This window comes from Pseudomonas sp. lyk4-TYG-107 (genome assembly GCF_030209055.1).
In the GTDB taxonomy this organism is placed as follows: Bacteria; Pseudomonadota; Gammaproteobacteria; order Pseudomonadales; family Pseudomonadaceae; genus Aquipseudomonas; species Aquipseudomonas putida_A.
The window spans coordinates 1-115,343 of the sequence record NZ_JARVST010000013.1; the positions used below are offsets into that span (position 1 = coordinate 1).

The 115,343-nt window shown below is 60.0% G+C and carries 95 protein-coding genes, 3 tRNA genes, 1 other RNA gene and 3 pseudogenes (1 of these 102 running past the window's edge); 36 read left to right on the top strand and 66 right to left on the bottom strand.

Annotated elements, in window-relative coordinates:
• Nucleotides 1–193 precede the first annotated feature (193 nt).
• A complete protein-coding gene (locus QRN61_RS12540; RefSeq protein ID WP_027610807.1) occupies nucleotides 194–1,777 on the bottom strand; it encodes a peptide chain release factor 3 in 1,584 nt (527 codons plus the stop codon).
• 360 nt (nucleotides 1,778–2,137) lie between these two features.
• On the opposite strand from QRN61_RS12540, the gene QRN61_RS12545 reads away from it, so the two are divergent.
• The 5 genes from QRN61_RS12545 (at nucleotide 2,138) to QRN61_RS12565 (ending at nucleotide 7,361) form a co-directional block, all read left to right on the top strand.
• On the top strand, nucleotides 2,138–2,827 hold the full coding sequence (locus QRN61_RS12545; protein ID WP_169843207.1) for an ABC transporter permease: 690 nt from the start codon (nucleotides 2,138–2,140) through the stop codon (nucleotides 2,825–2,827).
• A 21-nt stretch (nucleotides 2,828–2,848) separates the two neighbouring features.
• Entirely contained in the window at nucleotides 2,849–3,742 is an 894-nt protein-coding gene (locus QRN61_RS12550) for a glycine betaine ABC transporter substrate-binding protein (RefSeq protein WP_285373914.1), read from the top strand.
• A 12-nt stretch (nucleotides 3,743–3,754) separates the two neighbouring features.
• Entirely contained in the window at nucleotides 3,755–4,408 is a 654-nt protein-coding gene (locus tag QRN61_RS12555; protein ID WP_095139801.1) for an ABC transporter permease, read from the top strand.
• Nucleotides 4,405–5,562, top strand: a complete 1,158-nt coding sequence (locus QRN61_RS12560) for an osmoprotectant ABC transporter ATP-binding protein OsmV (RefSeq protein WP_285373915.1) — start codon at nucleotides 4,405–4,407, stop codon at nucleotides 5,560–5,562. The genes QRN61_RS12555 and QRN61_RS12560 overlap by 4 nt, the downstream gene beginning before the upstream one ends.
• A gap of 635 nt (nucleotides 5,563–6,197) precedes the next feature.
• Nucleotides 6,198–7,361 (top strand): type III PLP-dependent enzyme, encoded by a 1,164-nt coding sequence (locus QRN61_RS12565; RefSeq protein ID WP_285373916.1) that lies wholly within the window; start codon nucleotides 6,198–6,200, stop codon nucleotides 7,359–7,361.
• Nucleotides 7,362–7,408: 47 nt separating this feature from the next.
• Here QRN61_RS12565 and QRN61_RS12570 read toward each other — a convergent pair whose 3' ends face one another.
• The 4 genes from QRN61_RS12570 to QRN61_RS12585 all read right to left on the bottom strand — a co-directional run bounded on the left by QRN61_RS12570 (nucleotide 7,409) and on the right by QRN61_RS12585 (nucleotide 12,185).
• Nucleotides 7,409–8,287, bottom strand: a complete 879-nt coding sequence (locus QRN61_RS12570; RefSeq protein WP_285373917.1) for a hypothetical protein — start codon at nucleotides 8,285–8,287, stop codon at nucleotides 7,409–7,411.
• A 47-nt stretch (nucleotides 8,288–8,334) separates the two neighbouring features.
• Entirely contained in the window at nucleotides 8,335–10,551 is a 2,217-nt protein-coding gene (locus tag QRN61_RS12575) for an alpha-xenorhabdolysin family binary toxin subunit A (RefSeq protein ID WP_285373919.1), read from the bottom strand.
• Nucleotides 10,552–10,752: 201 nt separating this feature from the next.
• Complete coding sequence (locus tag QRN61_RS12580) at nucleotides 10,753–11,508, bottom strand: tetratricopeptide repeat protein (protein ID WP_285373920.1); 756 nt, start codon at nucleotides 11,506–11,508, stop codon at nucleotides 10,753–10,755.
• Complete coding sequence (locus QRN61_RS12585) at nucleotides 11,505–12,185, bottom strand: Fe2+-dependent dioxygenase (protein ID WP_027610799.1); 681 nt, start codon at nucleotides 12,183–12,185, stop codon at nucleotides 11,505–11,507. The genes QRN61_RS12580 and QRN61_RS12585 overlap by 4 nt, the downstream gene beginning before the upstream one ends.
• Nucleotides 12,186–12,392: 207 nt before the next feature.
• On the opposite strand from QRN61_RS12585, the gene QRN61_RS12590 reads away from it, so the two are divergent.
• From QRN61_RS12590 to QRN61_RS12600, 3 genes are all read left to right on the top strand, one after another.
• Nucleotides 12,393–14,714, top strand: a complete 2,322-nt coding sequence (locus tag QRN61_RS12590) for a TonB-dependent receptor (protein WP_285373921.1) — start codon at nucleotides 12,393–12,395, stop codon at nucleotides 14,712–14,714.
• Nucleotides 14,715–14,946: 232 nt separating this feature from the next.
• The gene (locus tag QRN61_RS12595) at nucleotides 14,947–17,475 is read left to right on the top strand and encodes a PepSY domain-containing protein (protein WP_285373922.1); all 2,529 of its coding nucleotides are present in this window, start codon (nucleotides 14,947–14,949) and stop codon (nucleotides 17,473–17,475) included.
• 366 nt (nucleotides 17,476–17,841) lie between these two features.
• Nucleotides 17,842–18,243, top strand: a complete 402-nt coding sequence (locus QRN61_RS12600) for an endonuclease domain-containing protein (protein WP_285373923.1) — start codon at nucleotides 17,842–17,844, stop codon at nucleotides 18,241–18,243.
• Nucleotides 18,244–18,259: 16 nt separating this feature from the next.
• Here QRN61_RS12600 and QRN61_RS12605 read toward each other — a convergent pair whose 3' ends face one another.
• The 4 genes from QRN61_RS12605 to ptsP all read right to left on the bottom strand — a co-directional run bounded on the left by QRN61_RS12605 (nucleotide 18,260) and on the right by ptsP (nucleotide 25,521).
• Entirely contained in the window at nucleotides 18,260–19,801 is a 1,542-nt protein-coding gene (locus tag QRN61_RS12605) for an alkaline phosphatase D family protein (RefSeq protein ID WP_285373924.1), read from the bottom strand.
• Nucleotides 19,802–19,973: 172 nt separating this feature from the next.
• Complete coding sequence (locus tag QRN61_RS12610) at nucleotides 19,974–21,707, bottom strand: PTS fructose-like transporter subunit IIB (protein ID WP_096795323.1); 1,734 nt, start codon at nucleotides 21,705–21,707, stop codon at nucleotides 19,974–19,976.
• 11 nt (nucleotides 21,708–21,718) lie between these two features.
• Nucleotides 21,719–22,660, bottom strand: coding sequence for a 1-phosphofructokinase (pfkB, locus tag QRN61_RS12615; RefSeq protein WP_285373925.1), 942 nt, complete (start codon nucleotides 22,658–22,660; stop codon nucleotides 21,719–21,721).
• Nucleotides 22,660–25,521, bottom strand: coding sequence for a phosphoenolpyruvate--protein phosphotransferase (gene ptsP, locus QRN61_RS12620; RefSeq protein ID WP_285373927.1), 2,862 nt, complete (start codon nucleotides 25,519–25,521; stop codon nucleotides 22,660–22,662). Before ptsP ends, pfkB begins: the two co-directional genes overlap by 1 nt.
• Before the next feature lie 306 nt (nucleotides 25,522–25,827).
• Here ptsP and cra point away from each other — a divergent pair, with 306 nt between their 5' ends.
• Together cra and QRN61_RS12630 are read left to right on the top strand one after the other, a co-directional pair.
• Entirely contained in the window at nucleotides 25,828–26,823 is a 996-nt protein-coding gene (cra, locus tag QRN61_RS12625) for a catabolite repressor/activator (RefSeq protein ID WP_095139812.1), read from the top strand.
• A gap of 3 nt (nucleotides 26,824–26,826) precedes the next feature.
• Nucleotides 26,827–27,603: a TatD family hydrolase gene (locus QRN61_RS12630; protein ID WP_096795319.1), complete on the top strand. Its 777-nt coding sequence runs from the start codon at nucleotides 26,827–26,829 to the stop codon at nucleotides 27,601–27,603.
• Here QRN61_RS12630 and QRN61_RS12635 read toward each other — a convergent pair whose 3' ends face one another.
• The 6 genes and pseudogenes from QRN61_RS12635 to QRN61_RS12655 all read right to left on the bottom strand — a co-directional run bounded on the left by QRN61_RS12635 (nucleotide 27,604) and on the right by QRN61_RS12655 (nucleotide 34,176).
• Nucleotides 27,604–27,993, bottom strand: a complete 390-nt coding sequence (locus QRN61_RS12635) for a hypothetical protein (protein WP_027610790.1) — start codon at nucleotides 27,991–27,993, stop codon at nucleotides 27,604–27,606.
• 243 nt (nucleotides 27,994–28,236) lie between these two features.
• Nucleotides 28,237–28,950 carry a methyl-accepting chemotaxis protein gene (locus QRN61_RS27755; protein ID WP_502942606.1) on the bottom strand — a complete coding sequence of 238 codons (714 nt, stop codon included), beginning with the start codon at nucleotides 28,948–28,950 and terminating at the stop codon, nucleotides 28,237–28,239.
• Nucleotides 28,951–29,094: 144 nt separating this feature from the next.
• Nucleotides 29,095–30,234: pseudogene (locus QRN61_RS27760) on the bottom strand (HAMP domain-containing protein); the annotation flags it as partial.
• Between the two features lie 294 nt (nucleotides 30,235–30,528).
• The gene (gene ampE / locus QRN61_RS12645; protein WP_183784699.1) at nucleotides 30,529–31,368 is read right to left on the bottom strand and encodes a regulatory signaling modulator protein AmpE; all 840 of its coding nucleotides are present in this window, start codon (nucleotides 31,366–31,368) and stop codon (nucleotides 30,529–30,531) included.
• Nucleotides 31,365–31,925 (bottom strand): 1,6-anhydro-N-acetylmuramyl-L-alanine amidase AmpD, encoded by a 561-nt coding sequence (gene ampD, locus QRN61_RS12650; RefSeq protein ID WP_003221563.1) that lies wholly within the window; start codon nucleotides 31,923–31,925, stop codon nucleotides 31,365–31,367. Before ampD ends, ampE begins: the two co-directional genes overlap by 4 nt.
• Nucleotides 31,926–31,989: 64 nt before the next feature.
• Nucleotides 31,990–34,176, bottom strand: coding sequence for a DUF1631 domain-containing protein (locus QRN61_RS12655; protein WP_247842597.1), 2,187 nt, complete (start codon nucleotides 34,174–34,176; stop codon nucleotides 31,990–31,992).
• A gap of 291 nt (nucleotides 34,177–34,467) precedes the next feature.
• On the opposite strand from QRN61_RS12655, the gene nadC reads away from it, so the two are divergent.
• A complete protein-coding gene (gene nadC, locus QRN61_RS12660) occupies nucleotides 34,468–35,316 on the top strand; it encodes a carboxylating nicotinate-nucleotide diphosphorylase (RefSeq protein WP_027610785.1) in 849 nt (282 codons plus the stop codon).
• 51 nt (nucleotides 35,317–35,367) lie between these two features.
• Here the strand turns inward: nadC and QRN61_RS12665 are convergent, their stop codons facing one another.
• From QRN61_RS12665 to rlmE, 17 genes are all read right to left on the bottom strand, one after another.
• On the bottom strand, nucleotides 35,368–35,667 hold the full coding sequence (locus tag QRN61_RS12665; RefSeq protein ID WP_027610784.1) for a DUF6388 family protein: 300 nt from the start codon (nucleotides 35,665–35,667) through the stop codon (nucleotides 35,368–35,370).
• A gap of 229 nt (nucleotides 35,668–35,896) precedes the next feature.
• A tRNA-Thr gene (locus QRN61_RS12670) sits at nucleotides 35,897–35,972 on the bottom strand.
• 129 nt (nucleotides 35,973–36,101) lie between these two features.
• Nucleotides 36,102–38,207, bottom strand: coding sequence for a polyribonucleotide nucleotidyltransferase (pnp, locus tag QRN61_RS12675; protein ID WP_007961443.1), 2,106 nt, complete (start codon nucleotides 38,205–38,207; stop codon nucleotides 36,102–36,104).
• A 193-nt stretch (nucleotides 38,208–38,400) separates the two neighbouring features.
• Entirely contained in the window at nucleotides 38,401–38,670 is a 270-nt protein-coding gene (gene rpsO / locus QRN61_RS12680) for a 30S ribosomal protein S15 (RefSeq protein WP_003221553.1), read from the bottom strand.
• Nucleotides 38,671–38,785: 115 nt separating this feature from the next.
• Entirely contained in the window at nucleotides 38,786–39,703 is a 918-nt protein-coding gene (gene truB / locus QRN61_RS12685; RefSeq protein ID WP_285373931.1) for a tRNA pseudouridine(55) synthase TruB, read from the bottom strand.
• Between the two features lie 4 nt (nucleotides 39,704–39,707).
• Nucleotides 39,708–40,106 carry a 30S ribosome-binding factor RbfA gene (gene rbfA / locus QRN61_RS12690; protein ID WP_003221549.1) on the bottom strand — a complete coding sequence of 133 codons (399 nt, stop codon included), beginning with the start codon at nucleotides 40,104–40,106 and terminating at the stop codon, nucleotides 39,708–39,710.
• 160 nt (nucleotides 40,107–40,266) lie between these two features.
• Nucleotides 40,267–42,786: a translation initiation factor IF-2 gene (gene infB / locus QRN61_RS12695; protein WP_027610783.1), complete on the bottom strand. Its 2,520-nt coding sequence runs from the start codon at nucleotides 42,784–42,786 to the stop codon at nucleotides 40,267–40,269.
• A gap of 27 nt (nucleotides 42,787–42,813) precedes the next feature.
• Entirely contained in the window at nucleotides 42,814–44,295 is a 1,482-nt protein-coding gene (nusA, locus tag QRN61_RS12700; RefSeq protein ID WP_285373933.1) for a transcription termination factor NusA, read from the bottom strand.
• A gap of 47 nt (nucleotides 44,296–44,342) precedes the next feature.
• Complete coding sequence (gene rimP, locus QRN61_RS12705) at nucleotides 44,343–44,801, bottom strand: ribosome maturation factor RimP (protein ID WP_007915250.1); 459 nt, start codon at nucleotides 44,799–44,801, stop codon at nucleotides 44,343–44,345.
• Nucleotides 44,802–44,939: 138 nt separating this feature from the next.
• A tRNA-Met gene (locus tag QRN61_RS12710) sits at nucleotides 44,940–45,016 on the bottom strand.
• 97 nt (nucleotides 45,017–45,113) lie between these two features.
• A tRNA-Leu gene (locus tag QRN61_RS12715) sits at nucleotides 45,114–45,199 on the bottom strand.
• 22 nt (nucleotides 45,200–45,221) lie between these two features.
• Nucleotides 45,222–45,608, bottom strand: a complete 387-nt coding sequence (gene secG / locus QRN61_RS12720; RefSeq protein WP_250607105.1) for a preprotein translocase subunit SecG — start codon at nucleotides 45,606–45,608, stop codon at nucleotides 45,222–45,224.
• Nucleotides 45,609–45,612: 4 nt separating this feature from the next.
• The gene (gene tpiA / locus QRN61_RS12725) at nucleotides 45,613–46,368 is read right to left on the bottom strand and encodes a triose-phosphate isomerase (RefSeq protein WP_008088336.1); all 756 of its coding nucleotides are present in this window, start codon (nucleotides 46,366–46,368) and stop codon (nucleotides 45,613–45,615) included.
• 65 nt (nucleotides 46,369–46,433) lie between these two features.
• Nucleotides 46,434–47,771, bottom strand: coding sequence for a phosphoglucosamine mutase (gene glmM / locus QRN61_RS12730; RefSeq protein ID WP_027610781.1), 1,338 nt, complete (start codon nucleotides 47,769–47,771; stop codon nucleotides 46,434–46,436).
• Between the two features lie 16 nt (nucleotides 47,772–47,787).
• Nucleotides 47,788–48,639 carry a dihydropteroate synthase gene (gene folP / locus QRN61_RS12735; RefSeq protein ID WP_027610780.1) on the bottom strand — a complete coding sequence of 284 codons (852 nt, stop codon included), beginning with the start codon at nucleotides 48,637–48,639 and terminating at the stop codon, nucleotides 47,788–47,790.
• Nucleotides 48,640–48,647: 8 nt separating this feature from the next.
• Nucleotides 48,648–50,555 (bottom strand): ATP-dependent zinc metalloprotease FtsH, encoded by a 1,908-nt coding sequence (gene ftsH, locus QRN61_RS12740; RefSeq protein WP_285373934.1) that lies wholly within the window; start codon nucleotides 50,553–50,555, stop codon nucleotides 48,648–48,650.
• Between the two features lie 202 nt (nucleotides 50,556–50,757).
• Nucleotides 50,758–51,387, bottom strand: coding sequence for a 23S rRNA (uridine(2552)-2'-O)-methyltransferase RlmE (gene rlmE, locus QRN61_RS12745; protein WP_003221536.1), 630 nt, complete (start codon nucleotides 51,385–51,387; stop codon nucleotides 50,758–50,760).
• A gap of 101 nt (nucleotides 51,388–51,488) precedes the next feature.
• On the opposite strand from rlmE, the gene QRN61_RS12750 reads away from it, so the two are divergent.
• Nucleotides 51,489–51,797 (top strand): YhbY family RNA-binding protein, encoded by a 309-nt coding sequence (locus QRN61_RS12750; protein ID WP_003221534.1) that lies wholly within the window; start codon nucleotides 51,489–51,491, stop codon nucleotides 51,795–51,797.
• Between the two features lie 9 nt (nucleotides 51,798–51,806).
• Here QRN61_RS12750 and QRN61_RS12755 read toward each other — a convergent pair whose 3' ends face one another.
• The 8 genes from QRN61_RS12755 to grpE form a co-directional block, all read right to left on the bottom strand.
• Nucleotides 51,807–52,211, bottom strand: a complete 405-nt coding sequence (locus QRN61_RS12755) for an MFS transporter (RefSeq protein ID WP_285373935.1) — start codon at nucleotides 52,209–52,211, stop codon at nucleotides 51,807–51,809.
• A gap of 28 nt (nucleotides 52,212–52,239) precedes the next feature.
• Nucleotides 52,240–52,716: a transcription elongation factor GreA gene (gene greA, locus QRN61_RS12760; RefSeq protein WP_003221530.1), complete on the bottom strand. Its 477-nt coding sequence runs from the start codon at nucleotides 52,714–52,716 to the stop codon at nucleotides 52,240–52,242.
• Entirely contained in the window at nucleotides 52,713–55,934 is a 3,222-nt protein-coding gene (gene carB / locus QRN61_RS12765; RefSeq protein WP_007961429.1) for a carbamoyl-phosphate synthase large subunit, read from the bottom strand. The genes greA and carB overlap by 4 nt, the downstream gene beginning before the upstream one ends.
• A gap of 126 nt (nucleotides 55,935–56,060) precedes the next feature.
• On the bottom strand, nucleotides 56,061–57,197 hold the full coding sequence (carA, locus tag QRN61_RS12770) for a glutamine-hydrolyzing carbamoyl-phosphate synthase small subunit (RefSeq protein ID WP_047291163.1): 1,137 nt from the start codon (nucleotides 57,195–57,197) through the stop codon (nucleotides 56,061–56,063).
• A 257-nt stretch (nucleotides 57,198–57,454) separates the two neighbouring features.
• Nucleotides 57,455–58,261, bottom strand: a complete 807-nt coding sequence (gene dapB, locus QRN61_RS12775; protein WP_003221523.1) for a 4-hydroxy-tetrahydrodipicolinate reductase — start codon at nucleotides 58,259–58,261, stop codon at nucleotides 57,455–57,457.
• Between the two features lie 9 nt (nucleotides 58,262–58,270).
• On the bottom strand, nucleotides 58,271–59,395 hold the full coding sequence (gene dnaJ / locus QRN61_RS12780) for a molecular chaperone DnaJ (RefSeq protein WP_003221522.1): 1,125 nt from the start codon (nucleotides 59,393–59,395) through the stop codon (nucleotides 58,271–58,273).
• A gap of 297 nt (nucleotides 59,396–59,692) precedes the next feature.
• Entirely contained in the window at nucleotides 59,693–61,609 is a 1,917-nt protein-coding gene (gene dnaK, locus QRN61_RS12785) for a molecular chaperone DnaK (RefSeq protein WP_003221521.1), read from the bottom strand.
• A gap of 102 nt (nucleotides 61,610–61,711) precedes the next feature.
• Nucleotides 61,712–62,278 (bottom strand): nucleotide exchange factor GrpE, encoded by a 567-nt coding sequence (gene grpE / locus QRN61_RS12790; protein WP_007961425.1) that lies wholly within the window; start codon nucleotides 62,276–62,278, stop codon nucleotides 61,712–61,714.
• Between the two features lie 240 nt (nucleotides 62,279–62,518).
• Here grpE and recN point away from each other — a divergent pair, with 240 nt between their 5' ends.
• Nucleotides 62,519–64,192 carry a DNA repair protein RecN gene (gene recN / locus QRN61_RS12795; RefSeq protein ID WP_096795313.1) on the top strand — a complete coding sequence of 558 codons (1,674 nt, stop codon included), beginning with the start codon at nucleotides 62,519–62,521 and terminating at the stop codon, nucleotides 64,190–64,192.
• Between the two features lie 75 nt (nucleotides 64,193–64,267).
• Here the strand turns inward: recN and fur are convergent, their stop codons facing one another.
• Nucleotides 64,268–64,672 (bottom strand): ferric iron uptake transcriptional regulator, encoded by a 405-nt coding sequence (fur, locus tag QRN61_RS12800; protein ID WP_003221515.1) that lies wholly within the window; start codon nucleotides 64,670–64,672, stop codon nucleotides 64,268–64,270.
• Nucleotides 64,673–64,769: 97 nt separating this feature from the next.
• Here fur and QRN61_RS12805 point away from each other — a divergent pair, with 97 nt between their 5' ends.
• The gene (locus tag QRN61_RS12805; protein ID WP_027610774.1) at nucleotides 64,770–65,297 is read left to right on the top strand and encodes an outer membrane protein assembly factor BamE; all 528 of its coding nucleotides are present in this window, start codon (nucleotides 64,770–64,772) and stop codon (nucleotides 65,295–65,297) included.
• 61 nt (nucleotides 65,298–65,358) lie between these two features.
• On the opposite strand, the gene QRN61_RS12810 is transcribed toward QRN61_RS12805, so the two are convergent.
• Genes QRN61_RS12810 through QRN61_RS12820 form a run of 3 tightly spaced genes read right to left on the bottom strand, consistent with a single transcriptional unit; the run spans nucleotide 65,359 to nucleotide 67,511 of the window.
• Entirely contained in the window at nucleotides 65,359–65,673 is a 315-nt protein-coding gene (locus QRN61_RS12810) for an RnfH family protein (RefSeq protein WP_027610773.1), read from the bottom strand.
• Nucleotides 65,666–66,100: a type II toxin-antitoxin system RatA family toxin gene (locus QRN61_RS12815; protein ID WP_003221509.1), complete on the bottom strand. Its 435-nt coding sequence runs from the start codon at nucleotides 66,098–66,100 to the stop codon at nucleotides 65,666–65,668. The genes QRN61_RS12810 and QRN61_RS12815 overlap by 8 nt, the downstream gene beginning before the upstream one ends.
• 7 nt (nucleotides 66,101–66,107) lie before the next feature.
• Nucleotides 66,108–67,511: a sodium-dependent transporter gene (locus QRN61_RS12820; RefSeq protein ID WP_007961408.1), complete on the bottom strand. Its 1,404-nt coding sequence runs from the start codon at nucleotides 67,509–67,511 to the stop codon at nucleotides 66,108–66,110.
• A 119-nt stretch (nucleotides 67,512–67,630) separates the two neighbouring features.
• Between QRN61_RS12820 and smpB the strand changes: the two genes are divergently transcribed.
• Complete coding sequence (smpB, locus tag QRN61_RS12825; RefSeq protein WP_003221505.1) at nucleotides 67,631–68,113, top strand: SsrA-binding protein SmpB; 483 nt, start codon at nucleotides 67,631–67,633, stop codon at nucleotides 68,111–68,113.
• Between the two features lie 102 nt (nucleotides 68,114–68,215).
• Here smpB and QRN61_RS12830 read toward each other — a convergent pair whose 3' ends face one another.
• Nucleotides 68,216–68,983, bottom strand: coding sequence for a GntR family transcriptional regulator (locus QRN61_RS12830; RefSeq protein ID WP_027610772.1), 768 nt, complete (start codon nucleotides 68,981–68,983; stop codon nucleotides 68,216–68,218).
• 261 nt (nucleotides 68,984–69,244) lie between these two features.
• On the opposite strand from QRN61_RS12830, the gene QRN61_RS12835 reads away from it, so the two are divergent.
• From QRN61_RS12835 to ssrA, 8 genes are all read left to right on the top strand, one after another.
• Nucleotides 69,245–70,939 carry a lactate permease LctP family transporter gene (locus QRN61_RS12835; RefSeq protein WP_027610771.1) on the top strand — a complete coding sequence of 565 codons (1,695 nt, stop codon included), beginning with the start codon at nucleotides 69,245–69,247 and terminating at the stop codon, nucleotides 70,937–70,939.
• A gap of 150 nt (nucleotides 70,940–71,089) precedes the next feature.
• The gene (locus tag QRN61_RS12840) at nucleotides 71,090–71,914 is read left to right on the top strand and encodes a (Fe-S)-binding protein (RefSeq protein ID WP_027610770.1); all 825 of its coding nucleotides are present in this window, start codon (nucleotides 71,090–71,092) and stop codon (nucleotides 71,912–71,914) included.
• On the top strand, nucleotides 71,911–73,365 hold the full coding sequence (locus QRN61_RS12845) for a LutB/LldF family L-lactate oxidation iron-sulfur protein (protein ID WP_285373938.1): 1,455 nt from the start codon (nucleotides 71,911–71,913) through the stop codon (nucleotides 73,363–73,365). Before QRN61_RS12840 ends, QRN61_RS12845 begins: the two co-directional genes overlap by 4 nt.
• Nucleotides 73,365–74,036 carry a LutC/YkgG family protein gene (locus QRN61_RS12850; RefSeq protein WP_285373939.1) on the top strand — a complete coding sequence of 224 codons (672 nt, stop codon included), beginning with the start codon at nucleotides 73,365–73,367 and terminating at the stop codon, nucleotides 74,034–74,036. The genes QRN61_RS12845 and QRN61_RS12850 overlap by 1 nt, the downstream gene beginning before the upstream one ends.
• On the top strand, nucleotides 74,033–76,843 hold the full coding sequence (locus QRN61_RS12855; RefSeq protein WP_285373940.1) for an FAD-binding and (Fe-S)-binding domain-containing protein: 2,811 nt from the start codon (nucleotides 74,033–74,035) through the stop codon (nucleotides 76,841–76,843). The genes QRN61_RS12850 and QRN61_RS12855 overlap by 4 nt, the downstream gene beginning before the upstream one ends.
• A gap of 132 nt (nucleotides 76,844–76,975) precedes the next feature.
• On the top strand, nucleotides 76,976–77,257 hold the full coding sequence (locus QRN61_RS12860) for a PA2433 domain-containing protein (RefSeq protein ID WP_027610766.1): 282 nt from the start codon (nucleotides 76,976–76,978) through the stop codon (nucleotides 77,255–77,257).
• A gap of 197 nt (nucleotides 77,258–77,454) precedes the next feature.
• Nucleotides 77,455–77,730: a PA2433 domain-containing protein gene (locus QRN61_RS12865; RefSeq protein ID WP_027610765.1), complete on the top strand. Its 276-nt coding sequence runs from the start codon at nucleotides 77,455–77,457 to the stop codon at nucleotides 77,728–77,730.
• 96 nt (nucleotides 77,731–77,826) lie between these two features.
• Nucleotides 77,827–78,216: a transfer-messenger RNA gene (gene ssrA, locus QRN61_RS12870) on the top strand.
• A gap of 177 nt (nucleotides 78,217–78,393) precedes the next feature.
• Here ssrA and QRN61_RS12875 read toward each other — a convergent pair.
• Both QRN61_RS12875 and QRN61_RS12880 read right to left on the bottom strand, forming a co-directional pair.
• On the bottom strand, nucleotides 78,394–79,086 hold the full coding sequence (locus QRN61_RS12875; RefSeq protein ID WP_257012682.1) for a hypothetical protein: 693 nt from the start codon (nucleotides 79,084–79,086) through the stop codon (nucleotides 78,394–78,396).
• 18 nt (nucleotides 79,087–79,104) lie between these two features.
• Nucleotides 79,105–80,145 carry a DMT family transporter gene (locus QRN61_RS12880; protein WP_150370248.1) on the bottom strand — a complete coding sequence of 347 codons (1,041 nt, stop codon included), beginning with the start codon at nucleotides 80,143–80,145 and terminating at the stop codon, nucleotides 79,105–79,107.
• 205 nt (nucleotides 80,146–80,350) lie between these two features.
• Between QRN61_RS12880 and QRN61_RS12885 the strand changes: the two genes are divergently transcribed.
• From QRN61_RS12885 to QRN61_RS12895, 3 genes are all read left to right on the top strand, one after another.
• Nucleotides 80,351–81,274 (top strand): hypothetical protein, encoded by a 924-nt coding sequence (locus tag QRN61_RS12885; protein ID WP_285373942.1) that lies wholly within the window; start codon nucleotides 80,351–80,353, stop codon nucleotides 81,272–81,274.
• A 281-nt stretch (nucleotides 81,275–81,555) separates the two neighbouring features.
• Nucleotides 81,556–82,143: a ribosomal protein S5-alanine N-acetyltransferase gene (gene rimJ / locus QRN61_RS12890; RefSeq protein ID WP_103367750.1), complete on the top strand. Its 588-nt coding sequence runs from the start codon at nucleotides 81,556–81,558 to the stop codon at nucleotides 82,141–82,143.
• Nucleotides 82,144–82,173: 30 nt separating this feature from the next.
• Nucleotides 82,174–83,652, top strand: a complete 1,479-nt coding sequence (locus QRN61_RS12895) for an ArnT family glycosyltransferase (protein WP_285373944.1) — start codon at nucleotides 82,174–82,176, stop codon at nucleotides 83,650–83,652.
• Nucleotides 83,653–83,729: 77 nt separating this feature from the next.
• On the opposite strand, the gene pmrG is transcribed toward QRN61_RS12895, so the two are convergent.
• On the bottom strand, nucleotides 83,730–84,401 hold the full coding sequence (gene pmrG, locus QRN61_RS12900) for a lipopolysaccharide core heptose(II)-phosphate phosphatase PmrG (protein WP_135294923.1): 672 nt from the start codon (nucleotides 84,399–84,401) through the stop codon (nucleotides 83,730–83,732).
• Nucleotides 84,402–84,689: 288 nt separating this feature from the next.
• Between pmrG and QRN61_RS27765 the strand changes: the two are divergent.
• A pseudogene (locus QRN61_RS27765) lies at nucleotides 84,690–85,670 on the top strand (methyl-accepting chemotaxis protein); the annotation flags it as partial.
• Between the two features lie 309 nt (nucleotides 85,671–85,979).
• A pseudogene (locus QRN61_RS27770) lies at nucleotides 85,980–86,576 on the top strand (methyl-accepting chemotaxis protein); the annotation flags it as partial.
• Between the two features lie 197 nt (nucleotides 86,577–86,773).
• Here QRN61_RS27770 and QRN61_RS12910 read toward each other — a convergent pair.
• The 6 genes from QRN61_RS12910 to QRN61_RS12935 form a co-directional block, all read right to left on the bottom strand.
• Nucleotides 86,774–88,147 carry a DUF1329 domain-containing protein gene (locus QRN61_RS12910; RefSeq protein ID WP_285373946.1) on the bottom strand — a complete coding sequence of 458 codons (1,374 nt, stop codon included), beginning with the start codon at nucleotides 88,145–88,147 and terminating at the stop codon, nucleotides 86,774–86,776.
• A 151-nt stretch (nucleotides 88,148–88,298) separates the two neighbouring features.
• On the bottom strand, nucleotides 88,299–90,257 hold the full coding sequence (locus QRN61_RS12915; protein ID WP_285373947.1) for a DUF1302 domain-containing protein: 1,959 nt from the start codon (nucleotides 90,255–90,257) through the stop codon (nucleotides 88,299–88,301).
• A gap of 43 nt (nucleotides 90,258–90,300) precedes the next feature.
• Nucleotides 90,301–91,590 (bottom strand): phospholipase C/P1 nuclease family protein, encoded by a 1,290-nt coding sequence (locus QRN61_RS12920; protein ID WP_285373948.1) that lies wholly within the window; start codon nucleotides 91,588–91,590, stop codon nucleotides 90,301–90,303.
• A 242-nt stretch (nucleotides 91,591–91,832) separates the two neighbouring features.
• Entirely contained in the window at nucleotides 91,833–93,401 is a 1,569-nt protein-coding gene (locus QRN61_RS12925) for an FGGY-family carbohydrate kinase (protein WP_135294918.1), read from the bottom strand.
• 20 nt (nucleotides 93,402–93,421) lie between these two features.
• Nucleotides 93,422–95,017: a glycerol-3-phosphate dehydrogenase/oxidase gene (locus QRN61_RS12930; protein WP_285373950.1), complete on the bottom strand. Its 1,596-nt coding sequence runs from the start codon at nucleotides 95,015–95,017 to the stop codon at nucleotides 93,422–93,424.
• A 5-nt stretch (nucleotides 95,018–95,022) separates the two neighbouring features.
• On the bottom strand, nucleotides 95,023–96,618 hold the full coding sequence (locus QRN61_RS12935; protein WP_285373951.1) for an FAD-binding oxidoreductase: 1,596 nt from the start codon (nucleotides 96,616–96,618) through the stop codon (nucleotides 95,023–95,025).
• Between the two features lie 211 nt (nucleotides 96,619–96,829).
• Here QRN61_RS12935 and gliR point away from each other — a divergent pair, with 211 nt between their 5' ends.
• Nucleotides 96,830–97,846 (top strand): AraC family transcriptional regulator GliR, encoded by a 1,017-nt coding sequence (gene gliR, locus QRN61_RS12940; protein WP_285373952.1) that lies wholly within the window; start codon nucleotides 96,830–96,832, stop codon nucleotides 97,844–97,846.
• A 520-nt stretch (nucleotides 97,847–98,366) separates the two neighbouring features.
• Nucleotides 98,367–98,732, top strand: coding sequence for a DUF6124 family protein (locus QRN61_RS12945; RefSeq protein ID WP_027614134.1), 366 nt, complete (start codon nucleotides 98,367–98,369; stop codon nucleotides 98,730–98,732).
• Nucleotides 98,733–98,793: 61 nt separating this feature from the next.
• On the opposite strand, the gene QRN61_RS12950 is transcribed toward QRN61_RS12945, so the two are convergent.
• From QRN61_RS12950 to mdaB, 9 genes are all read right to left on the bottom strand, one after another.
• The gene (locus QRN61_RS12950; RefSeq protein ID WP_095139854.1) at nucleotides 98,794–99,162 is read right to left on the bottom strand and encodes a glyoxalase superfamily protein; all 369 of its coding nucleotides are present in this window, start codon (nucleotides 99,160–99,162) and stop codon (nucleotides 98,794–98,796) included.
• A gap of 118 nt (nucleotides 99,163–99,280) precedes the next feature.
• Nucleotides 99,281–100,738 carry an N-acyl-D-amino-acid deacylase family protein gene (locus QRN61_RS12955; protein ID WP_285373954.1) on the bottom strand — a complete coding sequence of 486 codons (1,458 nt, stop codon included), beginning with the start codon at nucleotides 100,736–100,738 and terminating at the stop codon, nucleotides 99,281–99,283.
• Nucleotides 100,739–100,763: 25 nt separating this feature from the next.
• On the bottom strand, nucleotides 100,764–101,402 hold the full coding sequence (locus tag QRN61_RS12960) for a YdcF family protein (RefSeq protein WP_027614137.1): 639 nt from the start codon (nucleotides 101,400–101,402) through the stop codon (nucleotides 100,764–100,766).
• The gene (locus QRN61_RS12965) at nucleotides 101,399–102,109 is read right to left on the bottom strand and encodes an HAD family hydrolase (RefSeq protein ID WP_285373955.1); all 711 of its coding nucleotides are present in this window, start codon (nucleotides 102,107–102,109) and stop codon (nucleotides 101,399–101,401) included. The genes QRN61_RS12960 and QRN61_RS12965 overlap by 4 nt, the downstream gene beginning before the upstream one ends.
• Nucleotides 102,075–103,250 carry an MFS transporter gene (locus QRN61_RS12970; protein ID WP_183786106.1) on the bottom strand — a complete coding sequence of 392 codons (1,176 nt, stop codon included), beginning with the start codon at nucleotides 103,248–103,250 and terminating at the stop codon, nucleotides 102,075–102,077. Before QRN61_RS12970 ends, QRN61_RS12965 begins: the two co-directional genes overlap by 35 nt.
• Before the next feature lie 62 nt (nucleotides 103,251–103,312).
• On the bottom strand, nucleotides 103,313–105,034 hold the full coding sequence (locus QRN61_RS12975) for a carbamoyltransferase family protein (protein WP_285373957.1): 1,722 nt from the start codon (nucleotides 105,032–105,034) through the stop codon (nucleotides 103,313–103,315).
• Between the two features lie 563 nt (nucleotides 105,035–105,597).
• Entirely contained in the window at nucleotides 105,598–106,491 is an 894-nt protein-coding gene (locus QRN61_RS12980; protein WP_285373958.1) for an NAD-dependent epimerase/dehydratase family protein, read from the bottom strand.
• Nucleotides 106,492–106,594: 103 nt separating this feature from the next.
• On the bottom strand, nucleotides 106,595–107,506 hold the full coding sequence (locus QRN61_RS12985) for a LysR family transcriptional regulator (protein ID WP_027614142.1): 912 nt from the start codon (nucleotides 107,504–107,506) through the stop codon (nucleotides 106,595–106,597).
• 189 nt (nucleotides 107,507–107,695) lie between these two features.
• Nucleotides 107,696–108,286: an NADPH:quinone oxidoreductase MdaB gene (gene mdaB / locus QRN61_RS12990; protein ID WP_095139858.1), complete on the bottom strand. Its 591-nt coding sequence runs from the start codon at nucleotides 108,284–108,286 to the stop codon at nucleotides 107,696–107,698.
• A gap of 182 nt (nucleotides 108,287–108,468) precedes the next feature.
• Here mdaB and QRN61_RS12995 point away from each other — a divergent pair, with 182 nt between their 5' ends.
• The gene (locus tag QRN61_RS12995) at nucleotides 108,469–108,783 is read left to right on the top strand and encodes a putative quinol monooxygenase (RefSeq protein ID WP_027614144.1); all 315 of its coding nucleotides are present in this window, start codon (nucleotides 108,469–108,471) and stop codon (nucleotides 108,781–108,783) included.
• On the opposite strand, the gene QRN61_RS13000 is transcribed toward QRN61_RS12995, so the two are convergent.
• Entirely contained in the window at nucleotides 108,773–109,537 is a 765-nt protein-coding gene (locus QRN61_RS13000; protein WP_027614145.1) for a sulfite exporter TauE/SafE family protein, read from the bottom strand. The two genes, QRN61_RS12995 and QRN61_RS13000, sit on opposite strands and share 11 nt — an antisense overlap.
• A 214-nt stretch (nucleotides 109,538–109,751) precedes the next feature.
• Here QRN61_RS13000 and QRN61_RS13005 point away from each other — a divergent pair, with 214 nt between their 5' ends.
• The 4 genes from QRN61_RS13005 (at nucleotide 109,752) to QRN61_RS13020 (ending at nucleotide 112,136) form a co-directional block, all read left to right on the top strand.
• Entirely contained in the window at nucleotides 109,752–110,633 is an 882-nt protein-coding gene (locus QRN61_RS13005) for a LysR family transcriptional regulator (RefSeq protein ID WP_285373959.1), read from the top strand.
• A 44-nt stretch (nucleotides 110,634–110,677) separates the two neighbouring features.
• Nucleotides 110,678–111,253 (top strand): NAD(P)H-dependent oxidoreductase, encoded by a 576-nt coding sequence (locus tag QRN61_RS13010; protein ID WP_096795292.1) that lies wholly within the window; start codon nucleotides 110,678–110,680, stop codon nucleotides 111,251–111,253.
• A 47-nt stretch (nucleotides 111,254–111,300) separates the two neighbouring features.
• Entirely contained in the window at nucleotides 111,301–111,672 is a 372-nt protein-coding gene (locus QRN61_RS13015) for a MerR family transcriptional regulator (protein ID WP_086793657.1), read from the top strand.
• A gap of 113 nt (nucleotides 111,673–111,785) precedes the next feature.
• Nucleotides 111,786–112,136 (top strand): cupin domain-containing protein, encoded by a 351-nt coding sequence (locus QRN61_RS13020; protein WP_096795291.1) that lies wholly within the window; start codon nucleotides 111,786–111,788, stop codon nucleotides 112,134–112,136.
• Nucleotides 112,137–112,382: 246 nt separating this feature from the next.
• Here QRN61_RS13020 and mmsB read toward each other — a convergent pair whose 3' ends face one another.
• Together mmsB and QRN61_RS13030 are read right to left on the bottom strand one after the other, a co-directional pair.
• Nucleotides 112,383–113,270 carry a 3-hydroxyisobutyrate dehydrogenase gene (gene mmsB, locus QRN61_RS13025; protein WP_285373960.1) on the bottom strand — a complete coding sequence of 296 codons (888 nt, stop codon included), beginning with the start codon at nucleotides 113,268–113,270 and terminating at the stop codon, nucleotides 112,383–112,385.
• Nucleotides 113,271–113,279: 9 nt separating this feature from the next.
• Complete coding sequence (locus QRN61_RS13030) at nucleotides 113,280–114,806, bottom strand: CoA-acylating methylmalonate-semialdehyde dehydrogenase (protein ID WP_007962100.1); 1,527 nt, start codon at nucleotides 114,804–114,806, stop codon at nucleotides 113,280–113,282.
• 150 nt (nucleotides 114,807–114,956) lie between these two features.
• Between QRN61_RS13030 and QRN61_RS13035 the strand changes: the two genes are divergently transcribed.
• On the top strand, nucleotides 114,957–115,343 hold the start of the coding sequence (locus QRN61_RS13035) for a LysR family transcriptional regulator (protein WP_007962101.1). The gene runs 561 nt beyond the window's last position; only the first 387 of its 948 coding nucleotides appear in the window; the start codon lies at nucleotides 114,957–114,959; its stop codon lies off the right edge, out of view.

A 115,343-nucleotide genomic window follows, 5' to 3' on the forward strand; every position in this document is an offset into this window, starting at 1 on the left:
TGGTTACTTTTTCGGCGTCTGGAAAAAGTGACCCGCCGTAAGGGCGGAACCCTAATCCGCCATCACCTAAAAAACGGATATGTACACAAAAAAACCAAGAACCTGGTCGGCCCAAAGGCCGCCAAGACCAAAGCCCCAAAAAAAGCCCCCAAGGCCTACACCTCAGGGGCTTTCGAACAAACCAGCTCAGCGCTTAATGATGCTCACGCGTCGCCCGGAATTTCACATCCGGCCACCGCTCTTCCATCAACGCCAGGTTAACCCGCGTCGGAGCGAGGTAGGTCAGGTGCCCACCACCATCCAGTGCGAGGTTCTCCACCGCTTTGTTGGAAAATTCCTCAAGCTTCTTCTTGTCGCTGCACTCGATCCAGCGCGCGGAGTAAACAGTGATCGGCTCATACGAGCACTCAACCTTGTATTCCTCCTTCAAACGACTGGCGACCACATCAAACTGCAGCACACCGACGGCGCCAAGAATGATGTCGTTGCTGCGCTCCGGGAAGAACACCTGGGTCGCGCCTTCTTCGGCCAACTGCTGCAGACCCTGACGCAACTGCTTGGACTTCAGCGGATCACGCAGACGCACACGACGGAACAGCTCCGGGGCGAAGTGCGGGATACCGGTAAAACCGAGGACTTCACCTTCGCTGAAGGTGTCGCCGATCTGGATCGTGCCGTGGTTATGCAGACCGATGATGTCGCCGGCGTACGCCTCTTCCAGCTGTTCACGCTCGGAGGAGAAGAACGTCAGGGCGTCGCCGATGCGCACGTCCTTGCCGGTACGCACGTGGCGCATCTTCATGCCTTTCTCGTACTTGCCGGAGCAGATACGCATGAAGGCGATGCGGTCGCGGTGTTTCGGGTCCATGTTCGCCTGGATCTTGAAGATGAAGCCCGAGAACTTCTCTTCCACCGGCTCCACGGTACGTTCGTTGGCGACACGGGCCAGCGGACGCGGTGCCCAGTCAACTACAGCGTCGAGCACGTGATCGACACCGAAGTTGCCCAATGCCGTACCGAAGAACACCGGAGTCAGTTGACCGTCGAGGAACTCCTGCTGGTTGAACTCGTGGCAGGCGCCCTGCACCAGTTCCAGCTGTTCGAGGAAGCGATCGTACTCGTCGCCCAAGTGCGCGCGCGCCTCGTCGGAGTCGAGCTTCTCGATGATCTTGGTTTCGGTGCGTTCGTGACCGTGACCGGCGGTGTAGACAATGATGTAGTCGTCGGCCAGGTGGTACACGCCCTTGAAGTCGCGGTAGCAACCGATCGGCCAGGTGATCGGCGCTGCCTTGATCTTCAGAACGGCTTCGATTTCGTCGAGCAGTTCGATCGGGTCGCGGATGTCACGGTCGAGTTTGTTGATGAAGCTGACGATCGGCGTGTCACGCAGACGGCAGACGTCCATCAGGGCGATGGTCCGTGGCTCGACGCCTTTACCACCGTCGAGCACCATCAGCGCCGAGTCGACCGCCGTCAGGGTGCGGTAGGTGTCTTCGGAGAAGTCTTCGTGGCCCGGGGTGTCGAGCAGGTTGATCATGTGTTCGCGATACGGGAACTGCATGACCGACGTGGTAATGGAAATACCCCGCTGCTTCTCCATCTCCATCCAGTCGGATGTCGCATGGCGGTCGGATTTACGGGATTTCACCGTACCGGCCACTGCAATCGCCTTGCCCATCAACAGGAGCTTTTCGGTGATCGTGGTTTTACCGGCATCGGGGTGGGAAATAATGGCGAAAGTGCGGCGTTTCGCGACTTCGGCGGCCTGGTTGGTCATGGGAAATCGCCTGGCGGTGATTCAAAAAAGGGCCGCGATTATAGCCCAACTCGATGCAATAACCGAACCGTTGAGCACATTAAGGGTGGCCAAATGCTGCCCCAGATGGGAACCTTTTAAAGCATGGAGACGTCCATCCCCTGTTACGACATTTCGTCAGGGGCTGAAAAATCAGCAAGTTAGCCTGACGAGGCTGCGCTCATGGCTCGCTTTCAGACCGCTTGTTGCCGGTGCTGAAGGAGCTGCTTCTCGCGAACGTTTATTTCCCGGCAGCCAAGGCTTGGCATGCCACACGGGAGAGCGTTCGCCGACTACAAGAAAAGGAGTCCGCCTGTGGCTATCCGCTATGGCAAAGGGCTGATGGGAGGTGCGGTGGTTATCGCGCTCCTGGCCCTGCTGGTTCACTGGATCGGCATCAACACGATCGAACACTACCGCGACGATTTGTTGTTTTACCTGCAAGCTCATCTGATTCTCGTCCTCGCTTCAATGCTGGCCGCCCTGGTCGTGGGCATCCCCGCCGGTATCTTCCTCAGTCGCCCGACCATGGTCGGCCGCGCTGAACGCTTCATGCAGATCTTCAATATCGGCAACACCGTGCCACCGCTGGCTGTACTGGCGATTGCCCTGGGGGTTCTCGGCATCGGCAGTGGTCCGGCGATCTTCGCTTTGTTCCTCGCGTCCCTGTTGCCGATCGTGCGCAACACCTACGAAGGCCTGAAAAACGTTCAGGGTTCGCTGAAGGAAGCCGCCGTCGGCATCGGCATGACCCCGCGCCAGGTGCTGTGGAAAGTCGAATTGCCCAACGCCGTGCCGATCATCATCGGTGGCGTGCGCGTGGCACTGGCGATCAACGTCGGCACCGCGCCGCTGGCCTTCCTGATCGGCGCCAACAGCCTCGGCAGCCTGATCTTCCCTGGCATCGCCCTGAACAATCAGCCGCAACTGCTGCTCGGCGCCGCGTGCACTGCGCTGCTGGCCCTGCTGCTCGATGGCGTGGTCACCCTCGCCAGCCGTCTCTGGCTGGAACGCGGTTTGCGCCCGTCTTAAGGCTCTTGCGAAGGAATGAATATGAAACGATTTAGCTTGATCTTAGGCTGCATCATGCTGTTCGCAGGATTTGCCCAGGCGGCGGAAAAACCGCTCATTCGCCTCGGCGCCCGGGTGTTCACCGAGCAGACCCTGCTCGCGGAAATCACCGCGCAATACCTGCGCAGCAAAGGCTACGACGCGCAGATCACCGGCGGTCTGGGCAGCAACCTCGCCCGCAGCGCCCACGAAAGCGGACAACTGGACATGCTCTGGGAATACACCGGCGTGTCATTGGTGGCCTACAACCATGTCACCGAAAAACTCGACAGCGAACAGTCCTACGCCCGGGTCAAAGAACTCGACGCGAAAAAAGGCCTGATCTGGCTGACCCCGTCGAAATTCAGCAACACCTACGCCCTCGCCCTGCCGAAAAAAGTCGCCGAGGAGTACCCGCAGATCAACACCATCAGCGACCTGAACAAGGTGCTGCGCGATGAGGCCAAGACCAATCACCTGGTGGCGCTGGACACCGAGTTCGCCAACCGCTCCGACGGCCTGGACGGCATGGTCAAGCTCTACGACATGAACCTGACCCGCAAGAACATCCGGCAGATGGACGCCGGGCTGGTCTACACCGCGCTGCGCAACGGCCAGGTGTTTGCCGGTCTGGTCTACACCACCGACGGCCGCCTCAACGCCTTCGGCTTGAAGCTGCTGGAAGACGACAAGCACTACTTCCCCGACTACACCGCCGCGCCGGTGGTGCGTCAGGCGTATCTGGACAAGCACCCGCAACTGGCCGAGCAACTCAAGCCGCTGGCGCAACTGTTCGATGACGAAACCATGCGCCAGCTCAACGCGCGGGTCGACGTCGACCACGAAAGCCCATCGAAAGTGGCCGCGGATTTCCTGCGCCAGCATCCACTCAACTAAGGAGGAAAAGTCATGGAATTTCTGAACGCCTTTTCCCACCTCGACTGGCAGCAGGTGATGCACCTGACCTGGCAGCACATCACCCTGGTCGGCATCGCGGTAACGCTGGCGATTTTCATCGGTGTGCCGCTGGGCATCCTGATGACGCGCTTCCCGAGCCTCGCCGGTCCCTTGCAGGCCAGCGCCACAGTGCTGCTGACCGTGCCGTCGATTGCTCTGTTCGGCCTGCTGCTGCCGTTCTACTCCAGATTCGGCCAGGGCCTGGGGCCGATGCCGGCGATTACCGCAGTGTTCCTTTACTCACTGCTACCGATCATGCGCAACACCTACCTCGCCCTGACGGGCGTCGAACCGGGCATTCGTGAAGCCGCACGCGGCATCGGCATGACCTTCGGCCAGCGCCTGCGCATGGTTGAGTTGCCAATTGCAGTGCCAGTGATCCTCGCCGGGGTGCGCACCGCGGTGGTGATGAACATCGGCGTGATGACCATCGCCGCGACCATCGGCGCCGGTGGCCTTGGCGTGCTGATCCTCGCCTCCATCAGCCGCAGCGACATGTCGATGCTGATCGTCGGCGCGCTGCTGGTCAGTCTTCTGGCGATCTTCGCCGACCTTCTCCTGCAGTGGCTGCAACGTACGCTGACTCCAAAAGGACTCCTCAAATGATCGAACTTCAAAACCTCAGCAAGACCTTCCAGAGCAACGGCAAAGATGTCAAAGCCGTGGACTCGGTGAGCCTGACCGTCAATGAAGGCGAAATCTGTGTGTTCCTCGGGCCATCGGGTTGCGGCAAAAGCACCACGCTGAAAATGATCAACCGCCTGATCAAGCCGACCTCGGGCAAGATCCTGATCAACGGCGAAGACACCACCGACCTCGACGAAGTCACCCTGCGCCGCAACATCGGCTACGTGATCCAGCAGATTGGTCTGTTCCCCAACATGACCATCGAAGAGAACATCGTCGTGGTGCCGAAACTGCTCGGCTGGGACAAACAGAAATGCCACGACCGCGCTCGCGAACTGATGAGCATGATCAAGCTGGAACCCAAGCAGTATCTGCAACGCTATCCGCGTGAACTGTCCGGCGGCCAGCAACAGCGCATCGGTGTGATCCGCGCACTGGCGGCGGATGCGCCGTTGTTGCTGATGGACGAGCCGTTTGGTGCGGTCGACCCGATCAATCGCGAGATGATCCAGAACGAGTTCTTCGAGATGCAGCGCGCGCTGAACAAGACCGTGATCATGGTCAGCCACGACATCGACGAAGCGATCAAGCTCGGTGACAAGATCGCGATCTTCCGCGCCGGCAAACTGCTGCAGATCGATCACCCGGACACCCTGCTCGCACACCCGGCGGACGACTTTGTCAGCAATTTCGTCGGTCAGGACAGCACCCTCAAACGCCTGCTGCTGGTGAAGGCTGAAGACGCCGCCGACAATGCGCCTTCGGTCAGCCCGGAAACCCCGGTGGCCGATGCGCTGGAGTTGATGGACGAGCATGACCGACGCTATGTGGTGGTCACCTGTGCCGAGAACAAGGCGCTGGGCTATGTGCGTCGTCGCGACCTGCACCGCCAGACCGGCACCTGCGCGCAGTATCTGCGTGAGTTCAACGCCACCGCGGCGTACGACGAACACCTGCGCATCCTGCTGTCGCGCATGTACGAGTTCAACCGTTCATGGCTGCCGGTGATGGATGCCGAGCGGGTGTTCCTCGGTGAGGTGACGCAGGAGTCGATCGCAGCCTATCTGAGCTCGGGGCGTTCGCGCGGGATGAAGACCAATATTGTCTCGCCGGCTGAGGCTGTAATCGCGTAAAAACACCTGACCTGTGGGAGCGAGCCTGCTCGCGAATGCGCAATAACAGGCAACAATGATGTTGGCTGTGAAAATGTCTTCGCGAGCAGGCTCGCTCCCACAGGATTTGTGCAATTTCCTGATGATTCGCAGGGCGGAAAAGAATCTCAACAGCTGCGTTCACAGAACCTCTGCAAACTCCCGCTCCCAAACAGCCAAAATCCCCCTCACATCCACCTCTCGCCGCCAACGTCGCCGATGTTGCGCCGATCACACTTCCCCGCTAATTAGCCGACAAAAGCCGCGAACGTGCAGGTATTTTTAACACATGAAAATTCCCGGGGAACATCTGTCCGTCATCTCGGTCGGCTACAAAGAGTGATATCCGCGACGTACGTCAGAAGCGTGCAAAAACGCGACATTTTTAGTTGATCTCAGGCCCCTCACGCCCTAAAGTTCGCGCCGAACGTCCATGCTGGAAACGATCCATCCGGCTCAAGTACTGACGACGAGACAGCAAGGCCAAGGGCAGATACGCCCGTGGCCTTTTTGCTTTCGGCGACATGCCTTGGGAAGTAGGCGAACCAAAGTGGGGATACGGAGGGCGTTCATTTGCACCCATTGTTTTTACGAGTTTGCCCATAGGAGCTCCCAGCATGTCGATCCAGGTCGAAGACTATTTCGCGCGCGAAACCTTTCAGAAAATGAAGGCGTTCGCCGACAAACAGGAAACCCCGTTCGTGGTGATCGACACCGCGATGATCGCCCAGGCCTACGATGACCTGCGCGCCGGTTTCGAATTCGCCAAGGTCTACTACGCGGTCAAGGCCAACCCGGCTGTCGAGATCATCGACCTGCTCAAAGAGAAAGGTTCGAGCTTCGACATCGCCTCCATCTATGAGCTGGACAAAGTCATGGGCCGTGGCGTCAGCCCGGACCAGATCAGCTACGGCAACACCATCAAGAAGTCCAAGGACATCCGCTACTTCTACGAGAAGGGTGTGCGCCTGTTCGCCACCGACTCCGAAGCCGACCTGCGCAACATTGCCAAGGCTGCGCCGGGTGCGAAAGTCTATGTGCGCATCCTCACCGAAGGCTCGACCACCGCTGACTGGCCACTGTCGCGCAAGTTCGGCTGCCAGACCGACATGGCCATGGACCTGCTGATCCTCGCCCGCGACCTGGGCCTGGTGCCGTACGGCATCTCGTTCCACGTCGGTTCGCAACAGCGCGACATCAGTGTCTGGGACGCGGCGATCGCCAAGGTCAAAGTGATCTTCGAGCGCCTGAAAGAAGAAGACGGCATTCACTTGAAGCTGATCAACATGGGTGGCGGCTTCCCGGCCAACTACATCACCCGCACCAACAGCCTGGAAACCTACGCCGAAGAAATCATCCGCTTCCTGAAGGAAGACTTCGGCGATGACCTGCCGGAAATCATTCTGGAGCCGGGCCGTTCGCTGATTGCCAACGCCGGTATTCTGGTCAGCGAAGTGGTACTGGTTGCGCGTAAATCCCGCACCGCCGTCGAGCGCTGGGTTTATACCGATGTGGGCAAGTTCTCCGGCCTGATCGAAACCATGGACGAAGCGATCAAGTTCCCGATCTGGACCGAGAAGAAAGGCGAGATGGAAGAAGTGGTCATCGCCGGCCCGACCTGCGACAGCGCCGACATCATGTACGAGAACTACAAGTACGGTCTGCCGCTGAACCTGGCCATCGGTGATCGTCTGTACTGGCTGTCGACCGGTGCTTACACCACCAGCTACAGCGCCGTCGAATTCAATGGCTTCCCGCCGCTGAAATCGTTCTACGTGTAATACGTAGCGATTGAGAAAAAGGCCCATGAGCAATCATGGGCCTTTTTTTATGGGCGCAGCCACGCCTCAAGATGATCGAGCATTGCCATGCACTCATTGGCGTTCTCGGTCATCGCGGCGAGTTTGAAATTCAGCTCACTCAGTTTCACCGCAGACTTCGCCTGCAAGAGTTGATTGCACACGTTGTCGAGGCGCTGATAAAGCGCTTCGATGAATAGCCCCATCTGCGTATTCACCGACACGAATCCATTGAATAACGCCGCGATATCAGCCTGGTATTCAGCCGCCCTGATGGCCGGATCGGTCGATGCATAAGCCAGATCCCAGACAGGCGTCGTCAATGAATCGCCAAACAACCCTTCGGCAACGGTTGGCGTCGCATGACACAGGCAGGAGCGGTGATCCATAGCGCCGAGCAACACTGACTTCAAGCCAAATGACTCGTCGTACACTTCCACGACCGTGTATTTCAGCTGCCGTATCTCGACCTGCAGCGCATAGAAACGCAGTGCCAGTTCGTGGATCAGGTCAGGCACATCCTCTGCTGGGAACAACTGCCAGCTGGTCGACCGCGAAAGGCTAAACAACCGAAAGTCCACCTGGCTGACAGGCTCGTGTCTGGAGGTGTTGCCTGTGATATCCAGGGCTTCGCGGGTAAACACTTGCAGATCCCCTAGATACCCTGCGCCAAGACGCCTCGACGCTTCGGTACGCGCCCAGAAATCCTGCAGATAGCGCTGATTGAACCGGGCGTTCTCCAGACGCGAGTCTTTGGCCAGGACGGCCAATTGATGCCCTGCCTTTCTCCGGCGCTCGAAGACCAGCGGTATCGCATTGAATGTCGTCGGCAAGGTGCCGAGAAATCGCGCGTAACGGTCCAGTACACGCCGTTGCATCGCTGAAAATTCATAAGCCAAAGCATTCATGCCGTTTCAGGAAAGGCAGGCTAGTCGCCCACCTTTCCAGCTCCTTGTTATTGATGAATGCTCTGCAGATGCTTGACGACTTCAGCGACTCGATCAATCGCTGCTTGCGCCCGGGTTTCAACGGGAAGCGCAGTGTTCTGTCTGAAATCATTGGCGAAGCGGGTAAAGTCATCGATCAGAACGCTGAACTCTCCAGCGTAAGCCGCACGGCCGTCGTCCAGTTGATCCAGGGTTTCGACCAGCTCAATCCGGCCTTCAATGCGCGCCAGGTCTTTGCTGTATTTGTTGATCTGTGTGCGCAGATCACCTGCCTGTTCATTCAGCCGGTTGTACGCTGCCAGCATATTGAGAAAAGAAACGGCCTCGCCAATGCCGGAAATCAGTTTCTTCAGCGTCTCGATAGCCAGCAGGGCAACTTGCACCTGAGGTGGCGCCAATCCCAATGCCTTGAGATTTTCCAGAGACAACTGCGCTTGTTCGCCAATTTTCTCGATGCCAGCCTTGGCGATCAGATCAATACCCTCGGAAACAGACTTCATTTCGGTCGTCAGGTCTGCGAGTTTTTTGTCGGATCTGCCCTTGAGCTCGATCGTGGTGACACGTTCGGCCTTGAGCGTCACGATCCACTCGGCCGAGGCGCTGCGATCGTAATAAGCGCTGATGCTCTTGTGCACGGCTTTCAGATCTTCGGTCTGTACCGCCACCTTGTTGAAGATATTCTTCAGCTCGACCTCCATGTCCTCGCGAACTTCGTCCGCGTCGTCTGGATACTCCAGCTCAGCCTGATAGCTGCGCAGTTTTTTCTCGGCGCGTTCCAGATAAATGCCGGTGGCCTGTGCCTGACTCCGCAGATCGTAGGTGGCTTTGTTGATGGCGAGCGCCAGATTGTTCATGGCTCCGACAGTTCCAGGCATGTAATCGAATTGCTCGAAGAGCATCTGAGCCGTGGTATTAAGCGCCTGCACGCCAGCATTATGCTCACGCAGGCGCGCCATGTTGAATGCAGGTACAGCCGAACTAACCGATAGCAAAGACATCATTGACCCACTCCGAACAACCAGCCCACTTCTTTCATATTCCCGGTCAGCTTCTTCAAATACTTTCAGCAACTGATCAGAGCTGACTTTTATCTGTTCCCAGGGATCGATGATACTCAGTAATTGAATCTTGAAACGGCGTAGCGAAGTCGCTTCGAAAATACCGTCAACTTCCTTAAACGACGCCTCTACGTAATCACTGAGGGCATTCCATACCAACATCAGGTTCTGAGTCGCGACCTCGGCTTCAATCGCCACGTAACTCAAATTCTGCAAATCATCTCGAACCTTGTTCAACGAACTCAGCGTCTGGTTCTTGCTTGCCATACTCTGGTTATCGACCTGCTGCAGTTGCTTCAGGCGATTACGTTCAGAGCGGATTTTCTCGGCCTTGACGCCTTGGTAAATGCCAAGAATCAATCCGCCAATATTCAGGGTGGCCGCCGACTTGATCGCTTCCTGCACCAGTTGATCGTACTGTTTGTTCAGTTCATCAATTTCTTTTGCGCGCTGATCAATGACTTCCTGCAGCGCCTTGATATCGTTCTGATAAGTGTTCCTGGAGACGAACTGCAGTCGCAAGGCAATTTCCGGCAGCACCTTTTCACGCATATCGGCGCCAAAACCGTCCAGCAGGGCCCGAACGCGCTCGGCTTCCTGATGACAATGCGCAACTTTAGCCAACAGGTCATTGAGATACGCCTTGATATCCAGGATATCTTCCGAAGACAGGTCAAGATCAGGCAGACCCGGAATCTGCCGTTGCAGATTCAGGTATTCCTCAGGCGTATTGATGTTGTGCTCTTCGAGATACCTCGAGGCCTTGAGATCCTCATACACTTCGACAATGGCGTTACCCGTGCGGATAATACTGCCGGCAAAGATTCTCAGATCGTTACCGGTCAACATGATCTTTTCGCGCAATGGCGACCAGCGTTTGGCGTGATCATAGGTCATGCTGAAGGTGCGCAGAAAATCTCCCGCTTTCAACCCCACACCGCCTTCATCACCCGCACCATAGTTCAGATAGGCAATAACATCTTGCAGCCGGACGGGCAGTGAGAGGCCGAGAACTTCATACTTTCTCAGACTGATAATTTGCTCTTTGGTCACTTGCAAACCGGTACCGCGGTTATACCCCTCACCCACACCCAACGAAGCATTTACAAATGCCAGAGGCGCTTTCGCGGCGGCCTCGACCACCTTGTCATTTAACTTGAGTTCCATCAAAGACTCCTTGTCTTCCGTGGATATTAATAACGGCTAATTTATTTTCGATGCCGACAAGAAACTTCCAATCACTTGAATAACATCGAACCCGACAGTAGGCAGATACAACTAATTCGCCAAGTTATTAACTATTAAAATTAAATACAAGAAGCAGAAAATCCAACTAACCAATGGCCAACCGAAAGACTTTTTAATGACTCAAGCGACGAGCAATTCCCCAAGCCGCTGCCGATAAGCATCGGCCATCTGGCGAATCGACGGATGACGGGCGCTCGATAATGAAACCATGCTCACCCGCAGAAAATTCACGTTCCCTGTAGCCAGTGCCTTGCGCAACCAGCCCAGTGCGTCCTCGATCAATCCAGCATCAGCCAGCATTGCGGCATAACTGAACTGCCCACGAAAATCTCCGCCCTCGGCCGAGCGTCGGTACCAGTCGCGCGCGGCGACCGGGTCGGCCCGACAGACCAGCCCTTCTTCCAGATAACGCCCCAGCAGGTTCATCGACTTGGCGTGGCCGGCTTCAGCGGCGCGCTGATACAGCCTCAGGGCCTGAGCATGATCCAACGTCACTCCGCGCCCGGTACCCAGCAGGTTGGCCAGGTTGTACATCGCCCAATCCAGCCCCGCGTCAGCGGCGATTCGATAATGCTGCGCGGCAATCGCGGCATTCGCCACACACCCCCAGCCATGTTCATGACAACGCCCCAGCATGTTGCGCGCCATCAAGTGCCCTTGCCCGGCAGCGATACCAAACCAGCGCAGTGCCAAGGGTTGATCCTGGGCGATGCCACGGCCATCGAGCAGGATCTGCCCGAGCAGCGCCTGCGCTTCAACAATGCCCTGGCCGGCCGCGAGCAGAATCGCCTGCGCCGCACGCGCCGGGCTTTCTTCAAGCATGGCGTTGAGCTGGGCGCCGTCGAGTACTTCTTCGCGTCGCAGTTGAAAACTCATACCTCGACCCAGCGCCGCAACAGATTGTGATAGGTGCCGGTGAGGCGGATCAGCGACGGGTGATCGGGCATATCTTGAGTGAGCTGCTGGATCGCCCCGTCCATCTCGAACAGCAGGGCGCGCTGGCTGTCTTCGCGCACCAGACTTTGCGTCCAGAAGAACGACGCATAACGCGCGCCGCGGGTGACGGCATTGACCTTGTGCAGGCTGGTGCCGGGGTACAGCACCATATCGCCGGCGGGCAGTTTCACCCGTTGCGTGCCGAAAGTGTCCTGGATCTCCAGCTCGCCGCCGTCGTAATCCTCGGGTTCGCTGAAAAACAGTGTGGCCGACAGATCGGTGCGCACCCGCTCGATGCTGCCTTTGGGCTGACGCACGGCGTTGTCGATGTGAAAGTCGAAACTGCCGCCCGCCGTGTAGCAGTTGAGTAACGGCGGGAATACTTTGTGCGGCAGCGCGGCCGACATGAACAGCGGATTTTTCCACAGCCGCTCGAGCATCGCTGCACCGATTTCCTTGGCCAGTGGGTGGCCTTCCGGGAGCTGCAGATTGTGCTTGGCCTTCGCCGACTGATAGCCGGCGGTGATCTTGCCATCAGCCCAATCCGCCTGCTCCAGCGCCTCGCGGATGCGCTGCACTTCTGCTTTGGCGAACAGGCCGGGGATGTGCAGCAGCATGGCGATCGTACCTGATGGTAAAGGGATGCCAATGGTATTGATTCTTATTGGCTGTGTAAAACCCGCATGACGGATGAATCGGCAAAAACCGTAAGGTTAAATTGTAAAGAATGTAAATTCGTCGCGAATAACAATGTTTCGCAATTGATACGAATACCTGTTTACCCTATATTCCGCGACCTCAAATCCTTGGGGAGGGGAATAAAAATGTCACGTCAACAGGTTCAATTGCCGGTCAGTTCACCACGTTTGCTTGCTTCGGCCATTGGTGTCGCCATCACCGCCGGCTCTGCTGGGCACATGGTCTTCGCCGCGGAAAAGACCGACAGCAAAGCTTCCGGCAATGCCATCGCTCTGGACGCTACCGCCATCACCGGCGAAGCGCAGGACTCGACGTCCTACCAGGTCGAAAAAGCCTCCTCGCCCAAGTACACCGCACCGCTGGTCGACACGCCGCGCTCGGTCACCGTCATTCCGCAACAAGTCCTGAAAGACACCGGCGCCCTGAACATGCAGGACGCGCTGCGCACCGTGCCGGGTATCACCTTCGGTGCCGGTGAAGGCGGCAACCCGCAGGGCGATCGTCCGTTCATTCGTGGTTTCGACGCCCAGGGCGACACCTACCTCGACGGCGTGCGCGACACCGGTTCGCAGAGTCGCGAAATCTTCGCCGTAGAAAACATTGAAGTCAGCAAAGGCCCGAACTCCGCCATCGGCGGTCGTGGCGCAGCCGGCGGCAGCATCAACCTGGTGAGCAAGAAAGCGCACCTGGGCAATTCGTTTGATGGTGGTTTCACCTGGGGTTCCGACCAGACCCAGCGTTACACCCTGGACGGCAACTACCAGTTCAGCGACACCGCTGCCGGCCGCCTGAACCTGATGAGCCACGAGAGCAATGTCGCCGGTCGCGACAAGGTCGACTACGATCGCTGGGGTATCGCGCCGTCCCTGGCGTTTGGCCTGGGTACCGACACCCGCGTCAACCTCGACTACTACCATCTGGAAAGCAACGACACCCCGGACTCGGGCATTCCTTACACCATCCCGGCCGGTGGTTCGGCAGCACGCACCAAGTCCAACCCGGACAAGCCGTACGCCGGTGGTGATCACAGCAACTTCTACGGTCTGGATCGCGACTTCCGCAAGGGCCGCACCGACACCGCGACCTTCGCCATCGAGCATGACCTGAGCGACTCGCTGACCATCAAGAACACCCTGCGCCACGGCACCAGCATGCAGGATTACATCCTGACCCAGCCGGACGACAGCAAGGGCAACGTCAACAATGGCAGCGTCTGGCGCCGTGCCAACACTCGGGTCAGCAACACCGAGACCACCACCAACCAGACTGATCTGTTCGGCAATTTCTACGTCGCCGGTTTCAAGAACAGCTTCTCCACCGGTGTCGAATACACCCGCGAGGAAGGCCAGAAGTCCTCGTACAACGTCAACACTGACACCACGCCGCGCACCAGCGCTGCGACCACCAATTGCACCCCGTCGATGATTGGCGCATCGAGCGGCTACAACTGCACCTCGCTGTCGAACCCGAATCCGAACGATCCGTGGAACGGCGCGATCTCGCGCAACTACGCCGGCACCGACACCAAGGCCAACACTTACGCGCTGTATGCGTTCGACACCCTGGAGTTGTCCGAGCAGTGGCTGGTGAACATGGGCCTGCGTTACGACCACTTCGACACCGACTACAAGACCTACAACAACGCCGGCACCACCACCTCCAAAGGTGATGACACCAGCGAATTCGTCACCGGTCAGTTCGGCGTGGTCTACAAACCGGCACCGAACGGCAGCATCTACGCCTCCTACGCGACTTCCGCGACACCACCGGGCAACACCCTCGGCGAAGGCCAGGAAGGCAACCCGCTGGGTGGCACCCCGGATCGCAATGGCAACCTGCTCAAGAGCGACATGGAGCCGGAAACCACCAAGAACTACGAAATCGGCACCAAGTGGGATCTGCTGAACGATCGTCTGTCGCTGACCGCTGACATCTTCCGCACCGAGAAAGAAAACGCTCGCGTACAAGTCGACACCACCTCCTACGAGAACGCCGGCAAGACCCGCGTGCAAGGTATCGAGCTGTCGGCCAGCGGCAAGATCACTGACAAGTGGCAAGTGTTCGCCGGCTACGCCTACATGGACAGCGAACAGGTGGACGGCGGTGACCTGCCAGCCAACAAAATCAACAACGGTAACGAGTTGCCCAACACGCCGAAAAACAGCGCCAGCCTGTGGACCACTTATCAGGTCACGCCGAAGCTGACCATCGGTGGCGGCGCGTTCTACGTCGACGACGTTTACGGCAGCGTGGCCAACACCACCATGGTCGATTCCTATGTACGTTACGACGCGATGGCCGCCTACAAGCTGAGCAAGAACGTCGACCTGCAACTCAACGTGCAAAACCTGACCAATGAAACCTACTACGACAAAGCCTTCTCGACCCACTTCGCCAACCAGGCGGCGGGCCGTACGGCGCTGTTGAGCACCAACTTCCACTTCTGACCGATGTGGAAACTGTGGGAGCGAGCCTGCTCGCGAAGCGGTGGGTCAGTTAAGTAGAGGCTGACTGACACGACGCCTTCGCGAGCAGGCTCGCTCCCACAAGGTATGCGCCGCAGGCTTGGCCCCGTTCATCGACTGAACGGGGCCTTTGTGCGTAATCAAAGAAGCTCTCGACAACCCACGGCATAATGCGCGCCGTGATGACAATTTTCGAACGGACAAGGCGAGCGACGTGTTGAAGAAAACCCTGTTCCAGTTGCACTGGTTTTTCGGCATCACTGCCGGGCTGGTGCTGGCCCTGATGGGCATTACCGGTGCCGCCTATTCGTTCCAGGACGAAATCCTGCGGGCGCTGAACCCGTCGGTGTTGCAGGTGGAAAAACAGGTCGCTGGCGTCCTGCCTCCAGTCGAGCTGGTGGAACACATCGAAGCGAACTCCGGCAAGAAAGTCGGGATGCTCTGGGTCGAAACCGACAGTGGCAACGCCGCGCGCGTCTACTTCACCCCGCCCAAAGGCGAACGCCGTGGCGAGATGCGCTACTTCGACCCATACACCGGCGAGTTCATGGGCGACGCCGTGGGTCAGGACTTCTTCGGCCTGATGCTGCAACTGCACCGCTTTCTCGCCATGGGCGACACCGGGCGCAACATCACCGGCGCCTGCACCCTGATCCTGCTGTTCTTCTGCCTCTCCGGGCTGTATCTGCGCTGGCCGCGACAGTGGAACAGCTGGCGCGTGTGGCTGACCCTCGACTGGAAGAAGAAGGGCCGCAGCTTCAACTGGGATCTGCACTCGGTGGCCGGCACCTGGTGCCTGCTGGTGTACCTGCTGCTGGCGTTGACCGGGTTGTCGTGGTCGTACGAGTGGTACAACAAGGGCCTGACCAGACTGCTTTCCGATGCGCCGCAAAACGAGCGCGCGCGCGGCGGTCGCGGCCCGGCGCCAGAAGGTCCGGCACCGACCGCCGACTATGCGGCGATGTGGAGCAGCATCTACAGCGCTGCCGGCCCGGGCCTGTCGGCCTACAACATCCGCATGCCGCCAGTGGCCGGGCAACCGGCGACCGTGTTCTACCTGCTCGACAGCTCGCCGCATGATCGCGCGCTGAACCAGATCACCCTCGACCCGGCCACCGGTGTGGTCAAACGCGTTGATCGCTACGCTGACAAGAGCTTCAAGGCGCAGCTGTTGACCAGCATTTACGCGCTGCACGTCGGCAGCTATTTCGGTCTGGTCGGACGGATCATCGTCACTCTCGCGGCGGTGTGCATGCCGCTGTTTTTCATCACCGGGTGGCTGTTGTATCTGGATCGCCGACGCAAGAAAAAGCAGATTCAGGACGCGCGCAAAGGTCTTCAGGCACCGGCCGCTGATGCACCGGCATGGCTGGTGGGTTTCGCCAGCCAGAGCGGTTTTGCCGAACAACTGGCGTGGCAGACCGCCGGACAATTGCAGGCCGCCGGGTTGCCGGTGAAGGTGCAGCCGCTAGCGAACGTCAGCGCGCAGGATCTGCGTGAATCGAATAACGCTCTGTTCGTGGTCAGCACCTTCGGCGACGGCGAAGCACCGGACAGCGCCCGCGGTTTCGAGCGCAAAGTGCTGAGCAACGCTGCAAGCTTCGACGGCCTGAACTATGCGGTGCTGGGCCTCGGCGACCGCCAGTACCAGAATTTCTGCGGCTTCGCCCGACGCCTGCATCAGTGGCTGGGCGAGCACGGCGGCAAGACCCTGTTCGCCCCGGTCGAAGTCGACAGCGGCGACCCCTACGCCCTGCGTCATTGGCAAACCCAGCTCGGACAGCTGACCGGTCAAGCGCCGGTCGACAACTGGCAAGCGCCGAGCTACGACAACTGGACGCTGGTCAGCCGCGAACTGATGAACCCCGACAGCAGCGGCGCGCCGGTGTACCTGCTGGGCCTGAAGGCGCCGAGCACCAGCAGCTGGCTGGCCGGCGACTTGGTGGAAGTGCTGCCGCGCAACTGCCCGTGGGCCATCGAACACTTCCTCGACGGCCTCGGCATTCGTGGCGAAACCACGGTGAAGATCAACGGCCTCGAAGAGCCACTGGAAATCGCCCTCGCCAGCCGCCAGTTGCCCGAGCATCGCGCGCATCTGGTCGGCCTGCATGCACAAGCGCTGGTGGATGCGATGGTGCCGCTGGCCATGCGCGAATACTCGATCGCCTCGATTGCCGCCGACGGTGTGCTGGAGCTGATCGTGCGTCAGGAACAACACAGCGACGGCAGCCTGGGCATCGGCTCCGGCTGGCTGACCGAGCATGCGCCCGTGGGCGGCAGCATCAGCCTGCGTGTGCGACGCAACAGTGGCTTCCATTTGCCGAACGAAGAGGTGCCGATGATTCTGCTGGGCAACGGCACCGGCCTCGCCGGGCTGCGCAGCCTGCTCAAAGCACGCATCGCCGACGGTCAGCAGCGTCACTGGCTGCTGTTCGGCGAGCGCAATCGTCAGCACGATTTCCTCTGCCGGGCGGAGCTGGAAGAGTGGTTGATCAATGGTGATCTGGCGCGGCTGGACCTGGCGTTTTCGCGGGATCAGGCGCAAAAGATTTACGTGCAGGATCGTCTGCGCGAATCCGCTGACGAACTGAAGAAATGGCTGGCTGACGGTGCGGTGATCTACATCTGCGGCAGCCTGCAGGGCATGGCCGCCGGCGTCGATCAGGCACTCAACGACATCCTCGGTACCACCGAAGTCGAACGTCTGATCGAACAGGGCCGCTATCGCCGCGACGTGTACTGACTCAGCCAAAGAGCCCCTCACCCTAACCCTCTCCCGGAGGGAGAGGGGACTGATTGGGGGATGCCGGATAAATACGCCGACCTGAAGGTGATGTACCGAATCCGTAATCGACTCGGTCTTTCAGGTCGATGTACAACTCGATACAACTCCGTAGGCTCCCTCTCCCCGAAAAAGAGGGGGGCTGATTGGGGATGCCGAATTACGCCGCTATGAAGGTGATTCACCGAATCCATAATCGACTCGGTCTTTCAGGTCGATGTACAACTCGATACAACTCCGTAGGCTCCCTCTCCCTCCGGGAGAGGGCTGGGGTGAGGGTCCTCGTCTACAGTGAGATTTCCAGCCACTTCACAAGGATCGTGAAGCATGCAAAATCGCCTCACTCTCGCTCAGTTCGCCCGCCAGTTACGCAGCAGCCAAACCGATTGCGAACAATTACTCTGGCAAAAACTTCGTTCACGCCAAGTCGCCAATCTGAAATTCCGCAGGCAGTTTCCATGTCCGCCCTATGTCCTGGATTTTTACTGCGTAGAGCTGAAACTGGCGATTGAGCTGGATGGGGGTCAACACTATGAAATAGCGGGCTTGATCCACGATCAACGTCGGACGCTTTTCCTGGAACGTCAGGGCATTGAAGTTGTGCGATTCAGTAATCTCGAAGTAATGCAGCAGATGGATGATGTACTGGAGCAAATCACAAGAATTGCCGCGAATCGAAAAACACCCTCACCCTCCAAGCGGTTCGACATTTCGGGAGGGCCGGGGTGAGGGTTGTTTTTGATCTTCAAACTGGCTGCAATTTCTGCTCGAAAACCGCTACCCCATTCAAATCCCGCAACACCACGCTCATCTCCCCGCTCTGCCCTTCGATGTTCACCTCGCCAAAGAACTGAAACCCGGCAAAAGGTGAAGCATTCTGCGTGGGCGGAGCCTTCTGGAACACCACTTCCGGGCCGAAGGTCTTGTCCAGCGGATTAGGCCCGAAACTCCCGGCATTCAGCGGCCCGGCGACAAATTCCCAGAACGGTTCGAAATCCTGAAACGCCGCGCGGTCCGGGTGGTAGTGATGCGCTGCGCAGTAATGCACGTCCGCGGTCAGGAACACGAAATTGCGTACCTGTTGCGCCCGCAGGAAACCCAGCAACTCGGCGACTTCCAGCTCACGCCCCTGCGCCGGGCCGGGATCACCGTTGGCCACGGCCTCCCAGCGCGCCACGCCCGGGCTGACTTCACCGTCGGGCACGCCGAGGCCGATCGGCATGTCGGCGGCGATCACCTTCCACTGCGCCTTGGAGTGCTTCAAGCCACGCTTGAGCCAGTCCAGTTGCTCACGCCCGAGGAACGGTTTGGCCGCGCCGAGGTTATCGTCGTTGGCGCCGCGATAACTGCGCATGTCGAGCACGAACACATCGAGCATCGGCCCGTAACCGAGCTTGCGATAAATCCGTCCGCCGCCATCGGCCGCTTGCAGTCGCATCGGCGAATATTCCAGCCAGGCCTTGCGCGCGCGGCCGACCAGGGTGTGGATATCTTTTTCCTGATAACGCTCGTCGAGCTGCTTGCCCGGCGACCAGTTGTTGACCACTTCGTGGTCGTCCCACTGCCAGATCTGCGGTACTTCGGCGTTGAAGCGGCGGATGTTTTCGTCCATCAGGTTGTAGCGGTAGTTGCCGCGATAATCGTCAAGGGTCTGCGCGACTTTGCTCTTGGCCTCAGTGGTGAGGTTGCGCCAGATCCGCCCACCCTCGGTGGTCAGTTGCGCCGGTACCGGGCCGTCGGCGTAGATGGTGTCGCCGCTGTGGATGAAGAAGTCCGGCAGGCGCAGGCGCATGGATTCGTAGATGCGCATGCCGCCGATGTCCGGGTTGATGCCGAAGCCCTGGCCGACGGTGTCGCCGCTCCAGACGAAGCGGATGTTGCGCCGCGCTTTCGGAGCGCTGCGCAAATGGCCGAGCCACGGTTCGCTGGCGACTCCAGATTGCGCGTCCTTGAAATACACCCGATAGAAAATCGCCTGATCGGCGGGCAGCCCGGTGAGTTCGACGCGGGCGGTGAAGTCGGTACGCGCATCGGCCAGTGGCGAGACTACCCGGCGCGGGTGACGAAACTGACTGCGGGTGTCCCACTCGACCACCATCCGCGCCGGACGGTCGCTGCGGCTCCAGATCATCGCGCGGTCGCCTTGCAGGTCGCCGGACTGCACGCCGTCGGTGAGTTGCGGCCGATCCTTGACCGACGCGATCACCGCCGGCGCCAGCCCCGGCATCAGCAGCCCGGCACCGACCACCTGCATCACCCGTCGGCGCCCCGGATTGAAATCGCTCATGCTGTTCTCCCTGGAAAAAGGAAAACTTAAGCACGGGATGATGAATCCGGCATGACAACACATCCCCCCTGTGGGAGCGGGCTTGCTCGCGAAAGCGGTGTGTCAGTTTAAGAAATATCGACTGACATGACGCCTTCGCGAGCAAGCCCGCTCCCACAGGGGTATTGCAGTGTCAGGCTTTGGCGGGTTCCAGCGCCAACTCAACAGCTTCCGGACGCTTGACCGTCGCATAGACAACAGCAGTCAACAGACTCCCCGCAACAATCGCCAGCAGATACAGCAACGCATGATTGATCGCATTCGGGATCGCCAGCACAAACAAGCCACCGTGCGGTGCCATCAGTTTGCAGCCGAAGTACATCGACAACGCGCCGGTCAATGCACCACCGGCGATGCTCGCCGGAATCACCCGCAGCGGGTCTTTCGCGGCAAACGGAATCGCCCCTTCGGAGATGAAGCACAGCCCCAGCACCAGCGCCGCTTTACCGGCCTCGCGCTCGGTCTGGGCAAACTTGCGGCGAGCAATGAAAGTGGCAATGCCCAGCCCGATTGGCGGAACCATGCCGGCAGCCATGGTCGCGGCCATCGGTGCATAACTCTGCGAAGCCAGCAGCCCCACCGAAAACGCATACGCGGCTTTGTTGATCGGCCCGCCGAGGTCGACACACATCATGCCGCCGAGCAACACGCCGAGCAGAATCGCGTTGGTGGTGCCCATGCTGTCGAGAAAATGCGTCAGCGCCGCGAGCATCCCGGCGACCGGTTTACCGACCACGTAGATCATCACCAGCCCGGTGAACAGGCTGGCGAACAACGGGATGATCAGAATCGGTTTCAGCGCTTCAAGACTCTGCGGCAAGGCAACATAGCGACTGATGGCCTTGGCCGCATAACCGGCGATAAACCCGGCGACGATCCCGCCGATAAACCCTGCCCCCAGCGTGCTGGCGAGCAAACCACCAATCATCCCCGGCGCCAGGCCCGGACGGTCGGCGATCGAGTAGGCGATGTAACCGGCGAGCAGCGGCACCATCAGCTTGAACGCGGTCTCGCCGCCGATCTGCATCAGCGCTGCCGCCAGCGTGCCTTCTTCCTTGAACGCGGTGATGCCGAAGACGAACGACAAGGCGATCATCAGCCCCCCGGCCACCACCATCGGCAGCATGAACGAAACACCGGTCAGCAGGTGTTTGTAAACGCCGGTTTTCTCTTGCTTGGCCGGCGCCTTGCCGTCGCTCGCAGCGCTTTCCACCTGAGCTTCGGCGAGGGCTTTTTTCAGTGTGGCTTCGGATTGCTTGAGCGCAATGCCGGTGCCGCAGCGGTAGATCTTCTTGCCGGCGAAACGCTCGGTGGCGACTTCGATGTCGGCCGCCAGCAACACCACGTCAGCCTCGGCAATCGCCGTTGCGCTGAGCGGGGTTTTCGCGCCGACCGAGCCTTGGGTTTCGACGTGCAGTTCATAGCCCAGACGCTTGGCCGTCTGCTGCAACGCCTCGGCCGCCATGAAGGTGTGGGCAACACCCGTCGGGCACGCAGTGATGGCGACGATGCGTGGCGCACGTGGCGCAGCGGCAACCGGGACGGCTTCGCTGGCGAGGTAAACTTCGGCCTCTTGCGCACCACGGCGCAGCACCGCTTCGACATCCTGCAGCGCTTGCGCCGGGGCGATGCGGAACACGCGCTTGCCGACGAAACGGCGCATGTCGACATCACCGGTGGCGACCAGCAACACCCACTCCGCCGCCTCAATGGTGGCGGCCGACAATTCGCGTTCCGGGTGCGCCGCATCGACCACTTCAACGCTGGTGCTCCAGCCCTGACGCTGGGCCGCCGCGTCCAGCAGACGGGCGCACAGCACACTGGTGACCATGCCGTTCGGGCAGGCCGTGACAATGGCTAATTTCATGACAAACCCTCTTATCGTTCTGTCAGGGGACGCACGCGTACGCCCTGTTCGAGCTGCGCCAGTTGCGCCGCATCGTTGATGCCGAAACCGATCTGCGTCACCGCCATCGCGGCAATCGCCGTGGCCGTGCGCAGGGTCTGCTCGGGCGTATCGGCACTGAGCAGACCGTGGAGCATGCCGGCCAGCAACGAGTCACCGGCCCCTACCGTGCTGGCAACAGTCACCTTCGGCGGCGTGGCATGCAGCGCCGAGCCGACGCTGAACCAGTTCACACCGTCGGCGCCATGGGAGATCACCACGTGCTCGATACCCTTGGCGTGCAGGCACGCCGCAGCCTGAGCTTCGGCGGCGTGCGAAACCACATCGCAATCGAGCGCATCGGCGAGTTCTTCAGTATTCGGCTTGATCAGCCACGGACGCCCTTCAATGGCCGCGCGCAAAGCTTCGCCACTGCTGTCGAGGGCGACTTTCAGGCCGAGACCGTTCAGGCGTTCGATCAACTCACGCAACCACTGCGCGCTGACGCCACGCGGCAGACTGCCGGCGACCACCACCGCGTCATGCCCCGGAGCGATCTGCAGCAGACGCTCAAGCAACGCCTGCTGCGCCGTCGCGTCGACCACCGGCCCCGGGCCGTTGATGTCGGTGATGCGCCCGTCGTGCTCGGCGACCTTGATGTTGCTGCGCGTCTCCCCCGGCACGCGAATGAACGCATCGACAAAGCCGCGCTTGGCGAACAAAGTCTCGAAGGCTTGCAGATTGTCTTCGCCGAGAAAGCCGCTGACCGTCAGTTGATGCCCGAGGTCTGCGAGTACCTGGGCGACGTTCACGCCTTTGCCGGCGGCGTGGGTGTGCATCTCGTCGCTGCGGTTGACCTGACCGGCCTCCAGGCGTGGCAGCTCGACCGTGAGGTCCAGCGCCGGGTTGAGGGTCAGGGTGAGAATCTTGGCCATTACAGGGCCTCCACTAATGCACGCACTTCGTTCGCGCTGCCCACGGTGAGGGCTTGTTGAGCAAGGGTTTGCGCCTGGGTCAGGCTGAGTTCGCGGATGCGCGCCTTGACCTCGGCGATGCTGCGACCGGACACGCTCAGCTCATCGACACCGAGGCCGACCAGCACCGGCACCGCCAGCGGATCCGCCGCCAGCTCGCCGCACACGCCGACCCATTTGCCATGGGTATGTGCGGCGCGCACGGTGATGTCGATCAGTTGCAGCACCGCCGGGTGCAGGCCGTCAGCCTGGGCCGAGAGTGTCGGGTGACCACGGTCGATGGCCAGGGTGTATTGCGTCAGGTCGTTGGTACCGACGCTGAAGAAGTCGACTTCCTTGGCCAATACCGGCGCCAGCAAGGCCGCTGACGGTACTTCGATCATGATCCCCAGTTGCAGATCAGCGACCGGGATTTCCAGGCGCAAGCGCTCGGTCATGTCGCGGGCCTGACGCCATTCTTCGACGCTGCCGACCATCGGGAACATGATCCGCAGCGGCCGGTTATCCGCCGAACGCAGCAAGGCGCGCAATTGCGCTTCCATGACCTGTGGACGCTGCAAGGTCAGGCGAATGCCGCGCACGCCGAGGAACGGGTTTTCCTCCTTGGCGATCGGCCAATATGGCAGCGGTTTGTCGCCGCCGACATCAAGGGTGCGCACCACCAGCGGTCGCCCGGCGAGGCCGTCGAGAACGCGGCGGTATTCGGCTTCCTGAGTGGCTTCGTCCGGCGCCTGCGGGTGGGCCATGAAAATCAGTTCGGTGCGCAGCAGGCCAATACCTTCGGCGCCCTGCTCGACCGCAGCGGTAACGCCGGCGCTTTCACCGATGTTGGCGAACACTTCCACGGCGTGACCGTCAGTGGTGTGCGCCGGTTGATGGCGTTGTTCGGCGGCAGCCTTGAGACGCTGCTCGCGGGTGTCGCGTTCTTCGGCGGCACGTTGCAGGGTCGCGGCATCGGCGTCGACGTGCAGGCGACCGCGCTGGCCGTCGAGCAGCAACGGCGTGCCCGGTTCCAGCAGCAACACCGCAGCGCCAGCTCCGACCAGCGCAGGAATCCCGAGAGCACGGGCGACGATTGCACTGTGCGCGGTGGCGCCGCCGCGCGCGGTGAGAATCCCCGCTACCCGCGCCGGATCGAGCCGTGCGACGTCCGACGGACCGACCTCGTCCATCACCAGAATGTACGGTTGTTCAGGCTCATTCGGAGTCTGCACACCACAGAGTTGCGCCAGTACCCGGCGACCGATATCACGCAGATCCGCCGCCCGCTCAGCGAGCAACGCGTCCTGCAGCGATTCCTGTTGTTTGGCCGCTGCTTCAATCACCGCCATCCACGCCGCTTCGGCGCTCTCGCCTTGCTTGAGACGGGTGTCGACTTCGTCGGTCAGTTCCGGGTCGTCGAGCATTTCCTGGTGGGTGATAAAAATCTCGCGAATCGCCTTGGCCTTGCTGCGTTCGATCAGACCCTGAATGTCACGGCGCACATCGCTCAGCGCTTGCTTGAGGCGCTCGCGCTCGATGGCGGCGGACTCGCCGCGCAACGGGTAATCGATAGCCTGCTGCACCTGAATGTGCGCTGGGCCAATGGCGATGCCCGGTGCCGCCGGGATCGCCTGCAACTGCGCGCCGGACGCCGGGGCGATCAGCACTTCGGCGATATCGGCGATGGCTTCGCGTTGCTGGCTCACGGCCGGCAGCGGTTCGACTTCTTCACCAAGGCCTTCTTCGATAGCGGCCAGCAGCGCCGGAAGGGCATCGGCGGCGATGCTCGGTTCAGCGATCAACTCCAGCACCTGACCACGACGGGCGCCGAGGCTCAGCAATTTGCTCAGGCTTTTTACCGACACGGCACTGTCCGCGCTGTCGACGATGCGCACACGGATTTCACCGTCGAAACTCTTCGCCAGTTGCGCAAGGATCTTCGCCGGACGTGCATGCAAACCGTGGGCGTTGGCCAGGGCAATACGCGCGCTCGGCCAATCGGCCGGCAGTTCGCCGCCGAGCACTTCGAGGACTTTGCGGCTGCTGGTGGCGCGGCCCAGTTCATGGCCGCGCCCTTCGATGAGCAGCGCACACAGGCGTTCGAGCAGCGCCTGATGCGCCTCACCCAGACTGGCCAGACAGAACAGACCGCTGAGCGGCTGGCCGAGGTAACGCATCGGTTTGTCCGGGGTGACGAACGCCAGGCCCGGGCGCTTCACGGTTTGCTCGCTGTGCAGCCACCACAGGCCATCGCCCAGCGGCAGCGCCTCGACTTGCTGCAACACGCCGGCAAACCCGTTGCTCACGCAATCGGCCTGCCGCAGCAGACGCGCGCCACGCCAGACCAGTTCTTCGAAATCGTCAGCCGACACGCCGAGGCCGATCATCTGCGCATCCAGCGCCAGTTCCTGTGGCGCGCCTTGCAGCAGTTTCAGCAGCGCTTCCGGCGAGCTGGCGCGACGCAGGGCCTGACCCAGATCGGTCTCGCCGAGGGCGCGGGTCAGCAGTTGCAGCAGACGCAGGTGTTCGTCGGATTTGGCGGCGATGCCGATCGCCAGGTAAACGATCTGGCCATCGCCCCAATCCACGCCCTCGGGAAACTGCATCAGCCGCACGCCGGTGGCGAATACCTGATCGCGGGTCTCCGGGGTGCCGTGGGGGATGGCGATACCCTGGCCGAGAAAGGTCGAGCCCTGGGCTTCCCGGGCCTGCAATCCAGCGAGGTAGCCATCGGCGACCAGGCCATCGGCCACCAGATGATGGGCAAGCAATTGCAGGGCGGCGGGTTTATCCACGGCCGATTGGCCCATGGATATCTGCTCTATAGTGAGCTCGAGCATGCGATCTCCTTTTTGGCACATGGATGCGCCAGGATATTGTTTTGAATGGTCACAGCTTAGGCGCTGGTCAGCCTGCTTTTCAGCGGCAGTTTTGGCGGTTTCACGGCAGAACCGGCCAAAGGCGTCTAAAACGTAGAAAATACGCTTGCTGAAACGTTTAATCTAGATTGATCGGCACGTTACTCGATAATGTCTCATCCTTGAAGTCCAACTTGTCGGATGCGCTGCGACAATAGTCGTCTGCCCGAATCGGGTAGGATTGGCGAAAATGTGGCGGCAAGCTCGAAAAAACAAGGAAATCCCGGGTTGAAACTCAGTGATATCGCGCGGTTGGCCGGAGTGTCCGTGACCACCGCCAGCTACGTCATCAACGGCAAGGCCGAACAGCAACGCATCAGCAACGCCACGGTCGAGCGGGTGCGTGCGGTCGTCGAACAGCACGGCTTCACCCCCAACCCGCAAGCGGCCGGTTTGCGCAGTCGGCACACCCGCACGTTGGGTTTTATTCTGCCGGACCTGGAAAACCCCAGTTACGCGCGGATCGCCAAACTGCTGGAGCAAGGCGCGCGGGCGCGTGGCTATCAGTTGCTGATTGCCAGCTCCGACGATGCGCCGGACAGCGAGCGCCAGTTGCTGCAACTGTTCAAGGCGCGCCGCTGCGATGCGCTGATCGTCGCCAGTTGCCTGCCGGCCGGTGACGACAGCTACCGCCAGTTGCAGGCCAAGGGCCTGCCGATCATCGCCATCGACCGGGTCATGGAGCCCGAGCACTTCTGCTCGGTGATCAGTGACGACCGCGAAGCCAGCCTGCACCTGACCCAGAGCCTGCTCGATCCGCAGCCGAAACAGATCGTGCTGCTCGGCGCGCGTCCGGAGCTGAGCATCAGTCAGGAACGTGCGGCGGGCTTCAAGCAGGCGCTGGTCGACTTCAAAGGCGAAGTGCTGATCGAGCACGCCGAGTCCTTCAGCCGCGAATGCGGCAAGCAATTGATGGAAGAACTCCTGCAACGTCTGGGGCATTTGCCGGATGCGCTGGTGACCACGTCCTACGTGCTGTTGCAGGGCGTGTTCGATGCGCTGCATGACTTCCCGCTCAAATCCCGCCCGCTGCGTCTGGGCACCTTCGGTGACACGCAGTTGCTCGACTTCCTGCCGCTGCCGGTCAACGCCATGGCCCAGCAGCACCAGTTGATCGCCGACAAGGCGCTGGAACTGGCGCTGGCCGCCGTCGAGCAATCGCAATACAAGCCTGGCGTGCAGGCCATCGCGCGGACCTTCAAGCAGCGTATTCATCGGGACTGAATCGTGGAGCTGATCGACAGCCACACCCACCTCGACTTCCCCGACTTCGACGCCGATCGCTCGGCGTTGCTCGCCGAAAGCCGCGCCCTCGGGGTGCGGCGGATGGTGGTGCTGGGGGTTTATCAGGGCAATTGGCAACGGGTGTGGGAGCTGGTGCAGAGCGATGCCGACCTGTACGCGGCATTCGGCCTGCATCCGGTGTACCTCGATCAGCATCAACCCGAAGATCTACGCGCACTCGGCGACTGGCTGACGCGGCTACGCGGCCATCGGCAACTGTGTGCGGTGGGCGAGATCGGCCTGGATTACTTCATCGAAACCCTCGACCGCGAACGCCAGCAGGCGCTGTTCGACGCGCAGCTGCAACTGGCGGCAGATTTCGAACTGCCGGCGCTGATCCACGTGCGCCGCAGCCACGCCGCGGTGATCGCCACGCTCAAGCGCTTTAAGCTCAAGCGCGCGGGCATCATCCACGCGTTCGCCGGCAGCCGCGAAGAAGCACGCGAATACATCAAGCTCGGTTTCAAACTGGGTCTGGGCGGCGCGCCAACCTGGCCGCAGGCGTTGCGCATGCATCGGGTACTGGCGGATCTGCCGCTGGATTCGATCGTGCTGGAGACCGACTCTCCGGACATGGCGCCGGCGATGTTTCCCGGAGTACGCAATACACCGGCGCACTTGCCGGCGATCTGTGCGGCGCTCGCCGAACTGATGAAGATCAGCCCGGAACAATTGGCCGCCGCCAGCACCGCCAACAGCTGCGAAGTGTTCGGTTGGTAATCAGTCGCCGTGGACCTTGGCCGCTTCGAGAATCAAGGTCATGTGCTGACGTTGACGGACAAAGCGTGCCAGTGCGAAGTAGATAAAAATCACGATCAACGACGCATTCAACTGTTCAGTCACGCTGAGCAGCCCGATCCATTCCATGACCAACGCCACCAGCAGCGCAGTGCACACGGTTACCGAGGCGCTGAAGCGCAGCAATCCCAGCGAATCGAGGGACTTGAAGCGTTTGATCTGTTTGGGGCAGCGCAGCTCCACAGCGTTCTGGCAGTGCGCGCAAGTGAACGGTTCATTGATTGCGATGGCGTTGAGTTGCCAGGGTTTGAGTACCTGTAGGGTCTGGCAATGAGCACAACGGCCCTGGACTCCCAGGGTTGCAACGGACATGAGCGGCCTCCTCGACGCAATCAGCGGAACTCGGATACTGGCTCATTAATGACGAAAAGCCAGCCGCCGGAAGAAAACAGGAATTGGCTTACAAGCGTAAGTATCAATGCATTACAAAATGTTCTGACATTACCGCCCTTGTAGGAGTGAGCCTGCTCGCGATAACGGTGTATCAGCCAACCATTGAGTTGACTGACACACCGTTATCGCGAGCACGCTCACTCCTACAGCATTCGCGCTCGATCAGACGCGGAACGCGCTGATCAGCTGTTTCAGTTCCACCACCTGCGCTGACAACGCTCGGCTGGCTTCCTCCGTCTGGTGCGCCCCTTGGGCCGTGCGCTCGCCAGCGCGATTGATCTCGACGATGTTCTGGTCGATGTCATGGGCCACCGCAGTCTGTTGCTCCACGGCGGCAGCGATCTGCTGGTTCTGGTCGACGATCATGCCTACCGCGCCGAGGATGTTTTCCAGCGCCTGCTGGACCTTTTCCGACTGCCCGACCGTGCCGTTGGCCATCTGATGGCTAATGCCCATGGCCTTCACCGCAGCGCCCACGCCGCCATGCAGTCTGGCGATCATCTGCTCGATTTCTTCGGTCGATTGCTGGGTGCGCTTGGCCAACGTACGCACTTCGTCCGCCACCACCGCAAATCCCCGGCCCTGCTCGCCGGCCCGGGCTGCTTCGATGGCGGCGTTGAGCGCCAGCAAGTTGGTCTGTTCGGCAATGCTCTTGATCACTTCCAGCACGCGGCTGATCGACTGGCTGTCGCTGGCCAACTGGTTGATCACCAGCACCGATTGATCGATCTCGCTGGCCAGCGCGGCAATGCTGCCCTGCTGCGACTCCACCAGTGTGCGACCGTTGACGGTTTCATCGTTGACGCTGTGCGCGCTGCTCACCGCTGCCGCTGCGCTGCGTGCAACTTCCAGCGAGGTCGCCGACATCTGGTTCATCGCGGTCGCCACTTGCTCGATCTGCGTGCGCTGCCCGGCCACCGCCTGATTGCTTTGCGCCGAGACAGTTTCCACCTGCCCGGCCTGGCGCTCGACCTCAGCCACGGTCTGCCCGACTCGTTCGATCAGGTCGTGGATTTTCCTCACGGTGCCGTTGAACACCTCACCCAGCTCGCCGAGTTCATCGCGACTGTTGGCCTTGAAATTGACCGTCATGTCACCGGCCGCGACCTTGTCCATCATCACGCCCAGGCGCTTGAGCGTGGTGCGAGTCGAGGCGTAGAACCCGCCGTAGAGATAGAAAATCAGCACGAACACCACCGCCAGCGCCACCGCCTGCAACACCATGTGCGTGCGGTTTTGCGCCAGGCGCTGCTGCAGTTGGGTATCGAGGAATTTCAGGGTCGCGTCATTGAGCTGGTAGGTCTGCGCCATCAGCCCGGTGACCTGATCGTAGAACGCCCGCCACGGGGTATCGAGGGTCTCGGCCACCACGACTTTCGCCTCAAACAGTTCACTGGCCTGTTTGAGCGAAGCCTTGCTGCTGTCGGCCGGCGCGCTGAGACTGGCGCGCGCGGCCTGGCTGGAGTCGAGGGCGTCCTGCAGTTTCAGCGCGTACTCGGCCTGGAGCTTTTCGATCTGCGCCAGCAACTCGTCGAAACGGCTACTCGACGAACTGTTGAGAAAGCCCTGTCCCAACGAATACGAACCGATGGCCCGACCTTCGCCGAGAGTCTGGGTCACGCCCGAGGTAATGCTGGTGAGCAATTCGCTGAGCTGGCGGATATCACCCTGGTTGTCGCGGCTCAGACCGGCCTGACTGGTGACGATCTGGCTGAAGATCTGCGCATTGCCGAGCAGTTTGCCGATCATCGCGCTTTTGCTTTGCAGGGAGCTTTCCGCCTGTTGGGCCTTGAACGCGCTGACCATTTCATCGCGTTTGCCGTCGAACAGTTTGATCTGTTCGGGATCGTCGGTCATCGCCTGCAAACCTTGCAGGCGCGCCAGCACGGTTTGCTCCAGGCTGCTGATCTGCGCTTCGAGGTTGTCGGCTTTGCCGGACTGACCGAGGGTGACGTTGATCTGCACCAGATTGTTCAGCGTCTCCAGGTCCCGGCGCAGGCTCAGGCTGCTGCCCAGCAGATCGAGGCTCTGCAATTCGATCCGGGTGCCCTGGAACTCGCGATAGGAATCGCGCACCAGATAGAAATTGGTCACCAGCATCGGTACCAGGAACAGCACGCTGATCAGGCTGAACTTCATGCCGAAGCTCAGACGGTTCATCAGCGAGACGGCGGGATAGAGCAAGCTCTTCACTGGAAGTCTCCCTTGGTTTTTCTTGTTTTTATTGGCAGGCGCGGGGCGAGAGCAGATAGCCACTATCGGGCGCTGTCTCTGTATAGCTCAAATCGGGGAGAGGTTTTGTAACTTAAGGTTAACGACTACGCTGCGCCGGTCACTGACCTGTGGCGAGGGGATTTATCCCCGATGGGCTGCGCAGCAGCCCCATTAAGTGGGGCCGCTGCGCGCCCCATCGGGGATAAATCCCCTCACCACAATGAATTTCACGGGCGAGTATCAGTGAATCAAAACTGTCCACAAGGCAAACCCGGCATACCACAGCACCGCCGCACGCAGCAGCAGTTCCCACAGGCAGTCGAGGGTGTTGATGCCTTCAGGGCCGACTACCGGCGGCGGGATCTCACCCGCTACCAGCCCGACCTTGTTGATCAGCTGCGCGGCGCTGATGTTCCAGTTCAGCAGCTCATGCAACATCACCCGGCTGACCGCGACGAAATTGCCGACCAGAGCCAGACTGGCGGCGAGCAAGCGCACCGGCAACCAGTCAAAGGCGTGACGTAACTGTCCGGCACGTTCGGCGAGCGCCGGGTTCTGGCTGTGTTCTTCCGCCAATGCGAGCAAGCGATAAGCCAGCGCCGCGACCGGACCGAGCACGAAGTACCAGAAGATCACCGCGAAGAAACTTTGATAGGCCTGCCACAACAGGTGCCCTTGGACCCGATCCAGCAATTGCTCACCACTGTCGGCACAGATATCCAGATCACGCTTGGCCACATGCGCGGCGGCTTGGAGGTCTTCGCGACGCCATGCATCACGAAACGGCCCGAGACCGCCGAGCAGATCACCGCGCCCCAGCGCATAAATCACCACCAGCAAATGCACCGGCAGCGCCAGCAAGCCGTAAGCGACGGGTTCCAGTACCACCAGCAACAAGGCAAGCAGCGCCACCGGCAGCAACACCAGAATCGTCAGCACCAGCCATGGTCGCTGGGCCAGGCGCGCGCTGGTTTCGAGTTTGTGCAGTTCGCGGATCCATCCGCCATCGCGTTGAACCCGATGGCGCAGGGCCGAGAATTTCTCGATCCAGACCGCCAGCAGTAACACCAGAAAACTCATTGTCCTTCCTCTTGTGCCAGGGCTGCGCGGTAACGCGCCCAGTCAAATGCCGGGCCAGGATCGGTCTTGCGCCCGGGTGCGATGTCGCTGTGCCCGCAGATACGGGCGCCGGTGATGGCCGGAAATGCTGTTTGCAGCTGACGCGTCAACGTGATCAGCGCCTGATACTGCGCATCGGTAAAGGGCAGATCATCGGTGCCTTCGAGCTCGATGCCCACGGAAAAATCGTTACAGGTTTCCCGGCCTTCGAACATCGACACGCCCGCATGCCACGCCCGCTCAAGACAGGAGACAAACTGGGTGACGCTGCCGTCACGTTCGATCAGAAAATGCGCCGAGACGCGCAGGTCGGCAATCCCTGCAAAATAGGGATGTTCAGTGACATCCAGACGATTCTGGAAAAATTCCTGCACCTTGCCGGTGGCGAACTGCGCCGGCGGCAGGCTGATGTTGTGGATCACCAACAAGGAGATTTCGCCCGCAGGGCGTTCATTGAAGTTGGGCGATGGGCAGACCTGTACCCCGTGACACCACCCGCTAGCGGGATCCAACTGCATACCGATTCCTTCAACGCCGACTGTGTTGGCGCCCAGTATGCCGTGATCGGCCCCCGGCGCGCGATCACTTGCCGCGATTGAGTCGCCGCAGATTGCCGAGCACCGATTCCAGCGCCCGATCGAACAGCAAGGTGTCATCCAGCGCCCGCACCGCGCCACGGCGGAACTCAAGGGCCAGCTCGACGCGGCTGCGCTCCAGCACCTTCATCCCGGTGCGGTCGACAAACACGTATTTGCCGGTGGCTTCGATGATCGCTGCGAGCTTGCAGCGCAGGCTGTGCTCATCGTCTTCCTGGAACGCCACCCAACTGCCCAGGCGCAGTTGTTCCAACTGACGCAGCCCCGGGTCGTCATGCGCCAGGCCGCTGGCATTCACGCCGATCGCGCCCTCGTCGGCGCTACGCAGGGTGATGTGCTGCGACACCTCTACCAACGCCGGCGCATCGGCCGGCGGCTGCTCGGTGAGCGGTTCAAGCACCCGCACATGCAGGGCTTCCAGCTCGCTGAAAAATTCGCTGGTGGCGAACGGATCAAACGCCGAACTGCTCAGGCCATCACGCAATGATTTGAGCAACCCTGGCACCAGCGCCAGCAACTGCAGACCGGCGTCCGCCTCGTCGTGACGCTGCACGCTCCAGATCAATTGCTCCATGGTCTGCACATCGGCCTGCCACTCAGCGCAGTGGTCGCCATGTTTGAGGCAAGTCAGCAGCAACACTTTGCTCCACGCATCACGCACAAAGGTCACCACCGACGGCGGCAGGACTTTACCCAGCAACGCCTGGTTCAGCACATGCTCGACTCGCTGCCGAGCCAGTTCGGTTTTCGCCCGTCCTTCCTCGGCATCGCGCAAACGCTGTTCGAGCAATTCGCTGCGCCGCCGCTCATCACTGGTGAACGCCAGGAAATCGGCGAGCAACTCGGAGAAAATTGCCGGGTCGTCGACGAAATCACTCAACAGGCGCTGCACCACTTGTTCAATGCGCAGATACAGGCTGTCACGCGCCTCGCCATTGCAATCGCCCCAACCCATGGCGGCATCGGCGATTTCATTGAGCAGGCGCCGCGCCGGGTGGCTGCTGCGGCTGAAGAAGCTCTTGTCGAGTACTGCCACCTTGAGCATCGGAATCTGCAAACGCGCGATCAACGCCTTGAGCGAATCCGGCAGGTTACGGTCTTCGAGGATGCAATCGAAGACCATGGCGATCAGGTTGATCACGTCTTCATCCGCGCCGTCGACAATGCGTGATTTGCCGCTCCTCACGCTGACCCGCGTCAGCAGCTGCTCAAGCTGATTGCGCAGATCGAAATCGTCCTGCGCCGCCAGTGCCGGGACGTATTGCTGCAAGTGTGAAAGCAGGCGCAGTAGATCGCGGGTGCTGATCGGTTGCGCCGCCGCACTCGGCTCCAGGGTCGGCGCGACACTGCCGCGCACGTGCAGCAGCAGTTCCTGCAACGCGGCGAAGACTTCCTGCACGCCTTCGTCGGCGGGCGCGGGTTCGTCACTCTCTTCGCTGCTGATGCTTGCTGCCGCACGCTCGATTGCGCGGCGTGCGGGGGCCGGTTTCAACTCAGGCAACACGCCGGTGGCGACCAGCAATTGATTGGCTTCGGCATACAACTGCTCGGTATCGGCCAGCACGTAGCGTTCGAACAGTTTGAGCAGGATCAGCTTGACCTTGATCTCCACGCCCAGGTTACGTCCGGCCTGCAGAAAGAACTCGCAGAGCATCGCCGGGCCGAGCGGATTGTGTTGGTTATCGAAATCCTTGCCCAGCAACACGTTGAGCCGCGCGGTCAGTTGATCGAGGGCAAAACCATCACGCTTGAGCACCCGCCCGACCATGGTCTCGACCGCCACGCTGCGCTCCATGTCATCGGTACGCGGTGCCGAATCCTCGAATATCAGCGTGCCGGACAATGTGGGTTGCACGACTTCGTATTGAATCAGCGCGACAAAGGCTTCGAAGAATTGCTCGAGAAAACCCCGTTCGATGTTTTTGCGCTTGAGGCGCAGGTCGCGCATGGCTTCGAAAAAGATGTTCTGCTCGACATCGTTGCGCGCTCGGTCGGCCATTTCGAACAGGGTGTCGTCGGCATTATCGAACAACTCCTGCAAACCGTGGCGCAGTTGCTGGGCGGCCTTGTCGCGGACCTGAAGCAGAATCACAGGCAGGCGGGCGAGCGGCGAATGATTCGCCTGATCGGTAGCGGCCTTGTGCAAAGGCACTACATTCCCGTCGTTGTGCATCCAAGCCTCCTGAAACGGTGATTTCACTGGTCAGTTACAACACAGGTCCCTGTGGGAGCGGGAGACGTCAAAGCTATGACGTCAAATGCAAGGCGGATTATCTTGCAAAACTTGTCCCCGGCGCTATAGCCGTCAGGGTTTCCCCTATGCCGTCGCACCTTGCAGTGACCACGAAAAACCGCGCTTTGCTCACAGGAAATCGACCAGTTGCAGTCAGGCACGCGCGTTCTCGCCTTGGGTTGGCTCTCGCCATGCCCCTATAATCGGCGCACTTAGTTTGTGGAGCCCGTTATGCCGAATCTACGTCTCGCCGATCTGACCGCCGAAATCGAAGCCAACGTGCGCCGTGCGTTGCTCGAAGATGTCGGCAGCGGCGACATCACCGCACAACTGATCCCGGCCGAACGTCTGGCCAAAGCCACCATCATCACTCGCGACGAGGCGGTTATCTGCGGCACGGCGTGGGTCGACACGGTGTTTCGCCAGCTCGATCCGCGCGTCGCAGTGCACTGGCAGGTACGGGACGGTGAACGGGTCAAACCCAACCAGCCGTTGTTTCATCTGGAGGGCCCGGCCCGTTCGTTGCTGACTGGCGAACGCAGCGCGCTGAACTTCCTGCAACTGCTGTCCGGCGTGGCCACGCGTGCGCAATATCTGGCGGACTTCGTGGCGCAAACCCAGGTCAAGCTGCTGGATACCCGCAAGACCCTGCCGGGCCTGCGTCTGGCGCAGAAATACGCGGTGACCTGCGGTGGTTGCCACAACCACCGCATCGGCCTTTACGACGCGTTCCTGATCAAGGAAAACCACATCGCCGCCAGCGGTGGCATCGCGCAGGCCATCGCCGCCGCGCACAAGATCGCGCCGGGCAAACCGGTGGAAGTCGAAGTGGAGAGCCTGGAAGAACTGAAGGAGGCGCTGACTGCCGGCGCCGACATCATCATGCTCGACGAACTGAGCCTGGATGACATGCGCGAAGCCGTGCGCCTGAATGGCGGCAAGGCCAAACTGGAAGCCAGCGGCGGCATCAACGAAAGCACGCTGCTGCCGATCGCCGAAACCGGGGTGGACTACATCTCGATCGGTGCGATGACCAAGGATGTGAAGGCGGTGGACCTGTCGATGCGTCTGAGCCTCTGAGCCTGTCACGCAATAAAAAACGCCAGCCCGGTTGAGGCTGGCGTTTTTGTTTCAGACCACCAGATTGTTCATCTCGCAGTATTCATCCCACTCGACGCCCAACACCTCGGCCGCCTCCTTGTGCAGCTCCAGGCGCTTGGCCTCAAACTCTTCAGGGGTGCTGGTGTACTTGAGCGTCAGCTCCCACGGCTGCAAGCCCTGGGCTTCGGCTTCGTCCTCGAATGCCCACTGGATCTGGTCTTTCTGATCATCAGGACTCAGGTCCTTGATCTCTTCTTTCAGGTCCGGGACGTCCTGAATGTATTTTTCCAGCGCTAGTGCGTGACGTTGCTCTTGAGTTAATTCGGTCATGGCGTTCTCGCTGATCGTAAGAATGGAGGATGGATCTGGATCATCAAGGATCTCTCTGACGCGGATTGTCCGGCCTTCGGAACCATTCGGGATCATCTGAAAACTGCTAAGCGATGCTCATGCAGGCACCGAATATAGGACGTTTGCATGACGAATTACACGGCTCTTTACATCTCTCGCACAAAAACTTTGACCTGGGAGACATAAATCGCGGGATTGCGCGAGGGGATGGTGCCCGAGACAGGAATCGAACCTGCGACCTTCGCGTTACGAGTGCGCTGCTCTACCGGCTGAGCTACACGGGCGGTGGGCTAAACCTAGCACCGGTCTTGAAGTCCGGCAACTTCAAAGCCTGTCCCGGTATTTCGCAGACAAAAAAATGCCCCGCCGTTTTCACGGCGGGGCATTTTCATTGCGCTAAAGCTGTGGGTTGATTAAACGCCCGAAGCCTTGGCCGCTGCCACGTCTTTGATGGACAGCTTGATACGGCCGCGGTTGTCCACGTCCAGTACCAGCACTTCCACTTCCTGGCCTTCTTTCAGGATGTCGGTGACTTTCTCTACGCGAGCGTCGCTCAGCATCGAGATGTGCACCAGACCGTCCTTGCCCGGCAGGATGTTGACGAATGCGCCGAAGTCGACGATGCGTTCAACCTTGCCGACGTAGATCTTGCCGATCTCGGCTTCTGCAGTGATGCTCAGAACGCGCTGACGAGCAGCCTCTGCGGCATCCTTGGTTTCGCCGAAGATCTTGATCGAGCCGTCGTCTTCGATGTCGATCGAAGCCTTGGTTTCTTCGCAGATCGCACGGATGGTCGCGCCACCTTTACCGATAACGTCACGGATCTTGTCGGTGTCGATCTTCATCGCGATCATGGTCGGAGCATTGGCCGACAGTTCGGTACGCGACTGGCCGATGATCTGGTTCATCTGGCCGAGGATGTTCAGGCGCGCTTCCAGGGCTTGGCCCAGAGCGATTTCCATGATCTCTTCGGTGATGCCCTTGATCTTGATGTCCATCTGCAGCGCAGTAACGCCTTTGGCGGTACCGGCTACTTTGAAGTCCATGTCGCCCAGGTGGTCTTCGTCACCGAGGATGTCGGTCAGGACGGCGAACTTCTCGCCTTCTTTAACCAGACCCATGGCGATACCGGCAACCGGAGCCTTCATTGGCACACCAGCGTCCATCAGGGCCAGGGAAGCGCCGCAAACGGAAGCCATCGAGCTCGAACCGTTGGATTCGGTGATTTCCGAAACCACACGGATGGTGTACGGGAACACGTCAGCGGCTGGCAGCATGGCCGAAACCGAACGACGGGCCAGACGGCCGTGACCGATTTCACGACGACCAGCGCCACCCATGCGACCGCACTCGCCCACCGAGAACGGAGGGAAGTTGTAGTGCAGCATGAACGGGTCTTTTTTCTCGCCTTCCAGGGTGTCCAGCAGCTGTGCGTCGCGGGCAGTACCCAGCGTCGCGACTACCAGAGCCTGGGTTTCGCCACGGGTGAACAGCGCCGAACCGTGAGTCTTAGGCAGAACGCCGACTTCGATGTTCAGCGGACGTACGGTGCGGGTGTCGCGGCCGTCGATACGTGGCTTGCCGTTAACGATGTTTTCGCGAACGGTGCGGTATTCGATTTCGCCGAAAGCGGCTTTGACGTCAGCAGCAGAAGGCTGGCCTTCTTCGCCGGACAGCTTGGCAACGACCTGGTCTTTCAGCTCGCCCAGACGTGCGTAGCGGTCAGCCTTGACGGTGATGGTGTAAGCCTGGGAGATCGCTTCGCCGAACTCGGCACGGATCGCGCCCAGCAGTTCGGTGGCTTCTGGAGCAGGAGCCCAGGTCCAGGTTGGCTTGGCAGCTTCAGCGGCCAGTTCTTTGACGGCGTTGATCACCACCTGGAACTCGTCGTGAGCAAACAGTACCGCGCCCAGCATCTGGTCTTCGGTCAGCTCTTTGGCTTCCGATTCAACCATCAGTACGGCGTCGGAGGTGCCGGCAACGACCATGTCCAGGCTCGAAGCAGCTTGCTGCTCGTAGGTCGGGTTCAGCAGGTAGCCGGTGCTTTCGTGGAAAGCGACGCGAGCGGCGCCGATCGGGCCGTCGAACGGAATGCCCGAGATGGCCAGGGCAGCCGAGGTACCGATCATCGCAGCGATGTCCGGATCGGTCTTCTTGCTGGTGGAAACGACGGTGCAGACAACCTGCACTTCGTTCATGAAGCCTTCCGGGAACAGCGGACGGATCGGACGGTCGATCAGTCGGGAAGTCAGGGTTTCTTTCTCGGAAGGACGGCCTTCACGCTTGAAGAAACCGCCAGGGATCTTACCGGCAGCGTAAGTCTTTTCCTGGTAGTGAACGGACAGAGGGAAGAAGCCCTTGCCTGGGTCGGCTTGCTTGGCACCGACTACGGTCACCAATACGCTGACGTCGTCGTCAACGGTGACCAATACTGCGCCGGAGGCCTGACGGGCGATACGGCCAGTCTCGAGGGTAACGGTCGACTGACCGAACTGGAATTTTTTGATTACCGGGTTCACGGTGTCCTACCTTCTTTGTGGCTCTTGGGGGAACTGGTTTCTTGCGAAATTCTTGGGCAATGTCGGGAATCGGCCCGCTGACTGTCCGGGTAAAACGGTAGTGCAGATAAAACTTGAGGCTGGGAGCCTGCCAGCCACCAACGGAAAACCGCTGATGCCTGACAGACAACCAACCTCATAGCGCAATCGCTGATTAGCGACGCAGACCCAGGCGGCCGATCAGAGCGCTGTAACGGCTCAGATCTTTGCCTTTCAGGTAATCCAGCAGCTTGCGACGCTGGTTTACCATGCGGATCAGACCACGACGGGAGTGGTGGTCTTTACCGTTGGCCTTGAAGTGACCTTGCAGTTTGTTGATGTTGGCGGTCAGCAGTGCAACTTGCACTTCTGGCGAACCAGTATCACCAACAGCTTGCTGGTAGTCGGCAACGATTTGAGCTTTTTCTTGAACGTCGAGAGCCATGAGGCAATCCTTTTATCAGGAAACTGTTTCAAAAACAGTTTCAACAGGCCAGGGACAAATCCCTGTATCTATAAATGAGTAGTGACCGTGCCTGTTAACAGCCACACTCGTTCGGTCATTCTGACCGAATCAGTCGACGCGGCGCGATGCGCCCGTCTTCGCTCACTTCACCGATACCGATGAAGCGACCATTGTGATCCTGTACCCGTACCATGCCGAACTTCGGAGCATCCGGGGCACGTACCGGCTGGCCGTTGAGCCAGTAGAACGCACTCGCTTCGGAGAAGTGCAGCAGCGGCCAATCCTGCAGGCCGCTGTCCGATGGCATCAGGAAGCGGTCGACCGCTTCGTTGCCGCCTGCGGCATGTACCGCTTCCAGCTCTTCGAGGGTCACGGTCTGCGCCAGGGTGAAAGGCCCGGCCTGGGTACGACGCAGTTCTGCGACGTACGCACCACAACCGAGTTGCTCACCGATATCCTCCACCAGGGTGCGGATATAGGTGCCCTTGCTGCAATCCACCGCAAGACGCGCAGTATCGCCTTCGAAGGCCAGCAATTCCAAGCGCGCAATAGTAACAGAACGCGGTTCGCGCTCCACTACTTCGCCTGCACGGGCCAGCTTGTACAGCGGCTGACCGTCACGCTTGAGTGCCGAGTACATCGGCGGTATCTGACTGATTTGCCCACGAAATTTCGGCAGAACCGCTTCGACATCGGCGCGACCAACGGTCACCGGGCGCTCCTGCAAAACCTCACCCTCGGCGTCCGCCGTGGTAGTGGTCTTGCCCAGTTGCGCCAGGGTTTCGTAACCCTTGTCGGAATCGAGCAGGTACTGCGAGAACTTCGTTGCCTCGCCAAAGCACAGCGGCAATACACCGGTGGCCAGCGGGTCGAGACTGCCGGTGTGACCGGCCTTCTCGGCGTTGAGCAACCAGCGAACCTTCTGCAACGCGGCGTTGGAGGTGAACCCTAGCGGCTTGTCGAGCAGGATGATACCGCTGACGTTACGACGGATACGTTTGACCTGAGCCACCGAATTACTCCTTGGTGTCTTCAGGTGCAGCGGCCAGGTGCTGATTGTCCTCAGCCACGGCGCGCTCGATCAGGGCCGACAGATGCGCGCCACGCACGACGCTTTCGTCGTAGTGGAAGTGCAATTGCGGCACGCTGCGCAGCTTCATTTCACGGGCCAGCTGCATGCGCAGGAAACCTGCGGCAGCGTTGAGCACCTTGATGCTTTGCGCGATGTCTTCAGCGTTGTCCTGCCCCATCACGGTGATGAAGATCTTCGCGTGACCGACGTCACGGCTGACTTCCACAGCGGTAATGGTGACCAGGCCGACGCGCGGGTCTTTGACTTCACGACGGATCAGCTGGGCCAGCTCACGCTGCATCTGATCGCCGATACGTTGGGTACGGCTGTATTCTTTTGCCATGATTTTGTTACCTGTTACTGCCCCACGGTGAAACCCGCAAGGTCTGAAAGCGGCAAACGCCCGGCCTGACAAAAGCCAGACCGGGCGTTGCGTTTAGAGTCCTGACGCCTTGGCGCGCATCTGCATGCGGCGGCTCGGCGTGGCCCTTGAAGTGCGCGAGTCAGAGGCTGCGAGCAACCTGAACCTTCTCGAAGACTTCGATCTTGTCACCGACTTTGACGTCGTTGTAGCTCTTCACGCCGATACCGCATTCCATGCCGGCACGTACTTCGGAAGCGTCATCCTTGAAGCGGCGCAGGGATTCCAGCTCGCCTTCGAAGATAACGATGTCTTCACGCAGTACACGGATCGGACGGTTACGGTGCACAACACCCTCGATCACCATGCAACCGGCGATCGCGCCAAACTTCGGCGAACGGAACACGTCGCGCACTTCGGCCACACCCAGGATGTTCTCGCGAACATCGCTGCCGAGCATGCCGGTCAGGGCTTTCTTGACGTCTTCGATGATGTCGTAGATCACGTTGTAGTAACGCATGTCCAGACCTTCCTGTTCGACGATCTTCCGTGCGCCAGCATCGGCACGCACGTTGAAGCCGAACAGTACAGCGTTGGAAGCCAGTGCCAGGTTGGCGTCGGATTCGGTGATACCACCGACACCACCACCGACTACGCGCACTTGCACTTCGTCGTTGCCCAGGCCGTTCAGAGCGCCCTGCAAAGCTTCCAGCGAACCACGGACGTCGGATTTGAGGACGATGTTGAGCGTCTTCTTCTCTTCCTGGCCCATGTTTTCGAAGATGTTTTCCAGCTTGCCGGCGTGAGCGCGAGCCAGTTTGACTTCGCGGAACTTGCCTTGACGGAACAGAGCCACTTCACGGGCTTTCTTCTCGTCGGCAACCACGCTCATCTCGTCGCCAGCGTCCGGCGTACCGTCAAGACCCAGGATCTCGACCGGAATGGCCGGACCTGCTTCCTTGATCGGCTTGCCGTTCTCGTCGAGCATGGCGCGCACGCGGCCATAGTTCGAGCCGACCAGCACCATGTCGCCTTGACGCAGCGTACCGTCCTGAACCAGAACAGTGGCTACCGGGCCACGGCCCTTGTCCAGACGCGATTCAACGACTACACCACGGCCAGGAGCCGATGGAGTGGCGGTCAGTTCGAGTACTTCGGCCTGCAGCAGAACCGCTTCGAGCAGCTCGTCAACGCCGGTACCCATTTTCGCCGAGACCGGTACGAATGGAGTGTCGCCACCCCAGTCTTCGGAGGTCACGCCGTGAACCGACAGTTCGCTGCGGATGCGATCGAGGTCGGCACCCGGCTTGTCGATCTTGTTCACCGCAACCACCAGAGGAACGCCAGCCGCCTGAGCGTGCTGAACAGCCTCGATGGTTTGCGGCATCACGCCGTCGTCCGCCGCAACCACCAGGATCACGATGTCGGTCGCCTTGGCACCACGGGCACGCATTGCGGTAAACGCAGCGTGACCAGGGGTGTCGAGGAACGTCACCATGCCGCGGTCGGTTTCAACGTGGTACGCACCGATGTGCTGGGTAATGCCGCCGGCTTCGCCCGCTGCTACCTTGGCACGACGGATGTAGTCGAGCAGGGAAGTCTTACCGTGGTCAACGTGGCCCATTACGGTCACGACTGGCGCACGGGAAACTGCCTCACCTTCAAACTTCAGGGACTCGGCCAGGGAATCTTCCAGGGCGGTGTCGCTGACCAGGGTCACTTTGTGGCCCAGCTCTTCAGCTACCAGTTGAGCAGTTTCCTGATCGAGTACCTGGTTGATGGTCGCTGGAGTGCCCAGTTTGAACATGAACTTGATGATTTCAGCAGCCTTGACCGACATCTGCTGAGCGAGATCGCCAACAGTGATGGTCTCGCCGATCTTCACTTCACGCACGACAGGACCGGTAGGGTTCTGGAAACCGTGAGCGTTGCGTTTTTTCAGCTTGGCCTTGCCGCGACCACCACGACGGAAGCCATCGCTTTCTTCGTCGGTAGTGCGTGGCGCCACACGTGGAGCCGGCGCTTTTTCTTTGACCGATGCGCGATGCGGAGCGTTTTTGCGCTCGCCATCGCCACCACCGCCGCGACGATTGTTATCGTCGGCACGTGGCTTGTCCGGACGGCGCTGTTCGTCACGCTTGCGAGTGTCGGCAGCCGGCGCAGCAGCAACCGGCGCGGCGTCGCGCACTGGTTCAGCGACTGGCGCAGGTGCTGCAACAGCTTCGGCAGGAGCGGACGGCGCAGCAGCAGGCTGGCGACGCGCTTCTTCTTCAGCGCGCTGCTTGGCTTCTTCTTCAGCCTTCTGACGAGCAGCATTTTCTACTGCGCGACGCTCTTCCAGTTCACGCTTGCGCTCGGCTTCGATTTCTTCCGGGCTACGCTGTACGAAAACTTTCTTCTTGCGAACTTCAACGCTGATGCTCTTGCTACCAGCCACACGCAGGGTGCTGGTGGTTTTACGCTGCAGCGTGATCTTGCGTGGTTCTTCCACTTTCGCCTTGTGGCTGCTCTTCAAGTGAGTCAGCAGGGATTGCTTCTCACTGTCAGTCACATTTTCTTCGGCGGCGGTGTGCGGCAGACCTGCCTCACGCATCTGCTGCAACAGGCGCTCTACCGGTGTTTTGACCTCATCGGCCAGTTGTTTCACCGTGACTTGCGTCATGCACTTCTCTCCTCAGGCCGCGCCTAATTACTCGAACCAGTGGGCTCGGGCGGCCATGATCAACTTGCCGGCACGATCATCGTCAATGCCGTCGATGTCGAGCAGGTCGTCAATAGACTGCTCGGCCAGGTCTTCGCGGGTAATTACGCCGCGCACCGCCAGTTCCATCGCCAAATCCTTGTCCATACCCTCAAGCGAGAGCAGGTCTTCGGCCGGATGGGCGTCTGCCAGCTTTTCCTCAGTAGCGATGGCTTTGGTCAACAAACGATCCTTGGCACGAGCGCGAAGCTCGTTGACGATACCTTCGTCAAAGCCGTCGATGTTGAGCATTTCTTCCAACGGTACGTAGGCAATCTCTTCCAGGCTGGTGAAGCCTTCATCTACCAGCACCTGAGCCAGTTCTTCGTCGACTTCCAGCTCGTCGATGAAGTTGCGCAGGATGTCGCCGGTTTCTGCTTGCTGCTTAGCCTGGATGTCCGATTCGGTCATCACGTTCAGGGTCCAGCCAGTCAACTGGCTCGCCAGACGCACGTTCTGACCACCTCGACCGATGGCCTGAGCCAGATTGTCTGCGCCAACGGCGATGTCCATTGCATGGGCATCCTCGTCAACGATAATGGCCGCCACTTCTGCCGGCGACATGGCATTGATCACGAACTGCGCCGGGTTATCGTCCCACAGGACGATATCGACACGCTCGCCACCCAACTCGCCCGACACGGCCTGGACGCGCGAACCGCGCATACCGATGCACGCGCCCTGCGGGTCGATGCGTTTGTCCTTGGAACGGACAGCGATCTTGGCACGCGAACCCGGATCACGGGACGCCGCCATGACTTCGATCAGGCCTTCAGCGATTTCCGGCACTTCGATACGGAACAGCTCGATCAGCATTTCCGGCGCGGTACGCGACAGGATCAGCTGCGGGCCGCGATTCTCGGTGCGGATTTCCTTAAGCAGTGCACGCAGACGCACACCGACACGGAAGGTTTCGCGAGAAATGATGTCTTCACGGGCCAGCAACGCTTCGGCGTTGTTGCCCAGATCGACGATCACGTTGTCGCGGGTGACTTTCTTCACGGTGCCGGAGATGATTTCTCCCAGGCGCTCGCGATAGGCGTCGACCACTTGAGCGCGCTCGGCTTCACGCACTTTCTGCACGATGACCTGTTTGGCGGTCTGTGCTGCAATGCGGCCGAACTCGATGGATTCGATCTTTTCTTCGACGACGTCGCCGACCTTGGCGCCCGGATGCGTTTCGGCAACCTTGCTTGGCCAGGTTTCGATCGCAGGATCGTCGAGATCATTCTCTTCGACGACTGTCCAGCGACGGAAAGTCTCATAGGAACCGGTGTGGCGGTTAATTTCCACACGCAGGTCAACTTCGTCTTCAAAACGCTTTTTGGTAGCAGTGGCCAGAGCCAGCTCCAGCGCTTCAAAAATCACGCTTGCCGGTACGCCCTTTTCATTGGATACCGACTCAACAACCAGCAGTACTTCTTTGCTCATCGTACGCCTCGCCTTTCGCAAGCCATTGGATCCGCGGGATCCGCGTCTCAGTCAAAACTGGGAATAATGTTGGCCTTGTCGATCATATCGATCGGCAACAGGAATTCATGGTCATCTACCTGCACCACGACATCCTGTTCTTCTACACCGCGCAGAAGGCCCTGAAAGTTGCGTCGACCTTCAAAAGGCGAGCGCAGCTTGATCTTCACTTGTTCACCGGCAAATTTTGCAAACTGCTCAAGAGTGAACAGTGGGCGTTCCATGCCAGGCGAGGAAACTTCGAGGGTGTATTCAACGGAGATCGGATCTTCAACATCCAGGACACCGCTGATCTGACGGCTGACAATGGCGCAATCGTCCACCAGCACGCCACCCTCTTTATCGATATAAACGCGCAACATCGAGTGACGACCTTGAGCCGAAAACTCGATACCCCAGCATTCATAGCCTAGGGCCACGACCACCGGGGCCAACAAGGCCTGCAACTCTTCTAGCTTGCTCGACACCTGAACCCCCTCGTGCATGTAAATGCATGCGCTGCAAAATAAAAAAATGGGCGAAACGCCCATCCTTGAAACGCCGTCGAACATCGGCGTAGAAAGTGTCCAGCTAACAAAAAGCCCCTGAAAAGGGGCTCCTTAAACTGGTTGCGGGGGCCGGATTTGAACCGACGACCTTCGGGTTATGAGCCCGACGAGCTACCAGACTGCTCCACCCCGCGACAAAGCTGGGGCGGAAGTATACGACCGATCCCTTATAGGGTCAATGCAACCTTCCACCTGCAAGAAAGCCCGCAACAGCGGGCTCTCCTGACTAATTGGTACCGAGAAGGGGACTCGAACCCCTACACCCTATGGGCACAACCACCTCAAGGTTGCGTGTCTACCAATTCCACCACCTCGGCAAAACTACGTTTGAAACCCTTCTTACTTCTGCTCTTGAGCTTGAGGTACGTCAGTCGCTGGAGTAGCCGACTTTTGCTCTTGAAGCACCGGGACATCATCAGAAGCCGGTTGTTGTTGCTTAGGTACTTCCAACACTGCTGGATCTGGCAAACCTGCTTGAGTCAGCTGATGAGCCTTCTCTTTAGCAAAGTAACCTAACCCCAAGCTGGTTATGAAGAAACCGGCGGCAAGTATAGCAGTAAACTTACTAAGAAAGGTAGAGGAACCTTGGCTTCCGAACACAGTATTTGAAGCACCTGCTCCGAAAGACGCGCCAGCGTCCGCACCCTTACCCTGCTGCAGCAAAACCAGAGCAACTACGCCCAATGCACCCAGCAGATGAAAAACGACTACGACTGTTTCCAGCATTTTTTCAGTTTCCCGCGGCGCGACAAATCGCACCGAACTCATCTGCATTCAGGGAAGCTCCACCAATGAGCCCCCCATCGATATCCGGCATGCCGAACAGTTCGACCGCATTGGCCGCCTTCACGCTGCCGCCGTATAGAAGCCGCACACCTCGTGCGACTTCAGAATTCTCTGCCGCCAACTGCTCGCGAATGGCTTTATGCACATCCTGAGCCTGTTGCGGCGTTGCAGTCAGTCCGGTACCAATGGCCCAGACAGGCTCGTAAGCAATGACTGCCTTGGCAAAGGCACCAACACCCAGCTCCTCGATGATGCTGCCCAGCTGACGCCCGACAACTTCAAGAGTTTTTCCGGCTTCGCGCTGCTCGAGGGTTTCCCCTACACACAACACCGGAATCAAGCCACATGCCTGTGCCGCTGCGAACTTGCGATTCAGCATCCCGTCTCGCTCGCCCATTATCTGGCGGCGTTCGGAGTGCCCGACAAGCACCAGGGAACAACCTGCATCCACCAACTGACTCGGTGCAATTTCACCGGTCAATGCACCTTGCATGGATTCCACCGCAGAATTCTGCGCACCGACCGAAATCGATTTGCCTTTCAAGCCATCAATCACTTGATTGATATGCAAGCAAGGCGGGAATACCGCGACATCAACACCGCTTGGCAAGGCCAGATGACGAAGGCCGTTGATCAGCTCAGCGACGCTGGCGCGGGTACCGTGCATCTTCCAGTTACCAGCTACCATAGGGCGACGCATGCTGTACCTCGTCGGTCAAAGTGGGCGCAGATGTTACCCAACACAATCATGGCTGGCAAGCCGAATCAGGCAGAAACTTCACTTACCAGTTTTGCCAGTTCTTCGGCGTAGCTGCGAACCTGAGTTTCATCCTCACCTTCGACCATCACGCGCACCAAAGGCTCTGTACCAGACTTGCGCAGAAGTACCCGGCCACGCCCCGCCATTGCCTGGGTGACACGCGCACTGGCTTCCTTGACCGCCGGATGCTCAAGCGGACTTTCACCGCCACCAAAACGCACATTGATCAGCACCTGAGGACACTTGCGCAAGGCCTGACGCGTTTGCGCAAGACCTTCATTGCGGGCCTTCAGTGCCATCAGCACCTGGAGCGCAGCAATGATCGCATCACCGGTGGTGGTGTGATTGAAGCAGACGATATGCCCCGAGTTTTCACCGCCTACCAGCCAGTCGCGCTCCAGCAGTTCGGCGATCACATAACGGTCACCGACATTGGCACGAATGAATGGAATCGAGAGCTCTGCCAGCGCGAGTTCAAGACCCAGGTTGCTCATCAGCGTACCGACTACGCCGCCCTGCAATTTGCCCCGCCCGTGCAGATCGCGCGCAATGATGAACAGCAACTCATCACCATCAACGATGGCGCCAGTGTGATCAACCATCAACACCCGATCACCGTCACCATCAAAGGCGATGCCCAGATCAGCGTGCTCGGCCAGAACCGCGGCCTGCAGCTGACCCATATGGGTCGAGCCGCAATTGTCATTGATGTTCAGACCGTTGGGCTGCGCCGACAGCACGACCACTTCAGCACCCAGCTCACGGAACACACTCGGAGCAACCTTGTAGGTCGCACCGTGCGCACAATCGATCACGATCTTCAAACCGGAAAAACTGGTACCGGTCGGCACACTGCTTTTGCAGAATTCGATGTAGCGGCCGGAGGCGTCATTGATGCGCGACACCTTGCCGATCTTGCTCGACTCAACCACAGTCATTGGGGTATCGAGCAGCTCTTCGATCATCAGCTCCAGCTCATCAGGCAGCTTTGTGCCCTTGCCGGAGAAAAACTTGATGCCGTTATCGTCATGCGGATTGTGCGAAGCACTGATCACGATCCCGGCTTCAGCCTGGAACGTGCGCGCCAGATAAGCAATGGCAGGCGTCGGCATCGGACCGAGCAGCATCACGTCCGCACCAGCCGAGGTCAGGCCTGCTTCAAGTGCCGATTCGAACATGTAGCCAGAGATGCGCGTGTCCTTGCCGACCAGCACCTTGCAGGCGCCCATCTTGCGAAAGGCCATACCCGCCGCCCAGCCGAGCTTAAGCATGAAGTCAGGAGTGATCGGATATTCACCGACACGACCACGAATACCGTCAGTACCAAAGTATTTCTTGCTCATAAGTGCTCCATCATTCTTATTCGGCTGATTCCACGGCCGCGAGCATGCGCACCACGTCTACCGTTTCCGCCACATCATGGACGCGCAATATACGCGCTCCTTTAACCGACGCGAGTGCTGCGAGAGCCAGACCACCATAAAGACGCTCACCCACGGGGCGGTTCAATGCGTGGCCGATCATGCTTTTGCGTGAGACACCGACCAATAGCGGACGCCCCAGCGCATGCAGGGCTTCCATATGCTTGAACAAGCTTAGATTGTGCTGCAGGGTTTTCGCGAAACCGAAACCGGGATCAAGAATGATCCGTTCGGCAGGAATGCCCGCCGCCGCACATTGAGTCATGCGCTCTGCCAGAAACTCACCCACTTCCCGGGTAACGTCCTGATAGTGCGGATTGTCCTGCATGTCACCCGGCTCGCCGAGCATGTGCATCAGGCAGACCGGCAACCCGGTCGCGGCTGCGGCATCCAGCGCGCCATCGCGGCGCAGCGAGCGCACATCATTGATCAACCCGGCACCCAGGCGCGCCGTTTCACGCATCACCGCTGGCGTCGAAGTATCGACCGAGATGACCACATCCAGCTCGCGATTGATCAACTCCACGATCGGAGCTACGCGCTCCAACTCTTCCAACGGCGAAACCGCTCGAGCGCCAGGCCGGGTCGATTCGCCGCCGACATCGATCAGCGTCGCACCAGCAGCCACCATGGCTTCGGCGTGACGCAAAGCCACGTCGAGCTGGTTGTACCGGCCACCGTCGGAAAAGGAATCGGGAGTGACATTGAGAATACCCATGACATGCGTCTGGGCCAAATCAAGAACCCGATTGCCGCAAGGCAACCGGGTCAGGGACTGTACAGAAGTCATTTCAAACCTTAAACGTCAGCAGCCGGACCGCCGATCGGTGTTTCCGAGCGCTCATCCTGAATCACTGGAGGCGGGGGCGTACCCGTGCCACCGGTCCAGTCACGCGGTTCGCGAGGCGTACGACCCGCCATGATGTCGTCTATCTGCTCGGCATCGATGGTTTCGTACTTCATCAGCGCATCAGCCATGGCATCCAGCTTGTCACGGTTGTCCGTGAGGATCTGCTTGGCCGTGCCGTAGCACTGGTCAATGATGCTGCGCACTTCGGAGTCGATCAGCTTGGCAGTCTCACCGGAGAAACTTGCATTCTGACCGCCACCACCGCGACCGAGGAACACTTCACCCTCTTCTTCGGCGTACATCAGCGGACCGAGCTTTTCCGACAGACCCCACTTGGTCACCATGTTCCGCGCAATCTGACTGGCACGCATGATGTCGTTGGAAGCGCCGGTGGTCACACCGTCGAAACCAAGGGTCATTTCTTCAGCGATACGACCACCGTACAGCGAGCAGATCTGACTGATCAACGCACGTTTGGACAGGCTGTAGCGATCTTCTTCCGGCAGGAACATGGTCACACCCAGCGCACGACCACGTGGAATGATCGAAACCTTGTAGACCGGATCATGCTCAGGTACGACGCGACCGACAATAGCGTGACCCGCTTCGTGATAAGCGGTGTTCTGCTTCTCTTTCTCGGACATGACCATCGATTTGCGCTCGGCGCCCATCATGATCTTGTCTTTGGCCAGCTCGAACTCTTTCATTTCGACGATGCGCTTGCCGCTGCGTGCAGCGAACAGCGACGCTTCGTTGACCAGGTTGGCCAGATCGGCACCAGAGAAGCCCGGGGTACCACGTGCGATAACGGCCGGGGCAACGTCGTCACCCATTGGCACTTTGCGCATGTGAACCTTGAGGATCTGCTCGCGACCACGGATATCCGGCAAACCTACAACGACCTGACGGTCGAAACGGCCCGGACGCAGCAGCGCAGGGTCGAGTACGTCAGGACGGTTGGTAGCGGCGATCACGATGATGCCGTCATTCATTTCAAAGCCATCCATCTCTACCAGCAACTGGTTGAGAGTTTGCTCACGCTCGTCGTGACCGCCGCCCATGCCGGCGCCACGGTGGCGACCGACGGCGTCGATTTCGTCGATGAAGATGATGCACGGCGCATGCTTCTTGGCCTGCTCGAACATGTCGCGAACGCGGCTTGCACCAACACCCACGAACATTTCAACGAAGTCGGAACCGGAAATAGTGAAGAACGGAACCTTCGCTTCGCCGGCAATCGCCTTGGCCAGCAAGGTTTTACCGGTACCCGGAGGGCCGACCATCAATACGCCGCGAGGAATACGACCACCCAGGCGCTGGAACTTGCCCGGATCACGCAGGAACTCAACCAGTTCGCCGACCTCTTCCTTGGCTTCGTCGCAACCTGCAACGTCAGCCAAGGTGGTTTTCACCTGGTCTTCGGAAAGCAGGCGTGCCTTGCTCTTGCCGAAGCTCATCGGTCCGCCCTTGCCGCCAGCACCGCCCTGCATCTGGCGCATGAAGAACATGAACACCGCGATGATCACCAGGATCGGGAAGCTCGCCACCAGGAGTTGAGTCCAGATGCTTTGCTGTTCAGGCTGCTTGCCCTCAACCACAACGTGGTTGTCGACCAGGTCGCCGATCAGGCCATTGTCCTGGATCGCCGGACGAATGGTCTTGAAGCTGTCGCCATCGTTGCGCTTGCCGGTAATCACATAGCCGTCAACGGCTACGCGCTCGACCTTGCCATCCTTGACCTGCTGGATGAAGTCGGAATAGTTGAGGGTCTGCGGCTCGTTAGGGCTGGAGAAGTTGTTCATCACCGTCACGAGGACTGCCGCGATGATCAACCACAGGATCAGATTCTTTGCCATATCGTTCAATTAACTACCCTCTGAAGCAAGCTCCGCTACTGGCGCGCGCTTCGCATGATATTCACCGGCCTAACTTACTACATTACCTACAACTCTGGCAGGCGCCGTCTGTAACCCTTTGTGAAACACTTTCTACACAATATTCGCTTATGCACGCGGGGCAAAATACGAAAAACCTATCGCCCCGGCAAAAAACCTCGTTTTACTCGTTACCACCGCGGTAACCCCAAGCCAGCATATATTGCTCGCGGGAGCTGCCTCGAGAAGAATCCGGCTTGATCATCTGGATCTTGTCGAATTTCTTGCGAGCATCCTTCAGGTAAACATCGAAACCTTCACCCTGAAAGATCTTGATCACGAAATTGCCACCCGGCTTGAGTATCCGTTCCGCCAGATCAAGCGCCAGTTCGCAAAGGAACATGGCTTTCGGCATATCCACTTCAGGCGTACCACTCATATTGGGGGCCATATCGGAAATCACAAGGTCCACCTGCGAATTACCCACAGCCTCAAGAATCCGCGCAAGCACTTCGTCTTCGGTGAAGTCCCCTTGAATGAAGGTCACGTCCGGGATGCTGTCCATTTCCAGAATGTCCGAAGCGATCAGACGCCCCTGACCGCCTATCAGCCGGCTGGTGACCTGCGACCAGCCGCCGGGCGCTGCGCCCAGATCGACAACGCTCATGCCGGAACGGATCAGCTTGTATTTCTCCTGGATCTCCAGAAGCTTGTAACTCGCACGCGAGCGGTAGCCATCCTTCTGCGCCTGCTTCACATAAGGATCGTTGACATGTCGTTTCAGCCAACCAAGGCTTGTCTTGGAACGCGCCATTGGGCACCTCGATAATAAGGGTCGTGATTAATTGGGCGGATCCACGAACCCTCGGGTAAAATGGCCGCCATTTTACAGAATCCAGACGAAAGGGTCAGATTATGCCGCTCACTCCAGAGCAGAAGAAACAGTACAAATCCATTGGCCACCACCTGAAGCCGGTTTTGACGGTGGCGGACAACGGTCTGACTGAAGGTGTATTAGCCGAACTCGAACGCGCACTGGCGGATCACGAGCTGATCAAGATCAAGCTCAACATCCTCGATCGCGAGTCGCGCCTGGCGCACATTGCAGAGTTGTGCAAGGTCGGCAAGGCTGACCTGGTTCAGGTCATCGGCAAGATGGCACTGGTTTATCGCAAGAACTTCAGCGTCAACAAGCAGCTGTCGAACGTTCATCGCTTCAAGTGATGACAAGGGTCAAGGGTGTGCTTCGCGCACCCTGCCACTCCATCCCGGCAGTGGTTGCAACACCAACACCACACCGGAGAAGCCCAACAGCAGAAAACTGAATTCCTGCCAGCGATGCGCTTGCGGCCAGCCGACACGCACTGCAATAAACATCGCACACGCATACAACGCCATCAGCAACACCTGCCCGCGAAAATCCCGCCATAGACTGGCAAGGCCATCGGCCTGTACCAGCACCAAAGCCTGAAAAATCACGCATGCCGCGGCAAAACCCGCCACCGGCACTTCGAATGCATCGGCAACTTCATCGATCAGCAACGGTGCCAGGCCAATCTTGCCCAACACCGGTCGCAAACCGAGATGTATCAACCAGAAGCCGCCGACCCACAACATCTGGGTCAGCTGCCAAAGCATGGCGCCCGCACGTAGCGGGCGCCTGCCTTCAGATGTGACGGACTTCGACAATCTCGTACTCGATAACGCCACTCGGCGTTTTCACGGCAACCACATCACCCTCTTCCTTGCCGATCAAGGCACGGGCCAATGGTGAGCCGACCGAAATCTTGCCGAGTTTGAAGTCAGCCTCATCCTCACCCACGATGTGGTAAGTGACGCTCTCATCAGTCTCGACGTTGGCGATTTCGACGGTAGTACCGAAGATCACTTTGCCGGTGTGCGGGATAGTCGTGACGTCGATGATGACCTGATTCTGAATCCGGCCTTCGATGTCACGGATCCGCGCCTCGACCATGCCTTGCTGTTCGCGGGCGGCATGGTATTCAGCGTTTTCCTTCAGGTCACCCAACTCGCGAGCGGTACCGATGTCCTGGCTGAGCTTTGGACGAACGACCTTGGTCAGGTGAGCGTGTTCTTCTTCCAGGGCTTTCGCGCCCTGGACGGTCATTGGGTATTTGATCATGCCTTCAATCCTGCGTGTAGATCCTGCAAGCGGCGCACGGTCTTCTCGGGACCGAACTTCAGCGCTTCGCAGATAGCTTCGCCCGCAGCAATGGTGGTGGTGCAGTAGATCTTGTGCTGCAGGGCATTACGACGAATGGAGTAGGAATCAGCGATCGACTGACGGCCTTCGGTGGTGTTGATGATCAGGGTGACTTCGTCATTCTTGATCATGTCGACCACGTGCGGACGCCCCTCGGTCACCTTGTTCACACGGCGCACTTTCAGGCCTGCAGCTTCGATCAGCTTGGCAGTGCCGGCAGTGGCGACCACTTCGAAGCCCAAGTTGATCAGATCACGGGCCACGCCTGCAACCAGCGGCTTGTCATCGTCACGCACGCTGATGAACGCGGTACCGCCGGTCGGCAGCACTTCGCTGGCGCCCATCTGGGCCTTGGCGAATGCTTCACCGAAGGTGTCGCCGACGCCCATCACTTCACCGGTGGACTTCATCTCTGGGCCGAGGATCGGGTCAACGCCAGGGAATTTGGCGAACGGGAACACCGCCTCTTTCACGCTGTAGAAGTTCGGGATGATTTCCTTGGTGAAGCCGATTTCCTTCAGAGTCTTACCGGCCATGACGCGAGCCGCGATCATTGCCAGGGAGACACCGATGCACTTGGACACGAACGGCACGGTACGCGAAGCGCGCGGGTTGACTTCGATGACGTAGATGTCTTCGCCCTGCAGCGCCAGTTGCACGTTCATCAGGCCGACAACGCCCAGTTCCAGGGCCATTTTCTTGACCTGTTCGCGCATCTCGTCCTGGATGTGCGCCGGCAGCGAGTAAGGCGGCAGCGAGCACGCGGAGTCACCGGAGTGAACGCCCGCCTGTTCGATGTGCTGCATGATCGCGCCGATCACCACGTCTTTGCCGTCGCAGACCGCATCCACGTCCATCTCGATGGCGCAGTTGAGGAAGTGGTCGAGCAGCACCGGGCTGTCGTTGGACACTTGCACCGCGTCACGCAGGTAACGCTTGAGCTCGTCTTCCTTGTACACGATTTCCATCGCGCGGCCGCCCAGTACGTAGGACGGGCGCACCACCAGCGGATAACCGATTTTCGCGGCAGCACGAACGGCTTCATCTTCGCTGCGCACGGTGGCGTTTGGCGGCTGACGCAGGTTCAGGCGCTCAACCATTTGCTGGAAGCGCTCACGGTCTTCGGCACGGTCGATGGCATCAGGGCTGGTACCGATGATCGGCACGCCAGCGGCTTCGAGGGCACGCGCCAGTTTCAGCGGCGTCTGGCCCCCGTACTGGACGATTACGCCTTTCGGCTTCTCGACGCGGCAGATTTCCAGCACGTCTTCCAGGGTTACCGGCTCGAAGTACAGACGGTCGGAAGTGTCGTAGTCGGTGGAAACGGTTTCCGGGTTGCAGTTGACCATGATGGTTTCGTAGCCGTCTTCGCGCAGTGCGAGGGCAGCGTGTACGCAGCAGTAGTCGAACTCGATGCCCTGGCCGATACGGTTCGGACCGCCACCCAGAATCATGATCTTGTCGCGACCGGACGGCGCGGCTTCGCACTCTTCCTCGTAAGTCGAGTAGAGGTAAGCGGTGTCGGTGGCGAACTCGGCGGCGCAGGTGTCAACGCGCTTGTAGACCGGGAACACTTCCAGTTTTTGACGGTGAGTACGCAGATTCTTCTCGGTCACACCCAGCAGCTTGGCCAGACGCTGATCGGAGAAGCCTTTGCGCTTGAGCTTGAACATCAGGTCGCGGTCGATGGCGGACAGACCGAGGGTCTTGACCTTCTCTTCGTCCTTGATCAGATCTTCGATCTGCACCAGGAACCACGGGTCGATCATGTTCATGCCGAAAATGTCTTCGACGGTCATGCCGGCGCGGAAGGCGTCCGCCACGTACCAGATACGCTCGGCGCCCGGTACGGTCAGCTCGCGCTTGAGGATGCTCATGCTTTCCGGATTGCTCAGGTCGAGCTTCTCGTCTAGACCGCAAACACCGACTTCCAGACCGCGTAGGGCTTTCTGCAGGGATTCCTGGAAAGTACGGCCGATGGCCATGACTTCACCCACCGACTTCATCTGGGTGGTCAGGCGTGCGTCAGCGTTGGCGAATTTCTCGAAAGCGAAACGTGGCAGCTTGGTCACGACGTAGTCGATCGACGGTTCGAAGGACGCCGGGGTCTTGCCGCCGGTGATGTCGTTCGACAGTTCGTCGAGGGTGTAGCCCACAGCCAGCTTGGCCGCGACTTTGGCGATCGGGAAACCGGTGGCTTTCGAAGCCAGTGCCGAGGAACGCGATACACGCGGGTTCATCTCGATCACGACCATGCGGCCGGTGTCCGGGCAGATACCGAACTGCACGTTGGAACCGCCGGTCTCGACGCCGATCTCGCGCAGTACCGCCAGCGAGGCGTTACGCAGGATCTGGTATTCCTTGTCGGTCAGGGTCTGTGCCGGAGCAACGGTGATCGAGTCACCGGTGTGCACGCCCATCGGGTCGAAGTTCTCGATCGAGCAGACGATGATGCAGTTGTCCTTTTTGTCGCGGACAACTTCCATTTCGTATTCTTTCCAGCCGATCAGCGATTCGTCGATCAGCAGCTCTTTGGTCGGCGACAGGTCCAGACCGCGGGCGCAGATTTCTTCGAACTCTTCACGGTTGTACGCGATACCGCCACCAGTGCCACCCATGGTGAAGGACGGACGGATGATGCACGGGAAACCCAGACGCTCGAGGACGGCGTTGGCTTCTTCCATGCTGTGGGCGATACCGGAACGCGGGCATTCCAGGCCGATCGACTTCATGGCCTTGTCGAAACGCGAACGGTCTTCAGCCTTGTCGATGGTGTCGGCGTTGGCGCCGATCATTTCCACGCCGAATTTTTCCAGAACGCCTTCGCGCTCCAGATCCAGGGCGCAGTTCAGTGCAGTCTGGCCGCCCATGGTTGGCAGCACCGCGTCCGGGCGCTCTTTTTCGATGATCTTGGCCACGGTCTGCCACTTGATCGGCTCGATGTACGTGGCGTCAGCCATGTCCGGGTCGGTCATGATGGTGGCCGGGTTGGAGTTCACCAGGATGACGCGGTAACCCTCTTCGCGCAGGGCTTTGCAGGCCTGGGCGCCGGAGTAGTCGAATTCGCAGGCCTGGCCGATAACGATCGGGCCAGCGCCGAGAATCAGGATGCTTTTAATGTCTGTACGTTTTGGCATGGGTTTGTCACTCAAATCCGCAGGTCAGTCGGCAAGCCGTCTTGATCGATTTCTGAAGCCCTGAGGGGCGCCACCGGTGTCGGGGCCGCCCTCAAGGGCTTCTCGCTACAGTCTCAAGGCGAACGCTTAGCGTCGCTTGGCCATCTCGTTGATGAAGCGGTCGAACAGGGGCGCCACATCGTTCGGGCCCGGGCTCGCTTCAGGGTGGCCCTGGAAGCTGAACGCGCTCTTGTCGGTGCGCTCGATGCCTTGCAGGGTGCCGTCGAACAGCGATTTGTGGATCGCACGCACGTTGGCCGGCAGGGTCGCTTCGTCAACCGCGAAACCGTGGTTCTGGCTGGTGATCATCACGACGCCAGTGTCCAGATCCTGTACCGGGTGGTTGGCACCGTGGTGGCCATGGCCCATTTTCAGGGTCTTGGCGCCGGAGGCCAGAGCCAGCAGTTGGTGACCGAGGCAGATACCGAAGACCGGAATTTCGGTTTCCAGCACTTCCTTGATCGCTTTGATCGCGTAGTCGCAAGGTTCCGGGTCACCAGGGCCGTTGGACAGAAACACGCCGTCCGGCTTGAGTGCCAGCACGTCGGCAGCCGGGGTTTGCGCCGGCACCACGGTCACGCGGCAGCCGCGCTCGACCAGCATGCGCAGGATGTTCAGTTTGACGCCGTAGTCGTAGGCAACCACGTGATATGGCAGCTCGGACGCTTCGAGGGTCGCGTGGCTGTCGGTCTTCAAATCCCAGACAGTCGAGCGCCATTCGTACTTTTCCTTGGTGCTGACGACTTTCGCCAGATCCATGCCCTTCAGGCCCGGGAAGCCCTGCGCGGCGGCAATTGCAGCCTCTTCGGAGATGTTGTCGCCGGCCATGATGCAGCCGTTCTGTGCGCCTTTTTCACGCAGGATGCGGGTCAGGCGGCGGGTGTCGATACCGGCGATTGCCACAACGTTGTTGGCTTTCAGGTAGTCGGACAGGGACATCGTGTTACGCCAGTTGCTCGCTACCAGCGGCAGATCACGGATGACCAGGCCAGCGGACCATACGCGGTCGGACTCGGCATCTTCCGGCGTGGTGCCAGTGTTGCCGATATGCGGGTAAGTCAGGGTAACGATCTGTTGGGCGTAGGAAGGATCGGTAAGGATTTCCTGATAGCCGGTCATTGCGGTGTTGAACACCACCTCACCAACGGTTTGACCGTCGGCTCCAATGGCTTCGCCGCGAAAAATGCTGCCATCAGCAAGGGCGAGTATGGCTGGCTTAGTCAAGAAGACCTCCCGTAAATAACGCATGAAAGGGCAATCGCAGGTTGTAAAAAAGCGGAGTGACGTATGGACACGTCACCCCGCTTCTTCACTGAATTATTCTGCGCGCTTTTAGTGGACACACTAAAGCTGTAGCTTACAGAAAAAGGCTTTTTTGGTCCACCGCTAAAGAGCCTAAAAGGCCGGAGAATGCGACAGGCCGTCGCGCGGTGCAGAAAAACCAGCGCAAACCGGGCGTTTGCGCTGGGTAAAACCGTCAATCAATGCAGGTCGAGCACGTCTTGCATGTCATACAGACCCGGCTCGCGGCCATCGAGCCACAATGCCGCACGCACCGCACCCTTGGCGAAGGTCATGCGACTGGAAGCCTTGTGCGTGATCTCCAGGCGCTCGCCTTCGCAAGCGAACAGCACGGTGTGATCACCGACCACATCACCACCGCGAACGGTGGCGAAACCAATGGTTTCCCGCTCGCGTGCACCGGTGTGGCCTTCACGACCATAGACCGCAACCTTCTGCAGATCACGATCCAGCGCATCGGCAATCACTTCACCCATGCGCAGCGCCGTGCCCGAAGGCGCGTCAATCTTGTGCCGGTGATGCGCTTCGATGATTTCGATGTCGGCATCGTCGCCCAACACCCGGGCAGTCATTTCGAGCAGCTTCAACGACAGGTTGACCCCGACGCTGAAGTTGGCCGCGAACACGATCGGAATATCCTTGCCCGCCTCGGCCAGCAGTTGCTTCTGCGCAGCGTCGAGCCCGGTGGTGCCGATGACCATGGCCTTGCCGGCCTTGCGACAGAACGCGAGGTTTTTCAGCATGACTTCCGGCAGGGTGAAGTCGATCAGCACATCAAACTCTTCAGCCACCGATTCGAGATTGCCGGACAACGGCACACCGATGCGACCCAGCGAAGCCAGCTCACCGGCGTCCACTCCGATCAGCGTACTGCCGGGACGAACGATCGCCGCGGTCAGGCCGGTCAATGGCGCGCGCTGTTGCACGGCTTCGACCAGAATCTTGCCCATGCGCCCGGCGGCGCCCATCACAGCTATACGTCGCATGCCGACTCCTTACAGATCGCCGAAGAAGCGCTTCACACCATCGAACCAACCAGTGGTTTTCGGCGAGTGGCTGTTATCGTCCGCCAGCGAGCTGCGGAATTCCTCGAGCAATTCGCGCTGACGACGATTCAGATTGACCGGGGTCTCGACCGCTACACGGCACATCAAGTCGCCCGCACCACCGCCACGCACCGGCGCCACGCCTTTACCGCGCACGCGGAACTGCTTGCCGGTCTGGGTGCCTTCAGGGATTTTCAGTTTGACGCGACCGTCGAGGGTCGGGATTTCCAGCTCGCCACCGAGCGCCGCATCAACGAAGCTGATCGGCACTTCGCAGAACAGATGTTTGCCATCGCGCTGGAAGATGTCGTGCTCGCGCACGTTGATCACCACGTACAGGTCGCCGGTCGGGCCGCCCTGGGTACCCGCCTCGCCTTCGCCAGACAGACGAATGCGGTCGCCGGTATCGACGCCAGCCGGCACTTTGACCGACAGGGTCTTGTACTCTTCGACACGACCGTCGCCGTGGCAGGAATCGCACGGATCGGAAATAATCTTGCCCTGGCCATGGCAGCGCGGGCAGGTCTGCTGTACCGAGAAGAAGCCCTGCTGCATGCGCACCTGACCGATGCCGCCGCAGGTCGGACAGGTCGATGGCGACGAGCCTTTCTTGGCGCCGGAACCATCGCATGGCTTGCAATTGACCAGCGTCGGAACGCGGATATTCACGGTAGTGCCGCGCACCGCTTCTTCCAGATTCAGCTCCAGGGTGTAGCGCAGATCGCTGCCACGCTGGGCGCCACCACGGGAACCGCCGCGACCACCACCGAAGAAGTCACTGAAGACATCGCCAAAGATGTCCGAGAAATTCTGCCCGCCGAAACCGGCGCCACCGCCACCCATGCTTGGGTCGACGCCAGCATGACCGTACTGGTCGTACGCCGCGCGCTTGCTCGAATCGGACAATACTTCGTAGGCCTCGTTGGCCTCTTTGAACAGTTCTTCCGACGCTTTGTCATCGGGATTACGGTCCGGGTGATGCTTCATCGCCAGACGACGATAGGCCTTCTTCAGGTCTGCATCGCTTGAACCACGCTCTACACCCAATACTTCGTAATAGTCACGCTTTGCCATAAGTCTTTTGCACTCTTGAGGACGTTCGGCAAACCCCTCCTGAGGATGGCCAAACTCGTTGAGCCCCAATACAGGCCCGGACCCAACTCACGTCAATTCAACGATCCTGGTCTTTGTTTCTTTTGGTACTTGCGGCACGAAAAGCAGGAGCATTCCCGGCCATACCAGCAGCAGGCGAACCTTGTCGCATGCTGTAAAAATTCGTGTATTCCAGATACGCCAACGCGGGAGCAAGCTCCCGCGCGGCGACATCCTACCAGTCACCGCCGCAAGGCAGTCAACCGGCCGACCAACAACTTACTTGTGGTCTTTGACTTCTTCGAACTCGGCATCGACAACATCGTCAGCCTTTTCAGCTTTCTCGTCGTGCGGTGCCGCGCCTTCAGCAGGCTGAGCCTGTTCGGCGTACATCTTCTGAGCAACCGGAGCCGAGACTTTCGACAGCTCTTCGATCTTCGCTTCGATGGCAGCCTTGTCGTCGCCTTTCACAGCGGCTTCCAGTGCAACCACAGCGGCTTCGATCGCGGTCTTCTCTTCAGCGCTGACCTTGTCGCCCGCTTCGGTAACCATTTTGCGAGTCGAGTGAACCAGTGCATCACCCTTGTTACGGGATTCAGCCAGTTCAGCGAACTTGCGGTCTTCCTCGGCGTTCAGCTCGGCATCGCGAACCATCTTCTGAATTTCTTCATCCGACAGACCGGAGTTGGCCTTGATGGTGATCTTCTGCTCTTTACCGGTCGCCTTGTCTTTCGCACCAACGTGCAGGATGCCGTTAGCGTCGATGTCGAAGGTCACTTCGATCTGTGGCACGCCACGTGGAGCTGGTGGAATGTCGGCCAGGTCGAACTTGCCCAGGGACTTGTTCTGTGCGGCTTGCTTACGCTCACCTTGTAGAACGTGAATGGTCACAGCGCCCTGGTTGTCGTCGGCAGTCGAGAACACTTGCGATTTCTTGGTAGGAATCGTGGTGTTTTTCTCGATCAGCGCGGTCATCACGCCACCCATGGTTTCGATACCCAGGGTCAGCGGGCTGACGTCGAGCAGCAGAACGTCTTTCACGTCACCGGCCAGAACGGCGCCCTGAATCGCAGCACCCATGGCAACCGCTTCGTCCGGGTTCACGTCTTTACGAGCTTCTTTACCGAAGAAATCGGTCACCAGCTTCTGTACCAGCGGCATACGAGTCTGACCGCCGACCAGAATCACGTCGTTGATCGCGCCAACGTCGATACCGGCGTCTTTCATAGCGATACGGCAAGGCTCGATGGTGCGCTGAACCAGGTCTTCAACCAGTGCTTCGAGCTTGGCACGCGAAATCTTCACGTTCAGGTGCTTAGGACCGGTAGCGTCTGCAGTGATGTACGGCAGGTTGACGTCGGTCGACTGAGCGGACGACAGCTCGATCTTGGCTTTCTCAGCGGCTTCTTTCAGGCGCTGCATGGCCAGCGGGTCACCTTTGAGGTTCATGCCGCTTTCTTTCTTGAATTCGTCAACGAGGTAGTCGATCAGACGAATGTCGAAGTCTTCACCGCCGAGGAAGGTGTCACCGTTGGTGGCCAACACTTCGAACTGGTGCTCGCCGTCAACTTCAGCGATCTCGATCACGGAAACGTCGAAAGTACCGCCACCCAGGTCATAAACGATCACGGTGTGATCGCCCTTGGCCTTGTCCATACCGTAAGCCAGAGCCGCTGCGGTTGGTTCGTTGATGATACGTTTAACGTCCAGACCGGCGATGCGGCCGGCGTCTTTGGTCGCCTGACGCTGGCTGTCGTTGAAGTAGGCCGGAACGGTGATTACCGCTTCGGTCACAGGCTCGCCGAGGTAGTCTTCGGCGGTCTTCTTCATCTTCTTCAGAATTTCAGCCGAGATTTGTGGCGGCGCCATTTTCTGACCGTTCACTTCAACCCAGGCGTCGCCGTTGTCAGCCTTGGCGATTTTGTACGGGACCATCTTGATGTCTTTCTGTACGACTTCTTCGTCGAACTTGCGACCGATCAGACGCTTCACCGCGTACAGGGTGTTGTGCGGGTTGGTCACTGCCTGACGCTTGGCCGACTGACCAACGAGGATTTCACCATCGTTGGCGTAAGCGATGATCGACGGCGTGGTACGCGCGCCTTCGGCGTTTTCGATAACTTTGGCTACGCCGTTTTCCAGCACGGAGACGCAGGAGTTGGTAGTCCCCAGGTCGATACCGATAATTTTGCCCATGTTCACTCTCCCGAAACTTTGGATTTTGTTGCCGCAGCAGTGGTGGCTAACTGCGGTAATACTTAAACGCTTGACTTCTAAATGGGGGCCTTGCGGCTAATTTCAAGCCTTCTCGTCAATCGAAGGCGAAATTGGCGCCGGCGCCTTGCTGACCACAACCATGGCCGGACGCAACAGGCGGCCATTGAGCTGGTAGCCCTTCTGGAACACCTTCAGAACGCTGTTCGGTTCGACGTCGGCGCTTTCCTGCATGGCCATCGCCTGATGGTGAACGGCATTGAACGGTTCGCCATGCGGATCGATCGCCTCAAGCTGGTAACGCTTGAGGGTGTCGTGGAACATTTTCAGGGTCAGCTCGATGCCTTCGCGCATCGGACGGATGCTTTCGTCGTCCGGGCTCGACAGTTCGAGGCCGCGCTCCAGGCTGTCAACGATCGGCAGCAAGTCACCGGCGAACTTTTCCAGCGCAAACTTGTGCGCCTTCTCGACATCCTGCTCGGCACGACGGCGGACGTTCTGCAGATCGGCAGCTACGCGCAGCGACTGATCCTGCGCGGCGGCCAACTGCTCTTCGAGCACTTGTACACGGGTCGCCAGGTCGTCACCCGAAGTTTCGGGCGCCTGATTGGCTTCTGGATTTTGCGTATCTACTGTCTGTTCGTCAGCCATAGAATTCTCCTTTCAATTACGTCCGCGAGCTGTACTCACGCTTCTGCCCCGATATATGGGGCCGCAAAATCAGGCTTCAAGGGCCTGCAATGATTAACCCTACAAAAAAGTGCTGCATTGTCATTCCCGCTCGGACTAAGCATTTGATCGGATCAAGCAAATCGAGCTAAGCGAGGGCATTGTCAGCCTGAAACAAAACACTGTATAAATAACCAGACCTAAAGCCTGGGAGCGGCCTTTATGCTGGTGCACCTGTCCGTACATAACTACGCCATCGTTGAACATCTCGATCTCGAACTCGATCGCGGGATGAGCGTGATCACAGGGGAAACCGGCGCCGGCAAGTCGATCATGCTCGACGCCCTGGGCCTGACCCTCGGCGATCGCGCCGACAGCGGCGTGGTCCGCCCGGGCGCCGACAAGGCCGATATCCTGGCCACCTTCGACCTGGTCGACATTCCCGAAGCCCATGCCTGGCTGGCCGAGCGCGATCTCGAAAACGACGGTCCGTGCATCCTGCGTCGGGTGATCACCGCTGAAGGCCGTTCGCGTGGCTATATCAATGGCACGCCCTGCCCGCTCGGCGATCTCAAGGCTCTCGGCGAACTGCTGATCGATATCCACAGCCAGCACGAACACCAGTCCCTGCTGAAGACCGACACTCACCGGCGCCTGCTCGACGAATACGCCGGCGCTACCGATCTGGCCCGCCAGGTTCAACTCGCCGCGCAGCGCTGGCGTCAAACCCGCCAGGAGCTGGAGCGCCTGTCCAATTCTGGCGACGAACAACGCGCGCGCCACCAACTGCTCAGCTACCAGCTTGAAGAACTGGAAAACCTCGGCCTCGGCGACAACGAGCTGGACCAGCTGGAGCAGGAACACAAGAATCTGACCAATGCCGAAACCCTGCTCGGCATCTGCCGACAGGTGGTCGAGCAGTGCAGCGAAAGCGATTCCGGCAATGTGCTGAATGCACTGACCGCAAGCCTCAATCGCCTGTCGAGCGTGAACAACTCGGTTGGCGCACTGGGCGAAGCCAGCAGCCTGCTGACCAGCGCGCAGATCCAGGTCGAAGAAGCCGTGGGCGAACTCAATCGCTTCCTCGACAACTTCGATGCCGATCCGGCGCGCCTGCAGTATCTGGAAGAACGCCTCGACGCGATTTACACCCTGGCCCGCAAGCACCGGATCCAGCCAACTGAAGTCGCCGAGATGCAGCAGAAGTTGCTGGATGAAATCGAAACCCTCAATGCCAATGACGAATCCATCGAGCGCCTGGGTGAAGAACTGGCGTCCTACGCGCGCCATTATCAAGAGAAGGCCCGAGAGCTGAGCGACTTGCGTCATCAGGCCGCCGGCAGCCTTGCCAGCGCCGTGGAGCAGGAAATCCAGCGCCTGGGCATGCCGGGCGGGCGCTTCACCATCGAACTGCGCGCCAACAGCAGCGACGAATTGCTACCCAACGGCCTGGAGCAAGTCGAGCTGCTGGTCAGCGCCAACCCCGGCCAGCCACTGAAGGCGCTGGCCAAAGTGGCCTCCGGCGGCGAGCTGTCGCGGATCAGTCTGGCGATTCAGGTGATCACCGCGCAGACCTCACGGGTACCAACCCTGGTATTCGACGAAGTGGACGTAGGTATCGGCGGGCCGACCGCCGAAATCGTCGGCCAGTTGCTGCGGCGGCTTGGCGATCGCGGTCAGGTGCTGACCGTGACGCACTTGCCGCAAGTGGCGGCGCAGGGTCATCAGCATTTGTTCGTGCACAAGGTGCGTGGTGAACAGGCGACTCACACCGCCGTGTCCAAGCTGAGCAAGAACGACCGTATAGAAGAAGTGGCGCGGATGCTGGGCGGCATCGACCTGACCAAAGAGTCTTTGGCTCACGCAAAAAAAATGGTGGTTACCGCAAAAGTTTAAGCACAGCAGAAAGCACGAAGGCGACCCTTGGGTCGCCTTCGTTCGTTTCGCGAACCTGAAATTCGCGCGACATGCTTACTTTTTCTTGCGTACGTACAGCACCAGATTGTGATCTACCAGATCAACACCGTGCTCCTCGGCAATTGCCTTCTGGAGCTTTTCGATTTCCGGACTGACGAATTCGACGACTTCACCGGTTTCCACGTTGACCATGTGGTCGTGGTGGCCACCGTCGGCCAGTTCGAATACCGCGTGGCCACCGTCGAAGTTGTGACGGACCACGAGGCCAGCGGCTTCGAACTGGGTCAGAACACGGTAAACCGTGGCCAGACCAACGTCCTCGCCCGCTTCCATCAACGCCTTGTAGACGTCTTCGGCACTCATGTGACGCTGCTCGGTAGAATCGAGCATTTGCAGGATCTTGACCCGTGGCAGGGTCACTTTGAGGCCGGCTTTGCGTAGTTCGCTATTTTCAACCATGGTCAGCTTTCTCGCGATGCTGCTTCGCAGCTTCTCTTAATGCGGGTATGATCGGCGTTTACGTTGTCCCAGCCAAGATAGTGGAAGTCGCCCACCGATGCAAAACACCAAGCTCTTGCTAACCAGTTTCACCTTTGTGGGACTGCTCGCACTCGCCGGTTGTTCATTCCCCGGGGTTTACAAAATCGACATCCAGCAGGGCAATGTCGTCACGCAGGACATGATAGACCAGTTACGCCCGGGAATGACCCGTCGGCAAGTACGGTTTATCATGGGTAACCCTCTGCTGACCGACACGTTCCATGCCGATCGCTGGGATTATCTGTACAGCCTGCAACCTGGTGGCGGTGAACGCCAACAGGAACGCGTGAGTGTTAACTTCAACTCCAACGACCAGCTTGTCAGCCTGTCCGGTGACTTCATGCCGGGCGTGAGCCGTGACGAAGCCATTCTCGGCAAGGACAGTGGCACCAGCGTGACCGCCCCTGCTGAAAACGCCGAGAAGCCGAAGCCGGAACAACCAGCTAAACCAGGCTCCTTGCTGGATTCGATCCAGAAGGATGTGGACGGTGTTGAAACCGTTCCGGTTCCGACGCCTGAGCCGCTGGACACCTCGCCGCAGTAATGTGCGAGGCAATAAAAAACCCGGAATTTCCGGGTTTTTTATTGCCTGCGATTTGCTCGTCCTACTGATTTCGCGCCTTGGCTTCGGCAGCCTTGGCCGCCCGCAAGCGCCGAACCTCTTTCGGATCTGCCAATAGCGGCCGGTAGATCTCGATGCGATCCCCTGCCTGAATCAGGCGAACCTGCGGATCCGCGATCACTTTGCCGAAGATACCCAACGGGCACTCGCTCAAGTCCAGTTCCGGAAATTCATCGCCAATACCTGACTTGAGCACCGTCTCACGCACTGTCGTCCCTTCAGGAACGCTCAAAGTGCGCAAGATCTGACGATCCACGGCGGCATACACCACCTCAATCTCGATCACCGGCTCAACCATGCATCTGCTTGGCGCGCTGGCAGAACGCATCCACCAACGTATTCGCCGCCTGATTGAACAGCGGGCCGAGTGTCGCGCGCACCAGCGGGCCGGCGTAGTCGAAAGACAGGTCAAGGCTGATCTTGCAGGCCTTCTCGTTCAACGCCTTGAAGACCCAGACGCCATGCAGTTGGTTGAACGGGCCTTCTTCCAGGTTCATCTCGATCGATTGCCCCGGCACCAGCGTATTGCGCGTGACGAAGTGCTGACTCAGACCGCCCTTGGCCACGCCAACGCTGGCACGCATGTGCTCGGGCGAACTCTCCAGCACCTCGGCGGACGAGCACCATGGCAAGAATTCCGGGTAACGCGCGACGTCGTTGACCAGGTCGTAGAGGAATTGCGCCGGGTATGGCAGCAACGCCGAACGTTGAATATGTGTCGTCATGTAAGCGTTACTTCCAGAGCTGAGCGGCAAACACTACCAGAATGCCGATGGGCGCCACGTAGCGCATCAAGAACAGGGACAGGGCAAACAGCGCCGGGTTACGAATCGACAACTCGTCACGCACCGCCTCACGCCCCATCACCCAACCGGCAAACAGCACGAAGCACAGGCCACCGAGCGGCAACATGATCCGCGAGGTGAAGAAATCGATCACGCCGAAGAAGTCCAGACCACCTGCCGCACCCCATTGATAGAGATGGAACAGCCCGCCATCGTTCACGAAAAATTTGGCTTCCTTCCAGATATTGAAAGAGAAAACCGTACCGAGACCGACGAACCAGCAAATGAATGCCAGCCAGAAAGTCACCCAGCCACGGCTGATTTTCGTGCGTTCAACCAGATAGGCAACCATCGGCTCGAGCAGGGAAATCGCCGAGCTCCAGGCGGCAATTGCCACCAGGACAAAGAACACCACGCCCATCAATTGGCCGAAAACCACGTTACCGAAGGCAAATGGCAGACTGACGAACATCAGGCCCGGACCTTCGCTAGGGTTCAAACCGCCAGCAAACACAATCGGAAACAATGCCAGACCGGCCACCAGCGACACGAAGGTGTCGAGCAGTGCCACACCGACCACCGTGCCGGACAACGAGGCTTCCTTGGTCATGTAAGCGCCGTAGATCATGATCGAGCCGACGCCCACGCTCAGGGAAAAGAACGCATGGCCCATGGCGGGCAGCAAGCCGTCGAGGACTTTTTCCGGGTGGAAATCGAACATGAAATGCACGCCCTCCATGAAATGCCCGGTGGTCATGCTGTAACCCAGCAACACCAGCACCATCACGAACAGCAGCGGCATCATGATCCGCAGACTGCGCTCAAGCCCGGCAACCACGCCTTTGGCGATCACCACGGCCGACAACAGCATGAAAACTGTGTGCCAAAGTGTCAGGCGCCAGGGATCGGAGATGACATTGCCGAAATAAGCGCCGACCTGCTCCGCCGTGGCGCCCTGGAAGTCGCCGCGCCCCATGTCGATGATGTAATCCAGCGACCAGCCGCCAACCACACTATAGAAAGACAGGATCAGCAACGCCGTGATCATCCCGGCAAATGCGCCCCACGACCACTTGCCCGAGTGCCCGGCTTCCAGCGCCAGCACCTTCAGGGCGTTCGCCGGACTCTGTCGTGCGCGGCGGCCGATCAGGGTTTCAGCCAGCATGACCGGGATCCCGATCAATGCGATGCAGGCCAGAAACATCAGCACGAAGGCGCCGCCGCCGTAGACCCCGACCATGTAGGGGAATTTCCAGATGCTGCCCAGTCCCACGGCCGAACCGGTCGCGGCGAATATGAAAACCCAGCGGCTAGCCCAACTGCCGTGGACAGAAACCTTGTCTGTCGACATTGAATATCACGCCCAAGCGTTAGAAAAAGAGGCCGCATTGTCCGGGATTCACTCAACGTGCTCAAGCACGCAGCATCACCGTAGCCGAGGACCGTTTATCTCCATATAATGCCGCCCCTATGGCTAAACAGAAGAAACACCCAACAGGGACCATCGCGCAGAACAAAAAGGCGCGACACGATTACTTCATCGAACATCGTTTCGAGGCTGGTCTGGTCCTGGCCGGCTGGGAAGTAAAAAGTCTGCGGGCAAGCAAGCTGCAACTGGTCGACAGTTACGTGCTGCTCAAGGATGGCGAAGCCTGGCTCCTCGGCAGTCACATCACGCCGTTGATGACCGCCAGCACCCACGTCATCGCCGATCCGACCCGCACCCGCAAACTGCTGCTGAACAAGCGCGAGCTGGAAAAACTCGCCGCTGCCGTGCAACAGAAAGGCTACGCCTGCGTGTGCCTGTCCTTCTACTGGAGCAAGCACATGGTCAAGTGCGAAATTGCTCTGGGCAAGGGCAAGAAGGAATACGACAAGCGTGACACCGAGCGCGAACGCGACGCCGGTCGTGAGTTGCAGCGCGCCGTGCGCAACAAGGGCAAGGAAGAATAATTTTCCTGCTTTAAAAGATCGCAGCCTGCGGCAGCTCCTACACAGGAATGAGAATTTCCCTGTAAGAGCTGCCGAAGGCTGCGATCTTTTTGCTTCTAAAAGCTACATCCCCTTGCGCCGCTCCGCCCGAGCCATGCGCTGAACTTCCTGCCGCACCTCTTCCAGCACTTCCTGCACATACAGAATGTGCCGGCTGGAAACCTCGCGCGCCTGCTCCGCGCGCCCCTCGATAATCGCCAGATACAACTCCCGGTGCTGAGAGATCAGCATGTCGCGGGTTTCCGTGCGCTGCTTGTACATGCCGCCAATGTTGGTCACCACGTTGCGCTTGAGCAAATCGAACAGACCGCGAATGGTGTGCAGCAGCACCGCGTTATGGCTGGCTTCGGCGATCGCCAGATGAAACTTCGCATCCGCCGCGCCCTCTTCCGCCCGGCTCACTTCGTCATGCCGCGTATAGCAATCCTGCAACTCATTGAACGCAGCAGTCAGACGCTCACGATCCACGTCCGTAGCGCGCAATGCTGCGTAATAGGCACACGATGCCTCCAGAGTGTGCCGAAACTCCAGCAAGTCGCGCTGCGCCTCGGGATTGCTCTCCAGCAGCAATAGCAGAGGATCGCTGAAGGTCGAGCCGAGCGTTTCCACCACATAGTTACCGCCGCCCTGGCGACTGACCAGCAAACCTTTGGCCGCCAGTTTCTGAATCGCTTCGCGCAACGACGGACGCGATACGCCGAACTGCTCGGCCAAAGCGCGCTCGGCCGGAAGCCGCTCACCGGACTTCAGCGTGCCCTCGAGGATCATCCCCTCGAGGCGCTCGACAATATCGTCAGACAAACGGCGCTGACGAATCTGATCAAACCCCATAACTCAATTCTCCACGATCCCGACCGCTCGCCGGGCTCTCTATTCTGGCCTATCGGCGCCCCACCGACACCTGTCAGCGCACACTCGCCCGACCGGATCAGATGCCCTCTGCACCGCCTGTTCGACAAAACTTTCAGGGCGACAAATTGACACACCGACATCAAGGCTTTTACCCTAGCCAACAGCGATTGTAAATTGGTATTACCAATTAACCAAGAACGCTGACAGTGCCTGACCAACAACAATTAGGGGCCACCCCATATGCAAACCTGGCAACAGCTCTATACCCCGCTCGGCAGTCTCGGCGTCTCCGCTCTTGCGGCCGTCATCCCCATCGTTTTCTTCTTTCTCGCGCTGGCGGTGTTCCGCCTCAAAGGTCACGTGGCCGGCAGCATCACGCTGGCCCTGTCGATTGCCGTGGCGATTTTCGCCTTCCACATGCCGGTCGACATGGCCTTCGCCGCTGCTGGATACGGCTTTGCCTATGGTCTGTGGCCGATTGCCTGGATCATTGTCGCGGCGGTGTTCCTCTACAAACTGACGGTCAAGAGTGGTCAGTTCGAGGTCATTCGCAGTTCGGTGCTGTCGATCACTGACGACCAGCGTCTGCAGGTGCTGCTGATCGGTTTCTGCTTCGGTGCGTTTCTGGAAGGTGCTGCCGGCTTCGGCGCGCCCGTGGCGATCACCGCTGCGCTGCTGGTCGGTCTCGGCTTCAACCCGCTGTACGCCGCTGGCCTGTGCCTGATTGCCAACACCGCGCCAGTAGCGTTTGGCGCACTGGGCATTCCGATCATTGTTGCGGGTCAGGTGACGGGCATCGACGCGTTCAAGATCGGCGCCATGACCGGCCGCCAACTGCCACTGCTGTCGCTGTTCGTGCCGTTCTGGCTGGTGTTCATGATGGACGGCCTGCGTGGCGTGCGTGAAACCTGGCCGGCAGCGCTGGTTGCAGGCCTGAGCTTCGCCGTGACCCAGTACTTCACTTCGAACTTCATCGGCCCGGAGCTGCCGGACATCACCTCGGCCCTGGCCAGCCTGATTTCCCTGACCCTGTTCCTCAAAGTCTGGCAGCCAAAACGCGCCGCCGGCCAACACATCGCTGGCGCCGTTTCGGCCTCGGTGGTGACCGCCAGCGCAGGAGGTTTCGGCCAGAAGCGCAGCACCGTGGCGTCGCCTTACAGCCTCTGGGAAATTTTCATCGCCTGGTCGCCATTCCTGATCCTCACCGTGCTGGTAACCATCTGGACCCTCAAGCCGTTCAAGGCCATGTTTGCCGCCGGCGGTTCGATGTACGCCTGGGTGTTCAACTTCGCCATCCCGCACCTTGATCAACTGGTGATCAAGACTGCTCCGATCGTCGCCACCCCGACCGCCATCCCGGCCGTGTTCAAACTCGACCCGATTTCCGCGACCGGTACCGCGATTTTCTTCTCGGCGCTGATCTCGATGCTGGTACTGAAGATCAATTTCAAAACTGGTCTGACCACTTTGAAAGAAACCTTCTACGAACTGCGCTGGCCTATTCTGTCGATCGGCATGGTGCTGGCCTTCGCTTTCGTCACCAACTACTCGGGCATGTCTTCGACCATGGCGCTGGTCTTGGCCGCGACCGGCGCAGCCTTCCCGTTCTTCTCGCCATTCCTCGGCTGGCTGGGCGTGTTCCTCACCGGCTCGGATACCTCGTCCAACGCGCTGTTCAGTTCGCTGCAGGCGACCACCGCGCACCAGATCGGCGTCAATGACACCCTGCTGGTAGCCGCCAATACCAGCGGCGGTGTGACCGGCAAGATGATCTCGCCGCAATCGATCGCCGTGGCCTGCGCTGCCACCGGGCTGGTGGGCAAGGAATCGGATCTGTTCCGCTTCACCCTCAAGCACAGCCTATTCTTTGCCACGATTGTCGGCCTGATCACTCTGGCCCAGGCCTACTGGTTCACCGGCATGCTGGTGCACTAAACCTATAAACAAAACGGAAATAACCGACGCCGGCTGGTGATTCCGGCGTCAGCAATTCACACCCCGGTCTGTAAGGCTGCTGAAAGCAAGGCTCTTTATATTCAGCAGTCTCAACAGACGGATAACCGGGCCCACCCGGAGACACGCCTGATGAGCGAGCTTTTTTACAACGCTGTGCCCAACGCCACCCGCGTCGCACCGCCACTGCCCGAACCTCGGCAGTACCCCAGCGAGAAACCGTCGCGGGTCTATCTGTTCGGCACGTGCGTGGTCGACCTGTTCTACCCCGAAGCCGGGATGGACGCGATCCACTTGCTCGAGCGTGAAGGGATCAAGGTCGAGTACCCGCAAGGGCAGAGCTGCTGCGGGCAACCGGCCTACACCTCGGGTTATACCGAGCAGGCGCGGACGGTGGCGCGCGCGCAACTGGCGCTGTTTGCCGGGGATTATCCGGTGGTGGTGCCGTCGGGTTCCTGCGCGGGCATGTTGCGCGAGCATTACGCCGACTTGTTCAAGGACGAGCCGCAAACGTTGAAACAGGTGCAGGCACTCGCGGCCCGCACCTATGAGCTGGCCGAGTTCCTGCTGTTCGTCTGCAAGGTGCAGCTCAAGGACAGCGGTGAGCCGGTGAAAGTCGCGCTGCACACTTCGTGTTCGGCACGGCGCGAAATGAACACCCACCTGCACGGCCGCGAGTTGTTGGCGCAGTTGAGCAACGTGGAACGGGTCAACCACGACCACGAAAGCGAATGCTGTGGCTTCGGTGGGACATTCAGCGTCCGTATGCCAGACATTTCCGGCGCGATGGTGGCGGACAAGACCCGGGCGTTGAAGGATTCCGGCGCGCACAAAGTGTTGAGCGCCGACTGTGGCTGTTTGATGAACATCAACGGCGCGTTGGAGAAACAAAAGGAAGCGCTGCGCGGGCAACATCTCGCCAGCTTTCTGTGGCAACGAACCGGAGGTGCGCAATGAGCACCTCGACGATTATTCCTACGGTTGCCGTAGAAGAAGATTTCCGCACCCGAGCACACAACGCCTTGGGTGATCAGCAGCTACGGAACAACTTCCGCACTGCGATGGATTCACTGATGACCAAGCGGGCAGCGGCTTTCAGCGATGCCCACGAAAGAGAACACTTGCGCGCCCTGGGCAACTCGATCAGGGCGCGTGCGCTCTCCAAGTTGCCCGACCTGCTCGAGCAACTGGAACAGAACCTGACCCGCAACGGTGTGACAGTGCACTGGGCGGAAACGGTGGACGAGGCCAATGGCATCGTCCTTTCGATCATCCGCGCTCACGAGGCGCGGCAAGTGATCAAGGGCAAATCGATGGTCAGCGAAGAGATGGAGATGAACCATTTCCTCGAGGCTCAAGGTGTTGAATGCCTGGAGTCCGACATGGGGGAATACATCGTCCAGCTCGACCACGAGAAGCCTTCACACATCATTATGCCGGCGATCCACAAGAATGCCGGTCAGGTCGCGTCCTTGTTCCACGACAAACTTGGCGTGGAGTACACCAAGGACGTTGACCAACTCATTCAGATCGGTCGCAGGGTCCTGCGGCAGAAATTCTTCGAAGCGGACATCGGCGTTTCCGGCGTCAACTTCGCCGTGGCCGAAACCGGCACCCTGCTGCTGGTGGAAAACGAAGGCAACGGCCGCATGACCACCACCGTGCCGCCGGTGCACATCGCCGTCACCGGCATCGAAAAGGTCGTGGAAAACCTGCGCGACGTGGTGCCGCTGCTGTCGCTGCTGACCCGCTCGGCGCTGGGCATTCCGATCACCACTTACGTCAACATGATCTCCGGCCCGCGCAAGGCGCATGAACTCGACGGCCCGCAAGAAGTGCATCTGGTGCTGCTCGACAACGGTCGCAGCCAGGCCTTTGCCGACAGCGAACTGCGCCAGACCCTCAACTGCATCCGCTGCGGTGCCTGCATGAACCATTGCCCGGTTTACACCCGCGTCGGTGGTCACACTTACGGTGAGGTGTACCCGGGTCCGATCGGCAAAATCATCACCCCGCACATGGTCGGTCTGGCAAAAGTCCCGGATCACCCGAGCGCCTCGTCGTTGTGCGGTGCCTGCGGTGAAGTGTGCCCGGTGAAAATTCCTATCCCTGCCCTGCTGCGGCGATTGCGCGAAGAAAACGTCAAAGCCCCGGACAGTCCGCATCCAGTGATGCGCGGCCAAGGCAGCAAGTATTCGCGCAAGGAACGTTTCATCTGGAACGCGTGGGCGAAACTCAACAGCTCGCCGACGTTGTATCGGTTGTTCGGTTTCTTCGCCACGCGCCTGCGTGCGTTAACGCCGAGCAATGTCGGCCCGTGGACACAAAACCACAGCGCACCCAAACCCGCCGCCCGCTCACTGCACGACATGGCCCGCGAGCATCTGGGCAAACAGGGAGATCGCTGATGAGCGCCAAGCAAAATATCCTCGCCAAGCTACGGAAAAGTCTGACCGGCACCACACCGATTGCCGACGACTTCGACGTCGATCTGGTGACCCAGCCTTACACCTACAGCGCCGAGCAACGCATCCCGCAACTGCGAAAACTGATGGAAGCGGTCCACACCGAGATCCATCTGACTACCGGCGCAGACTGGCCGACGCTGCTCGCGCAGTTGCTGCGTGACCGTCAGTTGCCAAGCCTGCTGATCGCACCGACTACGCCGCACGGGCAGCGCATCACACAACATTGGACGAATAATCCTGATCTGCCGACGCTGAAGTCCTACAACCGGCCGATGGAGGATTGGAAAGCCGAGCTGTTCAACGACACCCCGGCCAGCCTTACCGGCACTCTCGGTGCCATCGCCGCGACCGGCAGCCTGATTCTCTGGCCCACTCGTGAAGAGCCGCGATTGATGAGCCTGGTGCCGCCGGTGCATTTCGCCCTGCTTAAGGCCAGCGAAATCCGCGACAACTTCTATCAAGTGCAACAGGAATTCGAGTGGGCCCAAGGCATGCCGACCAACGCGCTGCTGGTGTCCGGCCCGTCGAAAACTGCCGACATCGAACAAGTGCTGGCCTACGGCGCCCACGGCCCGAAAGATTTGGTGGTACTGATCCTGGAGGACCAATGACGCTTCCGGTGAATTTCCTGCGCGATGCGCAGCAACTGATCCCAGCGGATCGCCGCTTCGACGATCCGCTGTCGACATTGGCCTTCGGCACCGACGCCAGTTTTTATCGGCTGATTCCCAAACTGGTGATCCGCGTCGAGTCCGAAGATGAAGTGGTGGCGCTATTGAAACTGGCCCAGCGCGATCAGGTTCCGGTGACCTTCCGCGCCGCTGGCACCAGTTTGTCCGGGCAGGCAATCAGCGATTCGGTGCTGATTGTGCTGGGGGATAACTGGAACGCTCGCGAGATTCGCGGCCAAGGCATGCAGATTCGCCTGCAGCCGGGCGTGATCGGCGCGCAGGCCAACGCGTGGCTGGCACCGTTCGGGCGCAAGATCGGCCCGGACCCGGCGTCGATCAACGCTTGCAAGATCGGCGGCATCGTCGCCAACAACGCCAGCGGCATGTGCTGCGGCACCGCGCAAAACACCTATCACACACTGGCCGGAATTCGCCTGGTACTCGCCGACGGCACCCGTCTCGACACCGAAGACGCCGCCAGTGTCGCCGCTTTCCGCATAAGCCACGGGGATCTGCTGGAGCGCCTGGCGACATTGGGCCGCGAGACCCGCGCCAATGCAGAACTGGCTGCGCGAATCCGCCACAAATATCGTCTGAAAAATACCACCGGCCTGTCACTCAACGCCCTGGTGGATTTCGACGAGCCTGTGGATATCTTGAGCCACTTGCTGGTCGGTTCCGAAGGCACCCTTGGCTTCATCAGCGCGGTGACCTACGACACGGTGATCGACCACCCGAACAAGGCATCGGCGCTGATCGTGTTCCCGGATGTGGAAACCTGCTGCAACGCGGTCACCGTGCTGAAAAGCCAACCGGTGTCGGCGGTGGAATTGCTCGATCGACGCAGCCTGCGCTCGGTGCAGGACAAACCGGGCATGCCGGATTTCGTACAGCAGCTGTCGAATAATGCCTGCGCGCTGCTGATCGAATCCCGCGCCGCCTCTTCCACTTTGCTGCAAGAACAACTGGCGCAGATCATGGCTTCGTTGACCAGTTTTCCGGTGGAAAAACAGGTCGATTTCACCGAAGATCCGGCCGAGAACGCCAAGCTTTGGGCCATCCGCAAGGACACCTTTCCCGCCGTCGGCGCCGTGCGCAAAACTGGCACCACGGTGATCATCGAAGACGTGACCTTCCCGGTCGAACAACTGGCCATCGGCGTCAATCGCCTGATCGCGCTGTTCGACAAACACGCCTACGACGAAGCGATCCTTTTCGGACACGCACTGGAAGGCAATCTGCACTTCGTTTTCACCCAAGGCTTCAACAGTCCGGAAGAAGTCGCACGCTATCAGGCGTTCATGGACGACGTGGCGCAACTGGTGGCGGTGGAATTCGGCGGTTCGCTCAAGGCCGAACACGGCACCGGGCGCAACATGGCGCCGTTCGTTGAGCTGGAATGGGGCAGCGATGCCTATCAGTTGATGTGGCAGCTCAAACGTCTGCTCGACCCCAACGGCATCCTCAACCCCGACGTGGTGCTCAGCGAAGATCCGCAGATCCACCTCAAGCACCTCAAGCCGCTGCCGGCGGCTGACGAGATTGTCGATAAATGCATCGAGTGCGGCTTCTGCGAACCGGTCTGCCCGTCGAAAGGTCTGACCCTCAGCCCGCGCCAGCGCATCGTGATCTGGCGTGACATTCAGGCGAAGAAACGCGCCGGCGTTGACACCACCGAGCTGGAACAAGCCTACGAGTACCAAGGCATTGAAACCTGTGCCGCGACAGGCTTGTGCGCGCAGCGTTGCCCCGTAGGCATCAATACCGGCGAACTGGTGAAAAAGCTCCGCGCCCGTAACGCCACGCATCAGAAAACCGCTGACTGGATCGAAGGAAATTTCGCCAAGACCCTGCAAGGCGCACGCTTCACCCTGCACGTGGCCAACGGCGCACGGATGTTGCTTGGCGCAACGCGCCTGGCGAAGCTGTCGGCAACCCTGACGCTTTTGTCCAAGGGGCAGGTGCCGCTGTGGACCAACGCGATGCCGCAACCGGAAAAAGCCATTCGCTTCAGCCCGAGCGTGTCCGACGAACGCCCACGCGTTGTGTATCTGGCCGCCTGTGTTTCACGGGTGATGGGCCCGGCAGCCGGCGACAAAGAGCAGATGTCGCTGTACGACAAGACCCGTGGCTTGCTGGAAAAGGCCGGTTACCAAGTGGTGTTCCCGGACAATCAGGACAACCTCTGCTGCGGTCAGCCGTTTGCTTCCAAAGGCTATGCCGAACAGGCCGAGCACAAGCGTCAGGAATTGATCAGCGCGCTGCTGCACGCCAGTCGCGGTGGACTCGATCCGATCTATTGCGACACCAGCCCGTGCACCTTGCGCCTGGTGCAGGACGTGGGAAATGTTCGCCTGGATCTGTATGACCCGGTGCGCTTCATCCGTACGCATCTTCTCGATCGACTGGAGTTCACCCCGCAAGAAGCACCGATTGCAGTTCATGTGACCTGCAGCACGCAGCATCTGGGCGAAAGCCAGGCGCTGATCGAACTGGCACGCAAATGCAGCAAAACCGTGGTGATCCCGGAAGGCATCCATTGTTGCGGGTTTGCCGGTGATAAGGGTTTCACCACGCCGGAGCTGAACAGCCACTCGCTGCGCACACTCAAGGGCGCGGTGCAACATTGCAACGAGGGGATTTCCACCAGCCGCACCTGTGAGATCGGCCTGACGCAGCACGGCGGCATCGACTATCACGGACTGGTCTATCTGGTGGATCGGGTCACTCGAGCGAAGGTCTGCTAAAAGAAAGTTAGAACCCTTGAGCGAGGCGGTAGTCCACAGAACAAGCCCCGAACACGCGGGGCTTTTCCTCCTTTCGCAGGCCTGCTCTGACGGTCAGCGAGAGTCTGGATTCCTCAGTGCAAGGAGATACTCATGAAGCATTCTGTACTGTTTGGTCTGTTCGTTACTGCCTCGATGATGGCTTCTACTTCGTTCGCCGATGGCAAACCTGCCGACTTGTGCGAGGCGAATCTGCAAAAGATCGAAAGCGCCAAGACGCAATATCAGACGTCGCCGGATCTGAATTCGCGCGTCTCGGCAAGCGTCAGCAAAGCCCAGGCCCTCAAGGCTCAGGGCAGGATTGACGACTGCCTGGCGGAAACCCAGCAGACCCTTCTGGTAATCCAGAACTCGACGGGTGATACCAAGAAATAAACCTCGGGACGACCAGTCTTCAGGTGGCCTGATGCAGCGCGATTCGGGTTGACGGGCCAGGATGTAAAAAAAACCGAATTCCTGCGTGCGGCCGCGGTCGATTGAACAGGCCCACTACCAAACACGGCCTGTTACGACCTCGGCATCGCCGCCAGACCGTCCGGCAGCACCGAGACCAACCGTTCAAGGAGATACCCATGAAGCATTCTGCAATTGCTGGATTGTTCATCGCTGGTGCCCTGCTGACGTCGCCGGTGTTTGCGGCAGACAAAGACCTTTGTGCCGGGAATCTTCAAACCATCAAAGACTTCGTTACCAGTCAGCCGTCAATTCCCGAGACGTCCATGAACAACGTCAAGGAAGCGCAGAAAAAAGCTGAAGACGCGCAGGCGGCCGGCAATGACAAGGATTGCGTTGAGGTCACCTCTTCCTTGATAACCAAAATGCAAATCCGCAATCCAACGCGCAATTGATATGCCACGAGGCCAACCTTCGGGTTGGCCTCGCCGGCCGTTTGGCGTACACTGCGCAGGCTTGTTGCCTCACCTGATGTACGAGGCAATGAGTTCGGGGCCGATTAGGATTCGACGCCGGTGACGAAACTTTAGGTGCATGCCGACTTGGTAACAGAAGTCGTAAATCCACTGTTGCAACTTCTTATAGTTGCCAATGACGACCAATACGGTGCTGCTCTCGCTGCTTAATTGCAGCTGACATGCACTCCTGGTGCCTTCGGGCCCAGCAATCATCAGGGGATGTCTGTAAACCCGAAATGATTGTCATATAGAACAGAATCGCCGTGCAGTACGTTGTGGACGAAGCGGCTAAAACTTACACAACTCGCCCAAAGCACCCTGCCCGTCGGGTCGCTGAGGGTTAACTTAATAGACACGGCTACGCATGTAGTACCGACAGCGGAGCACTGGCGGACGGGGGTTCAAATCCCCCCGGCTCCACCAACTCTCGACGACAAAGCCCGCCTTGTGCGGGCTTTGTCGCATTTGCACATCAGCCAAACCGGCCACACAAACCCACAGCCTGCAAGCGATCGAACTCGATAACCCCGGCAATGCTCAGCCTACTCATAAAAAAGGACGACACGATGTCGTCCTTTTTCGTACCCGCATTCATCAAAATCAATGAACCGCGCTGAGCAGATCCGGGCGGCTGGATTTGAGCATTGCCTCATTGACCTTGCCTTGAATCGAGCAGGTAAACATCCCCTTGCTGCCAGTCGTCAGCTCTTGCGGAGCAGGCTCGATCAGGAACACGCGCTCGGCACTGTCGACAACCAGCTTGCCCGCCGTTGCGGATGGGTCTTCCGGCTGCCAGTTGGATTTGCCGTGGGACCAGATTTCCGCGCGTGCGTAGAGTCCCTGCGACATGTCCATACGCGGCCCGCCCGCTTTTTCCAACTGGGTGTGGAGTTCATTCGGCGTCTGTTTGGCGTAGAACCCCCAACTGATGATGCGAGTGCCCATCAGGTCTGTATCTTCGGCGTAGAAGCCGGTCAACGACATGCCGTCAATTTCGACCGGCTTGGCGAACATCCAGCGCTGCCCCATATCGCTCTTGGTGCCGCCGGACAATTTGATCTGGCCATTTTCGACCGTGCTCGGCACCAGATCCTTGAACAAAGGTGATTGCACGACTGCCAGGGAGTGATCGTCACAAGCGGCAAACGACGCCACCGGCGAAGGTGCAGCGGCAACGCTGAAAGCAGAAAAAAGGGCCGCAATGGGCAACAACAGGAAAATTGGTTTCATGGAATGACTCGAATGAAAGACTGAAGAAATCGACAGCGACGATATCACAATGACATCAATCAACAGACTTCAGAGTTTCAATCAATGCCCATGCCGATGATGCACATCCGGAAAATGCGCATGACTGTGCCGCATCGGCGTATGCACATGCGGATGGCTATGCGGCTCCGCCCCATCCCAGTCAAAACCATGCGTATGTTGATGATGCTCATCGTGTGTATGCCGATGATCATGCTCAAGCGGTTCGTGCTGATGCTCATGAACATGGTTTTCCATCAGATGAATCCATACCCCCACGGCCATTAACGCCGCTGCGAGCAGAAACATCAGCGATATCGACTCGCCGAGCAGCAGAATCGAGATGCCTGCGCCGAGAAACGGTGCGGTGGAAAAGTAGGCGCCGGTGCGTGCGCTGCCGAGGCCGCGCAGGGCGAGGACGAACATTACCAGGCTGACGCCGTAGCCGAGAAAGCCGACCAGCATGATCGGCACCAGCGAGGTGGCGACGGGTAGTTGGGTGCCGATGAACAAGGCCAGTGTGCAGTTGACCAGCCCCGCCACCAGGCCTTTGCTGCCGGCGATGAACAGTGCGTCCGAGGCCGAGACTTTACGGGTCAGGTTGTTGTCGATGGCCCAGCAGAAGCAGGCGAAAGCGACGGCCAACGGGCCGGTCCAGTCTTGCGCCGAGACGGCCTCTTGTGGCCAGGACAGCACGACGCCACCGGCGACGATGGCGAGCATGCCGATCACGATTCGTCGGTCGGCATTTTCCTTGAACACCACCCACGCCAGCAGCGCCGTGAGCACGGATTCGAGGTTGAGCATCAGTGACGCGCTCGCGCCGGACGTTCGGGTCAGACCGAACATCAGCGCCACCGGCGCCAGCACTCCGCCGAAGCCGATGGCGCCGAGCAGCCATGGCCATTCACCGGTGCCGAGCCCGGAAGGCTTCCAGCCACGATCGCGGACAAAACGCAGGGCGGTCAAGCCCAGACCGCTACCGAGATAGAGCAACCCGGCCAGCAGAATCGGCGAAACCTGTACCCCCAACAGTTTGGCGAGGGGCGTACTGGCGCCAAACAGCGCCGCCGCAATCAATGCGTGGAGAACGCTCACATTCATGCTGGGATCACTCGCTGGGGCCGATGGAATACCGGCGCCCATCATCGCAAAACTCAGGTGAGAATTATGTGAACAACTGATTCGTGTCAGGGAACACGGCCTCTGGCACGTGCTCAAATCCAGCAACATTTAATCCGCGCAATCTCTGGGCGGGCACTCGAAGCAGGCTCTATGCTGCGAACATCGAGATGCAATGGAGTTGAAGATGAAGAGCTGGATTGCCGTAGCGCTGGCCGCGCTGATTTCCTTGTCCGTCCATGCGGCCGACGCCCCCACCATGCGCGTCGAGCCGATCGCGTTCACAACCAGTGCCGACAGCATCCAGCGCAAACAGTCGATCAAGGGGGACCAGACCGCGCAGTACACATTCAACGCCAAGGCCGGCCAGATACTGACCGTCGACTTCAAACCGTCCAACACCTCCGCCTACTTCAACATCCTCGCCAAGGGTGCCGATTACGCGCTGTTCAACGGCTCGATCATGGGCAATCACTTTCTCGGTCCACTGCCCGGCGATGGCGAGTACACGGTTCAGGTCTACCTCATGCGCAACGCCGCCCGGCGTAATGAAGTGGCCAACTATCAGTTGTCGCTGAGGCTGGTCAATGGCGATGCCATCAGCCGGCAGCAGCCATTCGATCAGACGCTGGAATTGCACGGCATCGCTTTTCACGTCAGCACCGAGCAGGTCGATGGCAAACCGACGCTGCGCATCGCTCCCAAGGGGCTGGAGATCGACAACACGGTCATCAGCCAGGCGCTAACGGGTGATGTGGTACGCGCCGAAGTCGCCGACATCAATAACGACGGCTCCCCCGAACTCTACGTTTTTACCCGCTCGCCCGGGCGCGGCATGCCGGGCGAACTGATCGCCTATTCAGCCAACAACAAGAAATCCCTGAGCGCAATCTACTTGCCTCCGGTCAGCGACAACCCGAAGACCGCGTCGGGCTATCAGGGCGAGGACTCGTTTGCGGTGGTGGAAAGCACCCTGGTGCAACGTTTCCCGGTGTATGACAGTGCCGACGCTGGCGCCGGGCGTACTGGGAAGATGCGTCAGGTTCAGTACAAGTTGGTGGCGGGTGAAGCCGGGTGGATTTTGCGCGAGGACAAGGTCACGGAATTCTGAAATGACCTGGCTCGTTACGGCCGACCCGGAAGCCGATTTCGCCGCGGATCATCTGCCCTGAGGCGTTGCAGAGCGGTCGCTGCCGAGATGAATTTTTCTTCACTGCTCAGGCTCGATCAACACGGTACAGTCCGCTCGCTCATTCAAGAAACTACGGTTCGCCCGCGCTCTCCCGCGGGCTTTTTTTTGCCTGGCGTTTGCTGCCGAAGCGATACACCCGGTTTGTTTTTTTCCATCCCGTGATCAATCCTGTCCCTCAACCCTGCCCACCGGAGCGCCCGATGTCACTGCTGAGCCTGCCCTGCCAACGCCTGACGCTCGCCATCCTCGCCCCGGAACAGGCCGAGCTGGAAAGTGACTTTTATGCACGCAACCAGCGCCATCTCGCCCCCTGGTCGCCGATTCGCACCACCGAATACTTTTCTACCGAACAGATTCGTCGACGCCTTGAAGTTCAGGCCAGTGCTTTCGAGGCCGGGCTGGCGATGCATTTCGCCCTGCTGACGCCGGATGGCCAACAGATGATCGGCGCGTGTAATTTCAGCGGGATCATTCGCGGCGCGTTTCAGGCGTGTTATCTGGGTTATCACATTGACCACGCGCATCAGGGTCAGGGTTTGATGCAGGAAGGCTTGGAGGCTGGCATCGGCTACATGTTCGACACGCAGAACCTGCACCGGATCATGGCCAATTACATGCCCGGCAACGAGCGCAGTGCGCGGTTGCTGGAGCGTCTGGGTTTCGAGCGCGAAGGCTACGCCAAGGCGTACCTGAATATCGCCGGGCGCTGGCAGGACCATGTGCTGACGGCGCTGGTCAATCCGCTGTTTGAAACGCCGGAGAAGCGTTGGTCGCGTCAACTGGCGTGAGTTTCACAATTTGTTAAGCATTGGCGAAGTATGCTCAAGGCTCCTGCCCTTTCCGGTTGCCTGAAATCCATGCCGCGTGCCGCCACTTCACTGTTTCTACTCGCCGCCCTGCTGTTTTTTTTCGCTTTGGGTAACCACCAGTTGCAAGGCTCTACCGAGGCCCGGGTCGCCGGGATCGCCATGGAGATGCATCTGGACGATGACTGGGTGACGCCGCGCCTGTTCGGCGAACCGTTTCTGGAAAAGCCACCGCTGAGCCTGTGGCTGGACGCCGGCGCCATGCGCGTGTTCGGTGTTTCGCCATGGGCAGTGCGACTGGCGTCGGCGGTGGCCGGGTTGCTCAGCGTGATGCTGCTGTACGGCATGCTGCGCCGCTTCGGCCGGCCAAAAGCGGTCGCGTGGACGGCGGGGATTCTGCTGGCGACCATGGCCAGCTACTGGAGCAACGTGCGCGGGGTCGGCGAAGATGCGCTGCTGGCGCTCGGCGTGACCACGGCGCTGCTGGCGTTCTTTCAGGCGCAACGTGGACCGAACGCGGCTAACTCGCTGCTGTTTATCGTCGGCATCGCCGTCGCCACTTTGAGCAAGGGCGTGCTGGGACTGGCGATGCCGGGGGTGGTGATTTTCGCCTACCTGCTGGCCGACAACCTGATCGACAAACGCCTGAAGGTCGGCGCCTGGCTGCGTCCCGGCCTGCTCACGCTTGTAGGTCTGATTCCGTTGCTGATCTGGCTCGCCGTGCTCTATCAGCGCGGTGGTTCGCACGCTGTCGCTGAAGTGCTGCTGACCAACAGCGTCGGTCGCTTCAGCGGCTCGTTCGTCGAGGCCGGGCATTACGAGCCGTTCTATTACTACCTCGCCAAACTCCCGGAAGCGTTCCTGCCGTGGAACATTCTGGTGTACCTGGGGCTGTGGCATTTCCGCAAGGAGCTGAAGGCCAACCGCTATCTGCTGTTTTTCAGCCTGTGGATCGTCGCGCAGTTCATCATGCTGACCCTGGCCTCGAGCAAGCGCACGGTGTACCTGATGTCGATGACCCCGGCGGCGGCGGTGATCGCCGCTGAGTACGCACGCGTGTTGTTCGAGCGCTTGCAGGCGCGTGAAAACGCAGACCGCTTCATCGGAAAAGTCGCCCGCCATCGTCAGGCGATTGCCGCAGGATTGCTCACGGTGGTGATCGCCAGCTACCTCGGCGCCGCGCAGTGGGCACTGCCCAACGCCGACAAGGAGTTGTCGTTCCTGCCTTTGACCGAACACATTCAGAGCTTGCAGGCCAACGGTCAGCTGGTCGCACTGTTCCAGGCCAATGAACGGGTCGGCGGCGCCAGCGTGTTCTACACGCAACGCGTGCTCAAGGGGCTGGATACTGAAGCGCAACTGCACGACTTCCTCAGCGCTTCCCCCTCGAACGTCGCGGTGATCTCGGCAGACAGCGAACCCGCCGCACCGCTCAAAGTGCTCAAGACCATGATGGTCGGGCGTCAGGCGTATTACTTCGTCGGCTACTGACGTCCTTCGCACCAGACAATAAAAAACCCGCCGTCACTGGCGGGTTTTGTTTGCGCTGAAGCTTGGCAAACGTCAGTTCATCGGGTGCTCACCGAGTGCCAGTCAGAGGCCTCGATGAAGCCAAGTACACGCGGATCCGCCTTATTCGCGGCAGACACAAACAGTGAGGAGCCGTAGCCAGGGTCAGAAACCGGTGTATTCAAGTCCTTTTCCAGCTCCGCCATGCATTCGCTGTGGGTCACCAGGATCAGGTTGCGCCCCGCAAGCTTGTGCGCCAGCGCTTCCTGCAGGATGTGGCCCTTGCAGCTGATCAGCCAGTCTTCGCCGCTGGCCGCGCGGTTGAACATGTAACCGGCGGTCTGCACCGTGCGCAGCATCGGGCTGTTGTAGATGTCGGCGTTATTCAGGCCCAGATGCTCAAACTGTGCACCGACACCGACCGCAACACTGCGCGAGCGGTCGGTGATGCCGTCGTCGCCACTCAGGCACGGCGCCGGCGAGTGATCGCAGCGCTCGACGTGACGCACCAGCACAATCATGTCGCCCTTGGCCCACCCGGCCGCCAGCGCGCGGGCTCCGGACACATTGCCATGGGCCAGATCCGGCACCGCCGCCGGGGCGAGCAGCCACAGTGTCAGCGGAATCACCAGCAGCGACGCGCCGAGCACCACCCAGGTATTGCGATAGCGGGCCAATCCGCTCAGGGAAATCGAGCGTTTGACGCCGAACAGACTCAGTCTCAATTCCACATCGGGCCGCCTCGTCGGCATCCATCACAGTCAATTCGATGCGGCGAGGGTAGAGAAGCGGGCGTAAGTGGCGAGTGAAACGCATGTGAAAAAAGTCTTGAAGCGCCCTTGTTACAAATTCCGTAGGACAAAAACCTTTCAGCTCTCGTGTTTGCGGCCGATACAGACCTGCTAACACCCTTGCTGGCTCAAAAAAACAACAATCTTCCAGCCTGACCGACGATCAAGTAGCTCTACGTTCCTGGAGGAATTGTGATGAATAGCTGGTTCGGCAACATCAGCGTGAACATGAAATTGGGCCTGGGCTTCGGCCTGGTCCTGGCCCTGACCTGCGTGCTGGCCCTGACGGGCTGGACCAGCCTCGGCGGCCTGATTGACCGCAGCAACTGGATGAGCGACATCACCCAGCTCAATGCCGGTCTGACCAAGCTGCGCGTGGTCCGCCTGCAATACATGCTGACCAACGGCGACGAAACCGCCGCGCAGAATGTACAAACCACCCTCGAAAGCTTCGCCGCGCAACAACAGGCGCTGATCAACAAGTTCAAGAGCCCGGAAAACGTCAAACTGCTGAAAGAGCAGGCCGCGACTATCGCCGAATACCAGACCTCGCTGAACAAGATGCGCAACGCCTACCGCACCGGCAACAGCGCCCGCGACGTGATGGGCACCAACGCCGACACCGCTTACAACCTGATCGAAACGATCAGCAAGCGCGTGCAGCAAATGGACATGAGCGAGCAGCGCTTCGAGCAGTTCCAGGCCATCACCCAGGCCAAGGAAGCGTTCATCCTGGCGCGCTATGAAGTGCGCGGCTACACCGCCACCACCAACGCCGAAACCGAGCAGAAAGCCGTCGGCCAACTGGACGCAGCGATCGCCAGCCTCAAGCAACTGAACGTGCATTTCGCCGCCACCCAGCAAGACGCCCTGCGTCAGCTGGAAACCGCGTTGACCAACTACCGCAGCGCGTTGCAGGCGTACAAGAACGCCAACAGCGAAGCGGTGCAGGCGCGTAAGGAGATGACCGATCAGGGCACCGCGATCGTCAACACCAGCGAGCAGCTGTACCAGATTCAGCTCGACCGTCGCGATATCGAAAGCGCCCAGGCCCGTACCTTCCAGCTGATCAGCACCCTGCTGGCGCTGTTGGTCGGTGTGATTGCCGCGGTGATCATCACCCGTCAGATCACCCGTCCGTTGCAGGAAACCCTGGCCGTGGTCGAGCGCATTGCCAGCGGCGACCTGACCCAGAACGTCACGGTCACCCGCCGCGACGAACTTGGCGTGCTGCAGCAAGGCATTGCGCGCATGGGCGTGACCCTGCGCGACCTGATCAGCGGCATCCGCGACGGCGTCACCCAGATCGCCAGCGCCGCCGAAGAACTCTCGGCCGTGACCGAGCAGACCAGCGCCGGTGTCAACAGCCAGAAGGTCGAGACCGACCAGGTGGCCACCGCCATGCACGAGATGACCGCCACCGTGCAGGAAGTCGCACGCAACGCCGAAGAAGCCTCGCAAGCCGCAGCCGCCGCTGACGGCGAAGCCCGTGAAGGCGACAAAGTGGTCAACGAAGCCATCGCGCAGATCGAGCGTCTGGCCAGCGAAGTGGTGCGCTCCACCGAAGCCATGAGCGTGCTGCAACAGGAAAGCGACAAGATCGGCAGCGTCATGGACGTGATCAAAGCCGTGGCCGAACAGACCAACCTGCTGGCACTCAACGCCGCGATCGAAGCGGCGCGTGCCGGTGAAGCCGGGCGTGGTTTTGCCGTGGTCGCCGACGAAGTCCGTGGTCTGGCCCAGCGCACGCAGAAATCCACCGAAGAAATCGAAGGTCTGGTCGCCGGTCTGCAGAACGGCACCCAGCAAGTAGCGGCGGTGATGAACAACAGCCGCGCCCTGACCGACAGCAGCGTGGCCCTGACCCGCAAGGCTGGCGACTCCCTGGAGAACATCACCCGCACGGTGTCGAATATCCAGTCGATGAACCAGCAGATCGCCGCCGCGGCCGAACAGCAAAGCGCCGTGGCCGAAGAAATCAGCCGCAGCATCATCAACGTGCGCGACGTGTCGGAACAGACCGCCGCGGCCAGTGATGAAACCGCAGCGTCCAGCGTTGAACTGGCACGCCTGGGTGGCCAGTTGCAGCAGATGGTCAGCCACTTCCGCGTCTGACCTCAGTCAGCGCCAAAGGGTAAATCCAATCGCGGGCAAGCCCGCTCCCACAGGAAACGAGTCGAACACAGAATATGTGAACGACCGAAAAACCTGTGGGAGCGGGCTTGCCCGCGATTGCGTCAGACCAGTCAACCCAATGCCCCAGACAACCCGCCTTGTGTAGGAGTTGCGTCCGATCAGCAGTCCGGTGCCCCTTAGCGTGTCCCGCGCTGGCGCAACGCCGACGGCATGAAATACGCGTCTTCCGGCACCGGTTGCGAGAAGTCCACGGTGGAGGCTTCTTCGTTGTCGAGGTTCTGCACGTAGTAACGGCGGGCCTGCAGGTCGTGGAATACGTCCAGTGCGCTCCAGGTGGTCGGCAGATCGTAGAAGTTTTTCAGGTAGGCCATCGACACCCGCCACAGCTCCCCTCGCCCATCGTATTGATCAACCAGCGCCGCGCCCCAGCTGTCCTCGTCGAGAAACAGCACGCGCTTGGAATAGACATGTCGCGCACCCGGTTTCAGGTTGCCCTCGACCACCCACACGCGGTGCAGCTCGTAGCGGGTGAATTGCGGGTTGAGGTGCCCCGGGGTCAGCAGTTGTGCGTACTTCACGTCGGGGCTGCCGACCTTGTAGTTGTTGTAGGGAATGTAGATTTCCTGCTTGCCCTTGAGCTTCCAGTCGTAGCGGTCCGGCGAGCCGTTGAACAGGTCGGTATCGTCCGCCGTGCGCAGGCCATCGGATGAGGCAATAGGCGTGTCATATGCCAGGTTCGGCGCGCGGCGCACGCGGCGTTGGCCGGCGTCGTAGACCCAGGCCTGACGCGGGTCCTTGAGTTGATCGAGCATCTCGTGCACCAGCGCCGCGCCACCGGCCAGTCGCGCCGGACTTTTCACGAAGGCGAGGTAGTAGAACAGGATGTTTTTCAGGTCGGCGTACTGCCCACCCGGACGGTAGAAGTTGAACAGCGCTTCCTGCTGCGAGGTCACCAGCGCAAAGCTGCCGTTGCGCTGCACCGGCGCTTCGGATGCGCGACGTACCACGTAGATTCCGCGATAACGGGTGATGTGGTTCCACAGCACTTCGATGCCGTCCTTGGGCACCGGGAACGGTACGCCGCCGTAGGCATCGGCGAATCCGCTGCCGCCCTCCAGCAGCTTGGCCGAGGTCGCGTTCTTCAGGGTGTTGTCATACAGCCACTGCGGCGCCGAACCCGAGCGACGCGACGGGTAGACCGGCATCTGGAACGTGTCCGGGTAGCTGTTGAACAGCGCAATCTGACCGGGGCTGAGGTGGGCCTTGTACTGGTCGAGATTGGCCTTGGTAATGGTGAACAACGGCTTGTCCGCCGCATATGGATCCGGGTGATGTTGGCCCGGTTTGTAGCCGGCGGGCGCCTGGGTGATGCCGCCGGTCCAGGCCGGAATGGTGCCGGCGGCGTTGCCCGCGCGCTCGGCGCCCATGGGTGTGAGGGTGGTTTTCAGTTGTTCGGCTTGTTGCGGGGTGATGGCGGCGAGGGCGCTGCCGGCGGTGAGGCCCAGAACCAGCGCCAGCGAAATTCGGGTCATGCTTGAAGTGTGAAACATGATCTTCTCCAAAGTACAAAAACCTGTGGGAGCGAGCCTGCTCGCGAAAGCGGTGTATCAGTCGACATCAATGTTGAAGGTGCCTGCCTCTTCGCGAGCAGGCTCGCTCCCACAGGGGGGATGAGGTGTTGCTGAAATCTCGTGTAGTCCCTTAAAGGAAATACTTGAGGTTGAACCCGACGTTGTCGCGGTCGCGAATCCCGTTGTTCTGCCCGCCGCCCCAAAAGTTGGTGTACTGCACCTCGGCTTCGAGCTTGTTCTGGTAGTTGGCCTTGATCCCCAGGGTGTAGGCCTTGCGCCCGTCGATGGTGTTGCCGGCCTGATAGCTGTTGCCCTTGAAGTCGTCCTTGTAGACGACGTAAGGCGACACGTTGACCCCGGCGTACACGTCGTTCCAGGTGCCGTTGAACATCACCGTGTAGCTGTAGGAGTTGCGGTTGACCTGATCATCACGATCACCGCCGGAGACATAAGAGGTGTTGCCGGTACCGGCGTAATAACGCGTGCTGCCGTCGTAGGCGGTGTATTGCAGACTGCTGCCGCGCAGATGTTCGGAGGCCAGTTCGAAGATGCCGAACATCGAGTCGAACGACAGCGTCGGGCCGAAGTTGTAGATGCTGCCCAATGAGGTGTTGAACGCCTCCACGCGCTCGGCGTTATTGATCTCGCTGTCGAGGGTGACCATCTGCCCACCAACGTTGACGGGCTTGCCGGTCACCGCCACAGCGGCGCCGTTGGCCAGGTCGCCGATCAGGTCGTTGGTCGCGGCGATGCCGATCGGCAGGTTCGGTCGATAGGCGATCTCACCGAACACCGATGCCTGGCCCAGGGTGGTATTGAAGCTGAAACCATACATACGGATGTCTTCGGCATAACGCCGATGCGCCTGAATGTTGCCCATCACATCGGCCGTCGCCAGACCATTCGCCAGCGCCCCGGCCTGACTGCCAGCGACGCTGGAGAGCATGTTGGTCAGCGCATTCATGTCGATGCCTTTGTAGCCACCGAGGTCAGCGGCAATGGTCGGTTCCTTGGCGTGGTAGTTGACCAGGTACAGGCCGAACTCGGTGCTGTTCAGCTCCTCGGCGATGTAGCGGAAGGCGAAGCCGAACTGCCCGTCGTTGCGCGCGTTGTAGTCCTTGCCGATCGACGCCACTTTCAGCGTATTGCCGTAGGCCGGGGTCACACCGTTGGCGTACAGGCCGGTGCTTTTCAGCGCCGGGCCGAGCAATGGGTTGTTGCCCAGTGCGCTGTACAGCCCAATGACGTTGCCGAACCCCGGCACCGGGGTATCGAGCGCGGTGCCGCTGAAGTTGTTGTAACCGGTGTTGCCGCCATCGGCAAACAGGTCGGTCTGCGAGTAGAAAGTGCCGACCGGGTCGATGCGGGTTTCCTTCCAGTTGGTCTGGTAGAAGCTCTCCAGGGTCAACGAATCGCTGAGGCCAATGTTGAAGCTCACGGCCTCCACCGGCATCAACACTTCCTTGACCTCGGCTCCCGGCAAACGGTATTTCGCCGCGTCGACCGGGTTGGTGGTGTTGATCCCGCCGCGATAGAAAATCCCCTCGCCCCAGTTGAACACCTGACGACCGACCCGCGCAGTGACCGGCATCTGCGCCACGTCCCAGTTACCGTAGACATAAGCGTCCAGCATTTCGATCCGGCTGCCGGCGATGTCGCGGGTCTGGCTGGTGAAGCGGTCGTCCTGCGGGTAACTCTGGCTCGGCTGCGACGGGTTGTTGTTGCGGTAGTAATCGTTGCGTTTGTCCATCAACTGGGTGTCGTAGAACGCCGTGCCACGCAGGAACATCCCGTAGTTCTGGTAGTTGGCCTCAAGCTCGGAAGTGATCTTGTACACCTCGGAAACCAGCCCGGTGTCGAAGTTGCGATTGCCGTCGTTGGTGTTGACGTCATCGTTGTTCTTGTCGCGGCCCTGCACCCGCCACAAACGGCCATAGGACAGGGTCGTGTCGATCGAGCCGGTGACCTGATTGTCCAGCACGCTGAACTCGGCAGCCTGCAGCGCATCCACCGCACAGAGTTGCAGCAGCCCTGCCAGGCCGACACCGGGCAGGGCCACGCCGGTGAGGCGCAATCGAGTGTTGATCATGGGTTCCTCCTTGTTCTTATTGTTTTTTGCGTGGCCGCGACGGCTACGGTGCCAACCCCGCGCGGACATAAATCCGGCTGTGCACGCCGAAATGCCCGAGCAGTTTGAACAGCTGCTGATTGAGTGCCGGATGCTCGAACGTCTCGCGCTGCACCTGATTGCCGCTGCTGAAATCACTGGTCACCGGGGCCGTTTCCAGCCACTGGCCGATGGCTTCATCGAACGCCGCCGAGTCCTCTACCGACTCGGCGCTGACCACGTCGCGCAGGTAGTCCACCGAGTACGGCGGATAGTGTTGGTCTTGAGCGACATCGGCGTAGGCCGCGAGCATCGGATGCGCCTGACCGGTGCGCAGCACGCGGCGCAACCAGGTCGACTGGTACTTCTCGATTTCCATATGGCGGGTGGCGACGCGCTCGATCGAGGCTTTTTTATCATCGGCAAAACCGGCCAGCGCCTTGCCTTCCAGCAGCAACAGACTCGGCAGTTCTACGCCGGGCAGCGGCTTGGCGTGATACGGCTGGGTCAGGTCCTGCACGTGGTGCGCGCCCCATCCGAGAAAGCGGTAACCCCAGTAGGGATGGCCAGAGGCAAATGCCAGTCGCGCCAGGCCCAGGTACTGATAGGCGCGCCAGTCCGGCCAACTGCGCTGAAGAAATCCGGCAGCGGCATACACCACCGCGCTTTCATGGAAGAAGCCCATGTGGAACGGCGCCTGCGAGCTGTACTGAAAACGCGCATCGCCGAACGGCTGCGGGCCGAAGCCATACAGCGCGCCGACCTCGCCGGGGTTGTCGCTGAACAGGTTGATGTCGTGACCGTAATCCGGCTCGTCGGCGGCGCTTGCCAGCACCGCCAGCGGCGCAACTTTTTCGCCGTCCGCCACGCGAATGAAACGCTGACGATTCCATGGCGAAAGCGTCTGCTCGACCATCACCTGATCGGCGCTGAGATGTTCGCGCTCGGGCAGGTCTTGACCCGGCAACGGCTGAATGACCATCGCCAGATGAATGTGCGGATTGAGTCGCAACGCGGTGAGAAAATCGTGGCGCAGATCGTCACTCGGTACGGCGGGCAGCTTCAGATTGTCGGGGCGCGGCGGGTACTGGGTGAAGTGTTCACGGGCGAAGTTTTCCTGTTGTTCCAGCAGCGCGACCACGGCTGGATACTGCTCGGCGAGAAAACGCTCCAGCGGCTCGACCTCGACCGGCGGCGCATCGCGCAGCGCCGGCAGTTCCTGCAACGCCAGATAGCTGCCCACCGTGTGGTTCGACCAGCCCCACGCCGTCGGGGCCGTTGCACAAAGCAGCAACAGGAGAAAGGTCAGCTTCATTGCTTTTAATTCTTATTGGAGGTGCCGTGGGGGTTGAGCCTAACAACCGCCCCCGGCGCTGACACTGTCCGATCTCACCAGAAAAAGTCTCCGATAGCGCCATATGCACAATAGCGAGAACACCACTGTTCCCTGTGGGAGCGGGCTTGCTCGCGAAGGCGGTGTGTCAGTTTGCACATGCAGTGACTGATACACCGCCTTCGCGAGCAAGCCCGCTCCCACAGGAGATCACCACCGTACTTTTAAGCGGGGTAACCGGTGATTTTGCGGATGCTCTGGTACAGCGGCTTGAGCTGGCGATACATGCGCAGGTACACCTCGTTGTACAAACGCTCATAGACCTGCTGCGCCTCGGGTTGCGGGGTGAATACCGTCCCGACGCGGGTCATCGCGGCGATCGCCGTGGGGAAATCCGCATACAAGCCCAGCCCCACCGCACAACAGATCGCCGCGCCCAGCCCGGACGCCTCATACACATGCGGACGCTCCGCCGGCAGACCAAAAATATTCGCCGTCAGCTGCATCGCCGCATCACTTTGCGAACCGCCACCGGCCACGCGCAGGCGCTTGACCGACACCTTCGAACGCTTCTCGATGTTCTCCAGGCCTTGGCGCAGCGCATACGCCAGTCCTTCCAGAATCGCCCGGTAAATGTGCGCGCGGGTGTGCACGTCGCCGAAGCCGATCATCGCGCCTTTGGCTTCGACACCCGGCTCACGAATCCCTGGCGACCAGTACGGTTGCAGCATCAGCCCCATCGATCCCGGCGGCACCGCGTTCACCAGCGCATCGAACAGTTGCTCGGGCTCGATGCCCTGCTCTTTGGCCTGCTGCATCTCGCGCAGGCCGAACTCGTTCTTGAACCAGCTGACCATCCAGTAACCGCGATAAATCATCACCTCGCAGTTGTACTGATCCGGCACCGCCGAGGGGTACGGCGGGATCAGCGGGACGATTTCCAGGTAGCGCGAGCGAGTGCTGGTGATGGTCGCCGTGGTGCCGTAGGACAGGCACACCGTGCTCGCATCGACCACGCCGGAGCCGACCACTTCGCAGGCCTTGTCGGCGCCCGCGGCAATCAGCGGCAGACCCTCGGGAATCCCCGTGTGACGGCTAGCTTCGGCGCTGATGTAGCCGAGGGTTTCGCCGGGTTTGTGCAAGGTCGGCAATTGCTCGGGACGCACCGCCAGCGCCTGCCATTTCCAGTCACTGGGCGCGGCCCATTTCAACCGTTTGAAGTCGAACGGCAGATAGCCGACGCAGCAACCCACCGAGTCGACAAAGCGCCCGCACAGACGATGAGTGAGAAAGCCCGAGAGCAGCAGAAACTTGTCGGTCGCCGCCCAGACTTCAGGCTGGTGTCTGGCGATCCAGTTGGCCTCGGCCTGAGCGCGAAAGTAATCCACCGTCGCCTGCGCGCCGACCAGTTTGAACAGCCAGCCCCACGGCCCTTTGATCCCGCCCTCCACTTCGCTCTGACGCTGATCGAGCCACAGAATGGCCGGGCGCAGCGGCTTGCCCTGAGCATCGACGTTGATCACCGTGCCGCGCTGAGTGGTCAGCGACACCCCGGCAATCTGCGAGCGATCAATCCCGGTTTGCGCCCACACCTGCTGACAGGCTTCGCCGAGTTTTGCCCAATAATATTCCGGGTCCTGTTCGGCCCAGCCCGGTTGCGTCGAGTAGTACGCCTGCAACTCGACCTTGCCTTTACCGAGCAGATTGCCCTGCAAATCGAAGAGCAATGCGCGCACGCTCTGGGTGCCGTTGTCGATCGCCAGCAGGTAGCGCTTGTTCGAGTGGTTATCCATGGCGCTCTCTTCAAGGGGCCTCAAGGCGTGGCATCCGGCAGGCCGTGGTGACGTTGCCACAACGCCCGGTAACGCTGCAGCTCTTGTTGCCAGTGTGCATCGTCCCAGCCCAGGCGTGGCTGGCAGAGTTGGCGGATGGCGGCGAAATGCGCTTCGCCACCGCGCACCAGCAACAGGCCCAGTCGGGTGCGGCGCAGCAACAGATCATCGAGGTGCAGAACCATTTCCGCCTCACAGGCGAAGGCCAGTTCTGCCCACAAGGTGTCAGTGTTGCCGACCGTTTCGCGGCCCAACTCGGCGATCAGCTGCGCCAGTCGCGGCAGGTCGCGACCGTGGCGTCCGGCCAGCCGTCGCCACTGTTGCGGGCTGAGTCCGGGAATCGTCAGCGGCGGCACCGGTGCGAACACTGGCGCGGCATCATCTTCGAAAGAGCGACCGAGCATATCGGCACAAGCCTTGAGCACTTCGATGGCTTGCGGGCGAAACGTTGTCAGTTTGCCGCCAGCTAACGTGACGCAACCCGGCTCCTGCCACAGCACATGTTCACGGGTTTCATTCGACGGTTTGCCTTGCTGTGCACCCGCCGCGCTGCCCACCACCGGACGTACGCCGGACCAGGTCGACAGCACATCGCTCGCCGTCACTTCGGCACCCGGAAATTGTTGCGTGCAGGCCGCCAGCAGATAGTCGAGTTCGTCGGCGCTGATGCTCGCGCTCTGATCCAGATTCTCGCGATGATCGAGATCCGTAGTGCCAACCACCGTCGCCCCTTCCCACGGAAACACGAACACTGGCCGACGGTCGCGCGCATGCAGAAAAGTGAAGGCCTGCGCCACCGGCAAACGCCAGCCCGGCAACAGCAGATGGCTGCCGCGCAATGGCCGCAACTGTCGTGGCGCTTCAGGCAACCGCAGGCGCTCAGCCCATGCCCCGGTCGCCACCGCCAACACGCCGCAACGCAATTGCAGCGATCCACCCGCTTCGCAGTCCTCGATCTGCACCCCACACACCCGACCGTTTTCGCGCAGCAAATGTTCGACGCGCACCCCGTTGAGCACTACCGCGCCATCGGCTCGCGCTTCGCTTAACACGCGCATCACCAGCCGTGCGTCATCGGTCAGCGCATCGACAAAACAGGTGCCGCCGAGCAGGTAATTTTCCTTCACCCCCGGCGCGAGAAAACGCAGTTGCTGCGCGTCATGAAAACGATGGCTGCGGCGTCCGGCCAACGCGTCGTAAACCGACAACAAGCCACCGAGCACACGCGGCCCGGGAAAGCCGCCGCGATAGTGCGGCATCATGAAACTCATCGGTTCCACCAGTCCCGGCGCTTCGTCGAGCAGACGCTGACGCTCGCGCACCGAATCGCGGGTCAGGCGCCACTGGCCCTTGGCGATGTAACGTAAACCGCCGTGGACCATTTTCGACGATCGGCTAGAGGTGCCCCAAGCGAAATCCCGTTGCTCCAGCAGCAGACAACGCCAGCCACGCCGTGCCGCTTCGCGCAGAATTCCGGCACCGCTGATGCCGCCGCCGATGACGATCAGATCCCAGCTTGCGTCGGCCAATGTCGGCAAGGTTTGCTGGCGCCACGCGGCGTTCCAGTCCGGGTGCATGGCCGTCACTCCTGCAACAGCGTGCCGGGGTTGAGGCGCCCGGCCGGATCGAAGTGCCTGCTCAGCGCCTGCAAAGTGTCCATCGCCAGCGCACCCTTCTCGCGCGGCAGGTACGGCGCGTGATCCTTGCCGACCCCGTGCTGGTGGCTGATGGTGCCGTGGTTGTCGACGATGGTCTGGCTGGCCGCGTGCTTGAGTGCCTGCCAGCGCGCCAGCGTCGCCGGATAATCCGCCGCCGGGCGAAACACGTAAGTGGTGTAGATGCTCGAGCCTTCGCCGTAGACGTGGGACAGATGGGTGAACACATGCACCCGCTCACCCTGCGCCGCCAAGGCATCGCGCAAGCTGTTTTCGATCAGGTTGAGCAGATTGTCGACGTTGCTCCAGTCGGTGGCGGTTTCCAGAGTGTCGACCACGTAACCGGCGTTCCACAGGTTCTCGCGCAGGTAGGGGAAACGGAAGCGGTTCTGCGCCCACTTCTTGCCGAGCAAGGTGCCGGTGAACACGCCGCCGAAAGCTTTCAGATGCTGCCGCGCCTGACTCAGCGACAGCGCGTTTTGCCGACGGTTGCCGGTCACGCCGAAGGTCAGCAGGCACTTGCCTCCACCGGCGCCGCGCAGGTTCAGGTACTTCTCCAGCCAAGCGATCTGCTGCGGATGACCGGCCAGCGCCAGTTGGGTTTCGGTCTCTACCGCGTTCGACAGGCGTAACATCGACAGCGGCACTCGTGCCTGGGCCAATTGGCGGATCGCTTGCAGCGCCTTGCTCCAACTGGGCAGGAACACCCCGTAAAAACGCTCATCGGCGGGCAGCGGACTGACTCGCACTTTGACCTCGGAAATGATCCCGAAACGCCCCTCGCAACCGAGCACCACTTCGCGCAGATCAGGCCCCGCCGCCGAGGCTGGGAAGGTCGGAATTTCCAATGGCCCGGCGAAGGTTTCCAGGGTGCCGCCGGCGAACAATTGCTCGATGCGCCCGTAGCGCAACGACTGCTGACCACTGGAGCGACTGGCCACCCAACCGCCCAGCGTCGACAACTCCCATGACTGCGGGAAATGCCCCAGCGTGTAGCCGCGAGCGCGCAGCTGACTTTCCACCTGCGGGCCACTGGCGCCGGGGCCGAACGTCGCCAACTGGCTGGCCTCGTCGAGGTCGATCAGGCGATTCATCCGCGCCAGCGACACCGTCACTACAGGTCGCGTCGAATCCGGCGGGTTGATGTGCCCGGCCACCGAGGTGCCACCGCCGTAGGGAATCAGGCACAGGTCCTGCTCATGGGCGAGCGCCAGCAATTGGCGGATCTGCTCTGCAGTTTCGGGAAACGCCACCGCATCGGGATAGTTGCCGAGCGCGCCTTCGCGCAACGCCAGCCAGTCCGGCAGACTCTGGCCCCGGGCGTGCAGCAGACGATCATGGACGTCGACGCTGTACAAGGCGTGCGCCGCCAGCCGCGAGAACGGCACCCGCGCCAATGCCAACTCCAGCGTGGCATCGGGCAACACGTGCCCGGCCCCCAGTCGTTCATGGAGAAAACTCACGCCCTGAGCCGGCAGCTCGACCACCGTTGTTGCCTCTCCCCAGCCGTTCCAGCGTCGCATGCGTGTGTCCTTCTTATGCAGTCTGATCAGTGATGTGGCAGGCCTCCATACTAGTCAGCGGCCGCAAAGTGTCACGGTCGCATCCGGCCAGTTCGAGTAGCCAATTGAGTCAAACGTCGCGCAAGTGCCAGCCATTTACTTTAGTCGGGGTTTCAAATTACCTTTCAGGCATTCATTCGCTCACGCAGGCCTTGATCAAGGGATTCGGATCATGCAATCGCTCGGCTTCACCTCGGTTCCGCCGCTGCTCAAATACGTGCGCCATGCCGAGCAGCTGGGCATGGCCATCGAGCCGGCGCTGGCGGCAGCCGGATTGCAGGCGCAGCAACTGAGCGACAACAGCCTGCGCCTGCCGGGCGAAACCCATGAGCGCCTGCTCGATTATTTCTGCGAGCACTCGGGCGATCCGCTGTTTGGTCTCAACGCGGCCAATTTCGTCCTGCCCAACTCCTGGAGCGTGCTCGGTTACATCACCATGAACTGTGCGACCCTGGGCGATGCCATGAGCCGGATCATGCCGTTCGAAAAACTGGTGGGCGACATGGGCGTCAGCCGTGCCGAAGTGCAGGACGGCCACGTACACCTGATCTGGACTTGCCGCTACGAGCGTCCGCGGATTCGCCGGCATCTGGTGGAAAACGTTCTTGGCTCTTGGCTGCAATATGCCCGCTGGATTGCCGACACACAGATGTCGCCCGCCGCCGTGTGGCTGGAACATCCGCGCCCACCAGACGCCAGTCAGGCGCAATACGAAGCGTTTTTCGATTGCCCGGTGCTGTTCGAGCAGGCGTATTCGGCGCTGATCGTGCCGCTGGCGTATCTGCAATTACCGCTGCGCCAGGCCGATGCGCAGTTGCTGCGCACCCTGGAAGAACACGCGATGGGCTTGATGGCGACGCTGGAGGATGCGTCGCTGGAACAACGGGTCAAAAGCATCCTGCGCCAGTTGCTCAAGGAAGGTTTGCCGCGCAAGGAACAGGTGGCCGAGCAGCTCGCGGTGTCGGTGCGCACGTTGCAACGCCAGTTGCATCAGGCGGGGACGTCGTATCAGCAGATTCTTGATGACTTGCGTCAGGAGCTGGCCGAGCATTATTTGCTCAACAGCACCTTGCCAATTCAGGACATTGCGCAGTATCTGGGGTTTACCGAACCACGGTCGTTTCATCGTACGTTCAAGAGCCGGCGCGGGATGCCGCCCGGGGAGTTTCGGCAGATGCATCGCGGGTGATTATTCTGGCCTCATCGCTGGCAAGCCAGCTCCCACAGTGACCGGGTCGTACACAAAATCTGCGGCTCGCACATAACCCTGTGGGAGCTGGCTTGCCAGCGATGGCGCCAGTGGCCACACCAAAAACCCGACAGACAATTCCTCAATTTCAGCAACCCAATAAACCCACTGCAATCCCCGTGTTTAAAGACACTCAGTGTTACGCCCTACTGCCTACAAATCCTTGCGCCACTGCCTACGGCTACGCCAGAATCCGCCGGCTTGTGCGCCCCGGAGGCCGTCGGTAACTTGAGTCCGTCACTGATTTCCAGTGATCGGGTTTAGTAGCCCGAGGTTCTTCCAGGGTGCATTGCACATCAAACAGTCAGGCATTTTCCGTCTGCGCTCTATGGTGGCTGTGCGCAGGGCGCTTTCGAGCGCGCCGGTTCCCTGGGTCCCCGGTCTACTAACCTGCGCACAGCTGCCACCTCTTCTTATTAGTAGAGAAGCGGTGATGGCTCCTACTTCAGGACCCAAAATCATGTTCAAAGTTACGCCCAACCCGCCGCCCACCGACGCGGCCTCCCCCTATGAATCCCCCGAATCAAGGAAATTCCACGAAGCCGCCGAGCGCGCCCTCGACCACTACCTCGGCCCACCGAGGCCCGCGATCATGGCCACCCCGTACCAGCCCAATCGTCTCTACATGGCCAATCCGGCCAGCGGCACCGAACCGTTGCTGGCCGACGCCTGCGAATCCCTCGGCTCGGCCACCGTGATGCTCAACGACTTCGCCGGGCTACTGGAAGGCTCGCACCGCAAGACTCTGCAAGGCATCGCGCAAGTAGTGATGGTGGCGGAGATCGCCGTCAACCGGGTGCTGGACAAGTTAGTGCCGACCGAATAAACGAAAAAGCCCGCGGCCAGACCTTGATGGTATGGCAGCGGGCTTTTTTGCCTGTCTCGAATCAGACACTGATCGCGTTGGTGAACACCAGTCGATTACCAAACGGATCGGCAATGGTCATGTCTTGACTGCCCCACGGCATCGCCTGAATCTGTGGGTGCGAGAATTTATATTCCTTGGCCATCAGTTGCTGCTGAAACGCCTCCAGCTCATCGGTCTCGATGCGCAACGCCGAGCCAGGCGTCGCATCGCCATGATGCTCGGACAGGTGCAGCACGCACTCGCCACGCGACACCTGCAGATACAGCGGGAAGTTCGCTTCGAAGCGGTGCTGCCAGTCGATCTTGAAACCGAGGAAGTCGACGTAAAACTCCAACGCCTTGGCTTCATCGAAGATCCGCAGGATCGGGGTGGTTTTGCCGAAGCTCATGGGGTGCTCCCTGACTGGTTGGCCCAAGAGTTTAGCTGGGCTGGATGTCAGCAATTCGGCTTGGCGGTGGCTTTCTTTAATTGCAATGTGCCACCACTGTGACGTACTCCGCGAAACGTCAGCGAAAGTTGTTGCGCAAATCCCCTTCCCGCGCGAGAAACCGCCCTTCCCGACGCCCATTCGCCAGCCCGTCGCGATAGCTCAACACGCCATTGACCCACACCCCGTCAATCCCCTGCGCCGCCCGCTGCGGATCATGGAAATCCGCCACATCTCGCACCGTCAAAGGATCGAACAGCACCAGATCCGCCCAGTTTCCCTCGCGAATCTCGCCGCGCTCTTTCAAGCCAAATCGCGCTGCCGACAGACCGGTCATCTTGTGCACGGCGGTGTGCAACGGAAACAGCCCGACATCACGACTGAAATGTCCGAGCACCCGTGGGAAAGCGCCCCACAGGCGTGGATGCGGGAACGGGTCTTCCGGCAGTCCGTCAGAGCCGACCATCGACAGCGGATGCGCGAGGATTTTTCGTACATCCGCCTCGTCCATGCCGTAGTACACCGCGCCCGCCGGTTGCAGGCACTTGGCGGCTTCGAGCAGTGGCACGTTCCATTCGGCGGCGATGTCGATCAGGTCGCAACCGCTGACTTCGGGGTGCGGCGTCGACCAGGTGATGGTGATGCGGTGGGCGTCGGTGACTTGCTTCAGATCCAGCGTCGAAGAACTCGCCGCGTAGGGATAGCAATCGCATCCTACGTGCTGGGTTTTCGCTGCTTCCTCCAACGCCGCGAGCAACTGCGGACTGCGCCCCCAGTTACCGACACCGGCGCATTTGAGGTGGGAAATGATCACCGGTGACCGCGAGTGGCGGCCAATGCTGAACGCTTCGTCCATCGCCTCCAGCACCGGTTCGAATTCACTGCGCAGGTGGGTGGTGTACACCGCGCCGAACGCGGTCAGTTCTTCGGTCAGCTGTTTGACCTCATCGGTGGAGGCGCTAAAGGCGCTGGCGTACGCAAGGCCTGTGGATAAACCGAGCGCGCCGGCCTCAAGGCTTTCACGCAACTGCTCGCGCATCGCGGCGATTTCGTCAGGCGTGGCGGTGCGCAACAGGTCGTCGAGGTGATTGCTGCGCAGTGCGGTGTGGCCGATCAGTGCGGCGACGTTCAGCGTGGTGTTCGCCGCTTCGACGGCGGCGCGGTAATCGCTGAAGCGTGGGTAAACGAATGCGGCAGAGCTGCCGAGCAGGTTCATCGGGTCCGGCGGATTGCCTTTGAGACTGACCGGCGAGGCGCTGATCCCACAGTTGCCGACAATCACCGTGGTCACGCCCTGGCTGAGCTTGGGCAGCATTTCGGGCTGGCGGATGACCACGGTGTCATCGTGGGTGTGCACGTCGATGAAACCCGGGGCGAGCACGCGGCCGGCGGCGTCGATTTCTTCGGTCGCACTGGCGTCGCGCAAGTCGCCGATGCGTTCGATGCGCCCGTTGAGAATCGCCACATCAGCGCGGTAGCCGGGGGTGTTGCTGCCATCGATGACGGTGGCGTTGCGGATCAGCGTGTCGTACTGCATGTCTGTCTCCCGGCGGGAGTCAGCGTCAACTCCTGCCCTTGATCAAATGGTGATCGAAGCCTTGCTCCACCAGATACCGCCAGGCTACCTGAACCTCTTCGGGGATCGCCTGTTCGACCTGAAAACCCAACGCAGGGTAAACCATGATGCGGTGCACATCGCCGACCATTTCGTCGATCAGGCCCAGCACCCCGATCAGGTTGCTGACGTCATCAGGAAAATCGAACGACGGCGCATCCACAAAGGCTTCCAGTCCGGGCCACTGCACGGGCAGGGTCAACGCCACGCGCCGGATCGAATTGGGTTTGGTCAGAAACGTCGCACGACGCACGTCGGGAAACATCGCTCGGGCAAACGCGATGTTTTCGGCAAAGTTGGTCGCGCGGGTTTCCAGGGTGAACTGCTGCGCCGTCACCCCTTGCGCCAAGGCGCGTTGGGCAAAAATATCGGCTTCGGAGCGTTCCCACAAATGCCTGGTCCAGTTGCCGGTATTGCCGGTGAACAACAGGTGGGGTGCCACGCCGTCTTTCAACAGTTGGCAAGCGTAATCGCAGACCCGCAGGTCGTAGGAGCCGCAGACCACAATCAATTCACAAGCGCTGTGTTGGCGCCCCGCACCGAGGAATTTCCAGAGCACGCTGGCGTGCTGCAACGTCAATGTCATGACCGGGCAAACCTCTGGGTCGGGTGCGCGTTGATGAACAGCGCTCCATCGGCATAACCGTGCGCGCCCCTGCCGTCGAGCCTAAGCGCAAGCCGAGTGAAATCGGCATACACACCTGCGGCGCCATGCGCGGTCAGCGTCGGGTCGTCGCCAATGCCGATACACAGCGCACCGCTGCTGACCGCCGACTGCACGCCGCTGACAGAGTCTTCGAACACCAGGCATTCATCACTTTGCCGACCCAGTTGTGCCGCCGCCAGGCGATAGGGATCGGGGGCCGGTTTGCCGCTGCGTACGTCGTCGCGGCAGATGATGCTGTCGAACGCCGACATCAGGTCGTGTTGCTGCAGAACGTGGTCAACCCGCGCCCGCCAACTGCTGGTGACCAGCGCCAGGGGCACGGCGTGCTCGCGGAGTCGGGCGATCAACGCCGCGACGCCCGGCACCAGCGCACAGTTCGTCACCTGCTCGATGGCGTCGACTTCACGCTTGATCGCCACCTGCTGCGCTTCGCCAAACTCTGCGAACAAGGTCTTGAGGGTATAACCGCCGAGACGGCCATGGATGTGCTCGTCGATGAAATCCTGATCGACGCTGACCCCGTACTCGCGCGCCACGGTGGTCCAGGCGTGTTCAATCACCTCGCGCGACTGAATGAGCACGCCGTCCATATCAAAGCAGACGGCTGTAAACGTTTGTTGAGCCATGAGTTGAACTTCGCATTTTCTGATGAGCAATGAACGCCAGCACCGTTCCGACCAACGCGAACAGCGCCATCACGTAGTAGGACCACTGCGGCCGGGTCTGGTACAGGTAGCCGGCGAAAGGTGTGGCCAGGCCCATGGGCAAGGCCACCGCCAGGGAGTAATAGACCCCTTGAGTAAAGACCTGAATATCCGGCGGTGCCTGGTCGCGGATAAAGCGCATGATCGCCGCGTGGTAGGCGGCAAAACTCAGCGCGTGCAGGCACTGGCCCAGAATGATCATCGACACCGCATCGCTGTTGGCAAACAGCGCCCAGCGCAGCGCCGCACACACGCTGGAAAACATCACCAACGACAACGGCGCGCAAAACGCCAGGACTTTGTTGGACAGCGCGAACCAGGTGATTTCCGCAATCACGGCCACCGCCCAGAACATGCCGATTGCCGAGGAAGAAAAACCCTTCACCCCCCAACCAATCGAAGCCGTGGAAAAGTACAGGGTGTGACTCAGTTGAATGAAGCTGGCGGCAGCAATCGCAATCAGCAGGCTTTTGTGCGCCAACAGAGCTTTCCAGTCAGGCCGTTTGCGCGTCGGACCGGACGGCGCCAGATGCGCCCGCGACACCTGGCGCTTTAAACGCAGACACGCCACAGCGGTGATCAACATGCTCGATGCGATCACCAGCGGCACCCACGACTGGCTGTACTGCGCAAACAGAAAACCACCGAGGGTCGAGGTCAGGATAAAGGCCGATGAGCCTACCGCCCGCACCCAACCGTAATTCTGCAGGGCCAGTTTGTCGCGCTTGAGCAGATAGGACTCGGACAGCGGCAACACCACCATCCATACCCCTCCAAACAGCACACTCAGGCACACGAACATCCATAAGTGCGCCGGGATGAAGTAGAACAGCAACGTACATAACGCGGCGGTAACGCTCAGCACAGCGGCGAGCCGCAACTGATCCACGCGCCAGTCGGCCACATAGGTGATCAGCACCCCGGTCACCACCTGCGGCCAATACGCCGCGGCGATCAGCAAGCCGATTTCACTGGCACTGAAGCCCAGGGAATCCAGCCAGGTCGGCCAGAACGGATAGATGATCCCTTCCGCCGCAAAGAACCCGAAAAAGATTAAATACATTCGTCAACCATACGCCTGACACTCCAGAAGCAGGGCTCCCCAGGAGCCCTGAATACCATCCATTATTCGAAGCGTTGCTGGGTGAAGCTGTTTTTGCCCTTGCGCCAGACGATCAGCGATTCACTCATGACCACCAGATCGACCATGCCTTCTTTCAGCGCATCCAGTGCGTCCTGGGAAGAGCACACGATCGGCTCTTCATGGCGGTTGAACGAGGTGTTGATCAAGGCTGCCTGACCGGTTTTCTGGTGCCAGGCCGTCAGCAGGCGATGCATGAACGGGTCGCTCTGCGGGCGAATGATCTGCGGGCGCGCGGTGCCGTCGATGTGCACCACGGCCGGACTCGCCTCGCGAAATTGCGGATGGCAGTCGTAGGTCATGGTCATGGTATCGGCGGCCACTTGCTCCTCGTCCCAACCGACGTAGCAGGCCGGTGCTTGCTCAATGGCGGTGACCGGGCCGAACGGCATGAACTCGGTGCGGTGCATGCGCTTGTTGAGCCAGTCGTTCACCTCGGCATCCTGCGCGTGATAGACGATGCTGCGGTTGCACAACGAACGCGGGCCGAACTCCATCTTGCCCTTGAACATGCCCAGCACCTGATTTTCCGTCAGGGCCTCGGTCAACACCTCGATGATGTTCGACGGCGTGTGATAACCGAGTTCAGGGTAGTCGCGATTGATCAGGTTGATGTTCTGCGAAACGCTGCGCGATTCCGGGCCAAGCATCATCGACGGATTCTTGAAGCGGGTGCTGTTTTCCAGGTACGCGGTACCGACCGCAGCAGCCAGTGCCAGGCCGCCATCGCCCATGCACGGCAGCACGTAGACGTCTTTGACGCCCGGGATCTCACGCAGACGCTGGTTGAGTTTGACGTTGCCAAACACGCCGCCGGCCAGGCACAGGTTGGCACTGCCGCGCTGGGCCAGATGATGGCTGACGGTGGCCACCAGCAGGTCTTCGCTGTGACGCTGTACAGCGGCGGCGATGTCCTCGGGGGTTTCCCGGGCAAACAGGGTTTCCAGCGGCTCGCTGTAGGTGTTGTAGGACGGCAGGAACATATCGCCGCAGCGCGCCTTGATCCGGCCGTCTTCGAAACGGATCATCTGCTGCATCACGCCCAGCAGTTTCTGCGGATCGCCGAATGCGGCCAGACCGGTGACCTTGCCTTCGTGGCGGTTGGGTTTGTAACCGAGCAGGTGGGTGATCCGGCCATAGAAATAACCGAGGCTGTCGATGCTGGTTTCGCGTTGCAGCACCGTGGTTTCTGACGGGCTGTACCAGGTCACGGTCAGCGACTGAAAGTCGCCGCGTCCGTCGCACGTCAGGGTCAACGCGTCCTCGAATGGCGAGCAGACATAGGCACCGAGCGCATGGCACTCGTGGTGATCAATGTAGTACGCCTTGCCTTGCAGACCGTTGTCGACGATGAACTGGTCGAATTCGCCGCGCTTTGCCTTGTCGTTGTTGATTTCATCGGTCACACGCTGACGGAACTGCGCAAGGCCCTGGGGGTTGCTCCTGACTTCCTCGACGATGCGATCGAAGTACAACGCCAGATGTTTGTCGGCACTGAAACCGGCGTTCCATCCATAGGCGACATGATCGACGTCTTCCAGCGACACGCCGGCCTGGCTCAACACAAACTCGATGGACTTGGCCGGCCAGATTTTATGGTCCTTGATGCGGGTGAAGCGCTCTTCACTGACCGCTGAAAGAATCTGACCATCACGTACCAGGCAAGCACCCGCCAAATCATTGTTTGTAATACCCAAAATGATCATAACTATTCCTTGTTTTCGCCAATTGAGGTGACGGCTTCGCCCACGCGCGTAGCGTGCAATGCAATAACCAGAGTCAATGACAGATGCCGGCCGTCATGGCCGACCATTACTCATCGAGAGATCGCGGATTCATGTAGGTCCGCCGGGGGAATACGCCTTTACGAGAAGGCATCAATGTGTCTCGCCATCGCAAATTCCTTTTGCCAGAAAACTCCATGGGCGGTGCCGTGCTGCACGGGCCTCATGCCTGCAACACGTGGAGGGCGACATCCATCGCAGCCGTCCTCGTTTCATCGCGGTAGCAGCCTAGCCGGTAATTTCCCGAGCACCCGGCGAAGTCCCCGCTAAAAATTAAATTCCACTGGCATGCGGCGTATTTGCGGGGGTTTACCGGGACAAAAAAACGGACGATGACGGCGTGCCATTCAACTTTTCTGTTTTTGTTCCACCGCTTTCGCGAGCAAGCCCGCTCCCACCGGTTGATCGCATTCCGTCAGCCAGAATGCGGTTAACCTGTGGGAGCGGGCTTGCTCGCGAATGGCTTCACGCGGTGCAGCGTGAACTCACACCATCTCGTTACGAATCCACTCCACCACCGACGTACGCTTTGGCGCCCAGCCCAGCAGTTCACGAGCGTGTTTGCCGCGTACGCGGCTGTTCGAGCCAAGGCCGTAGTTGGCCATTTCGTAACCCCACTCCGCTTCGGCGTCTTGCAGCGGCCAGTCTTGTGGCTCGCCGAGATTCAGCGCTTCGGCCATGGCAGTGGTCATGTCAATGAACGACGCTTCGCCGCTTTCGACGAAGTAGAAAGTGCCCGGTACGTTTTTGGTCAGCGCCAGCAGGTACAGGGCGACGACGTCTTCGATGTGCACGTTGGACCAGATGTTCTGGCCAGTGCCGACATGGCGCACTACGCCGCTTTTGCGCGCTTGTTTGAGCAGACGCGGCAACTGCACGCTGTCGCGATTGACGCCCAGGCTGTGGCCGTAGATCAGGGTGTTGCAGATCACCGCCGAGTTCACGCCGTCCTGTGCGGCGGCGAGGATCAGGTTGTCGATGGCCACACGGGCAGCCTTGTCGACGGTGGGTTCCGGCAGGTTGTCTTCGTAGTAGATGACGTCGCTGGACTTGCCGCCCGAAGCATCGCCGACAATGCTCGAACCGCTGGTGTGCAGGAACACTTTGTTCGAACCGCGCAGGGCACCGAGCAACGCTTCGACCGCGCCGCGATGGTCACTGCTGGCGGCGTTGATCACCGCATCGGCGGCGCGGGCCTGTTCAGCCAGCAATGTGCTGTCTTCGAGGGTGCCGATCACCGGGGTGATGCCCAAAGCTTTCAGCTCATCGGCCTGTTCGGCGCTGCGCACCAGGCCCGTGACACGGTGCCCGGCCTGAACCAGACCGGCAGCGATCGAGCCGCCGATAAACCCGGCAGCGCCGGTGATGAATACGTTCATGGAGAAACTCCCTGCGTGAATAAGTGATGCAGCGAGTATCGACCGGTCACCCCGATGGAAAAACCCGCCCTCGCCCAAATCACTGTTGCGCAGGGATCACGAATCAACCCTTGAAATCGGCGCTGGCGTACGCCGCGAGTTTGCTCTGGATGAAGTCGAGGAAGCACTGAATGCGCAGCGCCAGTTGCGAGTTCCGGTAGTACACCGCGTTGATCGGCTGGCGATAGCCGCTGTTGAATTCCGCCAGCAGCACCTTGAGGCGCCCGGCGCGAATGTCGTCGATGGTCATGAAGTGCGAGAGGCAGGCAATGCCCTGCCCTTCCAGCGCCAGATGGCGCACGGTCTCGCCGCTGGAAGCGCTGATCGCCGGGGTGATCGGCCAGCGGTCACCGTGCACGTAACGCAGCGGCCACTGATTGAGGCCTTCGTTGTGGGTGAAGCCAAGCAGGGTGTGTTCGCTCAAGTCGGCGACCTGCTGCGGCGCGCCGTGCTTTTCCAGATAGGCCGGGCTGGCGACGATCAGCAACGGGCTGCAACCCAGTGAGCGCGCATGCAACGTCGAGTCAGCAAGGGTGCCGATGCGGATGGCGACGTCGGTGCTTTGTTCCAGCAGGTCAATGATCAGGTCATTGCTGTTGAGTTCGAGCTGGATGTCCGGGTACAGGCCACGGAATTCGTCGATGTACGGCACGATGGCGTGCAGCATGAAGGGCGACGCGGCGTTGATCCGCAGGCGCCCGGACGGGGTTTGCTGGCGTGAGGACAGACGCTCTTCGAGCGCATCCATCTGATCGAGAATCAGCTTGGCCTGCTCGAAGAAATACTTGCCCTCCTCGGTCAGGTCCATGCGCCGCGTGGTGCGGTTGATCAGCGTGGTGTCGAGCTTGGCTTCCAGCCGCGACAGTGTGCGGCTGACCGCCGAAGGGGTCTGGCCGACCTGCTCGGCAGCGGCGGAAATCGAACCGCACTCGATCACGCAGACGAAAATCTGCAACTCATCGGATCTGGCTTTCACGGGTGTCCCTTATTGATCAACTGCACAAATCCATTGTGGAGAGAGAACACCCCTGTGGCGAGGGGATTTATCCCCGATGGACTGCGCAGCAGGCCCCGCTTTTCGAGATCAAGATCGGGGGGCCGCTGCGCGACCCATCGGGGATGAATCCCCTCACCACAGTTACAACCGTAACCACATGAAATCACCTCAAGCCTTGAGGCCAAATACCTGCTTGAGATGCTGCTCATACCGCGCCACATCATTCTCGATGTTCGGGCGCTTCATCACGTCCACACAGAGGAACGTCGGCAACCCACTCATGCCCAAGAACTCGTTGGCCTTGTGGAACGGGAAATACACCGCATCCACACCTTTGGCTTCAAAGAAATCGCTCGGGTCATCAAACGCCTGCTGCGGCGCGTTCCAGGTCAGCGACAGCATGTATTGCTTGCCCTGAATCAGGCCGCCGCTGCCGTACTTCTGCGACGCATCGGAACGGGTCCGACCATCGCTGGCATAGAGGCTGCCGTGGCCTTCGGTGAAGACTTCGTCGATGTACTTTTTCACCGTCCACGGCGCACCCATCCACCAGCCCGGCATCTGATAAATGATCACGTCGGCCCAAAGGAATTTGGCCACTTCTTCAGCGACGTCGTAACCCTCGTCGATGAACGTGGTTTTGACATCCAGACCGCCACGATCCAACACGCTCAGCGCGGTTTCGTGCAGGGTGGCGTTGTAACGACCGTCGGAGTGGGCGAATTTCTTGCCACCATTGAGCAACAACACTTTTTTCATCGGAACGCCTCGCGCAGCCATTGGGCTGGAGAAAGATGGGAAAACGAATGGCGGCAGGTTAACCATCCATCTCGCGCGGAATAAGCCGCGTCGGCGCAAAATACATTTGATCAAAAAGCACGAATCGAATGCCGATTGTTGCAATAGCATTCCCGGCCATCTGCATTTGAGGAGTTGTTTTGATGAGTGAACGCCACGGTTTCATCCTGCATGCCAAGACCCGCCCGGAAAAAGCCGAGGCCTTCGAAGCGCTGTTTCGCGCCTATGTCGAGCCGAGCCGCGCCGAGCCAGGCTGCATCGAGTACCACATGCTGCGCGACAAGGAAGACCCGACGCTGTTCATCTTTTACGAGATCTGGGAAAGCCAGGCGCACCTCGACGTGCATTCGAATCTGCCGCACATGCGCGAGTTTTTCGACAACCGCATGACGTATCTGGAGCGTGATTTCGATATCCGTCGGATCGACATGCTCAGCGCCTCGTCGGCTAGCCGCTGATCAGCAAATGGGCGCCGAGTGCGCCCAGTCCGATAAAGAACACCCGCTTGAACAGCACGGCGCTGATGCGCTGACGCAGCCATTGGCCGAACCCCATGCCCAGCATCGCCGGGATCAGCACCAGCAGCGACGCACTCAATTCGCCACTGCCCAGTGCGCCGCGCCAGAACAGGCCGCCGGCCAGCGCCAGGGTCGAAACGGTGAACGACAGGCCCAGCGCCTGCACCAGCTCATCGCGACTCAAACCCAGCGCCTGCAGGTACGGCACCGCCGGAATCACGAACACACCGGTGGCCGAAGTGATAACCCCGGTGATCAGCCCGCACAGCGGACCCAGCCACGGTTCATGCCGAGGCTTGACCTGCAGCGTTGGCAGCAACAACCCGCTCAATGCATACAGCAGCAACGCCGCGCCCAGCCCACGCACCACCCAATGCCCGCCTGCCATGCCGATCGACAACGTGCCGACGGCGGTGCCGAGGAAGATCATCAGCAACAGCGGCCACAGGCGTTTGAGCAGCCCTTTCAGATGCCCGCCGAACGCCAATTGCCAGACATTGGTCAGCGTCGCCGGAATGATCAGCAACGCGGCTGCCTGTGACGGCGCCATAGCCAGACCGAGCAGGCCCATGGCGACGGTGGGCAGACCGAGGCCGATCACGCCTTTGACCAGCCCGGCCATGATGAAAGTGGCGATGACCAGCAGGGACAGAGCCAAGCCGAGGTTTTGATAGAAGTCTGCAAATGCGTTCATGGCGCTACTGTGCGCTTTGGCGGGTGCGTTGAAAATCTGCCATATACTGAGGCTGCCTCTGCCGGTACAAGAGGCTGTTAATTGCGTTGCGGCTGATGGCCCCTTCGCGAGCAAGCCCGCTCCCACAGTTTTGGATTCACCACTGATCCACTGTGGGAGCGGGCTTGCTCGCGAAGAGGCCCGCCCAGACACCACAAAAACCACAGGCGGCCCCATGCACTTCGACCTCACCGACCTGCGCCTCTACCTGCACATCCTCGACACCGGCAACATCACCGCCGGCGCCGCCCGCAGCCATCTTTCGCTCGCCGCCGCCAGTGCGCGCATTCGCGCGATGGAAGCCTCGCTGGGCACCGAGTTCCTGCAGCGCGGCCGCCGTGGCGTGAGCCCGACGCCCGCTGGCAAGGCACTGGCCCACCACGCGCGCATCCTCCTGCAACAGGCCGAACGCATGCAGCAGGATCTGGCCGACTACGCGCAGGGCGTCAAAGGACAGGTGCGACTGTTGTGCAACACCACGGCGATCACCGAATACCTGCCGGAAGTGCTCGCGGACTTTTTGCGCGAGCATCCCAACCTCGACATCGATCTGCAGGAACTGCCCAGCGCCCGCATCATCCACGCCTTGCGCCAGGGCGCAGCCGATATCGGCATCGTCTCCGATGCAGTGGACACCACCGATCTGCAGACCCAGCTGTTTCGCGACGACCCGTTGCGACTGATCGCGCCGCACGGACATCCACTGGCCGACACCGCCGAGGTCAGTTTCAGCGCCGCTTTGCACTACGATTTCGTCGGTCTGAGCACCGACAGCGCGCTGGCGATCTACCTCGAAGAACAGGCGCTGCACAGCGGCTCGCGCATGCAGGTGCGGATCCGCGCCGACGGTTTCGAAGGGGTGCTGCGCATGGTCGCCCGAGGCGCCGGCCTCGCCATCGTGCCGCTGGCGGCCATTGAACGCGCGACGCCGCGCTCATTCAACAGCATCACCCTCAACGAGCCATGGGCCCGCCGCACGCTGATGCTCTGCGCCCGGGACTTCAGCGCGCTGCCCGGTTATGCCAAAGCCTTGCTGCAAGCCTTGACTCTCCCCTGAGGGGCAGACTTCATCCTTGGCGTTCAACGGCAAGGAGCATGACCATGGGCAAACGCATTCTGCTGATTCTTGGCCATCCCGGCGCGACGAGCTTCTGCGCCGCACTCGCCGAGCGCTATGCACAATCAGCGCTCGATGCCGGACACCAGGTGCGTCAGCTACGCCTGGGAGAGATGGCTTTTGACCCGGTGTTGCGCCAGGGGTATCAACAGGTTCAAGCGCTGGAAGAAGACTTGAGCCGCGCGCAATCCGACATCCTTTGGGCCGAACATCTGACGCTGGTCTACCCGATCTGGTGGGGCGGCATTCCAGCGCTGCTCAAAGGTTTTTTTGATCGGGTGTTGCTGCCGGGATTCGCCTTCAAATACCGAAAAGGCAAACCCTTTCCCGATCAGTTGCTCAAGGGGCGCACCGCGCATTTGCTGGTGACGATGGACACGCCACTCTGGTATTACCGCTGGATCTACCGGATGCCGGGACTGCATCAGGTGCGCAAGACCACCCTGCAGTTCTGTGGTATCAACCCCCTGCGCACGCTGACCTTCGGCCCGCTGCTTGAGTCCAGCGACCGGCAGCGCCAGCGCTGGCTGCAACAGGCGCACGCTATCGCCCGCCGCTAAGTCTGCCGATAATGCGCCGCACGGTTTCACATTGAAAAAGGACTTTTATGTACATCGGCCAAGCCGCGCAACGTGCCGGCACCACCATCAAAAGCATTCGCCACTACGAGTCGATCGGTCTGCTGCCCACGCCCCGGCGCCAAGGTAAATATCGCCTCTACGACCAACAAAGCATCGAACTGCTGATCTTCATCAAATGCGCAAAAGAGATGGGCTTCAGGCTCCGGGAATTGCAGACGATTTTTGCCGCGCATCATGGCGAGGCCATGCCATGGGATCTGGCCCAACAGGCTATCGAGGCAAAAAAACGCGAGATCAACAGCAGCATCGCTGAGCTGACGCGGCAATACGCGCAACTGGAAGGTTTCGAAATCGACCTTGAACGGGCGCGGGTCGAATGCCCGCTGGAAAACCTTTGACGGTTTGCGCGTTTCTGAGCAGCTCGATGTCGAGCACAGACAACTGAGCGGCAACCGGGCGCTATAGGGTGCGAGTTGGTTTCTTTGCCATCCGCCCACTGCCCGGAGTTCTCATGACCGCGACCGCCCCCATCACCGTTCTGCGCGACACCCACCCGCTGCCGGTACTCGATGCCTGCAAATGGGAAAAACTCGAAGGTGACCCGCACACCGTCAACCTCAACGCTTACACCAGCGAAGACGGCAGCAAGATCATGGGCACCTGGATCTGCACCCCGGGCAAGTGGCGGGTCGATTATGTGAAGTGGGAGTACTGCCATTTCCAGGAAGGCTACTGCATCATCACCCCGGACGGCATGGCGTCGATCCATCTGCGCGCAGGCGATATCTTCGTGGTTGAACCGGGGATGAAAGGCACATGGGAAGTGGTTGAGACCGTGCGCAAATACTTCGTCTTCGCCTGATGCAAAAAAGCCGGGAAACCACCCGACGTGATTTCCCGGCAACACCTACTGCATTCTGGCTGACGCCATGGTTGTGGCGCCTGTGAGATTTGTGGCGAGGGGATTTATCCCCGATGGGCGCAAAGCGCCCCCCGCATTGTGTCAGTTGAAACGCAGGCTCAGTGGTTGCGACTGCTACACAGTCGATCGGGGATAAATCCCCTCACCACAAAGTCTCCGTTGCCACAAAAAGTATTGATGTCCAAGTTATTGCGGCTTGCGATAGCTGTTGATAATCGCCGAGAAGTCCTTGCCGCCCTCCCCGCGCTGGCTCATCGCCTGATACAACTGCTGCGCCACCGCGCCGAGCACCACCGGTTGATGCGCCTGACGCGCCGCTTCGGTGGCCAGCCCCAGATCCTTGAGCATCAGTTCGGCACCAAACCCACCGGTATAACCGCGCGAGGCCGGCGCCGTTTCGACGATGCCCGGCCACGGGTTGTACATTTCCGAACTCCAGCAACGCCCGGTCGAGCTGTTGATGATCCCGGCCAGCACCGAGGTGTCGATCCCCAGTGCATTGCCCAGCGCCATGGCTTCGCTGACGCCGACCATCGAGATCGCCAGCAGCAGGTTGTTGCAGATCTTGGCGATTTGCCCGGTGCCGACTTCACCGCAATGCACGATGTTGCGGCCCATCTGCGCCAGCACCGGTTGCAGGGTAGCGAACAGTTCCGGAGTGGCGCCGACCATGAAGGTCAGCGTGCCGGCGGTCGCGCCGCCAGTGCCGCCGGAGACCGGTGCATCAGCCATGGCCACGCCTTGTTTGGCAGCAGCGGCGGCCACATCGCGGGCGGTTTGCGGATCGATGGTGCTGCAATCCACCGCCGGCACGCCTTTGCCGATACCGGCCAGCACACCGTCCTCACCGAGCCAGACGCTGCGCACATGCACCGCCGCCGGGAGCATGGTGATTACCAATTCGGCGTCTTCGGCGGCCTCACGGGCCGAGGCGCGGATAGTGCCGCCCAGTTGCTCCAGTTCCGCCAGCACAGTCTTGTTCAGGTCCACCAGGTTCAGCGAGTGGCCGGCCTTGATCAGGTTGCGCGCCATCGGCGCGCCCATGTTGCCCAGACCGATAAATGCGATTTTCATGGCGATTCCTCAGCGCAGGTTGATGGTGGTGTTCACGCCGTCGTTGACGCTGTCGTCATCGAACCAGCGCGCCGTGACCGTTTTGGTCTGGGTGTAGAACTGCACCACTTGCTTGCCGTACGGGCCGAGGTCGCCGAGTTTCGAACCACGGGAACCGGTGAAGCTGAAGAACGGCACCGGCACCGGAATCGGGATGTTGATGCCGACCTGGCCGACGTCGATTTCCGTCTGGAATTTGCGCGCCGCTGCACCGCTCTGGGTGAACAGGCCCGTGCCGTTGCCGAACGGGTTGGCGTTGACCAGTGCGATGGCCTGGTCGAGGGTGTCGACTTCCAGCACCACCAGCACCGGGCCGAAGATTTCCTGGGTATAGATCTGCATGTCAGTGGTCACGCCCGAGAACAGGGTCGGGCCGACGAAGTTGCCTTGCTCGTAGCCCGGCACCTTGATGTCGCGACCATCGAGTTCAAGCTTGGCGCCTTCCTTGATGCCGCTTTCGATCAGATCGAGAATCCGCGCCTTGGCTTTCTTCGAGATCACCGGGCCGACATCGGTGCCCGCCTCGCTGCCGGCGTTGACCTTGAGTTTCTGCGCCAGCGCTTTCAGATCTGGCAGCCACTGTTTCGCCGCACCGACCAGCACCACCACGGAGGTGGCCATGCAGCGTTGCCCTGCCGCACCGAAACCGGCGCCGACCAAGGCATTCAGCGCTTGCTCGCGATTGGCGTCCGGCAGCACCACGGCATGGTTCTTCGCACCCATCATCGATTGCACGCGTTTGCCGTGTTTGCCGGCCAGGTCGTAAACGTGCGTACCGACGGCGGTCGAACCGACGAACGACACCGCTTTGATGTCCTTGTGGGTGCACAGACCATCGACGACGTCCTTGCCACCGTGCACGACGTTGAGCACGCCCGCCGGAACGCCCGCCTCGATCGCCAGCTCCACCAGCAGCATGGTCGACAGCGGATCCTGTTCCGAAGGCTTCAGGACGAAAGTGTTGCCGCAAGCGATCGCCATCGGGAACATCCACAGCGGAATCATCGCCGGGAAGTTGAACGGGGTGATGCCGGCGCACACGCCGATTGGCTGGCGCAGGGTGTAGGTATCGACGCCGCCGGCCACGTTTTCGGCGAACTCGCCCATTTGCAGGGTGCCGATGGAACAGGCGTGTTCGACCACTTCCAGGCCACGGAAAATATCGCCCTCGGCGTCGGCAATAGTCTTGCCCTGCTCGGCGCTCAGCACTACGGCGATGCGCTTGGAGTGCTCGCGGATCAGTGCCTGCAGCTTGAGCATGATGCGCATGCGCGCGCCGATCGGGGTCAGTTTCCAGGTCTGGAACGCGCGGTGCGCGGCACTGATGGCGGCGTCGACTTCAGCGGCAGTGGCGAACGGAACCTTGGCCAGCACTTGCTGGGTCGCCGGGTTGACGATGTCGTGCCACTCGGTGGTCTGCGATTCGACCCACTCGCCGTCGATCAGCAACTTGACCTTCTGGACCGTGGTTTCGTTGGGCGTAAGCGATGCGTTCATGCTGGTCTCCGAAACTTGTTTTTATCGTAGGAGCCAAGGCGAAAGGGTTCGCCTTGAGATGAGGCGTGTGTCACGAATTGGTTGTCGGACTGTTTTTGGAGTATAGATGTGCAAACTTCTAATAAGAACGCACATATAAGCCCGTCCATCATGCAAAAAAACATCACCTCCCTGGGGTCGCTGAACTGGGACGACCTGAAGTTTTTCCTCGAAGTCGCCCGTACCCGCAAGGCCAGCACCGCGGCCAAACGTCTGGCGGTGGACTACACCACCGTGTCGCGGCGCATCAGTTCACTGGAAGCGGCGCTGGGTACATTGCTGTTCGAAAAATCGCGCACCAGCGGTTTTGTCCTGACCACTGAAGGCCAGCGTTTGCTGGGCTATGCCGAGTCGATTGAAAGCACGTTGCACATGGCTTGCGAGCAGGTCTCGGGCTCTGGTGTGGCACTTTCCGGGCATGTACGCATGGGCTGCACCGAAGGTTTCGGCAGTTTTTTCATCACCCCGCAGCTGAGCCACTTCGTCGACGCCTACCCA

Excerpts from the sequence above, each read along its gene's own strand:
- QRN61_RS12540 (WP_027610807.1), bottom strand. The coding sequence starts at position 1,777 with ATGACCAACCAGGCCGCCGAAGTCGCGAAACGCCGCACTTTCGCCATT.
- QRN61_RS12545 (WP_169843207.1), top strand. The coding sequence starts at position 2,138 with ATGGGAGGTGCGGTGGTTATCGCGCTCCTGGCCCTGCTGGTTCACTGG.
- QRN61_RS12550 (WP_285373914.1), top strand. The coding sequence starts at position 2,849 with ATGAAACGATTTAGCTTGATCTTAGGCTGCATCATGCTGTTCGCAGGA.
- QRN61_RS12555 (WP_095139801.1), top strand. The coding sequence starts at position 3,755 with ATGGAATTTCTGAACGCCTTTTCCCACCTCGACTGGCAGCAGGTGATG.
- QRN61_RS12560 (WP_285373915.1), top strand. The coding sequence starts at position 4,405 with ATGATCGAACTTCAAAACCTCAGCAAGACCTTCCAGAGCAACGGCAAA.
- QRN61_RS12565 (WP_285373916.1), top strand. The coding sequence starts at position 6,198 with ATGTCGATCCAGGTCGAAGACTATTTCGCGCGCGAAACCTTTCAGAAA.
- QRN61_RS12570 (WP_285373917.1), bottom strand. The coding sequence starts at position 8,287 with ATGAATGCTTTGGCTTATGAATTTTCAGCGATGCAACGGCGTGTACTG.
- QRN61_RS12575 (WP_285373919.1), bottom strand. The coding sequence starts at position 10,551 with ATGGAACTCAAGTTAAATGACAAGGTGGTCGAGGCCGCCGCGAAAGCG.
- QRN61_RS12580 (WP_285373920.1), bottom strand. The coding sequence starts at position 11,508 with ATGAGTTTTCAACTGCGACGCGAAGAAGTACTCGACGGCGCCCAGCTC.
- QRN61_RS12585 (WP_027610799.1), bottom strand. The coding sequence starts at position 12,185 with ATGCTGCTGCACATCCCCGGCCTGTTCGCCAAAGCAGAAGTGCAGCGC.
- QRN61_RS12590 (WP_285373921.1), top strand. The coding sequence starts at position 12,393 with ATGTCACGTCAACAGGTTCAATTGCCGGTCAGTTCACCACGTTTGCTT.
- QRN61_RS12600 (WP_285373923.1), top strand. The coding sequence starts at position 17,842 with ATGCAAAATCGCCTCACTCTCGCTCAGTTCGCCCGCCAGTTACGCAGC.
- QRN61_RS12605 (WP_285373924.1), bottom strand. The coding sequence starts at position 19,801 with ATGAGCGATTTCAATCCGGGGCGCCGACGGGTGATGCAGGTGGTCGGT.
- QRN61_RS12610 (WP_096795323.1), bottom strand. The coding sequence starts at position 21,707 with ATGAAATTAGCCATTGTCACGGCCTGCCCGAACGGCATGGTCACCAGT.
- pfkB (WP_285373925.1), bottom strand. The coding sequence starts at position 22,660 with ATGGCCAAGATTCTCACCCTGACCCTCAACCCGGCGCTGGACCTCACG.
- ptsP (WP_285373927.1), bottom strand. The coding sequence starts at position 25,521 with ATGCTCGAGCTCACTATAGAGCAGATATCCATGGGCCAATCGGCCGTG.
- QRN61_RS12635 (WP_027610790.1), bottom strand. The coding sequence starts at position 27,993 with ATGTCCGTTGCAACCCTGGGAGTCCAGGGCCGTTGTGCTCATTGCCAG.
- QRN61_RS27755 (WP_502942606.1), bottom strand. The coding sequence starts at position 28,950 with ATGAACCAGATGTCGGCGACCTCGCTGGAAGTTGCACGCAGCGCAGCG.
- ampE (WP_183784699.1), bottom strand. The coding sequence starts at position 31,368 with ATGAGTTTTCTGGTGTTACTGCTGGCGGTCTGGATCGAGAAATTCTCG.
- ampD (WP_003221563.1), bottom strand. The coding sequence starts at position 31,925 with ATGCAGTTGGATCCCGCTAGCGGGTGGTGTCACGGGGTACAGGTCTGC.
- QRN61_RS12655 (WP_247842597.1), bottom strand. The coding sequence starts at position 34,176 with ATGCACAACGACGGGAATGTAGTGCCTTTGCACAAGGCCGCTACCGAT.
- nadC (WP_027610785.1), top strand. The coding sequence starts at position 34,468 with ATGCCGAATCTACGTCTCGCCGATCTGACCGCCGAAATCGAAGCCAAC.
- QRN61_RS12665 (WP_027610784.1), bottom strand. The coding sequence starts at position 35,667 with ATGACCGAATTAACTCAAGAGCAACGTCACGCACTAGCGCTGGAAAAA.
- rpsO (WP_003221553.1), bottom strand. The coding sequence starts at position 38,670 with ATGGCTCTCGACGTTCAAGAAAAAGCTCAAATCGTTGCCGACTACCAG.
- rbfA (WP_003221549.1), bottom strand. The coding sequence starts at position 40,106 with ATGGCAAAAGAATACAGCCGTACCCAACGTATCGGCGATCAGATGCAG.
- infB (WP_027610783.1), bottom strand. The coding sequence starts at position 42,786 with ATGACGCAAGTCACGGTGAAACAACTGGCCGATGAGGTCAAAACACCG.
- nusA (WP_285373933.1), bottom strand. The coding sequence starts at position 44,295 with ATGAGCAAAGAAGTACTGCTGGTTGTTGAGTCGGTATCCAATGAAAAG.
- secG (WP_250607105.1), bottom strand. The coding sequence starts at position 45,608 with ATGCTGGAAACAGTCGTAGTCGTTTTTCATCTGCTGGGTGCATTGGGC.
- tpiA (WP_008088336.1), bottom strand. The coding sequence starts at position 46,368 with ATGCGTCGCCCTATGGTAGCTGGTAACTGGAAGATGCACGGTACCCGC.
- glmM (WP_027610781.1), bottom strand. The coding sequence starts at position 47,771 with ATGAGCAAGAAATACTTTGGTACTGACGGTATTCGTGGTCGTGTCGGT.
- folP (WP_027610780.1), bottom strand. The coding sequence starts at position 48,639 with ATGACTTCTGTACAGTCCCTGACCCGGTTGCCTTGCGGCAATCGGGTT.
- ftsH (WP_285373934.1), bottom strand. The coding sequence starts at position 50,555 with ATGGCAAAGAATCTGATCCTGTGGTTGATCATCGCGGCAGTCCTCGTG.
- rlmE (WP_003221536.1), bottom strand. The coding sequence starts at position 51,387 with ATGGCGCGTTCCAAGACAAGCCTTGGTTGGCTGAAACGACATGTCAAC.
- QRN61_RS12750 (WP_003221534.1), top strand. The coding sequence starts at position 51,489 with ATGCCGCTCACTCCAGAGCAGAAGAAACAGTACAAATCCATTGGCCAC.
- QRN61_RS12755 (WP_285373935.1), bottom strand. The coding sequence starts at position 52,211 with ATGCTTTGGCAGCTGACCCAGATGTTGTGGGTCGGCGGCTTCTGGTTG.
- greA (WP_003221530.1), bottom strand. The coding sequence starts at position 52,716 with ATGATCAAATACCCAATGACCGTCCAGGGCGCGAAAGCCCTGGAAGAA.
- carB (WP_007961429.1), bottom strand. The coding sequence starts at position 55,934 with ATGCCAAAACGTACAGACATTAAAAGCATCCTGATTCTCGGCGCTGGC.
- dapB (WP_003221523.1), bottom strand. The coding sequence starts at position 58,261 with ATGCGACGTATAGCTGTGATGGGCGCCGCCGGGCGCATGGGCAAGATT.
- dnaJ (WP_003221522.1), bottom strand. The coding sequence starts at position 59,395 with ATGGCAAAGCGTGACTATTACGAAGTATTGGGTGTAGAGCGTGGTTCA.
- dnaK (WP_003221521.1), bottom strand. The coding sequence starts at position 61,609 with ATGGGCAAAATTATCGGTATCGACCTGGGGACTACCAACTCCTGCGTC.
- grpE (WP_007961425.1), bottom strand. The coding sequence starts at position 62,278 with ATGGCTGACGAACAGACAGTAGATACGCAAAATCCAGAAGCCAATCAG.
- recN (WP_096795313.1), top strand. The coding sequence starts at position 62,519 with ATGCTGGTGCACCTGTCCGTACATAACTACGCCATCGTTGAACATCTC.
- fur (WP_003221515.1), bottom strand. The coding sequence starts at position 64,672 with ATGGTTGAAAATAGCGAACTACGCAAAGCCGGCCTCAAAGTGACCCTG.
- QRN61_RS12805 (WP_027610774.1), top strand. The coding sequence starts at position 64,770 with ATGCAAAACACCAAGCTCTTGCTAACCAGTTTCACCTTTGTGGGACTG.
- QRN61_RS12810 (WP_027610773.1), bottom strand. The coding sequence starts at position 65,673 with ATGGTTGAGCCGGTGATCGAGATTGAGGTGGTGTATGCCGCCGTGGAT.
- QRN61_RS12815 (WP_003221509.1), bottom strand. The coding sequence starts at position 66,100 with ATGACGACACATATTCAACGTTCGGCGTTGCTGCCATACCCGGCGCAA.
- QRN61_RS12820 (WP_007961408.1), bottom strand. The coding sequence starts at position 67,511 with ATGTCGACAGACAAGGTTTCTGTCCACGGCAGTTGGGCTAGCCGCTGG.
- smpB (WP_003221505.1), top strand. The coding sequence starts at position 67,631 with ATGGCTAAACAGAAGAAACACCCAACAGGGACCATCGCGCAGAACAAA.
- QRN61_RS12830 (WP_027610772.1), bottom strand. The coding sequence starts at position 68,983 with ATGGGGTTTGATCAGATTCGTCAGCGCCGTTTGTCTGACGATATTGTC.
- QRN61_RS12835 (WP_027610771.1), top strand. The coding sequence starts at position 69,245 with ATGCAAACCTGGCAACAGCTCTATACCCCGCTCGGCAGTCTCGGCGTC.
- QRN61_RS12840 (WP_027610770.1), top strand. The coding sequence starts at position 71,090 with ATGAGCGAGCTTTTTTACAACGCTGTGCCCAACGCCACCCGCGTCGCA.
- QRN61_RS12845 (WP_285373938.1), top strand. The coding sequence starts at position 71,911 with ATGAGCACCTCGACGATTATTCCTACGGTTGCCGTAGAAGAAGATTTC.
- QRN61_RS12850 (WP_285373939.1), top strand. The coding sequence starts at position 73,365 with ATGAGCGCCAAGCAAAATATCCTCGCCAAGCTACGGAAAAGTCTGACC.
- QRN61_RS12855 (WP_285373940.1), top strand. The coding sequence starts at position 74,033 with ATGACGCTTCCGGTGAATTTCCTGCGCGATGCGCAGCAACTGATCCCA.
- QRN61_RS12860 (WP_027610766.1), top strand. The coding sequence starts at position 76,976 with ATGAAGCATTCTGTACTGTTTGGTCTGTTCGTTACTGCCTCGATGATG.
- QRN61_RS12865 (WP_027610765.1), top strand. The coding sequence starts at position 77,455 with ATGAAGCATTCTGCAATTGCTGGATTGTTCATCGCTGGTGCCCTGCTG.
- QRN61_RS12880 (WP_150370248.1), bottom strand. The coding sequence starts at position 80,145 with ATGAATGTGAGCGTTCTCCACGCATTGATTGCGGCGGCGCTGTTTGGC.
- QRN61_RS12885 (WP_285373942.1), top strand. The coding sequence starts at position 80,351 with ATGAAGAGCTGGATTGCCGTAGCGCTGGCCGCGCTGATTTCCTTGTCC.
- rimJ (WP_103367750.1), top strand. The coding sequence starts at position 81,556 with ATGTCACTGCTGAGCCTGCCCTGCCAACGCCTGACGCTCGCCATCCTC.
- QRN61_RS12895 (WP_285373944.1), top strand. The coding sequence starts at position 82,174 with ATGCTCAAGGCTCCTGCCCTTTCCGGTTGCCTGAAATCCATGCCGCGT.
- QRN61_RS12910 (WP_285373946.1), bottom strand. The coding sequence starts at position 88,147 with ATGTTTCACACTTCAAGCATGACCCGAATTTCGCTGGCGCTGGTTCTG.
- QRN61_RS12915 (WP_285373947.1), bottom strand. The coding sequence starts at position 90,257 with ATGATCAACACTCGATTGCGCCTCACCGGCGTGGCCCTGCCCGGTGTC.
- QRN61_RS12920 (WP_285373948.1), bottom strand. The coding sequence starts at position 91,590 with ATGAAGCTGACCTTTCTCCTGTTGCTGCTTTGTGCAACGGCCCCGACG.
- QRN61_RS12925 (WP_135294918.1), bottom strand. The coding sequence starts at position 93,401 with ATGGATAACCACTCGAACAAGCGCTACCTGCTGGCGATCGACAACGGC.
- QRN61_RS12930 (WP_285373950.1), bottom strand. The coding sequence starts at position 95,017 with ATGCACCCGGACTGGAACGCCGCGTGGCGCCAGCAAACCTTGCCGACA.
- QRN61_RS12935 (WP_285373951.1), bottom strand. The coding sequence starts at position 96,618 with ATGCGACGCTGGAACGGCTGGGGAGAGGCAACAACGGTGGTCGAGCTG.
- gliR (WP_285373952.1), top strand. The coding sequence starts at position 96,830 with ATGCAATCGCTCGGCTTCACCTCGGTTCCGCCGCTGCTCAAATACGTG.
- QRN61_RS12945 (WP_027614134.1), top strand. The coding sequence starts at position 98,367 with ATGTTCAAAGTTACGCCCAACCCGCCGCCCACCGACGCGGCCTCCCCC.
- QRN61_RS12950 (WP_095139854.1), bottom strand. The coding sequence starts at position 99,162 with ATGAGCTTCGGCAAAACCACCCCGATCCTGCGGATCTTCGATGAAGCC.
- QRN61_RS12955 (WP_285373954.1), bottom strand. The coding sequence starts at position 100,738 with ATGCAGTACGACACGCTGATCCGCAACGCCACCGTCATCGATGGCAGC.
- QRN61_RS12960 (WP_027614137.1), bottom strand. The coding sequence starts at position 101,402 with ATGACATTGACGTTGCAGCACGCCAGCGTGCTCTGGAAATTCCTCGGT.
- QRN61_RS12965 (WP_285373955.1), bottom strand. The coding sequence starts at position 102,109 with ATGGCTCAACAAACGTTTACAGCCGTCTGCTTTGATATGGACGGCGTG.
- QRN61_RS12970 (WP_183786106.1), bottom strand. The coding sequence starts at position 103,250 with ATGTATTTAATCTTTTTCGGGTTCTTTGCGGCGGAAGGGATCATCTAT.
- QRN61_RS12975 (WP_285373957.1), bottom strand. The coding sequence starts at position 105,034 with ATGATCATTTTGGGTATTACAAACAATGATTTGGCGGGTGCTTGCCTG.
- QRN61_RS12980 (WP_285373958.1), bottom strand. The coding sequence starts at position 106,491 with ATGAACGTATTCATCACCGGCGCTGCCGGGTTTATCGGCGGCTCGATC.
- mdaB (WP_095139858.1), bottom strand. The coding sequence starts at position 108,286 with ATGAAAAAAGTGTTGTTGCTCAATGGTGGCAAGAAATTCGCCCACTCC.
- QRN61_RS12995 (WP_027614144.1), top strand. The coding sequence starts at position 108,469 with ATGAGTGAACGCCACGGTTTCATCCTGCATGCCAAGACCCGCCCGGAA.
- QRN61_RS13000 (WP_027614145.1), bottom strand. The coding sequence starts at position 109,537 with ATGAACGCATTTGCAGACTTCTATCAAAACCTCGGCTTGGCTCTGTCC.
- QRN61_RS13005 (WP_285373959.1), top strand. The coding sequence starts at position 109,752 with ATGCACTTCGACCTCACCGACCTGCGCCTCTACCTGCACATCCTCGAC.
- QRN61_RS13010 (WP_096795292.1), top strand. The coding sequence starts at position 110,678 with ATGGGCAAACGCATTCTGCTGATTCTTGGCCATCCCGGCGCGACGAGC.
- QRN61_RS13015 (WP_086793657.1), top strand. The coding sequence starts at position 111,301 with ATGTACATCGGCCAAGCCGCGCAACGTGCCGGCACCACCATCAAAAGC.
- QRN61_RS13020 (WP_096795291.1), top strand. The coding sequence starts at position 111,786 with ATGACCGCGACCGCCCCCATCACCGTTCTGCGCGACACCCACCCGCTG.
- mmsB (WP_285373960.1), bottom strand. The coding sequence starts at position 113,270 with ATGAAAATCGCATTTATCGGTCTGGGCAACATGGGCGCGCCGATGGCG.
- QRN61_RS13030 (WP_007962100.1), bottom strand. The coding sequence starts at position 114,806 with ATGAACGCATCGCTTACGCCCAACGAAACCACGGTCCAGAAGGTCAAG.